Genomic DNA, 112,709 nt, shown 5'->3' with positions numbered 1-112,709 from the left:
CGCCGAGCCGCTCGCAGATCCGGGCGATCTGTTCGGGGCGGCGGCCGAGCGGCCCGTCGAACTGGTCGTCGAAGAGGAAGTAGAAGCCCAACAGGTCGGTGGCCAGCCCGAGATCGGCGGGGGAGCACTCGGGGTAGCTGAGGGCGGCGAGCTCGACGATCTCCCAGTGGGCGTACGCGGTCTCGCCGGTGGCGGCCGCCAGGTCGCGGTGGCGGTGCAGCCACTCCTGGTGGTGTGCGGCGGCTTGGGCTCGGTGGGGGCTGCGACGGTGGGGGAACGGAAGCTCAAGTGAGGTGTCGTCGGACATCGGACTCCCGGCGCTGCTGAAGGTGCGGTGTGTGCGTTTGGGCTGGTCTCCGTGGGGTGGTGTTCCGTGTACGGGGCAAAGATGATCTTTGGTCCTCGCCGGGGCGAAGAGTATCCGATCTGATCATCAGATGGCAGAGGTGTCAGGGCATTTGCCCGGGTTGCCGGGTCTGAACCCCCGTAGTGCTCCCCGGCCTGCGTGAATGCGCCCCAAGGGGGCGCGCGCAGCGCTAAGGTCGGCGGGGAATACCCCGAGAGCGGAACAGCCCTGGCGGAGGACGTGTCCGCGGGCACGCCGAGGGGCATGCCGCGAGGGCGGGCTCGAAGACGGAACGGCGAGGCGGAGGCGGGGCAGTGGCCGGACAGCAGGACGCGCTGCAGGGCGAGGGCGAGCACAGGCCGGGCGCACCCGCCGGCGGAGGGCAGCGGCTGCTCGAACGAGAGGCCGAACTCGCCTCCGTCGCACAGTCGCTGGCCAAGCTCTGCGACGAGTTCGAAGCGGGCGGCACCGAGATCGGTGAGCTGCTCACCTTCTCCGCGCCCGCCGGGCACGGCAAGACCTCGGTGCTCGACGAGGTCCGCCGGATGGCCGGGCTGCGGAAGAACTGCACCTTCCTCTCCGGCCGCGGCGGCGAGCGCCAGACCAAGGAACCCTTCCACGTCCTACGGCAGTTGCTGCTCCCGGTGCTCGGCAGCCTGACCGAGACCGAGCGTGCCGAGGTCTTCGGCGGCTGGTACAGCATCGTCGGCCCGGCGATCGGCCTCGTCCCGCCCTCCGGCGAGATGGAGCCGCTCGACCCGCAGGGCGTCCGGGACGGCCTCGACTACGTGCTCACCCAACTCGCCCCGCGCCGGGCACCGTTGGTGATGGTCGTCGACGACCTGCACTGGGCCGACCTGGAGTCCCTGGGCTGGATCGCCGACTTCGCCGGCCGCTCCCGCAACCTGCCCGTCCTGCTGGTCTTCGCCTACCGGGGCGACGAGATCCCCGAGGACGCCGTCGCCTTCCACCGGCAGATCGAGAGCCAGGCCACCCGCAAGCACACGCTGCGCATGCTCAACCCGGCCTCCGTCGCCGAACTCGTCAAGGACGCCCTCGGCGGCGAGGCGGAGGCGGCGTTCTGCCGACAGGTCTGGGCCGTCACCGCGGGCAACCCGTACGACACCGGCACGCTGCTGCGCGAGATCCGTGAGCAGTCACTCGCACCGGTCGAGGAGAACGCCCCGCAGCTGCACGACCTGGCCGCGTCCGCCAAGGGCATGGACCGGCAGTACTGGCTCGACAAGCTCGGCCCCAGCGTGCTGCGGTTCGCCTGGGCCGCCGCCCTGCTCGGCACCGACATCAAGCAGAGCATCGCCGCCAACATCTCCACCCACACCCCCGCCGAGGCGGACGAGGCCGTCCGCCAGCTCCGCCGCCACCGGGTGCTCACCACGAGCCCGAACGGACGGCTCGACTTCGTCCACTCGCTGATCGGCACCTCGATCTACCAGTCGATGCTCCCCGGCGTCCGCACCGGCATGCACGGCATGGCCGCCGCAGTGCTGGAGAACGCGGGCACCGGGCTGCTGGAGGCCTCCCGGCACCTGCTGGAGACCCACCCCGAGGGCAACGACGAGATCGTCCGCAAGCTGCGCAAGGCCGCCGTGGAACACCTGGCGATCGGCGCCCCCGAGGCCGCGTACCGGTGTCTGGAGCGCGCCCTCAACGAGCCGCCGGACGAGGACGACCGGGCGGAGGTGCTGTACGAGGCGGGCTGCGCCGCGCTGCTCACCGACCCGGCCGCGACCGTCAACCAGCTGCACCTCGCGCTCGAACTCGACGGCGGGCTCAGCCCCGAGCTGCGGATCGACGCGACCTTCCGGCTCTCCGAGGTGCTCGCCCACTCCGGCGATCTCTTCGCCGCGGCCGAGACCTGCCGCGAGGAGGCCGACCGCACGCCGCCCGGCCCCGGCAGGCTCAGGCTGCGGGCCTCGCAGCTGATGTGGCGCTTCTGGCAGCGGGACGAGGAGGACGGCCCCGGACGCTCGGTCAAGCTCCGAGAGATGTACGACAACCTGACCGGCGAAGAGGATGCGGCCCACGCCGTCCTCGCCCTCCTGGCCTGGGACCTCACCCTGCGCGGCAAGCCCGTGCACTCCGCGCTCGAACTCGTCGACCAGGCCCTGGTCAACGGCAAGCTGCCGCCCGAGCTGGGCTGGCGCGGCACCACCTGGGGCTTCGAACTGCCCGCCATCGTCGGCCTCACCTACGCCTACACCGACCAGCTCTCCCGCGCGGAGAAGCTGTTCTCCGACGCCATTCTCGAGTTCGAGGTCGCCGGGTGGAGCGGCGCGCACCTGGGCTTCGCCTACTTCCTGATGGGCCTGGTGCGCTTCCGGCGCGGCTTCCTCGCCGAGGCCGAGGACTTCCTCCGGCGCGGCCTGCGGCTCTCCGAGCGGATCGCCCCCGACCTCCCGCTCCAGTGGGACGTCGTCGGCGTGCTCGCCGACACCCTGCTGGCCAGGGGCCGGACGGAGGAGGCCTGGGAGCTGGCGGTCAAGTACCGCTTCGCGCCGCCCTTCCACCCCACCGCCATGGTGCTGCCCGACGCACCCACCCTCTACGGCAAGCTGCTGCTCGCCCGGGGCGACAACGCGGGCGCCATCGCCGCGCTCACCGAGGTCGGCGCGCAGCTGGACGCCCGGGGCAGGCGCAACACCGTCTGGGCGCCCTGGGCCTCCCACCTCGCCGTGGCGCTCGCCCCCACCCAGCCCGAGGAGGCCCGCCGGATCGCCGAGGACGCCGTCGCCCGCGCCCGCGAGTTCGGCACCGCCTCCGCGATCGGCACGGCCCTGCGCCTCCAGGCCGCCGTCTGGGAGGGCCCGCGCGTCGTCGAACTGCTGGAGGAGTCCGTCGGAGCCCTCACCCAGTCGCCCGCCGGGTACGAACTCGCCCACGCCCTGGTCGACCTGGGCGAGGCGCAGCGTCGCTCCGGCCGGCTGGAGGACGCCGCCGAGTACCTCTACCAGGGCATCGAGCTGGCCCAGCACTGCGGCGCCGACGGCCTGGTCTCGCGCGCCCGCCGCGAGCTGGCCACCTCGGGGGTGCACCCCAACCGCCTGCGGACCCTCAGCAAGGACGCACTGAGCCAGCCCGAGTGGGACGTCGCCAAGCTCGCCGTCGCGGGTGTGCCGCCGCAGCGGATCGCCGAGCAGCTCGGCGTCCAGCTGAGCCTGGTGCACCGACGGCTGGCCAACGTCCACCGCAAGGCCGGCACCGGCCCGGAGGGTCTGGCGGCGGCACTCGGCCTGCCCCAGCCCCGGGCGCTGCCCGAGTCCGACCAGCCGGAGTGACGGTCCGAAGGTCTGACGGGCCGAAAGACTGACGGTCCGGAGGTCTGATGGGCCGTGCAGGTCTGCCGGATCGTGAGGCGCAACGGGGGAGCGCGGAGGGTCGTACGCGCTCCCGAGGCGGGCGCCGGGGCTAGGCTCTGGTGCCAGACAGGATCACCCCGCGCGGGTACCCGGGCGGGCGGAGCGAGGAGCGAGCCATGACGGCGTCGGCAGCAGGGACCGAGGTCAGCCGGGAGCCCTTCGAGGCGACGGGCGCGGGCGCCGCCATCGAGCGGTGGACGCTCCGCAGCGGCCAGGTCGAGGCCACCCTCCTGACCCTCGGCGCGACCCTGCACACCCTCACCGCCCCCGACCGGTCCGGCACCCCGGGGCAGGTGCTGCTCAGCACCGACGACCTCGGTTCGATCCTCGGCGCCGCCCGCCACTACGGCACCACCGTCGGCCGGTACGCCAACCGCATCGCCGACAGCCGGATCACCCTGGACGGCGAGGAGCACCGGCTCGCCCCGACCGGCGGCGGCGTCACCCTGCACGGCGGCCCGGACGGCTTCGCCCACCGCATCTGGCAGGCCGAGCAGACCCCGGGCGGTGTCCGCTTCCACCTGCACAGCCCGGACGGCGACCAGGGCTTCCCCGGCGCGCTCGACGTCTGGGTCACCTACACCCTCACCGGCGCCGAGCTCGCCCTCGACTACCGGGCCGTCACCACCCGCCCCACCGTCGTCAACCTCACCAACCACGCCTACTTCAACCTCGCGGGCGAGGGCAGCGGCGACATCCTCGGCCACCTGCTCACCCTGGACGCCGACGAGTACACCCCCGTCGACGAGCGCCAGATCCCGTACGGCCCGTACGAGCCGGTCGCGGGCACCCCGTTCGACTTCACCACCGCCCGCCCGGTCGGCAAGGCCATCGACGACGACCACCCGCAACTGCACGGCGGCTACGACCACAACTGGGTGCTCCGCCCCCGCCCCGCCGACGGCACCCCGGCCCACGCGGCCTTCCTGGAGGACCCGGGCAGCGGCCGCACGCTGGAGGTCCGCACCACCGAGCCGGGCATCCAGGTCTACACGGCCAACGGCTTCCACGGCGCGGTGAGCGGGGCCCGAGGCGTCCCGTACGGCCCGTACGCGGGCATCGCCCTGGAGACCCAGCACCACCCCGACTCGCCCCACCACCCCGCCTACCCCGCCACCGAACTCCGCCCCGGCCAGGAGTTCCGCTCTACCACCGTCCTCCGGTTCGGCACCGGCCAGCAGTGATTCCGGGGCGTTCGGCTACTTGCTGAAGTAGCCGAAGAGGTCGGCGACGACCTGCGAGGAGCCCGAGAAGTTGAAGACGTCGAAGGCGCCGTTGTTGCCCAGCGGCGTCGTCACATGGTTCGGCACGGTCCTGCCCGCCGGGAAGTTCACGTTCGACGTGCCCGGCTTGGCCGCACCGTCCGCCCAGACCGTCAGGTAGCCGTTCGCCGTCGAGGCCGTGCTGGTGACGTTGAGGACGGCACCCGTCGCGCCCGCCGGGAGGCCGGTGTCGACCTTCAGGAAGGCACCCGTGCCGAGCGCCGCCTGCCCGCCGGTGCGGGTGTCGGCCAGCCGCTTCGGAGCGACCGGGGTGAACAGCGACGAACCCGAAGCACCGTAGTAGCCGAAGACGTCCGCCACCACGTGCGTGTAGCCGAACCGGTTGTAGACCGACACCTTGCCGTCCGCACCGATCGGCACCACGACCTGGTTGGCGACGGTCTGCCCCGCAGCGAAGTTGAGGTTCGACGTCCCGGGCAGCGCCGTCCCGCTCGGGTACGCGGTCAGGTAGCCACCGGCGTTCGACCCCGTACTCGTCAGGTTGAGCACCACTGCCTTCGCGTCCGCCGGCACCCCCGCGACGCCCCGCACCTGGATCGACGTACTCGCGTCGGGGCCGACCGCGGTCGACTTGCGGGTGTCCAGCAGCCGCGACGGCGCCAGCGCCGTGAACCGGTCACCCGCATCCGACTCGTAGACGCCCATCAGGTCCACCACCACGTCCGTGGTGCCCGAGAAGTTGTAGACCGTGACCTGGTTGAACGCGCCGGTGGGCACGGTCACCAGGTTCGGCACCGTCTGCCCGGCCGTGAAGTTCACGTTCGAGGTCGACGGACGGTCGGTGCCGCCCGGGTAGACGCTCAGGTACCCGCCCTGCGTGGGGTTGACCGCCGTCACGTTCAGCACCGCTGCATTCGCGTACCCGTGACCGGGCACCGTCGGCACGTTCACGGTGATCGACTGGCCTGGGCCCAGCCGCTGGGAGTGCCCGCCCGTGTCCGGCCTCCTGGTGTCGAGCACCCGGGTCGGCGTCATCGGTGTGAAGCCCAGCCGACCGTAGCTGACGTGGAGCACCTTCGAGACGCTCGCCGTCCTGCCGCCCTGGTCCTTCAGCGTCGCGGTGACGGTGTAGTCACCGGGGCGCTGGTAGCTGTGGTCCGTCCCAGCAGCCCCCAGCGGCGTGAGATTGACGGTGCCGTCCCCGTAGTCCAACTTGTAGTCGGTGATGAGCCAGGGGCTGGTGCTCTGACTCATGTCGAAGGTGTAGCCGAGGGGGCTGTAGGAGGCTCTGTGCTCCTGCAGCGCCGGCACCAGGTCACCGGGCTCGTCGACCAACACGGAGGTCTGGGCCTTGACGTGGGCGGTCCCGGCCGTGTCGCGTGCCGTCACCGCTACGTCGTAGGTGCCCTTCGCCTGGTAGACGTGCTGCACCGTGGCGTCCGTGGTGACCAGCGGGGCACTGCCGTCACCGAAGTCGTAGGTGTAGGTGGTGGTGTCCGACCAGTTCTGCTTGGCCGTCGCCGTGACCGTCACCGGCAGCGGGAAGGGGCCCTTCTTCGGGGTGGCGCTCACAGAGAAGGAAGCGAAGGCCTGGAGCTCCACCGCACCACGGTCGTAGTACCCGGCGCCCGTGCCGGAGTCGGCGGCCTGCGGATCATCCACCCGACGAGAGCCGAACAGGTCCGTGTCCAGCTCGCCGGGGGCCGAGGCGTCCGCCGAGTCGGTTGACCCGGAGGCGGCGGTCGGTGTCACCGTGTCGCCGTTGTACCCGTCCAGGCCGAACGCAGGGGCCTCGCGGAGGTCGTGCGCGCCCTGGCCGGTGGCGGCCAGCAGGTCGGCGGGCTGCTGGTAGTCGGTACCGGCCCAGGAGTAGGAGGCGTTGCCGCCCCACGGGTAGATCGAGTTGTAGGCCACCTTCGTCCCCGCCACGGACGCCGCTGCCACGGACAGCTCGGCAGGGTTCGGCCGTGGACCGTCGTTCCCGTGCTCGTGGGCCAGGACGTTGTTCTCCACCACCGCGTGGTCGGACGTGCCCTCCAGCAGGATCCCCGCCCCTCCGGTGGTGACCACGGTGTTGCTGGTGACCACCGTGCCCGGCGCGTCCGTCACCCGGATCCCGCGCCGCTGGTTGTACATCAACGCGTTGGTGGTGACGACCGTGCCGGACACCCCCTGCTCGACGGCGATGCCCTCGGCGACACCGAGCCTCAGGATGTTCCGGCTGACCGTCACTCCGGAGCTTGCCCCGGTCAGCCGAATGGCGGGGGCCCCGGACGGGACGGCCGGGGGCTCCCCGTTCTGGCTCCAGCCGCCACCGCGGCCGGCCCAGGAGATCTCGTTGGCCTCGATCGTGACCGCCGAGGAGCCCTTGACCAGGAACGCCTCCGCCGCAGGACTGCTCGTCTGGAAGTTCCGCACCGTCACGTCGTGGACGTGGTCGAGTACGAAAGGGCTCGCGTTCCCCGGCTTGGCAGCGCTCGCGTAGACGCCCACGTCCGGCCGCCGATCCGGCGCGCCCGTCACGACGATCGGCTTACCGGGCGCACCGGAGCTGTGCACGGTGACCTGCTCCTGGTACCGCCCCTTCCCGTACGCGACCTGCACGGTCTGGCCCGGCTGGGCCGCGTCGACGCCCGCCTGGATCGTGCAGAACGGTTGCGCCTGGCTGCCCGGACTGGAGTCGGAGCAGCCCGTGACGGAGTCGTCCACGTACAGCGTGGTGGCTTCGGCAGCCACGGCGGGGAAGGTCACACCCGCACTCACCAGACCGGTGGAGGCGACTACGACAGCGGCGGCCAACTGACGGCGACGGCGCATGGATGACACGAGAATCCCCCGAGATGGAACAGCAGAACGAACAAGAAGAGGGGACAGGTGTATCAGCGGGCCCGCCGGTAGCGGACAGCGGGGGGCGGGTGAGTTGGCGAGGCACCAGGACCGGCACGGGTCTTCTAGACTTGGTCGGATGGAGACCAGCGACCCCGGCGTGCACAAGGCGCTCGCCGTGCCTGCCCGGAGGGCGCTGCTCGCTGCGCTGACCGAGGCCGCCGAGCCGCTGGACGTCAAGCAACTGGCCGAGCTGCTCGGCCAGCACGTCACCACGCTGCGGCACCACCTCGCCGCCTTGGTCGAGGCCGGTCTGGTCGAGACTGCCCGGGACGAGAGCGCCACCGGGCGCGGGCGGCCCCGGCTGCGGTACGCGGCCGTGCCGGTGCGGGAGCAACTCGCCGCCTACCGCACCCTGGTGGACGTCCTCGCCCGGGGCTACGGCGCGGACCGCGGCGAACGAGCGGCCCGCGCGGAGCGCGCCGGGCGGGAGTGGGGCACCGCCGAGGAGGCCGACGAGGGCACCCTCGCCGACCAGGTCCTCGCCGAGGCCACCCGCTGGGGCTTCGAGCCCGAACTCCGCCCCGAGGGCCGCGAGATCGTGCTGCACGGCTGCCCCTTCCAGCAGAACGCCGCCACCCACCCCGAGGTCGTCTGCTCCGTCCACCAGGGCCTCCTCGACGCCATCGCCACCCGCAGCGGCGACCCGGGCGCCCTCAAGCTCCACCCCTTCACCGGCCCTCACACCTGCACCATCTCGTTGAAGCGTTGACGCCTCAGTTCGGGCGCCCCGCGAGCCAGAGGTCAGGGCCGAAGACCTCGTAGTGGATGTCCTGGCTGGGGACGCCCCGGCCGAGCAGCTGGGCGCGGGCGGCCCGCATGAAGGGCAGCGGCCCGCACAGGTAGGCCCGGACGCCCTCGGGTATCTCGATCCGGGTGAGGTCGACCAGGCCGGTGCCGTGGTCGGCTGCGCCGTCCTGCTCGTACCAGCGGTGCAGGGCTGCGCCGGGGAGGCGGTCGACCAGCAGGGCCAGCTCGTCCGCGTGGGCGTGGTCGGCGGGGGAGCGGTCGCCGTGGACGACGGTGACGGCGCGGGCGGAGCCGCTGTGCGCGAGGTGGTCGAGCATGCCGACCATCGGCGTGCAGCCGATCCCGGCGGAGGCGAGCAGCAGGGGCTCGGAACCCTCGGGGAGGGTGAGGTCGCCGCAGGGGCGGGAGAGGGTGAGCCGGTCGCCGGGGCGGACGGTGTCGTGCAGCAGGGTGGAGACTTCGCCGTCGCGCTTCACGGTGATCCGCCGGTCGGCCCGGCCGGGGGCGGCGGAGAGGCTGTACTGGCGGATCTGCCGGGCGCCGTCGGGGAGGCGGACGGCGACGCCGACGTACTGGCCGGGGGTGAAGGCGGGGGAGGGGCTGCCGTCGGCGGGCCGCAGGGTGAGGGAGACGGCCGAGCGGCTCTCCTCGCGGCGGGCGACGACGGTGTACTCCTGCCAGACCTGGCCCGGCTCGACCCCGGCCTCCTGGTAGAGCTCGGCCTCCAGGGCGATCAGCTCGTTCGCCATCAGCCAGTAGACCTCGTCCCAGGCGGCCGCGACCTCGGGGGTGACGGCCTCGCCGAGCACCTCGACGATCGCGGCGAAGAGGTATGTGTGGACGATCCCGTACTGCTCGGCGGTGATGCCCAGCGAGACGTGCTTGTGGGCGATCCGGGCGAGCATCGCGCCGGGCCGCACCTCGGGGTGGTCGACCAGCATGGTGGCGTACGCGGCGATCGCGCCCGCGAGGGCCTTGCGCTGCCCGCCGGCGGCCTGGTTGGCGCGGTTGAAGAGGTCCCGCTCCAGCTCGGGGTGAGCGGCGAACATGCCGGAGTAGAAGAGCGCGGTGATCTCGTCGAGTGCTCCGCCGACGGCGGGCAGGGTGGCGCGGACGACGGTGGTCGACTCGGGGGAGAGCACGGGTTCCTCCAGGGCTGGGAACGGAAGGCTGCGGCGGTGGCCGCGCTCTCAATATAGAGGACGGGGATCCTTTTAAATGCACGAGGGCGTGCTGCTGCCCGGCTGGGGTCTCCGGCCGTGGTTCCCAGCTGTAGTCGAAGTGGCAACGCCCAGGACACGCGGGCGTAACGATCGCAGGATCTTGCAGAAACTTGCTGCAAGGACTTTCCGCAGCGATTCCATCGCTGTTACGTTCCTCCCCAAGCCCGACGGCCGGTAACGGCGCAGTCGGAGCGGGACAGCCATTATGCGCCGTCCAACCCCCCTCTCGGGCACCCCCACCTTCCAAGGAGTTCTCATGCGGCGTGGCATCGCGGCCTCTGCCCTCGTTGCGGCCCTCGCGGTCTCTCTTGCGGCCTGTGGTAGCAGCGGCTCCGGCTCGGACAGCAGCAAGGCCGACAGCGGCCCGGTCACCATCACGTACTGGGACACGTCGAACGCCACCAACGAGGCGCCGAACTACCAGGAGCTGGTCAAGAAGTTCGAGGCCGCCAACCCGAACATCAAGGTCAACTTCGTCAACGTCCCGTTCGACCAGGCGCAGAACAAGCTGCAGACCGCGATGGGCGCCTCCGGTGCCCCCGACGTCTTCCGCTCCGAGGTCGGCTGGACCTCCGCATTCGCCAAGGGCGGCTACCTGGAGCCGCTCGACGGCACCCCGGCCGCCGCAGACACCTCCGCCTTCCAGGCCAGCCTGATCCAGCAGGCCAAGTACGACGGCAAGCTGTACGGCGTCCCGCTGGTCACCGACACCCTCGGCCTGATGTACAACAAGGCGCTCTTCGCCAAGGCCGGCATCACCGCGGCCCCCAAGACCTGGGACGAGCTGAAGGCCGACGCCGCCCAGCTCAAGGACAAGGCCGGGGTCGACGGCTTCTGGATGCGCGCCGCTGACGGCTACTACGCGATGCCCTTCCTCTACGGCGAGGGCACCAACATGGTCGACGCCGCCGCGAAGAAGATCACCATCAGCTCGCCGGAGGCCGCCAAGGCCGTCGAGACGTACAAGTCGATGTTCACCGCGCCCGGCACCGCCAAGGCCGACGTCACCACCGACTCGTACGCGCACATGATGGACGCCTTCAACACCGGCAAGGTCGCGGCGATCATCCAGGGCCCGTGGGAGATCACCAACGTCTACAAGGGCGCCGCGTTCGCCGACAAGGCCAACCTCGGCATCGCGCCCGTCCCGGCCGGCTCCACCGGCAAGGCCGGCGCCCCGACCGGCGGCCACAACGTCTCGGTCTACGCCGGAGCGGACGCCGCCCACAAGGCCGCCGGTGAGAAGCTCGCCGCGTTCCTCACCTCCGCCGAGAGCCAGACCTTCCTCGCTCTGAAGAACTCCACCCTGCCGACCCGCTCGGACGCCTACACCGCCGAGGTCAAGGCCAACCCGGGCATCGCCGGCTTCCAGGCGATCCTGCCCGCCGCCCAGCCGCGCCCCGAACTGCCCGAGTACAGCTCGCTGTTCGGCTCCATCGGCACCAACCTCGGCAAGATCGTCCAGGGCCAGTCCAGCACCCAGGCCGGTCTCGACGCCACCGCCGTCGACTACGCCAAGCTGCTCCCCGCCTTCGGCAAGTAAGCCCCACCCGGGCCGCCCGGTTCCCTTCAGGAGCCGGGCGGCCCACGGCCGTCAGGTACGTACAGCAGCCGGGCAGGCTGCGGACCGAAGAAGGTGTCAACAGATGGCAGTCGCCGTGCAGGGCGCTCCCGGAGAGCGCAGCCGCGAGCGGGAGCAACGGGCCGGGCTGGTCCAGCGCCTGAAGCTCTCCTACAGCAAGTACTGGTACGCCTACGCGATGATCGCGCCGGTCGTCATCGTGCTCGGTGTGCTGGTCGGCTACCCGCTGGTCAACGGCATCTACCTGACGCTGACCGACGCCAACAGCCTCAACTCGGCGCGGCAGATCGGCCTCAAGCACATCCCGGCCAGCTACCACTTCATCGGCCTGCACAACTACGCCGACGTGCTCTGGGGCCCAGGCTCGTACGACCGCTTCTGGTCGCACTTCGTCTGGACGGTCGTGTGGACGGTCACCTGCGTCACCGTCACCTTCGCGATCGGCCTCGGCCTCGCCATGCTGATGAACCAGAAGCTGCGCGGCCGCGGCCTCTACCGGATGCTGCTCATCCTGCCCTGGGCCGTGCCGACCTTCGTCACCGTCTTCTCCTGGCGGCTGATGCTGGCCGACGGCGGCGCCGTCAACTCCCTGCTCGGCGCGGTCGGCCTGCCCGAGCCCTCCTGGCTCTCCGACCCGTTCGCCCAGAAGACCGCCGCCATCCTGGTCAACACCTGGGTCGGCGTGCCGTTCATGATGGTCTCGCTGCTCGGCGGCCTCCAGTCCATCCCCGCCGAGCTCTACGAGGCGGCCGAGATGGACGGCGCCAGCCCCTGGCAGCGCTTCCAGCACGTCACCCTGCCGAGCCTGCGCAGCGTCAGCAGCACCGTGCTGCTGCTCGGCGTGATCTGGACCTTCAACCAGTTCACCGTGCTGTACGTGCTGTTCGGCAACAACGCCCCCGACACCCAGATCCTGGTCACCTGGGCCTACTACCTCGGCTTCGGCCAGCAGCCCCGGGACTACGCCCAGTCGGCGACCTACGGTGTGCTGCTGCTCTCCATCCTGATCGTCTTCACCACCTTCTACCGCCGCTGGCTGGCCCGGAACGAGGAGTCGTCCCGATGACCGCACGACCCGTCAAGACCCGCCGCCGCGGCGAGAGCAGCCCGCTGGCCACCGTGCTCTCGCACGGCGCGCTGATCACCGCCAGCCTGGTCGCCCTGCTGCCGGTCGCCTACATCGCGTACATCTCGCTCGGCCCGGACAAGATGGACTACCTGCACCCCGGGGCGATCCTCGACAAGGCGACCTTCTCGAACTACGCCAAGGTGCTGTTCCACACCGACTTCTTCACCTGGTTCGGCAACTCCGTGATCGTCGCGGGCGGCACCACCGTCTTCGGTGTGCTGGTCTCCGCCACCACCGGCTACGCCGTCTCGCGGATGCGCTTCGCCGGGCACAAGCAGCTGATGTGGACGCTGCTGGTGACCCAGATGTTCCCGATCGCCGTGCTGATCGTGCCGATGTACACGATCCTCTCCGAGCTCAAGCTGCTCGACGGGTACCTCGGCCTGATCATGGTCTACTCGGGCACCACCGTGCCGTACTGCGCCTGGCTGCTGAAGGGCTACTTCGACACCATCCCGGTGGAGATCGACGAGGCCGGCCGGGTCGACGGGCTCACCCCGTTCGGCACCTTCTGGCGCCTGATCGTCCCGCTCGCCCGGCCCGGCCTGGCGGTCGCCGCGTTCTACTCCTTCCTCACCGCCTGGGCCGAGCTCGCGTACGCCTCGACCTTCATGCTCAGCTCCGGCAAGTACACCCTCGCCGTCGGTCTCCAGACCTTCGTCAGCCAGTACGAGAGCCAGTGGAACCTGATGGCCGCCACCTCCGTACTGATCGCCGTCCCCGCCGCTCTGGTCTTCTACCTGGTGCAGCGTCACCTGGTCTCCGGCCTCACGGCCGGCGCCGCGAAGTCCTGACCGCGCCCGCCTCGCGCTCCGTCCCGCAACTCCGTTGCCGCTGATCCCCAAGGGATGACTGTCCATGACCCAGAACCTGGCCGACACCTCCCGGCCCGCCGCCGCGCCGCTCGCTCCGAACGGTGCCGCGTCCAGAGGTTGGTGGCGGGATGCGGTCATCTACCAGGTGTACCCGCGCAGTTTCGCCGACTCCAACGGTGACGGCATGGGTGACCTGCCCGGCATCCGCAGCCGTCTGCCGTACCTGCGCGACCTCGGCGTGGACGCCGTCTGGCTCTCCCCGTTCTACGCCTCCCCGCAGGCCGACGCCGGGTACGACGTCGCCGACTACCGCGCGGTCGACCCGATGTTCGGCACCCTGCTGGACGCCGACGCGCTGATCCGCGACGCGCACGGGCTGGGCCTGCGGATCATCGTCGACCTCGTCCCGAACCACTCCTCCGACCAGCACGAGTGGTTCCAGCGCGCCCTGCGCGAGGGCCCCGGCTCCGCCCTGCGGGAGCGCTACCACTTCCGTCCGGGCAAGGGCGAGACCGGCGAACTGCCGCCCAACGACTGGGAGTCCATCTTCGGCGGCCCGGCCTGGACGCGCTCGGAGGACCCCGACGGCACCCCGGGCGACTGGTACCTGCACCTCTTCGCCCCCGAGCAGCCCGACTTCAACTGGGACAGCCCGGCCGTCGCCGACGAGTTCCGCTCGATCCTGCGGTTCTGGCTGGACATGGGCGTCGACGGCTTCCGGATCGACGTCGCCCACGGCATGGTCAAGGCCCCCGGCCTGCCCGACCTCGGCGGCGCCGACCAGCTCAAGCTGCTCGGCAACGACGTCATGCCGTTCTTCGACCAGGACGGCGTGCACGAGATCTACCGCACCTGGCGCACCATCCTGGACGAGTACCCGGGCCAGCGGATCGGCGTCGCCGAGGCCTGGACCCCGACCGTCCAGCGCACCGCCAACTACGTCCGCCCGGACGAGCTGCACCAGGCCTTCAACTTCCAGTACCTGGGCACCCACTGGGACGCCGCCGCGCTGCGCGAGGTCATCGACGTCTCGCTGGACGCGATGCGCCCGGTCGACGCCCCGGCGACGTGGGTGCTCTCCAACCACGACGTCACCCGGCACGCCACCCGCTTCGCCAACCCGCCCGGCGGCACCCAGATCCGCACCGCCGGCGACCGCGAGCTCGGCCTGCGCCGCGCCCGCGCCGCCAGCCTGCTGATGCTCGCCCTGCCCGGCTCGGCCTACGTCTACCAGGGCGAGGAGCTCGGCCTGCCCGACGTCACGGACCTGCCCGACGAGGTCCGCCAGGACCCGTCCTTCTTCCGCCAGGCCGGCCAGGACGGCTTCCGCGACGGCTGCCGGGTGCCGATCCCGTGGTCCGGCACCGAGGCGCCGTACGGCTTCGGCCCGGTCGCGGGCGGCCCGAGCTGGCTGCCGCAGCCCGCCGAGTGGGCCGAGCTGAGCGTCGAGAGCCAGACCGGCGACCCGACCTCCACCCTGGAGCTCTACCGCAGCGCCCTGACGATCCGTCGGGAGCACCCCGCGCTCGGCGCCGGGACGGACGTGACCTGGCTGGACGCCCCCGAGGGCGTGCTCGCCTTCCGCCGCGAGGCCGCCGACGGCACGTCCTTCGTCTGTACCGCGAACACCGGCACCGAGCCCGTCCGGATGCCCGCCCCGGGCCGTATCCTGCTCTCCTCCGCCGAGGCTGTCGCGGTGGAGGGGGAGACGGTTCTCGCGGCCGACAGCACCATCTGGTGGGCGGTCTGACATGGGTGCAATAGGCTCTGGGATCGTGACTACGGCGCGACTCTCGGACATCGCGGCGCAGGCGGGGGTCAGCGAAGCGACCGTCAGCCGCGTCCTCAACGGAAAAGCAGGCGTTTCCGCCACCACACGGCAGACCGTGCTGGCGGCCCTGGACGTGCTCGGCTACGAGCGCCCCACCCGGTTGCGGCAGCGCAGCGCGGGTCTGATCGGCCTGATCACCCCCGAACTCAGCAACCCGATCTTCCCCGCGCTCGCGCAGGTGATCGAGCAGGTGCTGAGCCGGCACGGCTTCACGCCGGTGCTATGCACCCAGACCCCCGGCGGGTCCACCGAGGACGAACTCGTGGAGATGCTGGTCGAACGCGGCGTCGCGGGCATCGTCTTCGTCTCCGGCCTGCACGCGGACTCCACCGCCGACCACGACCGGTACGCCAAACTGACCGGCCGCCAGGTGCCATTCGTCCTGATCAACGGCTACAGCGAGAAGATCGCCGCGCCGTTCATCTCCCCGGACGACCGCTCGGCGATGTGGATGGCCGTCCAGCACCTGGTCGAGCTCGGCCACGAGCGGATCGGCCTGGCCGTCGGCCAGCGCCGGTACGTCCCCGTGCTGCGCAAGATCGAGGGCTTCACGGCGGCCGTCCAGGAGCTGCTGCACCGGACACCGGAGGAGGCCGAGAGCCTCGTCCACCACACCCTGTTCAGCGTCGAGGGCGGCCACGCCGCCGCCGGAGCCCTGCTCGACAAGGGCTGCACGGCGATCGTCTGCGGCTCCGACATGATGGCGCTGGGGGCGATCCGGGCCGTCCGCCAACGCGGGCTCTCCGTACCCCAGGACATCTCCGTCGTCGGCTTCGACGACTCGCCGCTCATAGCGTTCACCGAGCCCCCGCTCACCACCATCCGCCAGCCGGTCGAGGCGATGGCCACTGCCGCCGTCGACGCCCTCCTGGAGGAGGTCAGCGGCAACCCCGGCCAGCGCGCGGAGTTCATGTTCCAACCGGAACTCGTCATGCGGGGCTCCACGGGCGCCAACCCGCGGAGCTAGTCGACGGACTCTCGCCGTAACGGGCCGGCCCTGCTCACCTGAGCAACGGGCCGGCCTTCGGCGTCCGTACGGGCGTCAGCTGCGCCCTGTGCGGCTCAGCCCTCCTGGACGATGGGCTTCGGGTTCGTGACCCGCTGCCCGTCGGCGGCGTCACCGGTCCGGGCCTCGGTGCGGTGACCCCGGGCGAGGAAGTCACGGACGATCAGCTCGACCGCGTCCTGCGGGCTCTTCGTACCCGCCAGCAGCATCGCCTCGATCGCGATGTCGGCATCGAGCGTGACGGTCACCTGGGCCATGGCGGATCTCCCCCTGAAGCTGTTACGGGGGCCCAGCATGCCCCGCCGGACCGGACGTGGACAAGGGCCTGCCCCCGGAGACGACCAGTTCTCCGGGGGCAGGCCCTTCTGCCGTCGCGGCGGCGACGGATCAGATGCGATCAGACGCGACCGGCGAAGTCCGGGGCCCAGTTGCTGATGGACTCGGTCTTCACGCCCGCACGCGGGTTGGCGGCCTCGACGTACTGGCCGTCACCGACGTACAGGGCGACGTGGTAGACGCCCGAGTTGCTGCCGTTGTTCGACCAGAAGAGCAGGTCGCCCGGCTGCAGGTTGTCCAACGAGACGCGGGTGGAGGCGTCGGCCTGGTCCGCGGCGACCCGCGGCAGGGAGATGCCGGCCTGGCGGAACGCGGCCTGGGTCAGACCCGAGCAGTCCCAGCCACCGTCGCTGGTGCCACCGTAGACGTACGCCTGGCCGAGCTTGGACTCGGCGAACGCGATCGCGGCGGCCTTGCTGCCGGTCGCGGCCGGGGCCTGGGTCTGCGCCTGGGCGGCCGGGGCCGCGCTGCGCTTGGCCGAGGTGGTGCGGGTGTTCGACTTCGGGGCGGTCTGCTGCTGCGGAGCCTGCGCCGGGGCCTGCTTCGGGGTGGCGACGGCGACGTTGCCACCCAGGGCCAGCTGCTGGCCCGGGTAGATCACGTCGGGGCCCTCGGTCAGGACGGCCTTGTTGAGGTCGTACAGCTTCTGCCAGCCGCCCTCGACGTGGTTCTTCTGCGCGATGGTGGAGAGCCAGTCGCCCTCGGCCACGGTGTAGGACGCGGCGGCGGGGGTCGCGGCGGCGGCCTGCTCGTTGCCCCAGTTGCCCCGGCCGTTGCCGGAGTCCCCGTGGTTCCACTGCTTCGGGACGGACTGCTGAGGTGCGGCCTGCTTGGGGGCGGCCTGCTTGGCGGCGGGCTTCGCCGAGGAGGACGAGGTGTCGACCTGGGCGGCGGCGCCGCCCTTGGTCAGGCCGGCCTTGACGGAGCAGACGGGCCAGGCGCCGGGGCCCTGGTCCGCGAGCACCTTCTCGGCGGTGGCGATCTGCTGCGCCTTGGTGGCCTGGTTGGCCTGGGCGGCGTACTGGGTGCCGCCGTAGGCGGCCCAGGTGCTGGAGGTGAACTGCAGGCCGCCGTAGAAGCCGTTGCCGGTGTTGATGCTCCAGTCGCCGGTGCTCTCGCACTGGGCGACCTTGTCCCAGGTGGAAACGTCGGCGGCCGAAGCGGCACCGGCGGTCAGGCAGGGGATGGTGAGACCGATGCCGACGACGCCGGTTGCGGCGATCAGACGGCGAGCACGCTTGGTGGCATTGATGGGCAGCATGAAGGTGCGTTCCTCTCCCACGCCTGCGAGGTGAGCTGTCGGATTCGGGCTGGAGTTGCCCGGCCGTGCAAGTGCACGGCTTCACCCCAAGCCCGGTGGCGGTCCGAGGACCGCTCCGGGCGACTTACCTGGTTCCCCCGCCCCTGCCGTGGTGCGCTATTCGCTGCCAGCTCGTCCGGCGGCAGGACTCGGCGTCCCGGATGAGTTGGGTCCGTGTGACCACGAACGGGAGGACATTAGGCAGAGTTAAGTTGAATCTGCAAACAGTGTGACGGCCGTCACAGATCATTTCCGAACTCTTCACGAGCCGTCAGTTCGTGTCCGCCTGGACCGCCCTGGGCGCCGACCGTCAGGACCCGTACGAGGGGCGAAAGATGGCGCCCCCTCAGGCCCGGCGCCTGATGGCGGGTCCGATGCCGTCGCCCGCGCCGCATCGCGTCGTCCGTCGGCCGAAGGGCGTGAGCCGAATCGTTACCAGGGCCGAAGGTCCTGCCCTGCCGGAGACCCCCTGGGGCATGCGAAAGGGGCCCCTCGCGGGGCCCCTTCGGGTTGATCGGGTTGATCGGGCGGAGCGGCGGCGCTGCCGGTCAGCCGGCCGGGCGCTCCTCGGCCTGGGGGGCCTCCTCGCCCGGCGGCAGCTGAACGGCGGCCAGGTACGTGGAGGCGATCAGCTGACCGACGGCCTGGTAGGTGCCGATCGGCGCGGCGCTCGGGCAGCCGGTCTCCTCGGCGGCCGTGGCGAGCAGCTCGGGGTCGACCTCGGGGCCGATCACCAGCGGGGCCAGGGCCGGGCGCTGGGAGCCGGTGGCCCGCAGGTGGTCGACGGCGGCGGCGACGGAGCCGGGCACGTCCAGTGCGGCGGCCACCACGGGCACCGCGAGGCGGGCGGCCAGCAGCACGCCGGTGATCCCGGCCGCCGCGGCGGCCTCCTCGCCGCCGGCGGTGGTCAGCACGACGCCGTCGGCGGCCGTGGCGATGGCGAACAGCCGGGCCCGGTCGGCGCGGGCGAGCCCGGCCTCGGAGAGGCGCACGTGCACGGCCTCGGCGAGCAGCGGGTGCGGGCCGAGCACGTCGGTGACGACCGCGCCGGATTCGGCGGCCAGCTTGTGGAGGTCGGCCAGGAAGCCGTGCGGGCCGGCCAGCAGCGGCACCAGGACGGGCGCGGGCAGCCCGGCCTCGGCGGCCTGGGCGAGCAGCCCGGCGACCGTCGGGGTCTCGGGGGAGTCGCTGCCGTCGAAGGCCGGCAGATAGGCGGCGGCGGCCTCGATGCCCGGCTGTTCGCCGCGCACGACGGAGAGCAGCTCGTCGACGACGGGCCGCGTGTCGGGCCCGGCCGTGGCCGGAACGGCGAGCACCAGGGCGGGGGCCCCGGTCGGGACCTCCGGGCGCTCGGGACGGCGGTGGCGCCCCCGCGCACGGGAGCCTGGAGTGCGTACGGGCAGTGGCGCGCCCGGGATGGCTGCGGTGCTCATGGCGGAGATCGTAGGACATTAGGCGGACATGCCCCCAGTCGGCTCCCGTTCCCCGGGCGTGTACGTGCGGTCATTTCGGGCATTCACCCCCAAATCTCCGACTCGGCCTGTTGACGTGCCGTCTTCCGGACTCCCGACGGCCGTGCGGCGGCTGATCCCGTGTGACGTGCCTCACAGCACCGTTTCGAGGTGACGGACCGTGAATCGAGATGGCGGGGTCGAAGATCAACGCGCCGCCGCGCCCTCGGTACGGGGCGTCATCGAACGAGTTGCCATTCACCCGGCTTTGTCCGCTTACGGGGGGTCAACTGCCCTGAAGTGCAAGGAGAACAACGGCTCACGACAGTGGCATATGCACGCGCAATTGCCCGTGCTGATGCACGTGCATTGGAGCTATCATCACGTCAAGTGAGGCGAACGCCAGGCAGGTCGGGAGAGTAACGATGCAGAACACGTACAACGGCATGGCGGCTGCGGACCTTGAGGGTGTGGTCTGGCAGAAGAGCCGGCACAGCAACTCGCAGGGCAACTGTGTCGAGTTCGCCGCGCTGCCGGGGGGCGAGATCGCGATGCGCAACTCGCGCTTCCCGGAGGGGCCCGCGCTCATCTACACCCGCGCCGAGATCGAGGCGCTGCTGTTGGGGGCGAAGGACGGGGAGTTCGACCACCTGGCGGCCTGAATCGCCCGTCACACCGTCAGTGCCGCAAGGCCGTCGTAGGTCACCGACCTCGGCGGCCTCTGTGCTGTCCGGGGTGGTGTTCGGGGCGGTGTTCGGGGTGGTTCTCCGGTGAGGGGCTGTCGGCCGGAGGGGCCGGGAACAGCGCAGGGCCTGGAGTGTGGATCACTCAGGCCCTGGGTGCGTGCTGGGTGTTGCCGCTGGGTGTTGCTGTGGGGTGTTGCCGGGGTCGTGCGGGTCAGGCGGAGCGGCGGTGTCGCCCGGCGGAGCCGGTGCCGTCCAGCTGGCCGTAGTTCTCGGGCTCGGGCTCGGCCTCGAAGACGGCCCAGACGACCTTCCCCGCCCCGGCCAGTGGGTGCCAGCCCCAGGAGCGGCTGAAGGAGTCGACCAGGTGGAGGCCGCGCCCCGACTCGGCGACGAAGTCAGCCTCGCGGGCGACCGGCCCGCTGCTGCTCGGGTCGCTCACCGCGCAGACCACCTGCGGCGCACGGTGCACCAGGCTTATTCGGATCGGCAGCACACTGCCCGCGCCCGCCTCGCTCCCGGCCCGGGGGCCCGGCTGCACGGGGAACCGGCTCGGCTCGATCGCCGACCGGAGGTCGACGGTTGGTGCGAGGGCGTGCCGCAGGGCGTTGGTCACCAGCTCCGACGCGACCAGCGCGACATCGTCGAAGAGTCCGCCCAGGCCCCAGTCGAGGAGTGTCGATCTGGCGAACTCCCGTGCGGTTCGCACGGCTTCGAAGCGGGGTGCGAGGGTGCAGGTGACCACGTGGGGGTCGGCCACGACAGCCGTACCTGTGCTCATGAAGAGCTCCTCCCATAAGGGGGCCGACACGGCTGGACCCGCCGGGGTCATGCCGGTCACCTCCGACTCGCTCGGTCGCGCCGACACCGCCTCGACGCGCCACGCGTGCACACGTGAACCCAGCCGCGGGAAGCCACGACCGGGTGCTGTGTGCGGAATCGCGTGTGGGGTCGACGCGGTGCCCGCGGCATTGCCAGGGATGTGCAGGTGCACGTGCACCATGGTCCTCTGCGCCCACTGCAGATGCAAGAGTCGATTCACGTGCAGTCGTATTACTGGCATATGCAAGCGCCGGATGCACGTGCATCATGGGGGATCTGATGCAGAACTGGTAGATCGTTGCTTCAGTACCAGCACCGTGAGCGCTCAACTGATGGCAGACTGTGCGCTGTTTGTCCAAGGCGGAGGTTTCGACGGCATGACCACAGTTCAGCCCGGTGGTGGCTCGATGGTGCGCCGCATCCTCCTCGGCTCCCAGCTCCGCCGGCTCCGCGAGGGACGCAGCATCACGCGCGAGGACGCGGGCTACGCGATCCGCGCGTCCGAGTCCAAGATCAGCCGCATGGAGCTCGGCCGCGTCAGCTTCAAGGAGCGGGACGTCGCCGACCTGCTCAGCCTCTACGGCGTGGACGACGGCGGCGAGCGCGAGGCCATGCTCGGCCTGGTCCGCGAGGCCAACAAGTCCGGCTGGTGGCACAGCTTCAACGACGTCCTGCCCGGCTGGTTCCAGACCTATGTCGGGCTGGAGGAGGCGGCCACGATGATCCGCACCTACGAGGTGCAGTTCATCCCCGGCCTGCTCCAGTCCGAGGAGTACGCCCGCGCGATCTTCGCCCAGACCCGCCCGGTGATCAACGAGGACGAGCTCGAGCGCCGCCTCGGCCTGCGGATGCGCCGTCAGAAGCTGCTGGCCAGCGGCGAGAGCCCGATGCTCTGGGCCGTCATCGACGAGGCGGCCCTGCGCCGCCCGGTCGGCGGCCCCGAGGTGATGCGGGCCCAGGTGCAGTACCTGATCGACATGGCCCAGCAGTCGAACGTCGTCATCCAGGTGATGCCGTTCCGCTTCGGCATGCACGCGGGCGAGAGCGGCGCCTTCAGCATCCTGCGCTTCCCCGAGCAGGATCTCGCCGACGTCGTCTACCTGGAGCAGCTCACCAGCGCCCTCTACCTCGACAAGCGCGACGACGTCGACGCCTACGTCCAGGTCATGGAACGGCTCTGCGTCGACAGCATGACTCCGGACCGCACCATCGACCTCCTCTCCGCCATCCTCGTCGAGAGCTGACGGGCCGAGAGCTGAGGGCCCCTACGGCTGGTCGGCTCTCGGCGGTGGTGTGCCCAGCTCCCAGGCCAGGCCGTAGCGGGCGAAGAGATCGGCGCGGATCAGCGGCAGAGGGGTGGCGGCGCCCGGCAGCAGGACGCCGATGCAGCCGCCCATCAGGGCGCTGCGCAGCACCGCGTGCTCGGCGACGGCATCGGCCGCGCCCCAACCCCGCAGCAAGTCCTGGAGGATCGCGCCGAGCTGCTGCTGCTCCGGGTCCTGCACGAAGGCGCCGACGTCCGGGTCGAGGATGAGCGCGAGGTGCGAGCGCATCACCCGGGGGTGCTCCATGGCGAGCGTCAGGATCGCGTCGATCCCCCGAGCGAGCCGGGCCTGCGCCGAGGCGTCGGGCGGCAGCTCGGCGAGGGCGCCGGACAGCTGCAGGTGCATCAGGCGGTGGGTGGCCGTCTGCATCAGGAGTCGTTTGCTGTCGAAGTAGTACGACAGCAGCCCCCGGGCCAGGCCGGCCTGCTCGGCGATGTCGCTCAGCGTCGTGCGGGCGTATCCGTGCTGGTCGACCAGCGTGATGGTGGCCCGGAGGATGCGTCTGCGGGAGCGTTGGCGCATTTCCTCGTTGACCGAATCCCCGCGAGGTGCCATCGTGTCTGCTCCGTACGTTGGTTGGCTCCCGGCCAATATACTGGCCGGGCCCGGACGGGTGCTGCCCGAACCTCGATCCTCCGTTCGACGGAGTGCCCGTGGTGCGGCGCGTGCCGGCCCCGTACGGAGAGCCGACTCCACCAACACGGGGGTTTGGTGGAGTCGGCTCACACCCTGCTCAGCGCCCTGCGAGTACCGGACGACGCGTGTGCCGGAGGGTGCGCGCCGTGCGCCGGTCGAGCACCGCGCCGACGACCGCCACCAGCAGGCCGAGCAGTGCGACGCCCGTCACCAGCAGCAACGCGGGCCGGTAGCCGTCCAGTTGGGCCTGCGGGCTCTCTCCGCCGTGGCTGCCCGCAGTGATCACTGCGGTCGTCGCGGCGAGCACGAGGGCGGTGCCGACCTGTATCGAGGTGTTCACCAGCCCGGAGGCGAGCCCCTGCTCCTCGTCCGCGACGCCGTCGGTCGCCGCGATGTTGACGGACGGGAAGGCCAGCGCGAAGCCGACGCCCAGCAGCAGCATGCTCGGCAGCACCAGGCCGAGGAAGCTGCTGTGCTCGTCCAGGCGGAGGAACAGCACGTACCCGGCGGTCAGGGCCAGCACGCCGATGGGCAGCAGGCGGCCGGTGCCGAAGCGGTCGACCAAGGCGCCCATCCTGGTCGCGGAGAGGGCGATCAGGGCGCCGGTGGGGAGGAAGGCGAAGGCCATCTCCAGGGCCGACCAGCCGAGCAGCCGCTGCAGGTAGAGCGTGGCGACGAACTGGAAGCCCGCGTAGCTGCCGACCAGGGCGAGCGCCGCCAGATTGGCCCGGCTGACACTGCCGTTGCGGAAGATGCCGAGCCGCACGAGCGGGTGGGCGCTGCGCTGCTCGACGGCCAGGAAGGCGGCGGCGAGCAGGGCGACGACCAGGAGCGAGCCGACGGTGCGCAGGCTGGCCCACCCGGCGGACTGCGCCTCCGTCACGGTGAAGACGAGCAGCAGCAGCGCGCCGGTGCCGGTGACGGCGCCCGCGACGTCGTACCCGCCCCTCCCACGCTCTGCTGCGCCCTGCCGGGGGAGCAGCACGAAGGCGGCGGCCAGTGCGGCCAGGGCGATCGGCACCGGCATCAGGAACGTCCAGCGCCAGCCCACGCTGGTGAGCAGCCCGCTCAGCACCAGGCCGAGCGAGAAGCCGCTCGCGCCGCAGGTGGTGTAGATGCTCAGGGCGCGGTTGCGGGCCGGGCCCTGGGCGAAGGTCGTGGTGATGATGGAGAGCCCGGCCGGCGCGGTGAAGGCGGCGGCGACGCCCTTGAGGAAGCGGGCGGCGATCAGCAGCGCGCCGTCGTCGACCAGCCCGCCGAGCAGCGAGGCGGCGCCGAAGGCGGCGAGCGCTATGAGGAAGACCCGGCGGCGGCCCAGCAGGTCGGCGGCCCGGCCGCCGAGCAGCAGCAGCCCGCCGTACCCGAGGACGTACCCGCTGACCACCCACTGGAGGGTGGCGGTGGAGAGCTTGAGCTCGGTGCCGATCGAGGGGAGCGCGACGCCGACCATGGAGACGTCGAGCGCGTCGAGGAAGAGGGCGGCGCAGAGGACGACGAGGGTGCCCCACAGGCGTGGGCTCCAGCGCTCGGCGCCGGGTGAGGCGGAGTCAGGCGCCTTGGCCGGGGCGGCAGTCACGGTGGTCGGGCTCGCTGAGGTCATGGGAAGGACACTTGCATGCATGTGCATGAGATGCAACTGCATTTAATGTCCTTGCATTGAACGCATGGGCAGCTGCTAGCCTGGGCGTGTGCCGTACCCAGACTTCATCGCCCCCGACTCGCCGGAGCCGACTCTCGTCGCCGAGTGGCGCGAGCTGCTGGCCCGCCATGCGACGACGGCCTGCGCGCTCGACCGCGAGTTGGGGGAGCGGCACGATCTGGGCATGAGCGAGTTCGAGGTGCTGGAGCGGCTGGCCGAGCGGCACGTGGCCGGAGACCAGCAGCGCCTCCAGGAGCTCGCGCCGACGGTGCACCTGAGCCAGAGCGCGCTCTCCCGCCTGATCGGCCGCCTGGAGAAGGCCGGTCTGGTCCGGCGCGAGATGTGCACCAGCGACCGGCGGAGCATATTCGTCGTCCTCACCGAGGCCGGCTGCAAGCGCTACGAGGAGGCCAAGCCGCTCCACCGCGAGGTGCTTGCCCGCACCCTCGCTACGCCCACCGAAGACTGACATTCCGTCAAGTCGGCTGCAGCGTCGCCGAGTCCGCCCGGCCCGGCGGGCCGCCTCAGAACAGCGTGGCCAGCCCCGGTGCGGCGGCGAGCAGCAGCACGGCGGCCGGTGCGGCGAGGGCGGCGAGCGTCAGCCGCAGCCGCCGGTCCACCGGCAGGCGCGGCTCACCGGCGAGCAGGCGGTCCACCCGGCGCGGTGCCTGGGCCGCCGACTGCGGGGCGCGGGCGGTGAGTTGTGGTGCTCGGGTGGTGAATTGCGGCGTGCAGGCGCCGAAGACGCCCCGGCCGGAGTTCAGTTCGACGAGCGCCAGCGCGGTGGTCAGCCGGCCGTGCCGACGGGCCGCGCGGTCGTCCGCCGCCAGCTCGACCAGCTCACCGACCTGATCCCGGAACGCACTGAACATCGCCACCCCGGGGAAGCCGCCGGCGAGTGCCTGCGCCCACTGGGCCAGCCAGTGGTGCCGGGCCCGGACGTGCCCCCGCTCATGGCTCAGCACCGCGGCCAGCTCACGGTCGGTCAACTGCTGCAACGCGCCCGTCGTGACGACCAGCCGCGCCCCCGGTCCGGGCAGCGACCAGGCCTCCGGGCGGACGTTCTCCAGCACCACCAGCCGCTCCCGCCCGGCCCGCCCCCGGCGCCGACGCGGCGTCAACTCGCCGGGCAGCTCAGGCGCGCGGCGGCGCAGCTGCGCCTGGCGCCGGTCGCGCAGCGCGCGCGCCGAGCGGATCTCCCGGGTGAGCGAGTACGCCGTCCACAGCCCGCCGAGCGCCAGCAGCGCGGCACAGAGCCGGCCCCACCCCTCGCCGTCCGCCAGGCCGTACGCGGCCTCGACGCCGGTCGGCGCGCCGGTGAAGACCAGCGCGCGCAGCTCGGGCAGTGCGGCGGATCCGGCCAGCAGCAGGCTCAGCAGACAGCAGAGCAGCACGGCGACCACCAGGCACTGCCACACCAACAGCGCCAGTACGGGTTCTCGCTCGGCCCAGCCGGCCCGCGCCAACCGGCCCGGCACGACGGTGGCGAGCAACGACCCCAGCAGCAGCAGGCTCAGCAGGGCGGTCATGACAGGTGCTCCCCCTGGAGGAACGGGAGCGCGGCGTGCGCTCGCCCCAACCTACGCCCGCCACCACCCCCACGGAACGCCTTCCCCCGCCAGGTGACCAACACCACGCCGCAGTCCCCGCCAGGAACCACCCGGCCCCGGGTTCACCAGGTGCGTCACATCGTCAGGAGCATCGCGAACATCCCCACGCCCATGGCGAGGCGGCACGCGCGCGACACCGCGACACCTGCGGCCTGGGAGCCGCCGACCTGGACGACACCGGCCTGGACGACGCCTCCGGTGGTGGTGAGCAGGCGGCTGCCCGTCCAGAGGGTGTAGCCGCCGAAGTACAGCAGCAGTGCGCCCGTGAGCAGCGGCAGTCCGGCGGGGGCGCTGTGGTGGTGCATGCCGGAGGGGGCCATCGCGAGTGCCATGTAGGCCATCGCCGCGGCGCCGATGCCGTGGTGCAGCCGGTGCACCCGGCGGGCGGCGGCGCCGGGGCCGGCTGCGGTCAGCAGCAGGAGGGCGGCGAGCAGGCCGTACAGCCAGCCCCAGCCGGTGGACGGCCAGAGGGCCATCGCGGCCATCCCGAGGCCCATCACGGCCTCGGCGGCGTCGGACTCCCTGGCCGTCCACCGGCCCGCACCGCCCGGAGTGCCGCAGGCGTCACCGGCGCGGCGCAGCCGGCTGAGGCAGTAGAGGCCGGAGGAGGCGGTGAGCGCCGCCAGCAGCCAGCTGACGACGGCCGGTCCGTGCATCGCTTCCCCTCTCGGCGATGGTGTACGGGAGTCCGTCCACCGTTGCCGATCAGGGCGTGGGGCAGCAGGGCGCGCGCGGGGGCGCACGGAGGTGACCGGGCACCTCAGGCTTCGGGTGCGAGCCTCCCGGCGGCCACGATCCGGCTGAGGAACTGCTTGGTGCGGGCCTCCTGCGGGTCGCCGAAGACCTGCTCGGGCGGGCCATGTTCGAGCACCACGCCGGCGTCGAGGAAGCAGACCTGGTCGGCGACCTCCCGGGCGAAGCTCATCTCGTGTGTGGAGAGCACCATCGTCATGCCCTGGGCCTTCAGGTCGCGGACGACGGCCAGCACCTCGCCGACCAGTTCGGGGTCGAGCGCGGCGGTGATCTCGTCGAGCAGCAGCAGCCTGGGCGAGGTGGCGAGCGCCCGGACGATCGCGACCCGCTGCTGCTGCCCACCGGAGAGCCGGTCCGGGTACTCCTTCGCCTTGGCCGCCAGCCCGAGCCGCTCCAGCAGGTCGAGCGCGGTGGCCTCGGCCTCGGCGCGGCCGGTGCCGTGCACCCGGCGCGGCGCCAGGGTGATGTTGTCCAGCACGGTCATGTGCGGGAAGAGGTTGTACGCCTGGAACACCACCCCGATCCGCCGCCGCACCTCGTCCTGCTGCGCGCGCGGATCGGTGATGTCCGCGCCGTCCAGGAAGATCGCGCCGTCGTCGATGTCCTCCAGCAGGTTGGCGCAGCGCATCAGCGTCGACTTGCCCGACCCGGAGGCGCCGATCAGCGCCGTGACGGAGTGCGCGGGCACGTCGATGTTGATGTCGCGCAGCACCACCTGGGCGCCGAAGCTCTTGCGGACGGACTCCAGCCGCAGCACGGGCTGGGCGGTCGGCTCGGGTGCGGTGGCGAGCGCGGCCTCGGTCATACGGCCCCTCCCTGGTGCTGGCGGCGGTTGGACCGGGCCGTCACCCAGTCGGTGAAGCGGGTCATCGGCACCGTCAGCGCGATGAAGACCAGCGCGGCGACGACGTACGGGGTGTAGTTGAAGGTCTGCGAGGTGATGATCTTCGCGCCGTACACCGCGTCGATCACGCCGCCGATCGAGACCAGCCCGGTGTCCTTCTGCAGCGAGACCAGGTTGTTGAGCAGCGGTGGCACGACCCGCCGCACGGCCTGCGGCAGCACCACGTACCGCATCGCCTGGGCGTTGCTCAGCCCCAGTGACCGGGCCGCCGCGCGCTGGCTCGGGTGCACCGACTGGATGCCCGCGCGGAACACCTCGGCGACGTACGCCGAGTACGTCAGCACCAGCGCCGCGCCGCCGAGCAGCAGCGGGTCGGTGGTGACGCCGGTCAGCCGGAGGGCGGGCACGCCGGTGATCATGATCAGCAGGCAGATGATCATCGGCAGGCCTAGGAAGAAGTCGACGTACACCGTCGCCAGCAGCCGCACCGGCAGGAAGACCGGCCCGCGCAGCGTCCGCAGCACCGCCAGCAGCAGGCCGAACGCGAGGATCAGCACCCCGCAGCCGGCCATCAGCTCCAGATTGACCCGCAGCCCCTTGAGCACCTCCGGCAGCGCCTGCTTCGCGTAGTGCGCGCTGAAGAAGGTCTCCCTGGTCCGCTGCCACCCCGGCGAGTTGACCACGACGAGGTAGAGCACGAGTGCCGTCGCCCCCGTGCTCACCGCCGCGATCAGCGCCGAGCGCCGGGCCCGCCCGCGCCGGTACGCCTCGCGGGCGAGCCGCCGCTCGGACGGGCGGTACGGCTCGGTGCCGACCGGGCTCAGAGTGTCGGCCGGGCTCACTTCAGCACCGCTCACTTCAGCACCGGCGCGGAGACGGCGTCCGACAGCCACTGCTTCTCCAACTTGGCCAGCGTGCCGTCGGCCCGCAGCGAGTCCACGGCCTGCGAGACGCAGGTGGTCAGCGCGCTGCCCTTGTCCAGCACCAGGCCGAACTGCTCGGTGCCGTTGCCGCTGCCGGTCAGCTGGCCGACCACGGCGGCGTCGGTCACCTCGGCGCCGGTGATGTAGAAGGCGGTCGGCAGGTCGACCACCAGCGCGTCGATCTGGCCGTTCTTCAGGGCCGCCTTCGCCAGGTCGTTGTCGTCGAAGACCGAGGGCTGCGCCGAGGGCTTGATCTGCTCGGTGATCGTCGCCAGGCTCGTCGTGCCGACCTGTGCGCCGAGCTTCGCGCCCTTCAGGTCGGCCAGGCTCTTCGCCCCCGCGAGCTTGGACGTCTTCAGCGCCACCACGGCCTGACGCACGTCGTAGTAGCCGGAGGAGAAGTCCACGGCCTTCTTCCGCTCGTCGTTGACCGAGACCTGGTTGATGTCGAAGTCGAAGTCCTTGGCCCCGGGGGCGAACGCCTTGTTGAACGGGCTCACCACCCAGCTGACCTTGTCCGTGGCGTAGCCGAGCCGGTCCGCCACCGCGTAGGCGACCGCCGACTCGAAGCCCTTCCCGTTCTCCGGCTTGTCGTCGGAGAACCAGGGCGCGTACGCCGGCTTGTCCGTGCCGACCGTCAGCGTGCCCGCCTTGTGGGTGCCCAGCTGCCCCTTCACGCACCCGGCGGCCGCCGAGCCGCTCGGCGCCGAGGTCGTGGCGTCCTGCGGGGCGCAGGCACTCAGAGCGGTGGCCGCGACGACGAGCAGGGCGGCCAGCGGCGCGAGCCGGGCCGGGCGCAGGGCAGGGGCAGAGGTCATGGCAGGGCTCCAGACATGAGGAAGGGGAGAGACGGGACACCGTGGGGGAGAGTGCCCGGCGCAGTGGGCGGGAACACCGGGAATCTCCGGTGGCGGCGCTGCGGGGCCCGGGGCATGGTCGGCGTACGGCAGCGTCTCCGCGGTGCCTCCCGAGCGGGCGTCAGCGGCGGCAGCGACAGCCGTGCGCGCGACAACAGGAGCACACCCGGAGCAGGCCGATGTGGCGCTCGGCCACCTGGCCGACACGCCGGGTGAGGTCCGCCGGGAGCATGACGGGAGGTTCGCATCCCATCCGTGGATCTGTCCAGATGATCCAGAACGGTGTCCACATGCCGGACAGCAGGTCGGCGCGTCGTCTCCCGACCCGACCCCCCTTGAACAGGAGAACCTCTCGAACTTATGGTGTCTCTGTCGAAATAACTCCTGTCTAAGTGAGTCTCAGATGCAGAATCTTTCGCCAGGGCTCGCTGTGGCGGCCGACCTTCCCGTTCAGCCAGCCGCAGGCCCCGCCGCGCACCCCGCCTGGCACCGCCTCAAGGACGCCGTCGAGGCCCTGCGCCCGCTCCAGTCCAAGGACGGCTCCATCGACCTGGCCGCCGTCCAGCGCCACACCGTCGACCCCCTGGTCGAGACCGTGACCGGCGCCGTCGAAGAGCTCGCCCCGCTCTTCCCGCACGACGCCGACTACCTCACCGCCGTCCTCACCGACCTCAGAAAATGGGGCGAGACCGGCTACCGCGAGCCCGACTTCCTCGACTCGCTGCTCGCCTTCCAGCCCGCCGCGCAGCGCGAGGACGGCCTGCAGCACCTCGTCGTCTTCCCGATGTACACCCAGAACGGCAACCCGAACCGCAACCTCGAAGCCGTCCTCCTGAACGTCGTCTGGCCCGAGTGGCTGGCCGAGCTGGAGCGCACCCGCTTCGACAACCCGATGTTCGTGCCGATCACCTTCACCGACTTCACCGCCGGCTACGACACCAACTCCGCCGTGCTCTTCCCGGAGACCGTCGCCGTCCGCAAGGCCCCCGAGCGCTTCACCTGGGGCGGCATCTTCTGCGACCGCGAGGCCGCCCGCTTCCGCGCCGTCACCACCTCCGCCGTCGCCCAGCTCGGCCTGGAGATCCCCGCCGACGCCGCCGGCCTGCTCGACGACCAGGCGCGCGCCCAGCAGACCTTCGTCCTGTGGGACCTCGTCCACGACCGCACCCACAGCCACGGCGACCTGCCGTTCGACCCCTTCATGATCAAGCAGCGCAGCCCGTTCTGGATGTACGGCCTCGAAGAGCTCCGCTGTGACCTGACCGCCTTCAAGGAGGCCGTCCGCCTGGGGGCCGAGGGCTACGAGCAGGGCCGCGACGTCCAGTACGCGATCCTCTTCGACCGCCTCTTCCGCTTCCCCGTCAGCGGCGACCGCGTCCGCAACTACGACGGCATGGGCGGCCAGCTGCTCTTCGCCTACCTCCACAAGCACGACGCGCTGCGTTGGCGCGACAACCGCCTCAGCATCGACTGGGAGCGCGTCGCCGACGTCACCAACGCCCTCTGCGGCGAGATCGAGACCCTCTACCGCGACGGCATCGACCGGCCGAAGACCGCCCACTGGATCGCCGCGTACGAGCTCGTCTCGCAGTACCTCACCCCGCACCCCGCCTCGACCTGGGCCAAGGGCCCCGAGGCGCTCCCGCTCACCGGCGCCGACGAGAAGGCCCTCAAGAAGGCCCTCTGCGACGCCGTCCTGCCCGACGAGTTCCCCCTCAGCATGTTCTACGAGGCCCTCGCCAAGAAGCTCAGCGGCGTGATCGCCGCCACTACCGGCATCACCGGCAACGGCGCCAAGGGAGTCGCAGCGTGACCACCACCCCCGACATCGCCCGCCTCGACGGCAAGGTCATCGCCGTCGCCGGAGCCAGCGGCCCGGCCGGCCAGGCCGTCCTGCGCCGCCTCGCCGCCGCCGGTGCCACCGTCATCGGCGCCGACATCGACCAGCAGCGGCTCGACGCCGCCCTGGCCGCCGTCCGCACCGCCGTCCCCGGCGCAAAGGTCAGCGGACAGGTCATCGACCTCCTCGACCCGCAGGAGGTCCACGACTGGGCCGACCACCTGGAGGCCGAGCACGGCCACGTCGACGGCCTGCTCCACCTGGTCGGCGGCTGGCGCGGAAGCAAGACCTTCTTCGAGAGCCGCATAGACGACTGGGACTTCCTGCACGACACCGTCGTCCGGACTCTCCAGCACACCTCGCTGGCCTTCCAGCCCGCCCTGCTCCGCAGCGAGTCCGGCCGCTACGCCATGGTCTCTGCCTCAGCCGCCCACAAGCCGACCTCGGGCGGCGCCGCGTACGCCGCGGCCAAGGCCGCCACCGAGGCCTGGACCCTCGCCATGGCGGACTCCTTCACCAAGGAGACCACCGCCGAGGACGGCACCCCCACCGCCGCGGCTGCCATCCTGGTGATCAAGGCCCTGGTCTCCCCGGAGATGCGCGCCGAGAAGCCGAACGCCAAGTTCGCCGGCTTCACCGACACCGCCGACCTCGCCGACACCCTCGCGGGCCTCTGGGCCCGCCCGGCAGCAGAACTGAACGGACAGCACCTGTGGCTGACAGCCCGATGAGCCCCCACACCGACGCCGTGGTCCACCACGACACCTCGGTACGCGGCTTCGCCAGCGACAACTACGCGGGCATCCACCCCGAGATCCTCGCCGCCATCGCCCTCGCCAACGGCGGCCACCAGGTCGCCTACGGCGAGGACCAGTACACCGAGCACCTCCAGACGGTCTTCCGCAAGCACTTCGGCGACCGCGCCGAGGCGTTCCCCGTCTTCAACGGCACCGGCGCCAACGTCGTGGCCCTCCAGGCGCTGCTCCCGCGCTGGGGCGCCGTCATCGCCGCCGGCACCGCCCACATCAACGTCGACGAGTGCGGAGCCCCCGAGAAGATCGCGGGCATCAAGCTCCTCACCATCACCACCCCCGACGGCAAGCTCACCCCCGAGCTCATCGACCAGCAGGCCTGGGGCTGGGGGGACGAGCACCGCGCCCAGCCGCTCGCCGTCTCCATCACGCAGAACACCGAACTCGGCACCGTCTACACCGCCGAAGAGATCAAGGCGATCTGCGACCACGCCCACGAGCACGGCATGCTCGTCCACCTGGACGGCTCCCGCATCGCCAACGCAGCCGCCGCACTCGGCCTCCCGCTGCGCGCCTTCACCACCGACGCGGGCGTCGACGTGCTCTCCTTCGGTGGCACGAAGAACGGCCTGATGCTCGGCGAGTGCGTCGTCGTGCTCAACCCCGAGCGCGTCAGCAACCTCAAGTACCTGCGCAAGATGTCGATGCAGCTCGCCTCGAAGATGCGCTTCGTCTCCGTACAGTTCGAGGCGCTGCTCGCCGGCGACCTCTGGCTGCGCAACGCCTCGCACGCCAACGCCATGGCCCAGCGCCTGGCCGCCGCTGTACGCGACGTCGACGGCGTGACGCTCGTCCGCCCCGTCCAGGCCAACGCGGTCTTCGCGATCCTCCCGCGCGAGGTCAGCGAGCGCCTGCAGAAGCGTTACCGCTTCTACTTCTGGGACGAGCACACCGGCGAGGTCCGCTGGATGACCGCCTTCGACACCACCGAAGCCGACATCGACGCCTTCGCCGCCGCGCTCGTGGAGGAGATGGGCCGGGGCTGACCGCCTCTGCTGCTTCCTGCACCTTCCTTGCTGCTCTCTGCCCTCCCCTGGATCCGCTTGGATCTTCGGGGAGGGCAGTTTGCATGGGGCGGGGGATCGGCGTAGTGTTCTCCGGGTTGCCCCACGACCGGGGCGTTCTTCCTCCGAAGCAATTCGGAGCCGGAAATCCGGTCGAGAAACTCTGCTAGAGTTCGGGAGCGCCGAAAGGCGGAAAGCAAATCAGAAAGAGCCCGGTGATAATCCGCCGGAAAACATCTGATAAGCTTGAAACACGAAAGAACGAAGCGCCCGGAGAGCTTGCGAGAGCGGCTTGAAGGAAGCGTCCGTTCCTTGAGAACTCAACAGCGTGCCAAAAGTCAACGCCAGATATGTTGACATCCCCGGCCTGGATCGTTTCGGCGTTCCGGGTTGGAGATTCCTTTAGTAATAAAACACAGCGAGGACGCAGTGCACGGGGCCACCTATTCCGGTGGTTGTCGTGCCGCTCAACGCGAGTGTGAACCGGATATCCGGAAAACATTCACGGAGAGTTTGATCCTGGCTCAGGACGAACGCTGGCGGCGTGCTTAACACATGCAAGTCGAACGATGAAGCCTTCGGGTGGATTAGTGGCGAACGGGTGAGTAACACGTGGGAAATCTGCCCTGCACTCTGGGACAAGCCTTGGAAACGAGGTCTAATACCGGATATGACCTTCCTCCGCATGGGGGTTGGTGGAAAGCTCCGGCGGTGCAGGATGATCCCGCGGCCTATCAGCTTGTTGGTGGGGTAATGGCCTACCAAGGCGACGACGGGTAGCCGGCCTGAGAGGGCGACCGGCCACACTGGGACTGAGACACGGCCCAGACTCCTACGGGAGGCAGCAGTGGGGAATATTGCACAATGGGCGAAAGCCTGATGCAGCGACGCCGCGTGAGGGATGAAGGCCTTCGGGTCGTAAACCTCTTTCAGCAGGGAAGAAGCGCAAGTGACGGTACCTGCAGAAGAAGCACCGGCTAACTACGTGCCAGCAGCCGCGGTAATACGTAGGGTGCGAGCGTTGTCCGGAATTATTGGGCGTAAAGAGCTCGTAGGCGGCTTGTCACGTCGGATGTGAAAGCCCGAGGCTTAACCTCGGGTCTGCATTCGATACGGGCAGGCTAGAGTGTGGTAGGGGAGATCGGAATTCCTGGTGTAGCGGTGAAATGCGCAGATATCAGGAGGAACACCGGTGGCGAAGGCGGATCTCTGGGCCATTACTGACGCTGAGGAGCGAAAGCGTGGGGAGCGAACAGGATTAGATACCCTGGTAGTCCACGCCGTAAACGGTGGGAACTAGGTGTTGGCGACATTCCACGTCGTCGGTGCCGCAGCTAACGCATTAAGTTCCCCGCCTGGGGAGTACGGCCGCAAGGCTAAAACTCAAAGGAATTGACGGGGGCCCGCACAAGCAGCGGAGCATGTGGCTTAATTCGACGCAACGCGAAGAACCTTACCAAGGCTTGACATATACCGGAAACACCTAGAGATAGGTGCCCCCTTGTGGTCGGTATACAGGTGGTGCATGGTTGTCGTCAGCTCGTGTCGTGAGATGTTGGGTTAAGTCCCGCAACGAGCGCAACCCTTGTTCTGTGTTGCCAGCATGCCTTTCGGGGTGATGGGGACTCACAGGAGACTGCCGGGGTCAACTCGGAGGAAGGTGGGGACGACGTCAAATCATCATGCCCCTTATGTCTTGGGCTGCACACGTGCTACAATGGTCGGTACAAAGGGCTGCGATGCCGCGAGGCGGAGCGAATCCCAAAAAGCCGGCCTCAGTTCGGATTGGGGTCTGCAACTCGACCCCATGAAGTTGGAGTTGCTAGTAATCGCAGATCAGCATGCTGCGGTGAATACGTTCCCGGGCCTTGTACACACCGCCCGTCACGTCACGAAAGTCGGTAACACCCGAAGCCGGTGGCCTAACCCTTGGGAGGGAGCCGTCGAAGGTGGGACCAGCGATTGGGACGAAGTCGTAACAAGGTAGCCGTACCGGAAGGTGCGGCTGGATCACCTCCTTTCTAAGGAGCACATAGCCGGATGCGAGCGAATGTCTCGCACGGTTGCTCATGGGTGGAACGTTGACTATTCGGCACACACGGTTGGTTCCGTTAGTACTGTCCTTCGGGGCGTGGAAGGCGGGTTATCGGTCGGGTGTGTCGGGCACGTTGTTGGGTCCTGAGGGAACGGCCACTTCGGTGGTTGTTGCTTCAGAGATGCCGGTCCTACTCGAGGGTCCTCAGTTGAGGGTCTGAGGGTGGGTGACTGGTCGTTGTTTGAGAACTGCACAGTGGACGCGAGCATCTGTGGCCAAGTTTTTAAGGGCGCACGGTGGATGCCTTGGCACTAGGAACCGATGAAGGACGTGGGAGGCCGCGATAGTCCCCGGGGAGCCGTCAACCAGGCTTTGATCCGGGGGTTTCCGAATGGGGGAACCCGGCAGTCGTCATGGGCTGTCACCCGCACCTGAACACATAGGGTGTGTGGAGGGAACGAGGGGAAGTGAAACATCTCAGTACCCTCAGGAAGAGAAAACAACCGTGATTCCGGGAGTAGTGGCGAGCGAAACCGGATGAGGCTAAACCGTTCTGGTGTGATACCCGGCAGGGGTTGCCAGTGCGGGGTCGTGGGAAAGTTCTTGATCGGTCTGCCGGCCGGTCGGCGAGTCAGAAACCGTATGGGTAGTCGAAGGACATGCGAAAGGTCCGGCGTAGAGGGTAAGACCCCCGTAGACGAAATCTGTACGGCTTGCTTGAGCTTCTCCCAAGTAGCACGGGGCCCGAGAAATCCCGTGTGAATCTGGCGGGACCACCCGCTAAGCCTAAATATTCCCTAGTGACCGATAGCGGATAGTACCGTGAGGGAATGGTGAAAAGTACCGCGGGAGCGGAGTGAAATAGTACCTGAAACCGTGTGCCTACAAGCCGTGGGAGCGTCGGACAGTGGGCTTGCCCATCTGTCTCGTGACTGCGTGCCTTTTGAAGAATGAGCCTGCGAGTTTGCGGTGTGTAGCGAGGTTAACCCGTGTGGGGTAGCCGTAGCGAAAGCGAGTCCGAATAGGGCGATTGAGTTGCACGCCCAAGACCCGAAGCGGAGTGATCTAGCCATGGGCAGGTTGAAGCGCGGGTAAGACCGTGTGGAGGACCGAACCCACCAGGGTTGAAAACCTGGGGGATGACCTGTGGTTAGGGGTGAAAGGCCAATCAAACTCCGTGATAGCTGGTTCTCCCCGAAATGCATTTAGGTGCAGCGTCACGTGTTTCTTGCCGGAGGTAGAGCACTGGATAGGCGATGGGCCTCAACGGGTTACTGACCTTAGCCAAACTCCGAATGCCGGTAAGTGAGAGCGTGGCAGTGAGACTGTGGGGGATAAGCTCCATGGTCGAGAGGGAAACAGCCCAGAACACCGACTAAGGTCCCTAAGCGTGTGCTAAGTGGGAAAGGATGTGGAGTCGCAGAGACAACCAGGAGGTTGGCTTAGAAGCAGCCATCCTTGAAAGAGTGCGTAATAGCTCACTGGTCAAGTGATTCCGCGCCGACAATGTAGCGGGGCTCAAGCACACCACCGAAGTCGTGTCATTGCAGCATTAAGGGCCAACGCCTGCTGTGATGGGTAGGGGAGCGTCGTGTGCCGGGTGAAGCAGCGGAGGAATCCAGTTGTGGACGGTTCACGAGTGAGAATGCAGGCATGAGTAGCGATACAAGAGTGGGAAACTCTTGCGCCGATTGACCAAGGGTTCCTGGGTCAAGCTGATCTGCCCAGGGTAAGTCGGGACCTAAGGCGAGGCCGACAGGCGTAGTCGATGGACAACGGGTTGATATTCCCGTACCCGCTTTGAAGCGCCAACGTCGAACCTCTGAATGCTAAAGCCGTGAAGCCGGCCCGGAGTCTTCGGACAATGGGACGTGGTGGAGCCGCTGACCCAACAGGGTAGTAGGTGAGCGATGGGGTGACGCAGGAAGGTAGTCCAACCCGGGCGGTGGTTGTCCCGGGGTAAGGGTGTAGGCCGAGTGATAGGCAAATCCGTCACTCATTAAGGCTGAGACCTGATGCCGAGCCGATTGTGGTGAAGTGGATGATCCTATGCTGTCGAGAAAAGCCTCTAGCGAGTTTCATGGCGGCCCGTACCCCAAACCGACTCAGGTGGTCAGGTAGAGAATACCGAGGCGTTCGGGTGAACTATGGTTAAGGAACTCGGCAAAATGCCCCCGTAACTTCGGGAGAAGGGGGGCCGGAACTGGTGATCCGATTTACTCGGTGAGCTGGGGCCGGCCGCAGAGACCAGCGAGAAGCGACTGTTTACTAAAAACACAGGTCCGTGCGAAGCCGTAAGGCGATGTATACGGACTGACGCCTGCCCGGTGCTGGAACGTTAAGGGGACCGGTTAGTCACATTTCGGTGTGGCGAAGCTGAGAACTTAAGCGCCAGTAAACGGCGGTGGTAACTATAACCATCCTAAGGTAGCGAAATTCCTTGTCGGGTAAGTTCCGACCTGCACGAATGGCGTAACGACTTCTCGACTGTCTCAACCATAGGCCCGGTGAAATTGCATTACGAGTAAAGATGCTCGTTTCGCGCAGCAGGACGGAAAGACCCCGGGACCTTTACTATAGCTTGATATTGGTGTTCGGTTCGGCTTGTGTAGGATAGGTGGGAGACTTTGAAGCAGCAACGCCAGTTGTTGTGGAGTCGTCGTTGAAATACCACTCTGGTCGTGCTGGATGTCTAACCTGGGTCCGTGATCCGGATCAGGGACAGTGTCTGGTGGGTAGTTTAACTGGGGCGGTTGCCTCCTAAAGAGTAACGGAGGCGCCCAAAGGTTCCCTCAGCCTGGTTGGCAATCAGGTGTTGAGTGTAAGTGCACAAGGGAGCTTGACTGTGAGACCGACGGGTCGAGCAGGTGCGAAAGCAGGGACTAGTGATCCGGCGGTGGCTTGTGGAAGCGCCGTCGCTCAACGGATAAAAGGTACCCCGGGGATAACAGGCTGATCTTCCCCAAGAGTCCATATCGACGGGATGGTTTGGCACCTCGATGTCGGCTCGTCGCATCCTGGGGCTGGAGTAGGTCCCAAGGGTTGGGCTGTTCGCCCATTAAAGCGGTACGCGAGCTGGGTTTAGAACGTCGTGAGACAGTTCGGTCCCTATCCGCTGTGCGCGTAGGAATATTGAGAAGGGCTGTCCCTAGTACGAGAGGACCGGGACGGACGAACCTCTGGTGTGCCAGTTGTCCTGCCAAGGGCATGGCTGGTTGGCTACGTTCGGGAGGGATAACCGCTGAAAGCATCTAAGCGGGAAGCCTGCTTCGAGATGAATGTTCCCACCTCCTTGAGAGGGTAAGGCTCCCAGTAGACGACTGGGTTGATAGGCCGGATGTGGAAGCCCTGTAAGGGGTGGAGCTGACCGGTACTAATAGGCCGAGGGCTTGTCCTCAGTTGCTCGCGTCCACTGTGTTGTTCTGAAACAACGACCCCATCCCTGGCCAGGGGTGGTGCGGTCATCTGGTTTCATAGTGTTTCGGTGGTCATAGCGTGAGGGAAACGCCCGGTTACATTCCGAACCCGGAAGCTAAGCCTCAAAGCGCCGATGGTACTGCAGGGGGGACCCTGTGGGAGAGTAGGACGCCGCCGAACAATCATTCACGAAAGGCCCCCATCCGGGAACGGATGGGGGCCTTTCGCATATCCGGGCTCGGAGCTGCCGAACGGATGAAAACCCCTTGTGCGAGGTCGCGGTGCCGGGCGGGCGGCGGGACCATGTATCTGGTACGGACGGGGTCCGGACAGGGCTCCGCGCTCGGATACAGGAGGTACCGATGACTTCCGAGGGTTTCGTCACATGCCTGTGGTTCGACGGGCAGGCCGAGGAGGCGGCGAACCACTACACGTCGATCTTCAAGAACGCCAGGATCGGCAAGATCAGCCGGTACACCGACGCCGGGCCGGGGCCGGCCGGGTCGGTGATGGTGGTCGAGTTCGAGATGAACGGGCAGAAGTTCATCGGGCTGAACGGCGGGCCGGAGTACAAGTTCACCCCGGCGGTCTCGTTCCAGATCTTCTGCGCCGACCAGGCGGAGGTGGACTACTACTGGGACCGGCTGACCGAGGGCGGCAGTGAGGTGGCCTGCGGCTGGCTGGTGGACAAGTACGGGCTGTCCTGGCAGGTGGTGCCGACCGTGCTGATGGAGATGGTCGGTGACCCGGACCCGGTGAAAGCGAAAAAGGCCACCGAGGCGATGCTCTCGATGACCAAGTTCGACATTGCCGCCCTCCAGGCGGCCTACGCGGCGAGCTGACAGAGGCGAGCTAGCCCCGGGCGGCGCGGCGTTCGGCCTTGGCGGCCGCCTCGGCCTCGTCCTCGGCCTCGGCGGTCTCCAGGGTGGGGGCCGTGCCGCCGAGCTGGGCGGGGAGCCACCAGGAGTCCTCGGGGCCGGCGGGGGCGGCCGGGTACTCGCGCTGGGCGCGGTCGAGCATCTCGCTCATGGCGGCGCGCAGGCGGCGGGTGACCATGACGGGCTTGTCGCCGGGCGCGAGCACGATCGGCTCGCCGATCATGATGGTCACGGGGACGTGACGCTTGGTCAGCGTCTTCGGGCGGCCCTTGGTCCAGAGCTGCTGGGTGCCCCAGAGGATGACGGGCAGCAGCGGGGCGCCGGAGTCGGCTGCCATCCGGGCCGCGCCGGTCTTGAACTTCTTCAGCATGAACGAGCGGCTGATCGTCGCCTCGGGGAAGACCCCGACGACCTCGCCGGCCCGCAGTGCGGCGACGGCGGCGTCGTACGCGGGCTGGCCGTCGGTGCGGTCGACCGGGATGTGCTTCATGCCGCGCATCAGCGGGCCGGAGATGCCGTGCTTGAAGACGTCGTCCTTGGCCATGAAGCGGGTCTTCCGCTTTCCGCCACGGAAGGCTCCCAGCCCGGCGAAGAGGAAGTCCAGGTAGCTGATGTGATTGCTCACCAGCACCGCGCCTCCGGTGACGGGGATGTTCTCGGCGCCCTCGATCTTGATCCGCACGTCGAGCGTGCGGAAGACGGCGAGCGCCGTACGGATCACTGGCGGGTAGACGAACTCTGCCACGGGGTCAGCCCTAACTTCCCACGGGCGAGGTGCCCGGTTCGGCGGTACCCGGGAGGAGGGTGGGCCGACGGAGTCAGCGGCACGCCGCGGCTGCCACGGGTGGTACATGGGAATGATCCCCCGAAGGGGTGCGGTCTGTCACCTGAGGGTCTCTCCGACGTGATGCATCCCGCACCCGTCCGGTCCGGGCGGTGTGATGCCGCACACTTGAGCGGCGTCGGACCTGATGAATTGGTGGTGGATGGTGGGCGGGGAGCAGGCGGTACGGCTGTCGGCGGCGGAGCTGGGGTCGGCGCTCGGGGAGCGGGCGACGCTGGTGCAGTTCTCGTCGGCGTTCTGCCAGCCGTGCCGGGCGACCCGGCGGGTGTTGGTGGAGGTCGCGGGGATGGTGCCGGGCGTCGAGCACGTGGAGATCGACGCGGAGGAGCGGCTTGAGCTGGTGCGACGCCTGGAGATCCTGCGTACGCCGACCGTTCTGGTGCTGGACGGCGCGGGTCAGGTGGTGCGGCGGGCGGCGGGGCAGCCACGGCGGGCGGACGTGATCGCGGCGCTCGGCGCGATCGTCTGAACTGCGGGAAACGGGTGTCTTAAGGCTGCTGAAAGGGCGGTGCGGCAGCTTGTGGCGGACGAGCGTCCGGCCGAGTGGATCTGTCAAGACCGTTCAATCTCACAGCGGATCTGCCGCGCAGTCAGGGGGTAGGGGCTCCGCACTGGGGCAGGATGGGCGCAGACGGCAGTGCAGCTGTCTCGCACCTGTCCCGGCCAGGGAACTCAGGGGGTGCGAGGCGCTTGGCCGGGACCTTGCAGCGCTAAGCTACTGGCCAGTAGTGACGGCTAAGCTACTGGCGAGTATGCTGCCAGGAAGTTCCGGACGGGCACAGGAATACGCTGCCCGGAGTTGGGCCTGGAGTGTGTCTCCTGCCCCGCTTGCACAGCCGCAGCCGCCGGACGAGACCAGTACAGGAGACAGGCCGTGAGCTTGAGGATTGTTGTCTGTGTGAAGTACGTGCCCGACGCGACCGGTGACCGTCGCTTCGAGGACGACACCACCACCGACCGGGATGGCGTCGACGGCCTCCTTTCGGAGCTGGACGAGTACGGCGTGGAGCAGGCGCTCCGGATCGCCGAGGCCCACGGCGACGCCGAGGTGACCGTCCTGACCGTCGGCCCGGACGACGCCAAGGACGCGCTGCGCAAGGCGCTGTCGATGGGTGCCGACAAGGCCGTCCACGTGAACGACGACGACATCCACGGCACCGACGTGATCGGCACCTCGGCGATCATCGCCAAGGCGCTGGAGAAGACCGGCTACGACCTGGTCGTCTGCGGCATGGCGTCGACCGACGGCACCATGGGCGTGCTGCCGGCCCTGCTCGCCGAGCGCCTGGGCGTGCCGCAGGCCACCCTGCTGTCCGAGGTCACCCTCGACGGCACCACGGTGAAGGGCCGCCGCGACGGCGACGCCGCCACCGAGCAGGTCGAGGCCGAGCTGCCCGCCGTGATCTCCGTGACCGACCAGTCGGGCGAGGCGCGCTACCCCTCCTTCAAGGGCATCATGGCCGCGAAGAAGAAGCCGGTCCAGGAGTACGACCTGGACGACCTGGGCATCGACGCGGACGAGGTCGGCCTGGCCGGGTCCTGGACCAAGGTCGAGGACATCACCGCCCGCCCGGCCCGCACCGCCGGCACGATCGTCAAGGACGAGGGCGAGGGCGGCAAGCAGCTCGCTACCTTCCTCGCCGAGCAGAAGTTCATCTGACCCGTTGACGTGGTGGCTGCCCGGCTCGTGGAGCCGACGGGCAGTCAGGAGAAACAGGAGACATTGAGCAATGGGTGAGACTCTCGTCCTCGTAGACCACGCCGACGGTGTGGTCCGCAAGCCGGCCCTCGAACTGCTGACCCTGGCCCGCCGCATCGGCGAGCCCTCGGCGGTCGTGCTGGGTGCCGGCTCCGCCGCCGCCGACATCGCCGCCAAGGCGGCCGAGTTCGGCGCGGTCAAGGTGTACGTCGTCGACGGTGCCGAGTTCGCCGACCAGTTGGTCGTCCCGAAGGTCGACGCGCTGGCGCAGATCGCCAAGACCACCGGGGCGGCGGCCGTGCTGGTCACCTCCTCCGGTGAGGGCAAGGAGATCGCGGCCCGCGTCGCGCTGCGGCTGGGCTCCGGCATCATCACCGACGCCGTCGACCTGGAGGCCGTCGACGGCGCCCCGGTCGCGACCCAGTCGGTGTTCGCCGCCTCCTTCCAGGTGAAGTCCAAGGTGTCGAACGGCGCCCCGGTCATCACGGTCAAGCCGAACTCCACCAGCCCCGAGGCCGCCCCGGCCGCCGGGACCGTGGAGAACGTGACCGTCGAGTTCACCGGCAAGGCCGCCAAGGTCGTCGCCCGCACCGCGCGCGTCTCCTCGGGCCGCCCCGAGCTGACCGAGGCCGCGATCGTGGTCTCCGGTGGCCGTGGTGTCGGTGCCGCCGAGGGCTTCGGCGTGGTCGAGCAGCTGGCCGACTCGCTCGGTGCCGCCGTCGGTGCCTCGCGCGCCGCCGTGGACGCCGGCTGGTACCCGCACACCAACCAGGTCGGCCAGACCGGCAAGCAGGTCTCGCCGCAGCTGTACGTCGCGGCGGGCATCTCCGGCGCTATCCAGCACCGGGCCGGCATGCAGACCTCGAAGACGATCGTCGCGATCAACAAGGACCCCGAGGCGCCGATCTTCGAGCTCGTCGACTACGGCGTCGTCGGTGACCTGTTCGCCGTCCTGCCGCAGCTGACCGCCGAGGTGCAGGCTCGCAAGGGCTGAGCAGCAGCGTTGCACCGAAGGGCGCGGCCCCGGGTTTTCCGGGACCGCGCCCTTCGGCGTACCCGGGCCGCTAGAGTCCCGAGGCATGGGAGAAGGTGCGGCGCGGCCGCTGCTGACGGCACTGGCGGGTGGCGTCCGGGACGAGGCCGACGCGCTGCGGATCGACGGGTACGCGATGTCGCGGGAGCAGTTGCTCGGCGCGGCGACGGCGCTCGCCGGGCGGGTGGCGGGGGCGCCCGCGCTCGCGGTGCTGGCGCGACCCTCCGCCGAGACGGTGGTCGCCGTGGTGGGCGGGCTGCTGGCGGGCGTGCCGGTGGTGCCGCTGCCGCCGGACTCGGGGCCGAAGGAGCGCGACCACATCCTGCGGGACTCGGGGGCGGCGCTGCTGGCGGTCGGGGCGGGCGACAGCCAGGTGGACGGAGTTGAAACCTTCCAGGTGGAGCTGACGGCCCGTTCGGGGGGCGCGCTCACCGAGCCCGCGCCGGAGCGTACGGCCTTCGTGCTGTACACCTCGGGCACCACCGGAGCGCCCAAGGGCGCGGTGATCCACCGCTCGGCCGTCGCCGCCGGACTGGACGCGCTCGCCGACGCCTGGCAGTGGACCGCCGACGACACCCTGGTGCACGGCCTGCCGCTGTTCCACGTGCACGGCTTGGTGCTCGGCGTGCTCGGCGCACTGCGGACCGGCAGTCGGCTGGTGCACACCGGGCGGCCCACGCCGGGGGCGTACGCGGAGGCGCGCGGGAGCCTGTACTTCGGGGTGCCGACCGTCTGGTCACGGCTGGCGGCGGACGAAGGCGCGGCGAAGGAGCTGGCCTCGGCGCGGCTGCTGGTCTCCGGCAGTGCACCGCTGCCCGTCCCCGTCTTCGAGCGGCTGGCCGCGCTCACCGGGCAGGCCCCGATCGAGCGTTACGGCATGACGGAGTCGCTCATCACCGTGAGCACCCGGGCCGACGGCGAACGCCGCCCCGGCAGCGTCGGGCTGCCGGTGGAGGGCGTCCGGACCCGGCTGGTCGGCGAGGACGGCGCCCCCGTACCGAACGACGGCGAGACGGTCGGTGAGCTCCAGGTCTGCGGCCCCACGCTCTTCTCCGGCTACCTCGGGCGGCCGGACGCCGATGCGGAGGCCTGGACGGCCGACGGCTGGTTCCGGACCGGGGACGTCGCGGTGATCGGCCCGGACGGCTTCCACCGGATCGTCGGCCGGGCCTCCGTCGACCTGATCAAGAGCGGCGGCTACCGGATCGGCGCGGGCGAGGTCGAGGCCGCCCTGCGGGACCACCCGGCGGTGGCCGACGCGGCGGTCGTCGGCGCGCCGGATGCTGACCTCGGGCAGGTGGTGGTCGCGTACGTGATCGCCGACGGCGCGGTGACGGGGGAGCAGCTGAGCGCGTTCGTCGCCGAGCGGCTGTCGGCCCACAAGCGGCCCCGGCGGGTGGTGCTGGTCGAGGAGCTGCCGCGCAACGCGATGGGCAAGGTGCTCAAGAAGCAGCTGCTGGAGTAGGACCCGGTGGGGGAGTGGCCTTGGCGGAGGCATGGGCACCGGCCCGGGGCGGGTACCACCTGGGGTGGTGGGCCCCGGCACGAGGGTGCCGGGGGAAGCGAAGGCAGGGGATGCTGTGATCGTCTGGGTCAATGGCGCGTTCGGGGTGGGCAAGACGAGTGCCTGCCGTGAACTGGTCGAGTTGCTGCCCGGCAGCCTGCTGTTCGACCCGGAGACGGTCGGGCAGGAGCTGCGCAGGCTGTTGCCCGCGGACCGGATGACGCCGGTCTCCGACTACCAGGACCTGCCCTCCTGGCGCCGACTGGTGCCGGAGGTCGCGACAGCGCTGCTCGCGGAGGTGCCGGGGCCGCTGGTGGTGCCGATGACGCTGCTGCGGGAGGACTACCGGGACGAGCTCTTCGGCGCACTGGCGGCCCGGGGGCTGGCGGTGCACCACTTCGTCCTGGATGCTGCGGAAACGATCCTGCAAGAACGGATCGCGGCTCGGGAGGAGTGCCCCGGTGATCCGGCGGCCAGCGCCCGGATCCGCACCTGGTGCCTCGAACACCTCCCGCAGTACCGGCACGCGAAACGCTGGCTGACCCGCGACGCCGAGCTGGTCGACACCGGCGGGCTGGACGCCGTCCGGACGGCCGAACGGCTCGCCGAGCTGATCAAGGACGGGACGGCCCGCTGCCCCATCGTCCAGAGCACCGACTCGACCGGCGACACCGTCGCGGCCGCCGTACTGCTCTTCGACGAGCAGGACAGGGTGCTGCTGGTCGACCCCGTCTACAAGCCGTCCTGGGAGTTCCCGGGCGGGGTCGTCGAGCGCGGGGAGGCGCCCACCGACGCCGCCCAGCGGGAGGTTGCCGAGGAGCTCGGGCTGCGGCTGGAGACCTCCGCCCTGCGGCTGCTCGCCGTCGACTGGGAGCCCCGGACGGGCCCGCGCCGGGGCGGCCTGCGGCTGGTCTACGACGGTGGCCGGCTCTCCGGCAACGCGCTCGCCGCCCTGCGGCTGCCGCCCGAGGAGCTGCGCGGCTGGCGGCTGGTCACCCTGGAGGAGGCCGGCGCGCTGCTGCCGCCGGCCCGGCAGCGGCGGCTCGGCGCGGCGCTCGACGCCCGCGAGCGCGGCGAGCTGCGGTACCTGGAGGCCGGCGTGCCCACCGCGGACGGGGCCAGGCGGGCGCCCAGGGTGGACGGGGTGCCGAGGACGGAGTGAGGTGCCCGGCCTCGGGGTGCGGCTGGGGGTCGGGTCGTCGCGGGTTTGGTACGGCTTTCGTGGGCGGGGCAGGATGGGGCCATGCCTTTCACGTTCAGCCATCCCGCCGCCGTCCTTCCGATGCTGGACGGTGCCCGGGGGCGGGGGCCGCTGATCGCCTCGGCGCTGGTTGCGGGCTCGATGGCACCGGATGTGCCGTACTACGCCGAATCGTTCCTGCCCGGGGCCTTCGCCGTCGGGGATCTGATCCACCAGTGGTGGGCCGTGCCGACGGCGGACCTGGCGGTCGCGGGCGCCCTGGTGGCGCTCTGGCACGGCCTGCTGCGCGGGCCCGTGGTCGCGCTGCTCCCCGGGCGCTGGGCGGCGGTCGCCGAGGCTGCGACCGCACCCGCCGGTGGGTGGACGGGCCCGGGGGCGAAGGGGCGGCCGGGGTGGTTCGCGGCCTCCGCCGTGATCGGGGCGGCCACCCACGTCTTCTGGGACTCCTTCACCCACGACGGCGCGGCCGGCGTCCGGGCCTTCCCGGTGCTCGACCACCCCGTCGCTGGAGTGCCGCTGCATGCCGCACTGCAGTACGGGACTTCGCTGCTCGGCCTCGGGTACATCGGCCTGCACCTGCGACGGGTGGCCCGCAGCGGCGCCGAGGCGCAGCCGCTCACCGAGCCGGTGCGGCCGCGCGTGCGGCGCGCCGTGCTCGGCGGGCTGGCCGTCGCGACGGTGGCCGGGGTCGTGCAGCGGCTGGCCCGCGGGGAGCGGGACTTCGTCGGGGAGTTCTGCTTCGGCGGCGGCGCCGGGCTGGCCGCGGGCCTCGTGGTCTACGCGGGCGCGTCCCGCCTGCTCGCCCGGCGGCGGCGCGAGCCGAGCCGGAGCCACGCAGGGGTCTGACAGCCTAGGCGTGAAGCCAGATCCGCAGCGGACCGACCGGCTCGAAGCCGTGGCGGAGGGCGGCCGCCAGGTTGTCGCCGTGCTCGTAGCCGACCACCGGCAGGGTGGGGAACAGCCGGTGCACCGCGTCGAGTACGACCGGCCAGGCCGCGTCGGGGTTGCCGTCCAGCGCGAAGACGTTGGAGATTCCGACCGCCTGGTCGCTGCGGCTTGCCACCGCTCCGACGACCACGCGGCCGTCGGCCGGCTGTCCGGCGAGCACGAACGTGGCCGGGTCGTCGAGCAGTTCAGGCCGGAAGAGGTCCGCGTTGCCGTCCGCGCCGCCCCAGGCGAGGGCCCAGGCGCGCAGCGCGTCCGGGTCTCGGACCACAGCCCAGGCGAGGTCCGATGCGGTGGCGGGCGCACCCGCCGGGCGGTGGATCCACTGTGCCTCGAACAGCACCTCGAAGCCGGAGGCCGTCAGGTCGAGGTCGGCGAAGCTGTCCTTGACGGAGGCACCGGGCGCGGTGGTGTCGACCTGGGCTGCCAGCGCGGCCGGGTCGGCACCCGGCAGCAGCGTCACCGCGTCGGGGTAGTACAGCGGCGTCCGGGCCGGGGCGGCCCAGGCCTGTGCGCCGAACTCGCCGACCAGGCCGTGCGATCGGCTCATCGCGGCGCACCACTCGGCGTTGTTGCGCGCGGCGGCCCGGATCAGGAGGTGCGTCGGCATCGTCACGAGTGTGGATCATGGTCCACCCCGGCCGCGCCTGTCGAACGGCTTCCGGTGCCCGCAGGAACGGCGGTACGGGCGAGGAGGCGGCGGAGCCAGCGGGTGCGGGCGGCGCGGGCGTCCTGGCTGAGGGCCGCCTGGGGGGCGAAGGTGTCGAAGCCGTGGAAGGCGCCTGGCCAGACGTGCAGTTCGGCCTCGCCGCCGGCCTGCCAGATCGCGTTCGCGTAGGCCACGTCCTCGTCCCGGAAGGTCTCGGCCGAGCCGACGTCGATGTAGGCCGGGGGCAGGCCGGCCAGGTCGGTGGCGCGGGCGGGGGCCGCATAGGGCGGCAGGTCCGCAGCGCCGTACCGGTCGCCGAGCAGGGCCTGCCAGGCGGTCGCGTTGGAGGTGCTGTCCCAGGTGTCGAGGCCGGTCATCTGGCGGCTGGAGAATGTGGTGCCGCGGTCGTCGAGCATCGGGCACAGGAGCAGCTGCCCGATCGGCACGGGCCCGCCCCGGTCACGGGTGAGCAGGGCGAGTGCGGCGGCGAGCCCGCCGCCGGCGCTCTTGCCGCCGAGGAGGATGCGGTCCGGGTCGATGCCCAGGCGGGCCGCGTGCTCGGCCGCCCAGGTGAAGCCGGCGTAGCAGTCCTCGACCGGGCCGGGGTACTGCGCCTGCGGGGCCAGCCGGTACTCGACGGAGATGACGGCCAGCTCCAGTGGGAGGGCCCACTCGCGCAGCAGCTGCGGGAGCACCGACCAGGCGTTGCCCATGATCATCCCGCCGCCGTGCAGGTAGTACAGCAGCGGCAGCGGCCGTGCGACACCGGCGGGCCGGGCGCTCACGAGTGTGACGTCCGGCGCGCCCGGCGGGCCCGGGGCGTGCAGCTCCGTCACCTCGAAGCGGCCGTCGGCAGCGAGCTCCCGGGCGGTCGGCCGGGGGCGGGCCGCTGCGTCCCGGGCCTGCCGGGCGGCGAGGTTCTCCGGGGTGACCGGCCCGCCGGCCCGCTCTCCCAGGGCTGCCAGCGCGAGCCGCAGTTCGGGGTCGAGCGGGGGCGCCGCCGCCGGGCCCGGACGGCACGTCAGCCCGCCTGTGCGGGTGGGGAAGGCTCGCCCTGCATCCATGCGTCGAAGCCAATCACCTGTCGGGCGAGCGCCACAACGGGCCCGGCTGAAGATCACAGTTCTGGGTGGAGAGCGGCTGGGCCCGCGAAATGAAAAGCTCCCCGGCGACTCGTCTGGAATGCTCGCTCGGAACCCCGAGGAGGAGAAGACCGATGACAGTTCAGCTCGATGACACCCCGAAGGACCGCCGGGTGCGGGTGCAGGGCGAGCACGTCGACGCGTACCCGCTGCTCGCGCCGGAGGTCGAGCGGGGAGCGGTGCGCCGGATCACGGTCGTCGGGGAGGAGATCCTGCACCGCCGGTGCCGGGAGGTGACCGGGTTCGGGACGCCGGAGCTGGCCCGGCTGATCGACGACATGTTCGCCACCAACCAGGTGGCCGAGGGTGCGGGGCTCGCCGCGAACCAGGTCGACGTGGACCTCCAGCTGTTCGTGTGGGACATCACGGACGACTGGGGCGTCCGGCACGTCGGGCACATCGCCAACCCCGTCCTGGGCGAGCTGCCCGCCGAGCGGCGCAGGCTGGTCGAGGAGGACGAGGGGTGCCTGTCCGTCCCCGGCCCCTACCGGACGGTGGCCCGCCCGGACCATGCCGTCGTCCGGGGCTTCGACAAGGACGGCGGGCCGCTGGTGATCGAGGGCCACGGCTACTTCGCCCGGTGCCTCCAGCACGAGACGGACCACCTGCACGGTCAGCTGTACCTGGACCGGCTCTCCCAGCGGGACCGCAAGTCGGCCCTGCGCGAGATGGCCGCGTCGATGGACGAGACGTTCGCCCGGCGCGCGGCCCTGGCCGAGGAGCTCGGCAAGTGACCCCACCTCCCGCCACGGCCGCCTCGCCCGCCGACCACGCCGCCACGGCGCTCGACCAGGCGCTGCGGCTCACGGCCGAGGCCCGCAGCAAGCAGCTCCGGCGGGTCTGCCTCGCCGCGGTCGCGCCGGTGCTCGCGGGCGTCGCCGAGGCGACGGCGCTGGGCCTCGCCGCCACCCTGGAGGACGAGGACCGCAGGCAGTCGGTGCTGGCCGACATCGCGGTGGCCGTCGCCGCCACCGATCTCCGCCGTGCCGTGGACAGCGTGCGCGACTTCCACGAGGCGTACCGGGCCAAGGCACTGGCGGACATCGTGAAGGCCGAGGACCCCCGGCGTCCCGGCAACGGGACGTACGTCCTCGACACGTACATCCTGGGCGCGGCCCCGCCCGCCGGGTGGAGCCCGCAGTCGGCCGCCGAATTCGCTTCGGCCGTCGCCGAGTTCGCCCCGGACCGGGCCGAGGAGATCGCCGCCGGGATCGATGCCGGGTACTCCCGTACGGTGGCGCTGGCCGGTGTCGCCCGGTCGGTGGCGGCCACCGACCCGGGCCGGGCCCTGCGGCTGCTCCCCGACCGCTACGACCCGTGGGCGGCGCCCGCCGTCGCGGAGGCCGTGGCACTCGTCGACCCCGACCGGGCGCTGAGCCTGGTGGCATCGCTCGCCGACCGGAGGCAGCGCCCGCACGCCCTGGCCGGAGTCGCCCGGTCGGTCGCGGCCACCGACCCGGACCGGGCTGTCCGGATCGCCGACGGCATCACCGACCGGGCGCAGCGGGCGGAGGCGCTGGCCGCCGCCGCAGCGGCCGTCGCGGTCACCGGGCCCGGCCGGGCGCTGGAGGTCATCTCGATGATCGGCGACCGCGACTTCGAGGAGGCGGCACGCGCGGACCTCGCCCTGGTGGTCGCCGCCCACGCTCCGGACCGGGCCGTACGCCTCGCCGAGGGCCTCGCGGTGCGCGGCGGCGACGTGCTGTGGCGGGTGCTCGCGCTGGCGGGCGTCGCGTCCGTGCTGCTCGGCACGGGGCAGCGCCGGACTCCGGCCGTCCGGTTGGCGGCCGGCCGGAGTCGCTGAGGGTGAGCGCGTGAGCCGGCGTCAGTTGTGCAGCGAGGCGTACTTCTGCAGGAAGAGGGCCTCGGTGAGGGCCATCCGCTCCAGCTCCAGCGGGTCGACGCTCTCGTTGACGGCGTGGATCTGGGTGGTGGGCTCCTCGACGCCGATCAGCACGATCTCCGCCTGCGGGTAGAGGGTGCGCAGGGTGTTGCAGAGCGGGATGGACCCGCCCTCGCCGGAGGCGACCATCTCCTTGCCGAAGGCCTCGAGCATGGCCGCGCCCATGGCCTCGTACGCCGGGCCGGTGGTGTCCGCGCTGAAGGGCTCGCCACCGCTGAGCCGGGTGACGACGGCCTGCGCGCCGAACGGGACCGCTGCTTCGAGGTGGGCGACGAGGGCGTCCTGAGCGGGCTTCAGGGCGGTGCCCGGCGGGATGCGGAGGCTGACCAGGGCCTTGGCGGCGGACTGCACGGAGGAGGTCGCGCCGATCACCGGCGGTGCGTCGATGCCGAGGACGGTGACGGACGGGCGGGCCCAGAGGCGGTCCGCGACGCTGCCGGTGCCGGTCAGCTCGACGCCGTCCAGCACCCTGGCGTCGGCCCGGAACTGCTCCTCGGTGTACTCGACGCCGGACCAGGCCTGGTCCGTCCGCAGGCCCTGGACGGCGACGTCGCCGTGCTCGTCGTGCAGCGAGGCGAGGACGCGGACGAGGATCTGCAGCGCGTCCGGGGCGGCGCCGCCGAAGGCGCCCGAGTGCAGGTTGCCGCCGAGGGTGGTGATCGCCAGCTCCACGACCGTCATGCCGCGCAGCGAGGCGGTGACGGTCGGCAGGCCGGCGGCGAAGTTGCCGGTGTCGCCGATCACGATGGCGTCGGCGGCGAGCAGCCCGGGGTGGGCCTCGGCGTACCGCTCCAGGCCGCCGGTGCCCTGCTCCTCGGAGCCCTCGACGATCACCTTCAGGCCGACGGGGTAGCTGCCGTCCGTCGCGCGCAGGGCGCGCAGGGCGGTGAGGTGCATCAGCAGGTTGCCCTTGCAGTCGGCCGCGCCGCGCCCGTACCAGCGGCCGTCGCGCTCCGTCAGCTCGAAGGCCGGGCTGTGCCAGCCGGCGTCGTCCAGCGGCGGCTGCACGTCGTAGTGCGAGTAGAGCAGCACCGTCGGCGCGCCGGCCGGGCCGGGCAGCTCGGCGTACACCGACTGGGTGCCGTCCGGGGTGTCGATCAGCCGAACGCCCGTCAGGCCCTCGGCGGCGAGGGCGTCGGCGACCCAGCGGGCCGCCTTCTCACACTCCTCGACCGGGAACTGCCGGGGGTCGGCGACGGACGGGAAGGCCACCAGCTCGGCCAGGTCGGCCTTGGCGCGGGGCATCAGGGATCGGACGGCCGCCGCCAGGGACTGCTGGGTCATCAACTTCTCCGAGGGGTTGGTCGGGGAGCGGTACAAGGGGTCGTCCGATCATAGGACCCGGCGAGCCCCGGCCCGGGGCATGGCTGGTCCGTTGGTGGAGCCTCTAGGATTGGTGGTCGTGACTGATTCCGGTAGCTCCCTCGGCCGAGACCGCATCGACCCCACCGCCCTGCCCGACCCCGCCGGGGTGGGCGAGCCCGATCCGCTCGACGGCGTCTGGGACGTGGTCGTGGTCGGCGCCGGGCCGGCCGGGGCCTCGGCGGCGCACGCGGCCGCCACCCAGGGGCGGCGGGTGCTGCTCCTGGACAAGGCCGAGCACCCCCGCTACAAGACCTGCGGCGGCGGCATCATCGGCCCCTCCCGGGACAGCCTGCCGCCGGACTTCAAGCTGCCGCTGCAGGACCGCATCCACGCCGTCACCTTCGCGCTGAGCGGCCGCTTCACCCGCACCCGGCGCTCGAAGCGGATGCTCTTCGGGCTGGTCAACCGAGACGAGTTCGACCTGCGCCTGGTGCAGGCCGCCGAGCAGGCCGGGGCGGTGCTGGTCACCGGCGTCACCGTGACGGGCGTCGAGCAGCAGGGCGGTGACACCCGGACGGTGGCCGTCACCACGGCCGACGGGCGCCGGGTCGAGGCCCGTGCGGTGGTCGGCGCGGACGGCAGCGCGAGCCGGGTCGGGCGGCACGTCGGTGTGACGTTCGACCAGATCGACCTGGGGCTGGAGGCCGAGATCCCCGTGCCGGAGTCCGTCTCGCAGGCCTGGGCCGGGCGGATCCACCTCGACTGGGGCCCGCTGCCCGGCAGTTACGGCTGGGTCTTCCCGAAGACCGACTCCGGCACCCTCACCGTCGGCGTCATCTCGGCGCGCGGCGACGGCGAGCGGACGAAGCAGTACCTGGCCGACTACATCGGCCGCCTGGGCCTGGCCGGGTTCACGCCCAGCATCGAATCCGGCCACCTGACGCGCTGCCGCGCCGAGGACTCGCCGCTCTCCCGGGGCCGGGTGCTCGTCGCGGGCGACGCGGCCGGGCTGCTGGAGCCGTGGACCCGCGAGGGCATCTCGTACGCGCTGCGCTCCGGGCGGCTCGCGGGCGAGTGGGCCGTCAAGGTCGCCGAGGCGAACGGCTCGGCGGACGTGCGGCGGCAGGCGCTGAACTACGCCTTCGCGATCAAGGCCGGGCTGGGCGTCGAGATGCGAGCGGGCAAGGTGATGCTGGACGCCTTCGAGCGCCGGCCGTACCTCTTCCACGCCGCCGTCTGCCTGGTCGCCCCCGCGTGGCGGGCCTTCGCCCGGACCACGCAGGGGCACACCACCTTCGCCCAGGTGCTGCGCGACTACCGCGCCGCGCGGCGGCTGGCGGCGATCGCCGCCCGGTGACGGCAGGGCTCCCTCGGCGGCGTCACTTCAGGCCACTGTCGAGGGTGCTGATCAGGGTGCCCGTCGGGGTGTCGCCGGACATCTCCCAGATCATGGTGCCCAGCAGCCCCTCGGCCTTCACGTAGGCGGCCTTCTGGGTGATCGACCACGGGTCGTCGAAGGTCCACCACTGGCCGCCCGCGCCGGTGTAGGCGTAGCTGGCGACGGCCTGGGTGTCGTGGTAGACGGTGAGGCCGGGCACGCCGGTGATCAGGTTGTTGTACCCGCGTGTCCCGGCCTCCTCCTGGAACTGGCCGGGCGCTGCGCCGTTCGCGCTCTGCCAGAGCCCGTGCACGCCGCCGTCGGTGACGGTCTGCCAGCCCCGGCCGTAGAACGGGATGCCGATGGTCAGCTTGCGCGGGTTGACCCCGGCGGCCAGGTAGAGCTGGACGGCGGCGTCGGTGCTGAAGTGGAAGCCGTACGGGTCGGTGCTGGAGGCGTACAGGTTGGCCTGGTGGCCGGTGCGGTTCGGCTCCCAGGAGTTGTCGCTGCCCGCGCCGTGGAAGTCGTAACCCTGGATGTTGCCGACGTCCAGGGAGGTGAAGACCTGGGAGAGGTCCCAGCCCGCGTTGATCTTGTTCTGGTCGGCGGGGGTGAAGGCCGTCAGCAGCCTGTGTGGGCCGCCGAGGGCGTCCAGCTGGCGGCGGAACTCGGCCAGCAGCAGCGTCAGGTTGCCCTTGTCGGCGGCGCTGTAGTGGTTGCCCGGGTGCCCGTCGGGCGAGCCCGGCCACTCCCAGTCGATGTCGATGCCGTCGAACACCCCGGCTGCCGAGCCTGGGCCTCCTGCGCCGCTGTAGGACGGCAGGTTGCCCTTGATCCAGGTGTCGATGCAGGAGGAGACCAGCTTCTTCCGGGAGGCGTCGGTGGCCGCCGCGTCCGAGAAGTACTTGGAGTACGTCCAGCCGCCGAGCGAGACCACGACCTTGAGGTTCGGGTACTTGGCCTTGAGCTTCCTCAGCTGGTTGAAGTTGCCGCGCAGTGCGCCCCAGCCGTCGTCCGCCACGCCGTCCACGGACTGCGCCGCGCTCATCGGGCGGGCGTAGTCGGCGTCGGCGTCGCCCGCTCCTGTCCCCTGGTCCGGGTCCTCCGGGTCGGCGGTGGTGCCCTTGGTGACGCCCGCGAGGCAGGTGAGGTTGACGGGGTCGATGTTCTCGAAGGCGTAGTTGACCACGTCGAGCTTGGCGGCGCTGCCCGAGGTGTCGAGGTTCTTCACGAAGTACTGGCGGCCGTAGATGCCCCACTGGGCGAAGTACCCGACCTTGGCGTACCTGCCCTGCCCGGCGATGTCCCCGGTGCTGACGGCGAGCGGGTCGGAGGCGGGGGAGGTGTTGTCGGCGGCGTCCCGGGCCTTCACCGTGAAGCTGTACGCGGTGGCGGGGGAGAGGCCGGAGACCGTCGCGCTGGTGCCGGTGACCGTCTGGGCGAGCGTGCCGCCCTGGTACACGTCGTACGCGACCACGCCGACGTTGTCGCTCGCCGCGTCCCAGGCGAGCGAGACGCTCGCGGACGTCACGCCGGTGCTGCGCAGGTGGCCCGGTGCGGTCGGCGGCGTCGGGTCACCCGCCGGGTCGACGGTGCGGGCCGTCAGGGCGGGGCCGATCGGGCCGGTGTTGCCCCGGCTGTCCCTGGCCCGGACGGTGAGGGTGTACGCCGTCGCCGGGGTCAGGCCGGTCACCGTCGCGGTGGTGGCGGCGGCGGTGGTGCTCGCGAGCACCGTGCTGCCGCTCAGCACGTCGTACGAGGCGACCGGGAAGTCGCCGGGCGCGGCGGCGGGCCAGCTCAGCGCGAGGGTGTGCGCGGTCGCCGTGGTGAGCTTCGGTGCGCCGGGGGCGCCCGGCGGGACGTCCGCGCTGCCGTCGCACTTGTCGCCGTTGATCCGGCAGTTCAGCGGCGCGCCGATCGGGCCGGTCGCGACGAACCAGAAGCTGTACGGCTCGGTGGTGCCGTGCGCGTTGACGGTGCCGTTGTAGTAGGCGTTGACGGCCTTCAGGTGGCTGCCGGTGACCGTCGCGGTGCCGTTGTAGGTGTTGCTGACGGTGACTCCGGCCGGGAGGTCGAACTCCAGCGTCCAGCCGGTGACGGCGGCGGCGTTGTCGTTGTGGACGACGTACGTGCCCTTCCACCAGGAGCCGTTGTCGGCCGAGGCGAAGGCGGCGGTGAGGCGCCCGGCGGCGTGCGCGGGTGCGGCGACGAGCAGGGCGAGCGGGAGGACGAGGGCCGCGAGCAGCGCGGCGGCTCTCGCCCGGTGACGGTGACGATCACGCATGGTGGTGCTCCCTGTGTGGTGTGGGGGTGCCGTACAGGGGTGCAGGGAGTGCGGGGTGCCTGCGCGCACTGTAGGAGGACTGGACCACTCCGTCAACAGGACTAGACCATGCGGGAGTTGGGGTTGGGCAGTGCGTCAGCCGTACAGCTCGTCGGCGAGCGGGCTGCGCGTGTAGAGCACCATCCGGCCGTGCCGGGCCCGGGTCACCAGGCGGGTGGCGTGCAGCACGGCGAGCTGCTGGCTGACGGCGCCGGGGGTGACGCCGAGGCGGGCGGCCAGCTCGGTGGTGGTGAAGGGCTCGGCGAGCAGGGCCAGCAGCCGGGCCTTCGGCGTGCCGAGCAACTGCTCCAGGGCCTGCGGGGTCGGCGGGGGCTGCGGGGTGCCCGCCATCGCCGCCCGGCCGCGGGCCGGGTAGTTGATGACCGGCGGGCAGTCGTCGCCGATCGTGGTGATCGCGCCCCGGGCGAAGAAGGTCGGGAGGAAGACCAGCCCGCGCCCGTCGACCACGATCTCGGCGTTGCTCGGCCCCCAGTCCCGCAGGATCGTCAGCGTGCCGTCCTCCCACCGGACCCGCCCGTCCAGATCCGCGAAGAGCGCCGCCGCACCCCGCTCGCCCAGTATTCGGGAGCGGTAGACGATGTCCGAGTGCAGCACCGAGCGGGCGCGCGGCCACCAGCCGGGGGCCAGGCAGCGCTCCCAGTACTCCTCGAGCGCGTCCGCGATCCGCGTCAGCAGCCGTGCCGGGTCGGCCAGCCCCGCCGCCAGCACGGGCGGCAGCTCGTGGTCGTGCGGCAGGAAGGTCCGCTCCAGCTCCTCCGCCAGCAGCTCCGGCGGCAGCGCGCGGACCACCGCCAGCTCGCTGTGGAAGTCGGGGAAGGCCGTCGTCGGTCGGGGTGTCAGGAAGTCCGGTACGTAGCGGTTGCTGGTCGCCACCAGCGAGCAGAGGAACTCCGTGTCGAGCCGCTCGAACTCCGGCCGGAGCCGCTCGAACCAGGCCGTCTGCCAGGTGTAGACCCCCGGGTGCTTCCACATCCGCAGGCCCAGCACCGCCTCCTGGAGCGGCGAACAGGCGAACGACGCGTCCGCCAGATCGGCCAGCTCCAGCCTGAATCGGTACATTTGAACCCCCATCCGTTAGCCAGAGACTAAATCAATTCCGCCGCTTCGCCGCATCCGGTGTGATCACCGCATGACCGCCATCGACACGGCCGATCCGTCGGCAGCTCCCGCACGCCCTCCACGCCTCCTGCACCCCGATCCGATCGTCCGCCGCCTGGCCGTGATCACCATGGTCAACACCCTCGGCAACGGGCTGCTGATGACCCTCAGCGCGCTCTTCCTCACCCGCATCCTCGGCTTCGGCCCCGCCCAGGTCGGCATCGGCCTCACCGCCGCCGGGCTCTGCGGCGTCCTCGCCAGCATCCCCGCCGGACGCGCCGCCGACCGCTGGGGCAGCAAGCCCGTACTGATCACCCTGTGCACGCTGGAGGGCATCGGCACCGCCGGGTACGTGCTGGTGCACCAGTTCACCGCGTTCGTCCTGCTCGCCTGCTTCGTCACCGCCGCCGACCGGGGCTCCGCCGCCGTCCGCAACGCCCTCTACGCCGAGGTGCTGCCGGCCGACCGCCGGGTCGCCGGGCGCGCCTACCTGCGCGTCGTCACCAACCTCGGCCTCGGCGGCGGCACCCTGGCCGCCGCGCTCGCCCTCCAGGCCGACACCCGCGCCGCGTACGTCGCCGCCATCCTCGTCGACTCGGCCTCCTTCTTCCTCGTCGCCGTGCTCTTCACCACCGTGCCGGTCGCCGCTCGGGCCCGCGCCGTCGCCGAGGCCGCGGGGGCCCCGGCGACGGCGCGGACCCGCAACCCGGCGCTGCGCAACCTGCCGTTCCTCGCCGTGACGCTGCTCAACGCCGCGCTCGGCATCCAGTTCGCCACCATCGAGATCGGCGTCCCGCTCTGGATCGCCAAGCACACCGAGGCCCCCCGGGTGATGGTCGCGGGCTCACTGATCGTCAACATGGTGTTCGTGGTCGCCCTCCAGGTCCGTGCCACCAAGGGCACCGAGGACTCCGCGGCCGCCGCCCGGATATTCGCCCGGGGCGGCCTGCTGGTCGCCGCCGCCTGCCTGGTGGTCGGCCTCGCCCACGGCGTGTCCGCCTGGGTCGCCGCCACCCTGGTGGTCCTCGGCGTCGGCCTCCAGGCCCTCGGCGAGATCTACTCCCAGGCCGCCGGCTGGGCCCTCAGCTACGACCTGGCGGGCGAGGGCGCCCACGGCGCGTACCAGGGCGTCTTCAACGCCGGGATGTCCGCCTCGATGATGCTCGGCCCCGCCCTGGTCACCACCGTCGTGATCGGCAACGGCCTGCTCGGCTGGGCCCTGCTCGCCGCCCTCTTCGCCGTCTCCGGCCTGGCCATGGGCCCTGCCGTCCGCTGGGCCCGCGCCCGCGTCGCGGCACAGCCCGCCGGGGCGTCGGCGTAGCCCACCGGGGTGGCGCGCGTGGCGGGGGCTGACCGGATGCAGCCCCGGCCGCCCGGCCCACCGGGAGTAGGGTGTGCGGGATTCGGGCCAGTGGGACACGAAGGGCACGGCGATGGACGAGGACGAGAGCCTCCGCCGGTACGGGCTGCGCCCCACCGGCACGAGCCTCGGCGAGGTGCGCGAGCTCCTGACCGCACAGACCCGGCTCGAACGGCGGGCCCAGGGCGACGGCGACACCGCGCTGATGAAGCTCTGCTGCGTCCAGCTGTTCCACGCGGGCGGCCTCGACGACGTCCTGCTGGTGTGGAGCGCCAAGACCGCGAGCTTCGACTCCGACTGCTCGATCGACATCCAACTCCTCTGCGGCGCGGGCCTCCCCGAGACCAAGGCGTGGTTGGCCGCGCGCTCGACGCCTGAGGCCGGTGAAGCGCTCCGGCGGCTGCTCGACTGCGAGGCGGCCGACGACTTCGAGGGCTTCTCCGTCGGGACGCGATCGGCCTGGTACGCCGAGTACTACACCTCGTGAGGTGATGTGACGCGCCCGACGCGGCGCTGACCAGGGGTTTTCCGGCGGGGTCTGGATCAAGGTGGTGGCGGCGTGCCAGAGTCCTCCCGGCGCGCACGTACCGGTGCCGCGCACTCCCGACCCACACCCTCAGCCGGAAAGCAGGCCAGCCGCGATGACCCGCGAAGCACCGCTCGTCCGCATCACCAGTGCCGACGCCGTGACCACCCTGGAGCTGGACTCCCCGCACAACCGCAACGCCCTCTCCACCCGGCTGATGGCCGAGCTGACCAAGGGCCTCGCCGACGCGGCCGCCGACCCCGCCGTCCGGGCGGTGGTGCTCGGGCACACCGGCAAGGTGTTCTGCGCGGGCGCGGACCTCTCCGAGGCGACCGGCAGCGACCCGACGGTCGGGCCGCGCGGCCTGGTGGACATCCAGCGGGCCCTGGTCGACTGCCCCAAGCCCGTCGTCGCGCTGGTCGACGGCCACGTCCGGGCCGGGGGCCTCGGCCTGCTCGGCGCCGCCGACATCGTCATCGCCGGGCCGCTCTCCACCTTCGCGTTCACCGAGGTCCGCCTCGGCCTGGCCCCCGCCGTCATCTCGCTGCCGCTGCGCCCGAGGCTGACCTCGCGGGCGGTCTCGCGCTACTACCTGACCGGCGAGACCTTCGACGCCGCCGAGGCCGCCCGGATCGGCCTGATCACCGAGGCGGCGGACGACCCGGCGGCCGCCCTCACCGCCGTGCTGGACGCCCTCCGCCTCGGCTCCCCGCAGGGCCTCGCCGAGTCGAAGCGGCTGACCAACGCGGCGGTGGTGGCCTCCTTCGAGGAGCACGCCGAGGAGTTGGTGCAGCTGTCGGCCCGGCTGTTCGGCTCGCCCGAGGCCCAGGAGGGCATGCGGTCCTTCCTGGAGCGCCGCCCGGCGCCCTGGGCCGCCCAGGTCTGACGGCCCCGGGCGGTACGGGCGCTCAGCTCCAGCGGATCTGGGCGCTCTCGCGCCAGAGGTCGAGCACGCCCTGATCGCCCGTCACCTCGACGGCGCTGAGCGGGAGGCGGTTCCAGAGCAGCAGGTACAGCTCGCCGGCGGAGCCGCTGAGGGTGCAGTCGGCGGCGCTGTCGGCGTCGGCCGACACCTGGAGCGGGTCCGGGCCGATCCGTACCAGCAGGGGCGCGTCGGCGTCGGTGGGGCGGATCAGCAGGGTGCGCTCCTGCTCGCTGCGCAGCCGGCTCTTCGGGCGGGCCAGCAGCCCGGTGACCAGCTCCTCGATGCCGTCCCGGCCGAAGGCGGCCGGCACGGCCCTGGCCGGGCGGCCGGCGGCGGCCTCGGCGTCGACGCGGTGCACCGCCGTCTCGTGGGCCTGCCGCCGGGCCCAGAAGGCGAGCGGGGAGGGCGCGGCGAGGAAGGTCCAGCAGTCCAGCTCGGCGGGCGCCCCGGCGAGGGCCGCGACCAGCCCGTCGTGGCCCTCCCGGAACCAGTCGAGCAGATCCGCGTCCGCCGGGGGCCGGGAGTCCGGGGCGACGGGCTGCCGGTGGCCCTCGGCCACGTACGAGGTGGCCCAGCGGTGCACCTGGCCGGTGTGCTGGACGAGATCACGCAGCCGCCAGTCGGGGCAGGTGGGGACGGGTGCGTCCGGGTCGGTGGCGGCGATCGCGTCGGCGAGGAGGGCGCCCTCGCGGCGCAGTGCGTCGATGTGCTCGATGATCTCCATGCCCGGGAGTCTGCCAGGCGTGGCGCGGGCTGTGTGAGCTTTGTCGCCCCGCAGTCCCGTTCGCCCGAACGGCCGATAGCGTGGGGCTCATGCCGAACGCCCGTACCCTCCTGACCGCTGCTCGCCACCGAGGCCGCCGGGCCGCCGGGCGGCTGGTGCACCGGGGGTGGCGCTGGGTGCAGGGCGTGGGCGCCGTCTCCAACGACAACCCCGGCCCCTACCGCTTCCGGGAGTTGGGCGACGGCACCAAACTGGCCTTCCCGCTCGGCGCGGTCTTCAACGAGCAGTGGATCACCATCGGGCCGTTCTCGATCATCGGCGAGCGCGTCACCATCTCGGCGGGCTTCCTCCCCGGCCTCGACCTCGGCCCCGACCCCGTCGTCCGGCTCGGCGGCGGCTGCGTTGTCGGCCGGGGCAGCCACATCGTCGGCCACCAGTCGATCACCCTCGGGGACGACGTCTGGACGGGCCCGTACGTCTACATCACCGACACCGCCCACAGCTACCACGACACCGAGCTGCCGATCGGCAAGCAGTGGCCGCGCAACGAGCCCGTCGAGATCGGCTCGGGCAGCTGGATCGGCACCGGCGCGGTGATCCTCCCCGGCGCGAAGCTCGGCCGCAACGTCGTGGTCGCCGCCGGGTCCGTCGTCCGGGGCGAAGTCCCCGACAACAGCGTCGTCGCCGGCGCCCCGGCCAAGGTCGTCCGCAGCTGGACGGAGATCGAGGGCTGGCAGCCCCCCTTCCGCCACGACCCGCCGGTCCCCTTCCCCGAGGGGCTCTCCGCCGAGGACCTCCGCGCCCTGGTCGGCTGGGACCTCCGCCCGCCGACGCGGCGTTAGCGCTTGCTCCGTTCGGGGAGCCTTGTGGGGCTACCCGGCGCGCACCGCGCCCAGTTGGGCACTCCGCCGATATGACTAGGTGGTGAAACGATCCGGTCGTACCCTGTCGGCGCCTTCCGTCGTGAGCTCCTGCACGCTGGCCTGCGGTCTCACCGCACTGACGCTCTTCCAGGTGGCCGGCACCGCGAACGCCGCGCTCGCTCCGGGGGAGTTGGCGAAGGCGACGCTGGTGCAGCTCACCGACCAGTCCGTCCCCGCCATCGGCCTCAAGGCGTACACCGGCACCTACGGCAGAGCCGTGAGCAGCAGCGTGCCCGACACCGACAACGGTGACTTCTCGGACCCTGACGGAATGCTCACCCGGATGTCCATCGCGACCATGACGACCCGGACCGCGACCGACCCGGCGAAGTACTACGCGCAGGCGCAACTCACCGCGCTGGAGGTGAAGTTCAACTCCAAGAACCTGGTGGCCGTCGGGCCGACCAGCGCGGGAAGCGTGGCGTCGCTCGACTCCTACGCCGAGTGCGTGCCGCCTCCCGTCGGCCCGTACGCGCTGGCCTACAACCGCACCGACTCCGGACAGATCACCGTCCTGGGCCAACTGGTGACCGTCGGCACGACCACCCTGCAGATCACCGGCAGCGACCTCGGCCTGTCGACCATCGGCCCCAGCACCCTCACCGTCGTGGTGACCCCGCACCAGATCCCGGCGGCCCAGAGCCGGGACTACGCCGCGGAGGCCTGGCTCGACATCGACATCAGCGCCGTCTTCAACGACACCGCAGGCAAGCAGGTGTACCAGGGCGCCGTCGTCCACCTGCGCCTGGGCGAGGTCGAGGTCACCTGCAGCGCCAAGCCCACGCCTCCTCCGACGCCCCCTCCCACGCCTCCGCCGACGCCGCCGCCTCCCCCCACCCCGACCGACTCCAGCACGCCGACCCCCACGGACAGCCCGACCCCCGTTCCCACCGACTCGTCGCCCACCCGCCCCGCCCCGCGCCCGACGCACCCGGGCGAACTGGCCGACACCGGCCGCCCGGACAGCTGGCTGGAAGATCTCGGAATCACCGCGTCGGCGCTGGCGGTCATCGGTGCCGCACTCCACCGCGCGAGCAGGCGGCGCTCCCCCCATTAACCCGGGGCACGGATGCCCCTGCCTGGGCTACGATCACGCGGCTCGATCGGGCATTTCAGCGTTACGGGTACGGGTACGGGGGCGGGTAGATGGCTGACGAATTCGTCGAGCTCAGCAAGGGTGCCAGGAGTGCGGCCGTTCAGGTGGGAGCAGCGGTGGTGCTGGTCTCGGCTGTGATGGCCGCGTGGGGGCTGGGCCTTTTCGGCGACCCGTCGGGAGGAAAGCGCAAGGCGGCCGTGTGTGAGGCGCCGAAAGCCACGGATTCGCCCGGGTATCCGGCGTTGTGCGCCGCGCTGAACCGGCCCGATCTGCCGACGCTGCTCGGCATGCCGGAGGAGTACGTCTCGGTGGCGTACTCCGGGAGCGGGCCGACGACGTTCGCGGACGGGACGAAGGAGGACGACCCGTCCGCGCGCGTGCAGGTCGGTTCCGTCGACGTCGAGATCACCGACTACCCGCACCTCTCGGTCAAGGACTTCGCCATGTTCTCGGACTCGAAGGCCGGCTCGACGTCGGTGCTCGGCCGTCCCGCGATGACCTACTCGGACCACACGCTGGCGATCACCCTCGGCGGCACGAAGGCCGGCTCCGGCACCGGCGGCATCGCGCGCCACCTCGTCGTGGCGAAGGACCCCAAGGGCGGCGACGGGTCCTTCGAGATCGCCATCTGGCGTCAGGACAGCGCGACGCCGGACGAGGCGGCGCTCTTCCGGATAGCCGAGCAGGTACTGCCGACGATCCACGGCTAGGCCCGGGGCTAGCCCCGGGTCGGCTGCCGGAGGGTCGCCCAGGCGTCGGTGATGAGGTGGTCGAGCGTGGAGCGGTGGGGGTGCCAGCCGAGCTCGCGGGCGGCGCGGGTGGTGTCGGCGACCAGGCGGGGGGCCTCGGGCTGGGCGGGCCGGTGGACGAGCGGGACGGGGCGGCCGGTCACCCGTTCGACGGCGGTGACGATCTGACGCATGCTCGCCGGGGTGGCCCCGATGTTGTAGACGTCGTACGCCCCCGGCGGGCGGGGGGTGGTGAGCGCCAGCGCGTACGCCTGCGCGAGGTCGTCGACGTGCACGAAGTCGCGGACGGTGCTGCCGTCGCCGTTCAGCTCCAGGTGCGGGTGCTGCCCGGCGGCCACGGCCAGGGCCTTGGGGATGATCCGGGTCTGGTCGACGTCGCCCGTGCCGCCGACGTTGAAGCACCGCAGCACCACGGCCGTGACCTGCCCGGCCAGCGCGCGGCGGGCCACCTCCTGCTCGGCGGCCAGCTTGGAGGCGCCGTACGGGTTGCCGGGCGCGGCCGGGGTCTCCTCGGTGATCGGCTGGTGCTCGGGTGCGCCGTACACGGCCGCCGTCGAGCCGAACACGACCAGCGGCGGGGGCCCGGAGTCCGGCCTGGCCGCGAGTGCGTCGAGCAGGGCGGTGGTGCCGCCGAGGTTGACCTCCCAGTACCGCTCGGTGAGCGCGCCGGAGGTGCGACCGTTGGTCAGTGCGGCGAGGTGGCAGACCGCGTCGACTCCGGCGACGGCGGGGCGCAGGGCCTCGCGGTCGGTGATGTCGGCGTGCCGGACCAGCTGCACGGGCAGCGCGGGCAGCGGCCCGCCGGGCGGACGGTGCGTCAGCGCCCACACCTCGTGGCCGTCACCGGCGAGCCGCCGCACGACGGCCTGCCCGACGAAGCCGAACGCCCCGGTGACGAGTATCCGCACCTCAGCCCACCCGGCGGAGCGTCACCACGGCGGCCACGCCATCCACCCGCAGCAGGTCCTCGCCGCTGTTGAGCAGCACGGCGTCGAACTCGCCGAGCCGCAGGTCGGCCGCGCCCAGCTCGGCGGTGCCGGACAGGCACACCACCAGCACGACGGCCCCCTCGGGCACCTCGACGGAGCGCTGGAAGTCCGCGATCTCCACCACGGCCTCGGCCCGCCCCCGGCGGGTCATCACGTTGAAGTCGACGACCGGCCCGCCGAGCAGACGGCAGTCGGTCTCCACGTCACCGGGGAAGGCGAACGGCCGGTACGGCTGCGCGAGCCGGTGCTCCTCGCCCGCGACGGTGAGCGCCATGCCGGCGCCCCGGACCACCGTGATCACCCGGTCCACGCCCTCGAAGCGGGAGAACGGCCCGCCCTCGCCGACGTCCGCCAGGCTGACCCGCCACTCGAACTCGCCCAGCCCCGCACCCGCCGGTGCCCCGGCCACCTCCCGAGTCACCCCGCCGCCGTTCAACCACGGCGTGGCGGGGCGCTCCTCGGCGCGCAGTACCTGAACCGTCATGTGCTGTCCCGTCCTCCGTGCAGCGATCTCTCGCCCCGAGACTAGCCGCACGTCTCGGCTTGCCCTGGCCCCGATCGTTCTCATTCGCCCGCAGTGTCTTCGGCCTCCCAGCGAAGAAGGTCGCCCGGCTGGCATCTGAGCACCTCGCAGAGCGCGGCGAGGGTCGTGAAGCGCACCGCCTTGGCGCGGCCGTTCTTGAGGACCGCCAGGTTCGCGGGCGTGATCCCCACGCGGTCTGCGAGCTCGCCCACGGACATCTTCCGCCTGGCCAGCATCACGTCGATGTCGACTGTGATCGGCATCAGATCACGTCGTTCAACTCGACCTGCATCTGAGTCGCTTCGACGTCTCGGGCGAGGGCCTGGGTGAGCAGCATCCGCAGCACGAGCACGATGAGTGCGACTCCCAGGATGGCCAGGCCGATCCCGGCCATGATGCCGGTGACGCCCGGGTCGTCCCGCTGGCCGGGTGCATTCATGGCCGTGACCGTGAACCACAGGAGCGCGACCGCGACGATCGCGCCGATGATGCCGTCCACGTACCGGAAGGCGGCGTGGGAGAACACGGTCCCGCGTCGCACCATCGTCACCAGTCGCCAGACGCAGACCAGCGCGACCTGGACCGCCCCGAGGCCCAGGATCGTGATCACGCGCATCGGGGTCAGCAGGGGGGCCCCGTTCTCCGGGTCACTCCCGCTGGCCAACGTCCACACCATCAACGCCTGTACCAACACGGTGCCGGTGAGCACCACCGCGAGCACGGCGCGCAGCGCGCGTACTGTCAGCTTTCCCATGACCCACTCCTCCATCGAGCTACGATGGGAATCTATCGATTCTCGATAGGTGAAGCAAGCCCCGGGTGCCTCAGGTGCCTCAGACGACGAGCGCGCGGATCGCCTCCAGGGGGTACGGGGTCTGCCTGCTCTCAAAACGGAACTCGCGGTAGTAGTCCGTCATCACTGCGGCGATCGGGGCGTGGCGGGTGAGGATCGCCGCGAGCTTCGGCGGGATGCCCGTCGGAGGTTCCCCCTGGGCGCAGGCGTGCACGAACGCGCTGCGCTCGTCCCGCTCGTACCCGTACAGGGCGGCGGTGAGCCACTGCACCAGGTGGGTGAGGGTGTAGCAGTGGTCATAGGTCCGGTGTTCGGCGAAGAAGTCGGCCTCCTCCTCCGACAGGTCGAACCGGGAGGAGATCGCGAGGCCGTAGTCCGTGAAGAACAGGCGCTTGCCGTCGGTCAGGATGTTCTGGAAGTGGCCGTCGAAGTGCAGGAGCCCGCGGGCGTTCATGAAGGAGACCCCGGCCTCGAGTTCCTTCGCCACCATGGCGCATGCCCGCTCGGCCGTCTCGTCGTCGGCCTTGACCTGAATGTCCAGCCAGTCGTGCAGGTTCTGCGGGATGTACTCCAGGAACAGCGCGACGCTCGCCGAGGAATCCCGCAGCTCCTCGATCCGCCGGCGCACCTGCGGTCCGCCTCCCCAGTAGGCGACGGCCTTCTCCACGTCGGCCAGTTCCTCGGGCAGCGTCTGCCCGGGGTGCGGCAGCACCCGCCAGTGGTACATCAGCGGGAAGCCCTCGTGGTCCTGTGCGAGCACCCAGTTCGTCGTCATGGTGTGCACGGCCAACTCCCGCCAGGCCCCGAGGCCCGGCCCTGCTGGGACACCGAGACCGAAATGACAGAAGGCAGGCAGCCCGAAGAGGTTCGCCGTGGACCGGACGTTCTCCGGCTGCCTCTCCAGATCGGTCAGCGGCACCCGCTTGACGAAGACCGGGGTCCCGCCGACCTCCAGTAACGCCGACGTCCCGCCGATTCCGGAGCCCAGCGGTGCGGCCGTCTCCACCAGGTCGCGCAGTTCGCGGTCACTGCACAGTGCCAGGGATGTCGAGACGGCACTGTAAGCAGCCAGACGGGCACCACGCGACGCGTCAGAGCTCTCGACGGCGACCTCCACCACGACACCAACCTCTCTGACGTACCAACACACTTCGTGAGAGCGCGAGGCTAGCGCCGGGTGGCCGTTCGGGCGAGGACACCTGCCAGGGCGGCGGCTGCGGCGACGGTGGTGAGGGCCGTCGGCAGACTCGCCGCGTCGGCGAGGAAGCCGATCACCGGCGGGCCGATCAGCATGCCCGCGTAGCCGAGGGTGGAGGCGGTGGCCACGCCCTGGGGGCCGCCCGCCGCACCGGCCTGGGCGATCGCCAGCGGGAAGATGTTGGCCAGCCCGAGGCCGACCAGGGTGAGCCCGGCCAGGGCGACGGGGACGGACGGGGCCAGCGCGGCGGTGAGCATGCCGCCGCCTGCGGTGAGCCCGCCGAGGAGGATCAGCCGGGTCTGGCCGAGCCTGATGGAGAGCCAGGTGCCGCCGACCCGCCCGGCCGTCATGGCGAAGGCGAAGGCGGCGTACCCGCCCGCGGCGATCCCGGCGCTCGCGTGCACGTCGTCGGTCAGGTGCAGGGTCGTCCAGTCGGCGAGCGCCCCTTCGCCGTACGAGCTGCACATCGCGGTCAGCCCGAGCAGTACGACCAGCATCCGGGCGGTGCGCACTGCGGTGACCTGCTGCGGCCGTACAGGCCGTACAGGCGGTACAGCGCGCGCCACGGCGCCAGGCGTGGCGCCGCGCAGCAGCGCCGCGCCGGCGACGGCGGTGACCAGCAGGCCGAGCGCGCCGCCGAAGGCGAGCGCCCAGGCGGCGGTGAGCCGCCCGGCCAGCAGGCCGCCGACGGCCGCGCCGAGCAGGCCGCCGAGGCTGTACCCGGCGTGGAAGCTGGGCATGACCGGGCGGCGGAGTTCGGCGACGAGATCGACGGCGACGCTGTTCATCGCGACGTTGGCCGCGCCGTAGCCCGCGCCGAAGAGCAGCAGGGCCGCGCCGAGGCTGAACACCGAGTGGGCGTGGGCGGGGAGTGGAAGGGCGAGGCCGAGCACCGCCAGAGAGGCTACGGTGACCCGGCGGGAGCCGTACCGGACGCAGAGCCGCCCGACCACCGACATGGTGGCGACGGCTCCGGCGGAGATGCAGAGCAGGGCCAGGCCGAGGGCGCTGTGCGAGGCGCCGACCTGCGCCCGGATGTCCGGGATGCGGACAACCCAGGCGGCGAAGAGGAAGCCGTCGACGGCGAAGAAGGCGGTCAGGGCGATCCGGGCGGTGCTCCAGACCCGGGGCGCGGCAGGGCCGTCCGGGTGGAGCTGGGCGGCGGAACGGGCGTGGGTTTTGTTTAGGAGCGGCACAAAGTAAGAATAGGGGAGTGCCGCACTCACCGACAAGCCAGAACCCGTCCGACCGCGGGCCGACGGCGGAGCCGCGCCGTCCCGCGCCCGACCGGGGCCGTACGCTGCTCGGCCCCGCCCTCGCGCTGATCCACACCGGCCGGGCCCCCACCCGCTCGGCGCTGACCAGCGCCCTCGACGTCACCCGGGCCACGGCGGGCGCGATCAGCGCCGAGCTGGAGGCGCTCGGCCTGATCACCGTCGACTCCCGCCCGGCCGGGAGTGGCCGGGGCCGCCCCTCGCACCGGCTGGCCGTCGACCCCGCCGGGCCGGTGGTGATCACCGCCCAGCTGCACGCGGACGGCCTGAGCGTCGCGCTGGCCGGGCTCGGCGGGCACCTGGAGGAGCCCGTCCACCACCCGCTGCCCGCCGCGACCGACCCCGTCCGGCTGCTGCGCGCGGTGGCCGAGGCCGGGGCGGCGCTGGCTCGCGCCACCCCTCGGCGCTGCCTCGGCGCGGCTCTTGCCCTGCCGAACCCGGTGACCGAGCCCGACGGCGCCGCGCTGGTCGCGCTGCACTTCTCCTGGCCCAGCGGCACGCCCGTCGCCGACCTCTTCGCCGAGGAGATCCGCAAGGCCGACCTCGGCCCGCGCGCCCGCACCCCGCTGCCGACGGCCGTCGCCAACGACGCCAACCTCGCCGCGCTCGCCGAGCACCGGCACGGCGCCGGCCGCGACGCCCGACATCTGCTGCTCGTCACCTCCGGCCACCGGGGCGTCGGCGGCGCGCTGGTGATCGACGGGCGGCTGCACACCGGCAGCGCCGGGCTGGCCCTGGAGGTCGGGCACCTGACCGTCGATCCGCAGGGCCGCCGGTGCCCGTGCGGCACCTGCGGCTGCCTCAACGCCGAGACCGACCCGGAGGCGCTCTTCGCCGCCGCCGGCCGCACTCCGGACCCGGCCCGCCCGCTGCTCGGCCAGGCCCGCGAGCTGGCCCGCTCGGCGGCCCACGACCCGGTGGCCCGCGCCGCCGTCGACCACGTGGTCGACCGGCTCGGCCTCGGCCTGGCCGGGCTGGTGAACATCCTCAACCCCGACCGCATCGTGCTCAGCGGCCTGCACCGCGACCTGCTCGCGGCCGCGCCCGAGCGCCTCGCGGCGGTGGTCGCCGCGCGCTGCCTCTGGGGGCGCAGCGGGCGGGTGCCGATCGTCGCGGCCGAGGTCGTGCACGCCGGGCTCGCCGGTGCTGCCGAGCTGGCCTGGGAGCCGTACCTGTGCGACCCGCAGTCTGTGACGGCCCGTTAGATCCCCGTGCAGAGCCCCGTGGCGTGACTTGACGGCGACCTGACGGCATCGGCGCGCCAATGGAGACGATAAGCATTTCATGGAGATATCGTAAAAGTAACTTATCGTAGTTAACGGTTACACTCGGTATGGAAGTCGGGGCTGTCCCGGCATTTGTCGAGGAGATGCGTGATGGCTGCCGTGACCATGGATGTGGACCGCTCCGATGTCGCCTACCGGGCCTGGCTCAAGGAGGCCGTCCGCAAGGTCCAGGCGGACGCCAACCGCTCGGCCGACACCCACCTGCTGCGCTTCCCGCTCCCCGAGGAGTGGGGCATCGACCTCTACCTCAAGGACGAGTCGACGCACCCGACCGGCAGCCTCAAGCACCGGCTGGCCCGCTCGCTCTTCCTGTACGGGCTCTGCAACGGCTGGATCCGCCCCGGCAAGCCGGTGATCGAGGCGTCCAGCGGCTCGACGGCCGTCTCCGAGGCGTACTTCGCCAAGCTGATCGGGGTGCCGTTCATCGCGGTGATGTCCAAGAGCACCAGCCCCGCCAAGATCGACCTGATCGAGTTCCACGGCGGCAGCTGTCACCTGGTCGACAATCCCGGCGAGGTCTACGAGGTCTCCGCCCAACTCGCCGAGAAGACCGGCGGCCACTACATGGACCAGTTCACGTACGCGGAGCGGGCCACCGACTGGCGCGGCAACAACAACATCGCCGAGTCGATCTTCCTGCAGCTCAACCTGGAGCCCCACCCCGAGCCCGCCTGGATCGTCGCCACGGCAGGCACCGGCGGCACCTCCGCGACCATCGCCCGGTACGTCCACTACATGCAGTACGACACCCGGATCTGCGTGCCCGACCCGGAGAACTCCTGCTTCTTCGAGGGCTGGGTCGGCCAGGACCCGGAGGCGGTCTGCCCCAATGGTTCCCGGATCGAGGGCATCGGCCGCCCCCGGATGGAGCCCAGCTTCGTCCCCGGCGCCATCGACCGGATGATGAAGGTCCCCGACGCCGCGTCGATCGCCACCGTCCGGCTGGCCGAGCGGGTGCTCGGCCGCAAGGCGGGCGGCTCGACCGGGACGGGCCTGTGGAGCGCTCTGCGGATCGTCGCCGAGATGCGGGCGGCCGGTCGGCGCGGCAGCGTCGTCACGCTCTTCTGCGACCCCGGCGACCGCTACCTCGACAAGTACTACTCCGACGAGTGGCTGGCGGCGCAGGGCATCGACATCGCGCCGTACACCGCCATGCTGGAGAGCTTCCTCGACGGGACGGGCCAGCTCGACTGATCCGGGGAAACCGCTGGCCGGGCCGGTGGTGAGTGTGATACTCAACGCTGCATGGAAGACCTTCTGACTGCACGTTTGATCCTGCACCCCTTCACCGCCGAGGAGGCCCGGCAGGTCGCCGCGGCCGACCGCCGCCCCGACAGCAACTGGGCCCCCGACTACCCGACCGAGGGCGAGCAGACCGGCGCCCGGATGTTCGTGCTCGCCTGCGAGGCCGTCGGCGACCCGCAGCCCTTCGGCGGCTACGAGATACGCCTCGCCTCGGACGGCTCGGCCGTCGGCGGCATCGGCTTCCACGGCGGGCCCGACGAGCGCGGCTTCGTCGAGATCGGCTACGGCCTCGCGCCGTCCGTGCGGGGCAAGGGCTACGCGGCGGAGGCGGTCCGTCGCATGATCGAGCTCTGCCGCGAGACGGAGGGCGTCAAGATCTTCGGCGGCAACACGGACCTCGACAACGTGCCGTCCCAGCACGTGATGGCCGCCGCTGGGCTCCAGCTCGTCCGCGAGGACGAGGCGCTCAAGTTCTACGAGCTCCCGCTCTGACCCCGGCGGGCTGACCGCCCTACCCGGCGAGGATCAGCTCGCGGACGTGCTCGCGGGCCGCGTCGGCGGCCTCGGCGGGGAGGGCGGTGTCCGTCACCCAGGTGTCCACCTCGGCGAGCTCGGCGAAGGTGGACAGGCCGACGATGCCCCACTTGGTGTGGTCCGCGACGGCGACCACCCGGCGGGCCGAGGCCACGAAGTTCCGGTTGGTCTCCGCCTCCGCCAGGTTCGGGGTGGAGAGCCCGGCCTCGGGGGAGAGCCCGTGGGTGCCGAGGAAGAGCAGGTCGAAGTGGAGCGAGCGGATCGCCCGGTCCGCGACCGGGCCGACCAGGGAGTCGGAGGGCGTCCGCACACCGCCGGTCAGCACCACCGTCGCCCCCGGCGCGCCGCTCTGCCGCTGCGCCCGTTCGAAGACATCGGCGACCCGCACCGAGTTGGTCACCACCGTCAACTGCTCGATCTCGGTGAGGTGCTGGGCCAGCGCGAAGGTCGTGGTGCCGCCGGAGAGCGCGATCGCGCTGCCGGGGGTGACCAGCTGCGCGGCGGCCAGCGCGATCTCCTCCTTGGCGGAGAGTTCCAGCGCCGACTTCGCCTCGAAGCCGGGCTCGTGGGTGCGGGCCTCCTCGACCACCACCGCGCCGCCGTGCACCTTCTCGATCACGCCGGAGCGCGCCAGCGCGTCCAGGTCGCGTCGGATGGTCATGTCCGAGACGTTCAGCCGCCGGGTCAGCTCGTTGACCCGGACGCCGCCGCGCCGCCGGACTTCGTCGAGGATCAGCGCTCGGCGCTGCTCCGCGAGCAGGTTGCTGTTGTCGGCCACGTGGTCTGCCCTCCCGATCCGGTACTACCGGCCCATCCTTGCAGACTCCCGGCCTGGAAGGTCGTCGGGGAGCAGGAGTTGCAGCTCCTCGGTGGAGGGTTCGGCGAACGAGGCGAGGCGCATGGCGTGCCGCTCGACCATCGTCTCGAAGACCTGACGGGCCGTCCGCCCGTTGCCGAAGCCCGGCCCGCGCTCCATCGCCGCGAAGTGCACCAGCAGCGCCTCGGCGGCCGGCTCGCTCAGTACGTACTCGTGCTCGACACACTGCGTCCGGGCGATCTGGAGCAGCTCGGCGGCGGAGTAGTCCGGGAAGGTGATGGTGCGGGAGAAGCGGGAGGAGACCCCGGGGTTGGCGGAGAGGAAGCGCTCCATCTCGACGGTGTAGCCGGCCACGATCACCACGACCTCGTCGCGGTGATCCTCCATCAGCTTGACCAGGGTGTCGATCGCCTCCCGCCCGAAGTCCCGCGCGCCGTCCTCGGGCGCCAGCGCGTACGCCTCGTCGATGAAGAGCACGCCGCCCCGGGCCTTGTCGAAGGCGGCCTGGGTGCGGATCGCGGTGGAGCCGATGTGCTCGCCGACCAGGTCGACCCGGGCGACCTCGACGAGGTGGCCCTGCTGGAGCACGCCGAGCGAGGCGAGGATCTCGCCGTAGAGCCGGGCAACGGTGGTCTTGCCGGTGCCGGGGGAGCCGGTGAAGACCAGGTGGCGGCGGAGCGAGGGGGCCTTCAGCCCGGCCTGGCGGCGTCGGCGGCCGACCGAGATCAGGTCGATCAGGGTGCGCACCTCCTGCTTGACGGTCGCCAGGCCGATCAGCGCGTCGAGCTCGGCGAGCGCCTCGTCGGCCGGGCGGCAGTCGGGGATCGGTGCGATCTGCGCACCCGCCGGGGCGACCAGCGGGGCGGGGGCGGTGGTCAGTTGGGCGGTGCGCGGCGCGGGCAGCTCGGCGGCGGCCGGGGCGACGTCGTCCGAGGTGCAGCCCTCCGTGACGGGCCCCGGCTCGGCGAACTCGAAGCCGGCCCGGCCGTTCTGCTCGGCCCGGCAGCGGGTCAGCTCGGTGCGGCAGCCGTCGATGATGTGGAAGCCGAAGCCCTTACCGCCCGAGACCCGGCAGTCCTCGAAAGTGCCCTTCCCCTGCGCGGAGACGTAGACGGCGGCCTCGGTCGAGCCGCGCACGGTGCACTCGCGCAGCTCCGGGTCGGCGCCCTTGGTGACGATCACCCCGGTCGCCACCTCGGAGATCTCACAGCCCGTCAGCCGCCCGCCGCTGCCGTGGTCTCGGAACCACAGGCCCGTCCCGGCCTCCTGGATGCGGCAGTCGGCGAGCGCGACACTGGCGCCGCCGCTGACCGAGACGGCGGAGCTGCGGATGCGGCTGAATGAGCAGTCCTTGGCGGTGGCGGAGGACTCGCGGTCCAGCACGAAGAGCGCGTCGGGAAGGTCGTGCAGCGAGCAGTCGGTGAGGGTCAGGCGGGCGCCGTCGCTGACCCAGACGGCCGGGTAGTCGCCGGTGCTGGAGTGGATCTCGCTGGAGAGCGCCTCGGCCAGGGTGCCGTTGTCCCAGACCGAGAGCGCGCCCCGGCCGAACTCCCGGACGGTGCTGTGCTCCAGCGTCAGCCGGGAGCGCCCGCGCAGGTCGGCGGCGTTCTCCGGGAGGTCGTGCACCCGGCAGCCGATCAGCACGAGCTCGGCCTCGGTGTCCAGCGTCAGCCCGTTGCCGGTGACCCGGCTGATGTCGCAGTCGGAGAGCCGCCCGCGCGCCTGCGCCTCGGCCTGCACGCCGCTGCCCCGGATCTCGTAGATCTCGCAGCCCGTCAGCTCGGCGCTGCTGCCCGGGTCGACGAGCAGCACCCCGGCGCCGCTCGCGTGGTGCAGGCGGGTGCGCTCGACCCGGGCGGTGGCGCCACCGAGCACGGCCAGCCCGGCCTGGCCGGAGTCGAGCACCTCACAGTCCTCGATCACGGCGGCGGCCCGCGCGCGCAGCCGGATGCCGAGCCCGGCCGGGTTGCTGATCTCGCAGCCGCGCAGGGTCGCGGTGGCCTGCTCGGCGATCTCGACGCCGACCGCCGAGCGGGTCTCCACCCGGCAGCCGGACAGCTCGGCCGCCGCCCCCGGGCCGGTGACGAGCACCGCCGGGGCGGAGCTCTCCGAGCCCTCGATCACCAGCCCGCGCACCACGGCCGCCGCCGTGACGGTGAGCGGGACGCCGGACGGAGGGTCCAGCCGGACGCTGCCGGGGCCTTCGGCGGGCTGGAGGGTGACGGCCTTGTCCAGCAGCAGGTTCTCCCGGAAGACCCCGGGCCGGATCGTCACGGTGTCGCCGGGCTCGGCCGCCGCGAGGGCCTCGCGCAGCGTCTCGTACTCGCCGGCCCGCCGCCGCCACCGCGAGGCGCTGTCCTGCGTCACGCGGACCCTGTGCTCAACCATCCTTGTGCTCACCCATGACGATCCGTCGCCCCACCTTCGTCTTCGTCGCGTACGTCGAGACCCGGCCCGCCCGCCGAACACTGCCTGCCTGCCGGACCGCTGGCTGTCACACTGCCGCCTGTCACACGGCTGCCCGGCTCACCAGCTACAACGAGCGGGCGGGCGCTCGGTTCCTCAGTGGCCGAACCGGTTCACTGCTCGGTCAGCGGGTCCGGGACGAGCCGGGGGCCGTCCTCCAGCACGGTGAACTCGTCACCGAGCCGGACGGTGCCCAGCAGGTCGCCGGTGACACCGGCCGGCCGCTCCGGGACGAGCTGGACGCCGAACGCCAGGCTCTTGTCGAAGCGGTGGTGGCGGCCGAGCGCGCGCAGCGGCTCGGGGCCCCGGCGCACGCCGGTCTCCTGGTCGGTGGTGGTGACCACGCAGCGGCCGCAGGGCTTGGTGACCCGGAAGGTCAGCTCGCCGACCTGGATGCGGCGCCAGCCGTCCTCGGCCCACGGCTCGGTGCCGGAGACCACCAGATTGGGGCGGAACCGCTCCATCGGCAGGGCCGCGCCCTTGCGCTCGTCGTCGGGGTGGTCGGCGGCCAGCAGCTCGTTGAGGGCGGCCAGCGAGGAGGTCGTGGTGATCAGCAGCGGGAAGGCGTCCGCCAGGCTGACGGTCTCGCCGGGCTGGGCGTACTTGGGGTTGACGGCGCGGCTCAGCGGGTCGTCCAGGTGCACCAGCCGGACGGCGCCCACCCGCCGCTGGAAGCGCTCGCCGAACCGGTCGGCGAACCACGCGCCGACCTCCGCCGGGGCGGCGGCGACCTTGAAGACCGTGCCGAAGACGTCCGCCTCGACCAGCGGTGCACCGGTGGCGACCGACGGCGCGGGGATCTCGATGCGCGCCCCGTCGGGTGCGGTGACGGTCAGGGTGCCGTCCGGCGCCCGCACGATCCGGAGCTGACCGAGCGTCGGCTCCTCGCGCTGGGTCACGGCCCGGCCGTTCTCGTCGACCAGCATCCAGCGCCGGTCTCCGGTCAGCCCCCAGGGCTCGACCTGGGCGCTCTCCGGGCTGAGCCGGTAGGCCGACTTGAGCGGGTAGACATGAAGTCCGATCAGCTGTGGCATGTGCTCATCCTAGGAGGTTGGGCATGGGCAACCGTCCCGCCCCTGGGCCCGGCAATGTGCAGCACGAAGGCCGCCCGGATCGGTGATCCTGGCGGCCTTCGTGGTCGACCTCATGCCCTGACGGCGCCGGCCCCCCTCGTGTGCCGGTACCGCTGATGACGGGCGGTGGTGCGGGAGCGTCAGTAGGCGTTCCCCTGGTACCCGGCCTGCGGGTACTGCGCCTGCTCGCCGTACTGTGCGGGCCTCGGCTGCGGCACCGGCCGCACCGGCGCGACCGGACCGGCCGTCGGGCGGAACTGGTTGCCGCCGAGGCTCTGGTCGGCGAAGCCCTGCGGGGCGGCCTGCTGCGCACCGAAGGCCTGGCCGCCGAAGCTCTGCTGCCCGCCGAAGGACTGGCCCCCGAAGGACTGCCCGCCCACGGCCTGGCCACCGAACGGCTGCCCGCCGAAGCCCTGCGGCGCGGTGGCGAAGGAGTTCTGGCCACCGAAGCTCTGGCCGCCCTGGGGCTGCGGGAACTGCGGCGCGCCCTGCTGCTGGAACGCCGGGGCCGGAGCCTGCGGACGCGGCTGCTGCACGTACGACTGCGGGCCGCCGTACCCGGGGGCGGGCGACTGCTGGGCCGTCGCGTAGCTGCCGGCGGACGGCTGCGGCGGGAGGTAGGTGGTGGCGGGTCCGCTGCTCGGCCCGGGGCCGAGGGCGAGCCGGGCCGGGGGCAGGGCGGGCAGGTTGCTCGCCGGGCTGTCGAAGCCCTGGGAGGCGTAGCCCTGGCTGCCGTAGGCCGAGCCGTAGCCCGGCTGGTAGCCCGTCGAGAGTGCCGGCGGCAGTGCGGCCGGCACGTTGATGGGGGCGATCTGCGGGACACCGCGCTCTGCGACGAGGCTGTCGTAGATGGGCGTGCCGGAGGAGAAGGACGGAGAGGGGTAGCCGACTCCGTCGTAGGAGCGGGGCGAGGTCATGGGGCATACCGTAAGCCCACAATGCGCCTGCTGAGGAGAGTGGGAGGCGGAGGAGTTCGAGTGTTTACACAGTCTTCGCTAGAACAGAACTCTCGAAAGTATGAATATCCGACATATGGGCGTCGACTTCAGGCCAAGTCCCCGCCGGTCGGCGGGTCGACAAACAGTCGACCATCGGTCGAACAGTCGACGAACGGACCGGGAGTCACCCCGCCGACACCCCCGGTGGCGGGCCGAGGGCGCGTGTCGGACCTCGACGAGCCCCCCACGGACACGGCCGGGCCCGGCAGGCAGCACGCCCGCCGGGCCCGGCCGGATCACGTCGCAGGCGTCAGCGGGTCTGCAGCGCCTGAGCCGGGAAGCCGGGGCGGCCCGCCAGCTCGGAGGTGCAGAACGAGCAGCGCACGGCAGCCACCGGGACGGCGCTCAGGCACTCGGGGCACTCCGTCTTCGCGACGGGCTTCGGCTCGGTCGGCTCGAACCGGGCCTGGAGCTTGCCCACCGGCAGCACCACCGCGAAGTAGATCACCGCGGCCACGATCACGAAGCTGATCAGCGCGTTCAGGAAGGCGCCGTACGGGAAGGTCGTCCCCGCGACGCTGAACGCCTCCTTGCTGAAGTCACCGATGCTGCCCGTCGCGACACCGAGCAGCGGGGTCAGGAAGGCGGTGACGAACCCGGTGACGACGGCCGTGAACGCCGCGCCGATGACGATACCGACCGCCAGGTCCACCACGTTGCCGCGCAGCAGGAAGCTGCGGAATCCCTTGAACACCGGGTGACTCCAAATCGTGCCAGGGCCGGCCGGGCCGACCTGTCGAGGGTGGGGCCGGAAGGCCCGACGGGCCATCCTTCCGACTCAACAGGCGTGTGGTCCAACCCAGTTCACCCGATCTGCCTAACGCCCACCCGGGCCGCCGGGCGGTGCGCCGACCCTCCGCGTACGTGCGAGCGGCGGGCCCGCCCGGCCCCCGTCCGGACGATCTCCGGCGGCCCTCCGATGGCTGGAACCCGATTGCCCGGGGTGCCCCACAGCCGGGAAACAGCCACCGGAGATCGCCTGTCGGCCTGCTTCGCCGAACGGCCTGCGCGGCGGGACAGCCCTGTGCCAGGGTCAGGCACATGTCCGACGCCGTGTCAGCCCCACCCCGCGTACTGCACCTGATCACCGACCCCCGGCGGCACGGCGCCCAGAACTTCGCCCGCGAGCTGAACGCCGAGCTCCGCCGCCGGGGCCAGCCCTCCGAACTGCGGGCGCTCCGCCCCACCGTCGGCCCCGACGCCGCCGCAGAGCCCTTCGACCCCTTCGACGACGCCCTGGTGCTGGGCCCGCGCACCCTGCGGGCCGTCCGCGAGGCCGCCCGCGAGGCGGACGTCGTCCTCGCCCACGGCTCCGGCACGCTGCCGGCCGCCGCCCTCGGGCTGCTCGGCACCGGGGTGCCGTTCGTCTACGTCGCCGGGGACGGCCTGCGCTGCCGCACCCGCGAACCGCTGCTGCGCACCCTCCCGCACGCCGCCCTGCTGCACTGCGGCGCCGCCGTGGCCGCCCCCTCGGACGGCGCACGGCAGGCGATGATGCGGCGCTTCCGGCTGCCCGCCGCCCGAGTCCGCACCATCTCCGGCGGCCGGGCCACCGAGCCCCGCCCCCCGCGCAGCCCCGAGCAGCGGCTCAAGGCCCGCGCCGAGCTGGGCCTGCCGCAGCACGGCCCGCTCGTCGCCTGGGTCGGCGCCGCGACCGCCGAGAAGCGCCTCGACCTCGCCCTGGAGATGCTCAGACGGCTGCCCGATCTGCACCTTGCCGTCGTCGGCGAGGACCAGGCGCCCTACCCCTGCCCGGGAGGCGCCCCCCGGGCCCACTTCCTCGGCCGCCTCGCGGACGCCGCGCCGCTCTACCGGGCCGCCGACTGCCTGCTGCTCACCAGCGACAGCGAGGGCGTGCCCGCCCAGCTGATCGAGGCCGCACTCGCCGGGCTGCCCGCCGTCGCCACCGACGTCGGCTGGGTCCGCGACCTCGTCCAGGACGGCGTGACGGGCGCACTCGTCCCGCCCGGCGACGCACCGGCCCTCGCCGAGGCACTCGGCCGCACCCTCGCCGCCGCCACCGAACTCGGCGCCGCCGCCCAGGAGAACGCCCTGGCCCGCTTCGACCTCGCGGCCGTCACCGACGCCTGGCAACTGCTGCTGCAACAGGTCGCCGGACGCTGACCGAGCCTCAGCCGACCGCGCCTCAACCGACCGTGCTCACCGCCCCCCTGTCCGGAAGGCGCCGGGCGCGCGCATACTGGCGGGCGCGGCCCGCACCCGCGCGACAGGGCCGGCACGGCCCGGCCCGGGGCGCCGCGACGCGGAAGGTCGGGGACAGACGTGGCAATTCTTGCGGTCGTCGTGGGGCTGGGCGTGCTCTGGATGGTGACCGGCGTGCGCGTGGTGCAGCAGTACGAACGAGGGGTGGTCTTCCGGCTCGGCCGGGTCCGCAAGCAGGTCCGCGAACCCGGGCTCACCCTGCTCGTCCCGGTCGTCGACCGGATGCGCAAGGTCAACGTCCAGATCATCACCATGCCGGTGCCCGCCCAGGAGGGCATCACCCGCGACAACGTCTCCGTCCGGGTCGACGCGGTGGTCTACTTCCGGGTGATCGAGCCGATCCGCGCCACCGTGGACGTCCAGAACTACACCTTCGCGATGTCCCAGGTCGCCCAGACCTCGCTGCGCTCGATCATCGGCAAGAGCGAGCTCGACGACCTGCTCTCCGGCCGGGAGAACCTCCACCAGGGCCTGGAACTGATGCTGGAGACCCCCGCCACCGCCTGGGGCGTGCACATCGACCGGGTCGAGATCAAGGACGTCGCACTGCCCGACTCGATGAAGCGCTCGATGGCCCGCCAGGCCGAGGCCGACCGCGAGCGGCGGGCCCGCATCATCACCGCCGACGGCGAGTTCCAGGCCGCCGGCAAGCTGGCGGAGGCGGCGAGCATGATGGACGCCACCCCGGCGGCGATGCAGCTGCGGCTGCTCCAGACCGTGGTCGAGGTCGCGGCCGAGAAGAACTCGACCCTGGTGCTGCCGTTCCCCGTCGAGCTGCTGCGCTTCTTCGAGGCCGCCGCCGGGAAGACCACCGCCCAGGCCCCGGCCCCCGCCCAGGTCCCGGTCCAGGCCCAGGTCCCGGTCCAGGCCCAGCCGACCGCGAGCGACTGACCCCGGACGACTGACCCGACCTAGCGGCGGAGCTCCTCGGCGACCCGGGCGGCGGCGGGTGCCACCTGCCCGCCCGCCCGGCCCCGGGAGGAGCGCGACAGTGCGACGTACAGCGCGGCCGCGACCAGGCCCGACAGCAAGAAGCTGACGTCGATCCCGCCGGTCAGCGACAACAGCGGGCCGCGGTAGACCGGGGTGTCGACCGCGCCCAGGCCGACCAGGCTGCCGACTGCCCAGGCGGTCGTCGCAGGGATGCTCCAGCCTGCCCGGTACCAGTAGACGCCGCCCTTGGTGCGCTGGTTGTAGACCTGGAGGGACTGCCGGTCGTAGTCGCCCCGGCAGCGGCGGAAGCCGATCAGGGTGATCACGGCCCACGGCGTGCCGATCGCGGTCAGCACCAGGACGAACGAGGTCACCACGTCCTGGGCGCTCCACACGAAGTGCCCGAGGAAGACCAGCACCGTCGCCAGCGCCGCGACCACGTAGGTGGCCTGGCGGCGGCTGGCGCGCGGCAGGATGGCGTCCAGGTCCAGGCCCATGCTGTAGAGCATCAGACCGGTGTTGCCCGCGCTGCCCAGCAGCCCGTTGACCAGCAGCGGCAGCAGGAACCAGGCGGGCGCCCCGGCCAGCAGGCTCGCCACGTAGTTGTCACCGGCGCCCGTAGCGACGGCGGTGAAGGTGCCGAACAGCTGCGGGATCAGCAGGCCCACGAAGAGCCCGCCCGCCGTCGCCCACAGCACCTTGCGCGAGCTGTGCCGGGCGGGGGAGACGTACCGGGTGTAGTCGCCGAGCAGCGTGATGAACGCGATCGGCCCGCTCAGCCCGGCCGACACGACCGCCAGCAGCCAGGTCGGCCAGAAGCCGCCCAGCAGGTACGAGCCGTGCGCGGAGGCGTCGAAGTGCGGGGCGAAGGCGATCAGGCCCGCCAGCAGCAGGCCGGACATCGCCCACATCAGCACCTTCTCCAGCCGCAGCAGCAGCCGGTAGCCGAAGACCGCCGCCGTCGCGCTCAGCACCGCCAGCACCGAGTACGTCACCACGTACGCGGCGCCGTTCGTCGGCAGGCCGAGCAGCCGGTTCAGGGCGCCGACCACCACGTCGCCGCCGACCCAGAGCGAGAGCGCCGTGTAGCCGAGCGAGAGCAGCAGGCCCACCAGCGAGCCGATCAGCCGGCCCCGGACGCCGAAGTGCGCGCCGCTGCTGGTGGAGAGGTTGGTCGCGGTGCGCAGCGAGATCAGCGCGAGCGGCGCCGTCAGCAGGATGCCGAGCGCGGTGCCGAGCACCAGGGCGCTGGTGCTGGCCCAGAACGACAGGCCGAAGGAGACCGGCAGCCAGCCGAAGACCACCACGCCGAAGGCGAGGTTGGAGCCGATCAGGATGCTCAGCACGTCCCGTGGGGTGCTGGTCCGTTCGGCCTCGGGGATCGTCTCGACACCGTGCTGTTCGATCAGTCCGGCAGAGGGGGAGTGCGACATGGAGGTGGTCTTCCTGGTCTCCTCGACTCGGCGGCCCGAGGGGGGACGGGCAGCCGGTGGCTCCACGGACGTGACTCTCGCGGGCTTGTTCATGATTCGGGTCGGGGCCCTTCGGGCACAATGTCGGATCATCCACGAGCATGGGTGGCTTGCCCGGATTTGTCTGTGCGGTCGTACCGCCACAAGGTCGACCAAACTACGCCGACCGGGTGATTTCGGGGCCTGCGGCCGACCATGGTTGGCCGGTGGCTCTCCGTCACTGGCAGGCTACGGCCGTGACTTCCTCGCCGCTGACACGCTCCCTGCTGCGCACCGCCGTCCTGCTCGCCTTCACCGGCAGCAGCCTGCTCACCGTGCCGACCGCGCTGGCCGCAGTGCCCCACGCGGGTCTGCCGCACGCCGTCGGTCCGCAGGGCAGCGCCCCGCAGGGCAGCACCAAGTACGCCCGGCTCGTCCACCCGCAGCCCGTCCCTTCGGCGGCGACCCGGGACGCCGTCGAGTTCTTCTGGTACGACTGCACGCACTCCGAGCAGCTCGAGGCCCCGCTGGAGCGGTGGGCCGAGCGCCACCGGGCGGACGTCACGCTCCGGCGCGTCCCCGCGGTCTGGCCCGGCGGCCCCGACGAGCGGGCCCAGCGCGCACACGCCCGGCTCTACTACGCGCTGGAGCGCCTCGGCGTCGTCGACCGCCTCCAGGCCGACACCTTCCGGGCCGTCCACGACCAGCACACCGACCTGACCACCGAGGACCTCGCCACCGCCTGGGCCGGGCGGCAGGGCCTGGACCAGTCCCGCTTCCGCGCCGCCTACCGTTCCCCGGAGGTCGACCGCGCCACCAACGACGCCCCCGCGCTCTTCACCCGCTACGAGGTCGCCGAACTGCCCACCGTCGTAGTCCAGGGCCGCTACCGCACCGGCCCCGGCGCAGCCGGTGGCGTCGACCAGGTCCCACCCGTCCTCGACCGCCTGGTCGCTTCGCGGGAGTAGCTGTGCGCCCCTGGCCCGCGCCCCTGGCCCGCGCCCCTGGGGTTGACGCCCCGGCGCGCGCTAGCGCCTCCGCAGGACCAGCGTGACGAAGCCGTCCGTGCCCCGGTCGGCGAGCCAGGCCGTCCGCTGCTCGGCGGCGAGGGCGGCGACCTCCGCGTCGTCGTGGTCGAGGGCCCAGGCGGCGAGAGCGCCCGTCCGGGCCCAGGCGTACGCGTCCAGCTCCTCCTGGCTGCTGATGTGCCCCTGGACGGGCACCCAGCCGGCGGCGGTCACCTGCTCCACCAGCCCGTCGGGCCCGCGCCCCGTGAAGGGCGCGCCGACCACCGCGACACCGCCCGGGGCCAGCCAGTCACCGACGGCGGCGAGCAGCGACAGCACCCCGCCGAAGACGCCCGACGCCCCGACGCCTAGCACCACCTGGAACGGCTCCGGTGGCCGGAAGTCACGGGCGTCCTGGTGGTGCAGCCCGATCCGCCGGGCGACGCCGAGCAGCTCGGCGGCCTCCCGGGCCCGGTTCAGCCGCTCGGGGTCGGTGTCGACCCCGACGGCCCGCAGCCCGGGGTGGGCGGTGAGGGCCCGGAGCAGCCACGGCGCCTCGCCGCAGCACACCTCCAGCACCCGTCCGTCGTCCGCGCTCGCGCCGTCCGCCCATCCGCCGTCTGCCCGGCCGGTGCAGGCCAGGTCGAGCAGCCGCCGGACGGTGCCGTCCGAGAGTGGTGCGGTGACGGGGTGGTGGGAGTGGGCGATCCGCGCTGTCTGCTGACGCTCCATCGGCCCAGTGTGACGGAACGACTGTCGGAATGTCAGTCCGGCTGCGGATAGGTCCGGCCCTTCCAGGCCGCCCCCCGCCCCCGCCAGTGCTGCACCGCCGAGTCCACCGTCATCAGCAGGTACAGGAATGCCGTGAACGGCAGCAGTACCGCCGACCCCGCCGGCTGCCCGTAGTACCGCACCATCGGCAGGAACGTCCCCGCCATCAGCACCCAGGCCGCCCCACCCGCCACCAGCACCCCGGGCGCCCACCCCAGCAGCCCGACCAGCACCGCCACCGGCGGCACCAGATACACCAGCGCCAGCCCGAGCACCGTCCCGGCCAGCAGCAGCGGCGAGTACCGCAACTGCGCGTACGCGCTGCGCGAGACCATGCGCCACAGCTGCGCCAGCTCCGGGTACGGGCGGACGCTGTCCACCTGCTCGGCCAGCCCCAGCCAGGTCCGGCCCCCCGCGCCCTTCACCGCCCTGGCCAGTGACACGTCGTCGATCACCGCCCCCCGGACGGCCGCCACCCCGCCCGCCCGCTCCAGCGCCGAGCGCCGCACCAGCGAACAGCCCCCGGCCGCCGCCGCCGTCCGCGCGCCCGGCCGGTTGCTCCGCCGGAAGGGGTACAGCTGCGCGAAGAAGTACACGAACGCCGGGACGACGAGCCGCTCCCAGCCCGTCGACACCCGCAGCCGCGCCATCTGCGACACCAGGTCCAGCCCGTTGCTCTCGGCCGCCGCGACCAGCTCCGCCAGCGAGGTCGGCCCGTGCGCGATGTCCGCGTCCGTGAGCAGCAGGTACTCGCACTCCCCGGCCAGTGCCACGCCGTGCCGCAGCGCCCAGAGCTTGCCCGTCCAGCCCGCTGGCAGCGGGGGAGGGGTGGTGACGGTGAGCGGCAGCCCGCCCCCGGCGCCGTCCCCGCCGCCAGCGCCGAGCCGCTCGGCCAGCGCGCCCGTCCCGTCACCGCTGTGGTCGTCCACCACGATCACCCGGGCCCGGCCCGGGTACTGCTGGGCCAGCAGACTCGGCAGGCTGACCGGCAGCACCTCGGCCTCGTCCCGCGCCGGGACGACGATCGCCACCGACGGCCAGCGCGCGGGCGGACGGCGTGGCGGGAGCCGCTGGTCGGTGCGCCAGAAGAAGCCGTGGCAGCACGTCAACCAGAGCCAGCAGAGCAGGGACGAGGCCGAGATCCACAGCAGCACGGTCACCCCGGCAGTCTGCCGCACCGGGCAGCCGGAGGGCGGTCGGCCGGGCTGATGCCAGTAGAGTTTCGCCCTATGAAGATCGCAGTGATGGACTCCGGCATCGGTCTGCTCGCCGCCGCAGCGGCGCTGCGCGGACTGCGGCCCGACGCCGACCTGGTGCTCTCCTCCAACCCCGCCAGCATGCCCTGGGGCCCCCAGACCGCCGAAGAGATCACCGAGCTCGCGCTCGGCTGCGCCCGCGCCGCCGCCGCACACCGGCCGGACGCCCTGGTGGTCGCCTGCAACACCGCCTCCGTGCACGCCCTGGACGTGATGCGGGCCGAGCTGGAGCCCGGCATCCCGGTGATCGGCACCGTGCCCGCGATCAAGCCCGCCTCGGCCGTCTGCCGCCGCGTCGCCATCTGGGCGACCCCGGCCACCACCGGCAGCCCGTACCAGCGCGACCTGATCCGTGAGTTCGGCGGCGCCGCCGAGGTCACCGAGGTCGCCTGCCCCGGCCTGGCCGACGCGGTCGAGCACGGCGACACCGCCGCCATCACCGCTGCCGTCGCGGACGCCGCGGCCCGCACCCCGGCGGGCACCGACGGCATCGTCCTCGGCTGCACCCACTACGAGCTCGTCGAGGACGTCATCCGCGCCGCAGTGGCCGCGACAGCGGCGCCGACCCTCCGCTTCTTCGGCTCCGCCGACGCGGTTGCCGCCCAGGCGCTGCGCCGGATCGGCCCGGCGGCGGCCCGCCTCGGCACCGGCACCCTCACCGTCCTGCACGCCGGGCAAGAAGCCACTCTCCCGGCCGCCGCAGCCCGTTACTCGGCGCTGGGGCTGGCCGTTCGCTAGCACCGCTAGCACCGCTAGCACCGCTAGCACCGCTAGCACCGGCAGAGCCTTGCGTCGGCGCCTCAGCCGTGGGCGGCCAGGCTGCTGCGCCAGCGGTGGAGGGTCGGTTCGAGGCCCGAGAGGATGGTGTCGAAGCGGCGGATGCTGGTGGTGGAGTCGACCTGGAGACGGCTGATCCGCAGCGGGTGGGCCGGGAGACGGGGGCCGAGCCGCTGGTCGGAGAGGAAGCCGAGCCGGTAGCCGAGCTGGCGGAGCACCGCGTCGGCCCGGGGGTCGTGGCCGCCGTCCGGGTAGGCGAACGCGGTGGGTGCCTCGCCGAGCCACTGGGTCAGGGCCAGGTGCGCGCCGGTGATCTCCGCCCGCACGGTGGTGCCGTCGCAGCGGCTGAGGCTCGGGTGCCCGAGGGTGTGGTTGCCGATCGCGATGTCCGAGCCGCGCAGCACCCGCAGGTCCTCCGGCCGGAGCTGCTCCTGCGGGGGCGCCTGCCGGTCGGCGCTCACCCGCAGCTCGTGCAGGCTGCGGCGGCGGTCCGGATCGGGCAGTGCCTTGAGCCCGGCCAGCAGTCGGCCGGGCTCGGTGCGGGAGCCGAGCGAGCGGGCCCGGCCGCCGTGCCGGGCGAGGAACTCCGCCTCGTGCCACCAGAACGGCTGGTCGGTGCCGATCAGCTCGGCGATGACGAACGCGGCCGCCGGGATGCGCCGCGAGGCCAGCTCGGGCAGGGCATGGGTGAACACCGTACGGTCGGCGTCGTCGAAGGTGATCAGCACGCTGCGCGGCGGCAGCGGCCGCCCCTCGGCGACCGCCCGCTCGACCGCCTGGAGCGAGACCGGGGTGGCGAGTCGGCGCAGTCGGTCGAGCTGGGCGCCGAACGACCGGGGGTCGGTCACGCCGTGGTACGCGAGGACGGCGAGCCGCCCGGCGGCACGGGCTCGGAACAGCGGCTGGACGGGGGAGAAGCGCAGCCAGTGCGCCCGGCCCCGGCCGGTCGGCGGGCCGGTGACGGCGCCCGGCGGCAGGTTGGTCATGGTCGTGGACAAGGAATACGGCACGGTTCCCCCCTCGGTCGCCCTGACGGCGCGGCGGTACCGCCGGAGGACCGGACCCGGGCCTCCGACAATCGGGCGGCGGCGGCTCCGCCTCCCGACTCTGCGGCCTGCGACGGGGGACTCCCAACCCGTGTCGAGGCCGTTCCTGGATCGCTCAATGTAGTGGAGACCACTGACTCACGACGAAGGTTGTACGGCAGTCGGCAGCTTTTCGCGGCGAGGCGCGCGGTGGTTTTGCGAAGCCCGCACCGTCGGCTCCCCTGCACCGGGGCGGGTCGGCTGCCTTCGGACCTCCCGAGGTATACCGTGGGTTCCATGGCCGAAACCCAACGTGATCAGCCGGCGCCCCGGGCGCCGGGGCGCTGGAGCGGCGGCGCCCTCGACCGGCACCCGCTGCTGCTCGCCACCGTCGGCGCGGCCTGCATCGGGGTGGGCATCATGATCGCGGTGGTCGTGCCGGAGAGCGACGGCCCGGCGTGGGTGATGGCCGTCGCGGGCTGTCTGGCCGCCGGGGTGATGCTGCTGGGCCGGGTCGCCTTCGCCCGGCTCCGGCCGGGCAGTCGCGCCGCCCTCTAGGGCGGGCCCGACAACCCCTGCCCGACAACCCCTGCCCGGCAGGCCCCGGCAGACACCACCCGGCCGACGGGCCTCGGCTGGTAGGCCCCGGCCGATAGGGTCGGCCCATGCCTATTCCGCCGTTCCTGGCCGAGCTCCGTTCCTTCGTCGGCACCCGCCCGCTCTGGCTCTCCGCCGTCGGGGCCGTGGTGGTCGACGACACCGGCCGGGTGCTGCTCGGCCGACGGGCCGACAACGGCCGCTGGGCGGTGATCGGCGGCATCCTCGACCCGGGCGAGCAGCCCGCCGACTGCGTCGTGCGGGAGTGCTTCGAGGAGGCCGGGGTGGTGATCGCCCCGGAGCTGCTGAGTTCGGTGACGGTCTCGCCGATGCAGCACTACCCGAACGGTGACCAGGCCCAGTACCTGGACCTGACCTTCCGCTGCCGGCTGGTCTCGGGCGAGGCCCGGGTCAACGACGACGAGTCGCTGGAGGTCGGCTGGTTCGCCCCGGACGCGCTGCCCGAGCTGGACGACTACTCCCGGGAGCGGATCGCCGTGGCCCTCGCGGCCGGGCCCGCGACGGTGTTCTCAGCCCTCGGCTGAGCCCTGGATCTTGCGCTGGCGGTACATCTCCTCCGCCGCGTCCAGCACCGCCGTCAGGTCCCCGCCCGCCGTCGCGGTGGCGACGGCGGCGACCGCGCCCTCCACGAAGGGCGCGTCCGCGAGCCGTACGGGGAAGGGCAGGCCGTGCTCGTCCGCCTCGGCGAGCAGCGCCTGTACGGTCTCCACGGCGCCGCCCAGGTCGGCGAGGACGGCCACGCCGTGCCCCTGGTCGACCCGCCTTGCGGCCGCAGCGATCAGGACGGCGCTGGCGCCCGGCCCGTCCGCGAGGCGGCCGCCGGTGGTGGCGACGGGCGCCGGGTCGGCGTTGCCGCCGAGGGCCACCGCGAGGGTGCCGACGGCCGAGGCCAGCTCCTCGCTCTGCGAGACCAGCACCACGCCCACCCGGCCATGGCCGGAGGGGCGGGTGGGCGTCTCCCCGCCGTCGGCGGTGTCCGGGGTGTCCGGGGTGTCCTGGGCCGCCTCGGCGTCCTGCTGGCCCGGCGTGGTGGCGGAGGGCGCGGCCGAGATCGGGATCACCTCGGCGCGGTGGGCGTCCCTGCGGTCCATCGGCTGCTCCTGAGGGAACGGGGCATGAGGGCAACACTCTCGCAGCCCGCGCGCCCGCTAGCACACTCGCCGCCCCGAAGCGCCGCGATCCGGGCATCTCGGCCCGTGCGGAGGAGGCTTGGGCGGAACGGCCCCCCGCCGGTGGGGGCGTGGCTACGCTGGGAAGCCGGACGAGGACGACCGCGGGAGGAGCTGCAGCGTGGCGGCGAACATCGGTACCAATGTGGAGAGCAACCGGAAGCCCGAGCTGGATCTCACGGGGGCCGACTGGCTCTCCAGCAGCCACGGCGTGGGAGATGTCCAGATCGCGTTCGTGGAGGGCTTCATCGCGATGCGGGACGCCCGTCGGCCCGAGGGGCCCGTCCTGGTCTTCACCCCGGGGGAGTGGCGGGACTTCGTCCTCGGGGCCCGCGACGGCGAGTTCGACCTGACCTGAAACGCGGGCCTGCGCTCTGTGTCAATCCCAGATTTGTCGTTGACTGTTCGACAAGGAACAGCTCACAGTATGAGCAGCAGGCAGACGCCGTGCCCATCGCCCCCACGCGACCGAGCACGGCGCCTGCTGTGATGCCCGGCACGAGTGCCGGACTCCTCCCGAGGTGAATCCCGAACGCACCGGGGTGCGCCGGCCCGCCTCGGCCCCGAAGGGCCGAACAGTCGCCGGGAGGCGGTGGCTCCGGCGTCCGAGAGCGACTCGGGCGCTGGCGCCGGGTGCCCGAGATCCGCACGCCCCCACGCGGCGGTGTCCCGGGCAAGGTTCGCGGTGCGACGGGCCGGGGCCCCGCGAACCTGGCTTGTGAAGTCTGGTGTCAGCTTAGGTGTATCTGTCAGGTCTTGAGTGAAGTTCTGACGTCGTTCTGACGTGCTTCGAACGATCTTCCGAATGGTCTGACGGTCTGTGGACAACAGGAACTGCTCAGGCGGTTCAGGTGTGTCGCACGACGATGTACATGGTTGCGGAACGCGCACACAGGCGCGCTGCGACGTGCCGCCCCCCGGTGGATCGAGTCCACAGCGGCTGTCGTGCAGAACCGAACGTAGCCCGGACGGTTGCTCAGAGTCAACATTGGTCTCTGAGCGTGGATCTGGCCCGGACCGCCGACCCGGCCCGTGAGCAGGGCGTGACGGGCACGTACGATGGTGTCATGTCATTTCTCCGCCGTCGCTCCGGCTCGCCCGCAGGCCCGGACTTCGACGTGCTCGCGATGGACCCGGGCGACTGGCCGGGCCACTTCGGCGCCATGACGATGACCGGCACGGACGGCTCGTGCCAGGGGATCTTCCTGCGCTACGACCTCTTCGGCGGTCGCGGTCCGGCCATGTTCATCGGCAACCTCCCCGACGGCTCCCCCGCCCGGGACGCGGCTGACGGAGTCCCGTTCGAGATCCGTCAGCTCCTCGCGGCCCTGGAGAACCAGGAACCGGTCGAATTCGTCTCCGCCGAGGACTTCCCCGTCATGCTCGGCGACGACCTGCTGATCGTGAAGAAGATCAAGGTCAGCGAGGAGCGGGTGTTCTGCGCCCAGTTCGGGCGCAGTGACGGTGTCCAGGTCACCATCGCCTCCTGGGACAGACCGATCGCGGACGACCTCTACCAGTTGCTCAAGCCGCTGCCCGGAGACATGTTCCTCCAGGGCTGACGTCAGGCCTGACAACGGATTCCGGCCATGCTTGACGTGTTCGATCAACGCTTCGTACAGTCACGAGCATGTCTCCCCGCCGCCTGCTGCTGACCCGTCGCAGCTATCTGGACCTGCGGCGCACCGCCAGCGCGGCGTGTCCGTGGACATGAGCCAGAGCCACAACCGGCTCTGAGGCACGGCCCCGGCCCTTGCCGGGCGCCGTGCGTGCGCCTCTCCGGGCGTGCCTTTCCGCTGTCCGCCGAGACCACGCTGCCGCCCCGGGAGGCGCCGCCATGACCACCCCTACCGCCGACCAGAAGACCGCACCCCGACAGTTCGGCGCCGTTGACGGCCCCGCCGACCCGGCCGGCCACGACATGCTGGCCGGGCTGCCCCGGGTGGTCGACCTGCTGGCCGCCCGCGCGGAGGAGCACGACCGGGACGGGACCTTCCCGTACCAGGGCGTCGAGGCCGTGCACGAGGCCGGGCTGCTCACCCTGACCGTCGGCCGGCGGTACGGCGGCCCCGGCGGCGGGCTCGCGGACACCGTCACCGTGCTCTCCGGCCTCGGCCGGGGTGATGCCTCGGTGGCCGTGCTGACGGCCTGCACACTGCTGCGCCACGCCGAGCAGGCCCGCACCGGCAGTTGGCCGGCCGCCGCCTACCGGCGGCTGCTCACCGAATCCCGGCGCGGGCCCGCGCTGCTCAACACGCTGCGCGCGGAGCCCGGCAGCACGGCCGCCCTCCCCGGCACCGTCGCCCGACGGGACGGCGAGGGCTGGCGCCTGACCGGGCGTAAGACCTTCTGCGCCGGCGCGGAGGCGCTGGCCTGGATGGCCGTCTGGGCCCGCACCGACGAAGCCACCCCACGGACGGGGCTCTTCCTCGTCCGCGGCGACAGCCCGGGGATCGAGATCGACCCGGTCTGGGACCAGCTCGGGCTGCGGGCCAGCGCCGGGCACGACGTGCTGCTGACGGACGTCGAGGTGCCCTCCGGCGCCGTGCTCGGCCTCGCCGAGCCGGACGGCCCGCGCGGCGCCCGGCAGGCAGCCGGGCAGGCAGCCGGGCAGGCAGCCGGGCAGGCGGCCCGGCAGCTCGCCGAACGGCGGCTGGAACTCGCCTGGCACGACCTGGCGTTCGCCGCCGTCCAGCTGGGGGTGGCCCGCGCCGCCCAGGACTGGCTGATCCGGCACCTGCACCAGCGCACGCCCGGCGGTCTCACCGCCCCGCGCCACCGGAGCGCCGTCGGCGAGCTGGAGAGCTCCCTGATCGCGGCCGAGGACCTGCTCGCCGGGCTGGCCGCCCGGATCGACCACGGCGACCCGGGCGCCGCCACGCGCACCGGCGCCGCCCAACTGCACGCCGGGCGCACGGCCACCGCCGCCGTCCAGCAGGCCGTCACCCTCACCGGCAACCCCGGCCTGAGCCGCCGTCACCCGCTGGAGCGAAACCTCCGGGACGTCCTGACCGGGCGGGTGCACTTCCCCCCGGAGGAGGCGGTGCTGGACTCGCTCTGCGAGGCCGCCCTGGAGCGGAGCCTGCACCGCACCCCTCGGGGCTGACACCTCAGCGGGTGCCGACCGCGGCGCGGACGGCCCGGCGGGCCAGCGCGGCGTCGTCGTACAGGCGCCGGATCATGATCCGCTGCTCCTCGCCCGCGCCCGGGACGTCGTGCAGGCGGATCTCCCGCATCAGGACGAGGACGAGGTTGACCAGGAAGGCGTCCCGGGCCACCGTGCCGCCGGACTGCGCGAGTTGGCTGATCTGGCGGCGGGCCGCAGTGTCCCCGGAGAGGACGCTCCACAGCACCGCGAGGTCGTAGCCGGGCAGGTACCAGCCGGCCTCCTCCCAGTCGACCAGGACGGGCCCGGAGGGCGCGAGCAGCATGTTGCCGAGCAGGGCGTCGCCGTGGCAGAGCTGGAGCGGCGTGTGGGCCAGGCCGTGCAGCAGGCCGCGCAGGTCTCCCGCGTCACGGTCGGTCAGCTGGCCGACGGAGTGGAAGCGGGCGATCTCCAGCTGGTAGTCGAGCGGCTTGCCGAAGACGTCCGTCGGCGGGCGCCACAGGTTGAGCGTCCGGATGGAGCCGAGGACGGCCCGCACCTCGCCCGGAGTGGGCGCGTTGACCGGGTGCCGTTCGCGGGAGGCCGGGCGGCCGGGCACGCGCTCCAGCACCAGGACGCAGCGGTCGTGGTCGGCCGCGACCAGCCGGGGCAGCCGGATCGGCGGGCGGTGCCGGACGAACGCCCGGTAGACCGCGACCTCGTGGTGGAAGCGCTCGACCAGCTGCGCGTGCTGGTCGCTCCGCAGGGCCTGCGGAGCGAGGCACTTGGCGACCACCGGGGCCCGGCCGATGGTGCCGGCGATCAGGATGTGCCGACTGCCCTCCCGCAGCACCTGGCGGGGGAGGAAGGCGGGACATATCCGCGAGATGTTGGCGAGCGCTGCCCGCACGCCGGGGGTCTGGAGCGTCGCCGGGTCGACCCGGTCGACGCCGGTGTCGACCGGCCGGGCGCGCAGCAGGCGGTCGGCGCCGGGGCGGCCGGCCAACTGGTCGGCGGGGCGGGCCAGCGGAGGGCGGACGGCCAGCGCGCGGGGGTCGCGCAGGTCGCTGCTCCGGGGGGCGGGCCCCTGGCCGGCCCGGCCGCCGACCGTGGTCGGGGGGCGCAGGGCGGTGCGCGTCGGGGCGGAGGTGCCGGTGGTCGTGGAGGAGTACATGAGGGGTTGAGAATCCCTTCCTTGCCGACGGTGGCCTCAGCCTGTGAGAGCCGCTGCCGGGAACCGCCGCCGCCGGTGAGGGCGGTGCGGGTGGTGGCGGCTGACCCCCGCTCGTGCGGACGGAGAGCGGGGCGGAGGCGGGTGGGGGACGAGGTGGAGCGCGGGCGCCGGGCGCGGACGCGGCCTCCCGGTGATCACCCGCGCCCTGGGGAGAGCGGGTGCCGCCTGGCGGTCGCTGCCGTGCCCGGCGCCTCCGCGCCACCCGGCCGCGCCACCCCCTCGGATGAGGCCACGGGAGTGCCGTTGACACACCGTCAGAGCCCAGCTCCGACGGGGTTTCCGGCCCTCCCGACCCGAAGTTGGGGTGGCGCAGCTCTACATGACACCCGGAAGCCACTGGTACACCATGTGGCGGACCCTGGCGAAGCATGGCGAATGGTCGCGTGGCAATTGCCGGAGCACTAGGGTCGGAGGCAGCCGAGGAACCTGGGGGCTTCACGTGAGCAAGGGGCCGAACACCAGACTGGCCGACCTTTTCGCCCTGACCGGCTGGTCGAAGGGCGAGTTGGCGAGGCTGGTCAACCGGCGCGGTGCGGCGGTGGGTCAGCAGCAGCTGTCCACCGACACCTCGCGGGTGCGGCGCTGGATCGAGCAGGGGGAGATCCCCCGCGATCCGGTGCCGCGGGTGCTGGCCGCCGTGTTCACCGAGCGGCTCGGCCGTGTCGTCACCACTGAGGATCTCGGTCTGACACGACACCGGCCCACCAGGCCCGGCAGTACACGCTCCGCCGACGCCACGGCGGAGCCCTGGGAGCCGGATCGGACGGCTGCGGTCCTCACCGAGTTCACGGGAATGGACCTCATGCTCAACCGACGCGGATTGGTCGGAGCCGGAGCCGCGCTCACGGCCGGGGCCGTCATCGCCGACAACCTCTACGACTGGCTCAGCGGCCCGGACGTGGCGTACGCAGCCACCCGTCCCGGCCCTCGATCGGTGATCACCCAGGGCGGCAGCCGCCCGTTGAGAGACGTGTACGAGCCCGGCCCGGTCGGCCCCGAGGAGGTCCAGGCACTCGAACACGCGGTGGAGGTCTTCCGGGCCTGGGACGCCTCCCGGGGCGGCGGGCTCCAGCGCAAGGCGGTGGTCGGTCAGCTCAACGAGGTGGGCGGTCTGCTGACGCACGATCTGCAGCCGGCCGTGAAGACCCGGCTCTGGACGGTCGCGGCCAATCTCGCCGTGCTGGCCGGCTGGATGTCCCACGACGTGGGGCTGGAGCCCACCGCGCAGCGGTACTTCGTGATCGCCGCACAGGCGGCCAAGGAGGCCGGCGACCGCCCCCGGGCGGGGGAGGCGATCTCCCGGGCGGCCCGGCAGATGATCCACCTCGGGCGGGCCGACGACGCGCTGGAGCTGATCCAGCTCGCCCACGCCAGCAGTGGCGACCGCGCCCTGCCCCGGACGCAGGCCATGCTGCGCACCGTCGAGGCGTGGGCGCAGGCCTCGCTGGGCCGCTCGGAGGCGGTCAGTCGGGTGCTCGACGAGGCGGAGAAGCTGTTCGTCCAGGACACCGGCGAGGCGGCCCCGAGCTGGATGCAGCGCTTCAACGAGGCGGAGCTGCACGGCATGGAGGCGCTGGTCTACCGCACCCTCGCCGAGCACGACCCCGGGGCCGCCCGGCTCGCCGAGCTGCACGCCCGGCAGGCCATCGACCTGCGGGAGAAGACCGGCCTGGAGCGCTCGGCCCTGCTGGACCGGATCACGCTGGCCTCGGTCTACTGGATCTCCGGCGAGCCGGACGAGGCGCAGGTGCAGGCGAAGCTGGCGATGGCCGTGATCGGCCAGAACTCCTCGCTGCGCACCTGGGACCGGCTCCGGGAGATGTACCGGCTGTCCGGCCGCTACCAGGGCATGCCCGGGGTCGCCGAGCTGCGGGCGGAGATCGACATCGCGATGCCCTCGCCCCGCCGGGAGGTGTAGGTCACCCGGCCGAGGTGACGGGGGGAGCGCCTCGGCCGTACCAGAATTCTGCCATGTCCCCGTCATGTTCGGCGACGGTTGGCGCAAACTCGACGGAGATCCGGCGGCGGCGGATGCCTTTCGGCCGCTTGTCGGCCTTGTGTGCGTATGGGGCGCCCAGGCGGTAACCTTCGGTGATTCCGGCGCGCCGGCGCCTCCGCAGGACCCTCCCAGACCCCCGGCGACGGAAATCCCGTTGCCACCAAGACCGCCGCAACGGATGCTGACCTCATGTTCGAGCCAGTGATAGCGCCCAGTGCCAGCCTCCTCGGCCTCCTCCAGCGGGGCCGCGGTGACGGACAGTTGCATGCGCTGGCCGCCGACCGCACCGAGGCGATCGCCGCGCTGGAGCAGTGCGTCACCAGTGACCCCAGGGCCTGCTGGCAGCTGGAGAACCGCTCCCTCTACTACGCACGCCTCTACATGGAGCTGGAGGCCCCGCTGACGGGCCTCGAGATCCACCTGCACGCGGCCGAGGACGTCCTCGACCCGGACGACAGCCGCACCGGTCTCGCCCTCGCCGTGCTCGGCCACCTCGCCGCGTACGGCCGCCGGGACGCGCTCGACCTGCTGCGCGGCTACGCCGCCGTCGGCACCAACTGGGCCTGGGCCCTGGACGAGCTGGCCCTGCGCGACGACGACCGGTCGCTGATGCGGCTCGCCCCCTCCGTGCTCGCCCGCTTCCCGGAGGACCCGGAGGGCGAGGCCGGGCTGCGGGCCGCCGTCCGCGCCGCCTACGAGCCCCGCCCATGGCGGCTCTGGGCCACCCGCCACCCCCGGATCGCCGCCGCGAGCGAGCAGTCACCCTTCGACCTCTGGCAACGACAGCTCAACCGCAGCGGCGTCACCCCCGGCTGGAGCGCCCTCGACGTGCTCGCCTGGGCCGACCAGCCCGAGACCGCCCCCGCAGCCGGCCCGGTCGACCCGGCCGCGCTGGTCGATCCCGAGGCGGTCGCCCGCCGTGCCGCCGCCGCCGCCCGCTGCCTCGCCGCCGTCGTCCGCCCGCAGGACCGCGAGACCGTCCTGACGGCCGCCCGCAGCGGCGAGCCGGGCGCCCGGCTCGCCGCCCTGCGCTACCTCGTCGACCAACGGGACGAGGCCGTCGCCGCCCTGATCGAGGCTGCCGCCGCCGACGCCGACCACCGCGTCGTCGACACCGCCCTCGAACTGCTCGGTCGGATGCGCGGCCCCGAGGCCCTCGCCCACGCCCGCCGCTGGGCGGACCCCGCCACCGGCGGCGCCGACAGCGCCCTCGGCGAGGCCGCCGTCCGCCTGCTCGCCGACGCGGGGGAGCCCGCCGACGGCCCGCTCGTCGTCGCCGCGCTGCGCCGCTGGATCTCCGAACGCGGCGTCGCCGGCGCCGGGCTCGGCACCCTGGTCGACGGCGTCGGCCGGCTGGCCGCGTCCGGAGCCGTCCCCGCGCTGCGCCACATCTACGGCGAGGCGCCCTCCTCCGAGCTGCGCGGCCGGGCCGCCCAGGCACTCGCCCTGCTCGACACCTACTTCGCCCGGGGGATAGCCGTCGAGTGCCTCTGGGACTGCGAGGAGGCCACCCGCGAGCTGGCCGCCCGGCACGTCACCACCACCGGCGACGTACGGGTGCTGGAGCGGCTCCGCCGCCTGGCCGCCGACCCGGCCGAGGAGGCCGAGGTGCACGCCGCCGTCCGGGGCCGGCTGACCGCGCGGGACCGCACCTGACGGGGTGCGGCACCGGTCCGCCCACGGGGGGCTGCCGGGTGGGGCATGATGGGCCGGTCGTGCCCGTCCCGCCGTCGGAGGCCCCGCGCCCATGAACCGTCCTCGCACTCTCGCCCGTCTCGCCGTCCCGGCGGCCGCCCTGCTCGGCGCGATCACCCTGGCGGGCCCGGCCTCGGCGCACGTCGAGGTGGAGCCGGGCAGTGCACAGGCGCTGGCGACCGACGTGGTGGTCGGCTTCAACGCCGAGGGCGAGTCCGACACCGCCGGGATCAGCAAGCTCCAGGTCGTGCTGCCCACCGGCCTGACCCCCGCCGACGTCACCCTCGCCGAGGGCGCGGCGGGCTGGCAGCTCACCGCCACGGCCGACGGCTACACCGTCACGGGGCCCGCGCTGGCGCCGGGCAAGAGCGCGGACTACAAGATCAAGATCCGTCGGCTGCCGGACGCGAAGGAGCTGGCCTTCAAGACCCTCGTCAGCTACACCGACGGGCACGTCGACCGCTGGATCGAGCTGCCGCAGGGCGGCGCCGAACCCGAACACCCGGCGCCCGTCCTCAAGCTGACCCCCGCCGCAGCCCCCACCGCGTCCAGCACCCCGAGCGCCTCGACTTCACCTTCGGCTGCCCCGAGCACGCCGTCGGCCACCCCGAGCACCACCTCGGCGGCTCCGGTCCCGTCCTCCTCGGGCTCCTCCTCGTCCAGCAGCGCCGCGCCGGTGGTCATCGGCGTCGTCGTGGTGATCGCCGCCGCAGTCGGCGGGGTCTTCTGGTGGCGCCGGCGGTCCTCCGCGAGCTGACGCGCACGGCACGGGCGCCTCGGAGCCGGCACCACGACCTACGCCGACCCGGACAACCAGCTCGTCGGGATGCTGCTCACCCAGGCCGCGACCGGGCGGGTTGCCGGTTACCGGCCACGCCCGTCGGAGTCGGGAGGCTGGTGGCCCACACGGGTGGCGATGCCGTCGAGGAGGCAGGCGAGGCCGAACTCGAAGGAGTGGTCGAAGCCGTGGTCCTCGGCCTCGATGACCCGGCGGGCGAACTGCGGGTAGGCGCCACTCTCGACGATCCGGTGGATGTACGGGCTGACGCTGCTGCGCCATTGCTCCTCGGTCATGCCGGTGCGGCGCTGTGCCTCCTGCTCGGCGAGTTCGCGCGAGACGACGCCGATGACGTAGTCGAAGACCAGTGAGACGACGTCGGAGGCCAGGGTGATGTCCTCCGTCGCCGCGCCGACCGCGGCGAGCGCGTGGTCCATCTGCCGCAGTGAGTTGGGGCCGAGGGCGGGCCGACTCGCCAGTACGCTGCCCAGCCACGGGTGGCGCAGCAGTGCCGTCCGTTGCCCGCGTGCGACGTCCGCCAGGTCGGTGCGCCACGCCCCTGTGAGGGGCTCCGGTGCCGCTGCCGCTCGCGCAGTGTCGATCATGAGTTCCAGGAGCTCGTCCCGGCCGGTCACGTACCGGTAGAGCGAGGTGGTGCCCGACCGGAGGTCGGTGGCGACGCGGCGCATGCTGAGCGCGTCGAGTCCTTCGCTGTCGGCGATGCCGATCGACACCTCCACGATTCGCTCGACACTCAGCACCTGCCGTTTGGGGGTGTGCCGTTCCTTGCTCCAGACCAGCGCGGGGACTGACTTCTCTTCGGCCATGGCGCCCATCGTACACATGTGGGTACAGTGTTCCCATGAACGGGAACGTTGTTCCCATCAAGAGGGGGTAGTCATGTCCGAGTCCGAGGTTCTGATCGTCGGCGGCGGTACCGTCGGCCTGAGTGCGGCGGTGTTCCTGGCCCACCACGGGGTCCGGGTCCATCTGGTGGAGTCGGCGGCCGGTCCGCAGCTCCACCCGCGTGCCACCGGCGTGGGTATGCGGACGGTGGAGCTGCTGCGTGAGGTCGGCCTGGATCGCGCGGTGAACGAGGCCGCCGTCGACATGGCCGCGAGCACGCTGGGCAAGATCAGCACCGAAACGCTGGCGGCCGCCGCACTGCCCGCTCTTCCCGTCCAGCCCGCAGGTGTCGGCCCGGCCACGCAGCCGGCCTTCACGCCGGCCGCACTGCGTGGCACCTGCCCGCAGAACCGCCTGGACGCCGTCCTGTTGTCGGCCGCTCGTGAACGCGGCGCGCGGGTGGAGTACGGGACTGAACTTCTCTCGTTCGAGCAGGACGCGCAGGGTGTCACCGCCCGCCTCGGCGACGGCAGGACGATCCGCTCCCAGTACCTGGTGGCAGCCGACGGGGTACGCAGTCAGGTGCGCTCGGCGCTCGGCATCGCCTCCTCGGGGCCGGGCAACCTGGGCGAGGTGATGACGAACACGCTGTTCCGGGCGGACCTGCGCGAACTGACCGGCCCGCACGGCTTCGTCGCCTGCCAGATCACCCACCCGCAGGCCCCCGGCATGCTGGTGACCATCGACGGTGCGAAGGAGTGGGTGCTGCACACCGGCCCGGACCACCGGCCGACCCCCGACTTCATCCGGACCGCCCTGGGCGCCCCGGACCTGGACGTCGAGATCCTGAGCTCGCTGCCCTGGCGGGTGCGGGCCCTGGTCGCCGACCGCTTCGCCGACGGACGGGTCTTCCTGGTCGGCGACGCCGCCCACGCGATCCCGCCGCTGGGCGCCTTCGGCATGAACACCGGCATCGCCGATGCCCACAACCTGGCCTGGAAGCTGGCCTTCGTCCTGCGCGGGCAGGCCGGCCCAGCACTGCTCGACAGCTACGCCGCCGAACGCCGCCCGGTCGCCCAACTCGCCATGGAGCAGTCGGTGTTGCGGCTGGCCGATCCGAGCCTGCACTGGGAGCGCGGTCCGCAGGGTGCCGAGGCCCGCGCGAAGGTGGGTGCGGTCAATGCCCCGATCGTCCACCTCGGCTACCGCTACAGCTCGGCCGCTGTCATCGAGGCGAGCCCCGAACTGCCGTCCACCGAGGACGTCTCACTCGCCCTCGACGGCTCTGCGGGCTCCCGCATGCCGCACGCCTGGGTCGCCGACGGCGTCTCGACGCTCGACCTGATCGCCTCCCGGTTCACCCTCTTCACCGCTGAGGGCGGGGCAGGCGCCGACTGGATCGTCGCCGCCGAGCGGCTGGGGCTGGCCGCCCACGGGGTCGATCTGCCGCAACTCCCGCCGGGTGGCGCGCTACTGGTCCGTCCGGACGGCTTCGTCGGATGGCGAGCGGCGAGAGGCCAGGCACAGCAGCTCCCCGCCGCGCTCGCCGCCCTCCTGAGTGTCTCCACGCCGGGCTGAACCGGCATCAGGAAGCCCGCAAGCCCGCCGGCCGGCAGTGGGTCAGCAGCCGAGCGTGAAGCGCAGGGGTGTCCCCGGGCGGGCCTGGGCTGCGGCGGGGAGGTCGGGCTCGGGGACGACGCCGATGACGGGGTAGCCACCGGTGGTGGGGTGGTCGGCGAGGAAGATCACCGGGCGGCCGTCGGGCGGGACTTGGACGGCGCCGAGGACCATGCCCTCGCTCGGGAGTTCGCCGGTGCGGGCCCGCGTCAGGGCGGGGCCGTCCGTCCGTAGGGCGATCCGGTTGCTGGCGGCCGCGACGCGGTAGCGGGCGCGGGGGAGGCCGGCCAGTGCCTCGGGCGTGAACCAGTCGGCCCGGGGGCCCGGTTGCAGGCGGAGTACGAGCTCGGTGGGCGGGCCGGGCAGCGGGACGAGTTCGGCGGCCGGGCCGTCCGGCGCGGGGCCGACCGGCAGCAGGCCGCCGGCCCGGAGCGGTGCGGGGCCGAGCCCGGAGAGCAGGTCGGCCGACCGGCTCCCGAGGAGTTCGGGCACCGCGATGCCGCCCGCCACCGCGAGGTAACTCCGCACGCCGTACGTGGCGGGCCCGACCTCGACCAGCTCCCCGGCGCGCACCGGCACCGCCGTGCCCCACGCCGCCGCCCGCCCGCCGACCCGCACCGGCGCGGGTGCCCCGGTCACGGCGATCACCACCGTCGTCAGTGCCCGCACCGCGACGCCACCGACCGTGGTCTCCAGTGCGGCGGCCCCGGCCGGGTTGCCGAGCAGCCGGTTGGCGGCCAGCAGGGCCGGCAGGTCGAGCGCCCCGGCCCTGGGCACGCCGAGGTGGGCGACCCCGCGCCGCCCCAGATCCTGCACCGTCGTCAACGGCCCCGGCCGTACGACCTCCAGCACGCCCCCCGTACCCCCTAGCTGTCTCGAACGGCGGTGAACCGCACCCGAGTCCCGGGCGCGAGCAGCGCCGCCGGTGTCCGCCCGGTGTCCCAGAGGGTGAGGGCGGTGCGCCCGACCAGCTGCCACCCGCCGGGGGATGGCCGGGGGTAGACGCCGGTGTAGAGGCCCGCGAGCGCGACCGACCCTGCCGGGACGGCGCTGCGCGGGGTGGCCCGGCGGGGCACCCCGTAGTGGTCCGCCAGGCCGGTCAGGTAGCCGAAGCCCGGGGCGAAGCCGCAGAAGGCGACGCGGTACTCGGGCTCGGTGTGGATGCGCACGGCGGCTTCCGCCGAGACCCCCCAGAGCCCGGCGACCTCGTCGAGGTCGGGGCCGTCGTAGACCGTCGGCACCTCGATCAGCGGCCCGGCGGCGGGCGGCCGGTCCGGCACCTGCCAGGAGGCGAGCTGCCGGGCCAGTGCGGCCGGGTCGGCGACGCCGTCCAGCAGCACCGTCCGGGCGGCCGGGACGATCTCGCCGACCTCGGGCAGCTCCGCCCGCCGGGCCAGCAGCTCGGCGTACAACGCGGCGACGCGCCCGGTCGTGTCGGTCTCCAGCAGCAGGGCGTGCGCCCCGACCAGCCGTACCGTGATCGACCCTGCCGCCGCCATCAGACGAACGCCTCCACCCGGACTCCGGCCGAGGCGAGCGCCCCCCGCACCCGCCAGGCCAGCTGGGCGGCGCCGGGGGTGTCGCCGTGCACGCAGAGCGAGCGGGCCTCGACCGAGACCAGCTCGCCGCCGACGGCTGTGACCTGCTTGTCGCGGGCCAGGCCGACCGCGCGGGCGATCACCGCCTCGGGGTCGTGCACCACGGCGTCGGGGTCGCGGCGCGGCACCAGCGTGCCCGCCCAGGTGTACGCCCGGTCGGCGAAGGCCTCGGTGACGACCGGCAGCCCGACGCCCTCGGCGACCATCAGCAGTCGCGAGCCCGGCAGCCCCAGCACCGGCAGCGGCCCGTCGCAGACGGCGCCCGCCCGCAGCACGCCGGCGACGACCGCCTCGGCCTGCTCGGAGTCGCCGACCACCCGGTTGTAGAGGGCGCCGTGCGGCTTGACGTAGCTGACCCGCGAGCCAGCCGCACGGGCGAAGACCTGGAGGGCGCCGATCTGGTACGCGATCTCGTCGGCCAGCTCCTCGGAGGGGACGTCCATCGCGCGGCGGCCGAATCCGGCGAGGTCACGGTAGGAGACCTGGGCGCCGATCCGTACTCCGCGCTCGGCGGCCAGGGCGCAGACCCGGCGCATGGTCGAGGGGTCACCGGCGTGGAAGCCGCAGGCGACGTTGGCGCTGGTCACCACCGAGAGCAGGGCCTCGTCGTCGGTCAGCGTCCAGCGTCCGAACCCCTCGCCGAGGTCCGCATTGAGATCGATCACCGAATCGGCCACACCACGACCTGTCTTCCGCGCCAACTTCCCTGGGGTGATCGTAGGGCCTGCCCGCAGGCGCCCGTGCACCTGACCCGGGCCCGGAGCGCACACCTGGCGGCACACACTCCCCCGACCGGCGGAACGTTTCTCAAGCGGCCCTCGTGGCGACCGCCGCCGACCACTCCAGCCGCCGGATGCCGCGCAGCACGATCAGCAGCGGCACCACCCCGACCACGCCGAACGACATGTCGACAAACCGCCAGTACAGCGGGATCCCGCGCAGCGGACCGCAGATCAGCGCCAGCGGGATGATGCCCGCGCAGGTGACCATCGCCCACTTGATCACCCAGACGTTGCGCACCGGGTCGCGCAGCGGCCCCCAGAGCGCGACGGCGATGGCCAGATGGGCGAAGGCCGGCCAGTCGGTGCCGTAGGCGAGGAAGGGGTAGCGGGCGTTGGTGTCGGCCACGCCGTCCCGCACCCGCACCACCCAGTCGGCGAGGGCGGGGAAGTGCGCGGCGACGGGCGAGCCGTCGACGGCCTCGGCGAGCCAGCGGGTCTCGCTCTGGAGCGGGAAGGCCGTCAGGCCGCTGAGTGCCAGGCAGACCACGAAGACCCACAGCCAGCGCCGCACGGCCCGAGCGGTCGCCGCGGCGTCCCCCGCCGCCCTGCCGTCCCCCGCCCTGCCGTCCACCGTGGAGTCGCTCGAGTCGCTCATCAGGAAACCCCCATGCCGGGTCGGGCCGCCGGAGCCGTACTCCGGCGGCGTCACGGCGACTCTAGACCCCGGTTTGAACGCGTTCAAACCGGGGTTGCGGGCTCCCCGGAACCGGTACAAGAAGGCTCGTTTCGGACCTTGTCGGTGCGAACCTCTAATCTTGTCCACCGTGACCGCCATCGCAGACCAGCCAACCTGGCCGGCCGACCCCACGCCCAGGCCGCCCGCCGGGCCCGCCCGGCCCGCCCCCGGCCCCGCAGCCGACGAGGGGCTCGCCCGTCGGCTCAAGGCGCTGGCCTGCACCGCGCCGCTGCACGACCTGGAGAGCCGCAAGGTCAACCTGGCCGGCGAGTACGGCTCGTACGCGATGGCCGAGATCGGCCTCGCCGTCATCGACCTCGTCACGCTCAACATGGACTTCGACACCGGCGCCGACCGCGACATAGTCCTCGGCCGCCTGCTGCCCCGCGTCGCCGCCCAGAACCCGGCCCGTCCGGTCGTCGAGCATGAGCGCGTCGCCCGCTGGGTGCTGGAGTCGCTGATCAACGTCGGCAGCGTCGACCGGGGCTTCCGCGCCGTCTACGGCACCTTCGGCTCCGACGGCACGTACGTCAGGCGCGACTACGACTTCAAGCTGCTGGAGGAGGTGCCCGGCCCGGACGGCGGCGTCTACCTGCGCAGCACCGACGAGGCCGTCAACGTGCTGGTCGGCGCCCTCGACACCGACGTGACCTCGGCCCAGATCGCCGCCGAGGTCAAGCTGGAGGTGCTGATCCGGCGCGGCCGCCTGGCCGACGCCCAGCTCGCCGCCGAGCAGGCCCGCTACCGCACCGTCCAGTACGCCGAGACGCTGCGGCGCGCCCTGGAGGCGACCCGGCGCAACGTCCGCGCCGTCGACTGGATGCAGGCCGTCCCCGACCTGATCGACGAGGCGCTCGACCACATCGCCGACCGCTACCGGCACGAGAACGCGATCCTCACCAACATCCGCAAGGCCCGGGACGAGGCCGAGGACCAGGAGCACAAGCGCCGCGCCGCCGAGCTCGTCGACATCGTCAAGGACTGCATCCGCCGGCACACCCAGCTCCAGACCCGCCTCCTGGAGGCCGGGCCGCTGTTCCGCGCCGAGCAGGACCGCCAGGCCTTCGCCGCCCCCGCCGCCCGCAGCGGCATCGACCTCTACGGCCAGCTGCTCGCCCCCCTCCTCGGCCTGCCGATAGCGCAGGCGACGCGGCCCACCGACGCCTTCTTCGCCCAGGGCATCGGCCTGCGCACCCCCGTCTCCGTCCGGGTCGCCGACCTGGTCGAGCTGCTGCTCACCCCGCCGGTCGAGCGCGAGCACCTCGGCGCGGAGCTGCCCGACCCGGATCTGGTCGCCACCCCCGACGACAGCCGCTTCTCCGAGGCCCAGCTCGAAGCCGCCCTGGTCCTCCTCGACCTCCCCGCCGACGCCCCGCGCCGCCTCTCCGGCCTCCTCGCCGAAGCCCGCCGCCAGGACCCGGAACTCCCGTACCTCGTCGCCCTGCTCGCCGTCCACGCCGCCAGCCCGCCCGTCGGCACCGCCTACCGCCAAGGCGAGGAGCGCCTCCTCTTCGCCGTCGACGACGGCACCCCCCTCGACGACCCCGAATTCGGCGGCGCCGACCTCATCGTCGGCAGCGCCCTCCTCGACGCAGCCGGCATGGCCGCCGACCGCAAGGACGCGGCCTGATGCCGCGACGCAAGGTTGCACCTCCCCTGAACATCCACCGTCAGCTCATCAAGGAGCCACGTCCGTGACCACCACCCCTGACACGGACGAGGCCGTCCCCGCAGCGGCCCCCGCTGCCCTGACCCCCGCCGACGTCGCCGATGCCGCGCGGCTGGTCTCGTTCGGGCTCCAGGCGAAGCTGCTCCCGGCGCGTGACGCGGAGTACGCCGAGCTGGTCCGCCGGTACCGCGAGGACCCGGGGTTCGCCCGGCTCGCGGATGCTGTCGCGACCGGGATGGGGCTGGTGGTGCTGGAGGTGTCGCCCCGGGCCGGGATGGCCGTGGCGGCGGCCGAGGACTCGGTGTTCGCCGTCCGGATGGGCGACTACTCGCGGCGGGCCGCCAGCGAGTCCACCGACCGGTTCCTGCACGGCCTGGCGCACCTCGCGGTGGCCGCGATGGCCTTCCCCCGGCCCGAGGACCTTGCGGACGACGGGTACCTCGGGCGGATCACCACCAACGGCGTGGACGCGTTCGTCCGCCAGGCGTGCCGCAGGCTGGCGGAGCGGGCCGACGCCGACGGCGCCAACACCGACCCGGTGAGCGACGCCCCGGGGCTGGAGGCGGCCTGGCGGGTCTGGGCCCGCCGCAGCGCGACCGGCGCGACCAAGGACGCCCGCCGACTCTCCGGCTCGACCATCGGGATCGTCTCCAAGGCGGTGCTGTTCCTGGTCGACTCCGGCTTCCTGCAGAAGACCTCCGACGACGCCGGCGGCACCTACCGCACCACCGCCCGCTACCAGCTCCAGGTCCGCGACCTGGCGGGCGGCGCCGCGATGGCCGAGCTGCTCGACCTCGGCGTGGTCGCCGTCAGCGACGGCACCCCGACGCTGATGCCCGCCGACCACACCGACGACCTGGTCGCCGACGCCGGCCTGCCGTTCCACTCGCTCTAGATCCAGCCTGTCCAGGAAAGATCACACTTCATGTACGAGCTCAACCGGGTCCGCCTGTACTCGATCGGACCTGCCGGTGCCCGCTACGCCGACACGGTGCTCGACCTGCGCGGCGTCGGCGAGCCGGTGGCCGCACCGGCGCCGCAGCAGCCGGGGCTGTTCGGCGAGCAGCCGGACGGGCCGCCGCGCCGCCCGGCCCCGGCCGGGGTGCTCTTCCTGGAGAACGGCGGCGGCAAGTCCGTCCTGCTCAAGCTGATCTTCTCGGTGATGCTGCCGGGCCACCGCAACACCCTCGGCGGCGCCAGCTCGGGCGTGCTGCGGAAGTTCCTGCTCGCCGACGACTGCGGGCACGTCGCGCTGGAGTGGCAGCACACCGTCACCGGCGAGCTGATCGTGGTCGGCAAGGTCAGCGAGTGGCGCGGGCGCCAGGTCTCCTCCGACCCGCGCAAGTTCGCCGAGACGTGGTACTCCTTCCGGCCCGGCCCCGGCCTGACGCTCGACTCGCTGCCCGTCGCCGAGCGGGTCAGCCTCGCCGGTGACCAGAAGGCCCGGGGGCGGCGCCGCACCATGAAGGGCTTCCGCGACGCCCTCACCGAGGCCGGGAAGGCGCACCCGTACCTCGACCTCACCTTCGAGGACGGCCACGACCGCTGGACGGAGCACCTCGGCGACCTCGGGCTCGACCCCGAACTCTTCCGCTATCAGCGCGAGATGAACGCCGACGAGGGCGAGGCCGCCGGCCTCTTCGCCGTCAAGCACGACGCCGACTTCACCGACCTGCTGCTGCGCGCCGTCACCGACACCCGCGACACCGACGGGCTCGCCGACCTCGTCCACGGCTTCGCCGCCAAGCTCGGCCGCCGCGCCGAACTCACCGCCGAGCGCGACTTCACCGCAGGCTCGCTCGACCTGCTGCAGCGGATCGTCGACGCCACCGCCGCCCGCGAGTCCGTCCGCGAGACCCACCGCACCGCCGAGCGCCGCACCCGCCGGCTCGCCCACAGCCTGGCCGCCCGCGCGGGCGCCGAGCGCGAGCGCGCCCAGGACCTCGCCATCGAGGTCGCCGCCGCCGCGAGCGCCGTCACCGCCGCCGAGAGCGACCGCACCCGGCACTCCCTGATCACCGCCGAGCTCACCCACCGGCACGCCACCCTGGGCCTGGCCGCCGCCACCGCCGAGGCCGCCGGGCTGCGCCGCGAGCTGACCGAGGCCCGTACGCTGCACTCCGCCTGGCAGGCCGCCGAGGCCGTACTGCGCCACCGCGCCGCCGCCGACCGCGTCGCCCGGGTCGCCGTCGCGATCCGCGAGGCCGAGTTGGACGCCGCGCCCGCGCTCGCCGCCCGCGCCCGCGCCGCCGGGGCGCTCGCCCGCGCCCTGGAGACGGCCGCGCTCGCCGCCGAGACCCGGGCCGACCAGGAGGAGCTGCGCGCCGAGGAGCTCCAGCAGGACGGCTCCACCGCGCAGAGCGAGGCCACCGCCGCCGCGACGGCCGCCCAGAAGGCCCGCAGCGAGGCCGAGCACCTGCGCCAGCGCCTCGCCGAGGTCGAGCAGGAGACCCAGGCCGCCGTCGAGGCTGGCTGGATCGACGGCTCCACCGCCGAGCCGGACCCGGCCCGCGCCGCCCTGCACGCCGCCGACGCCGAGAAGGCCGCCACCGCCGCCCTGGAGCAGGCCCGCGCCGCCGCCGAGCAGTCCGCAGCCCGGCTGCGCGAGACCGCTGCCGCCGAGGGCCGCGCCGAGCTCGCCGCCGCCCGCGCCAGCGACGCCTACAAGGACGCCCACCGGGCGCTGGCAGCCGAGCAGCGCACGGCCGCCCAGCTCGCCGCCGAGCCCCGCCTTGCCGAGCTGCTCTCCCTCCAGCCCTACCAGGACGGTGCCGAGGGCGTCCTCACCCCCGCGATCCTCGACGCGGCGGCGCAGGATCTGCGCGAGCAGCTCGACCAGTCCGTCGCCACCGCCGAGCGCACCCTCTTCGACCTCCGCACGGCCGCCGCCGACGACTCCCGCATCCTCGCCGCGCTCGGCGACGGCGGCCTGCTGCCGCCCGGCCCGGACGTGCTCGCCACCGTCGAGTACCTCGGCGAGCACGGCGTCCCCGCCCTCCCCGGCTGGCGCTACCTCGCGCAGTCCGTCGACCCGGCCGACCACGACGCGATCCTGGCCGCCCGCCCCGAGCTGGTCGACGGCGTCGTCGTCACCGACCCGGCCTCGCTGGAGCGCGCCCGGGAGACTCTCCAGGCCGCCGCCCTGCTGCCCCGCTCCACCGTCGCCGTCGGCACCGCCGCCGCGCTGATCGCCCCGATCGCCGACCAGCCGCCATTCTTCCTGGTGCCGCCGAATCCGGCCATGCACGACGAGCGCGCCGCCGACGACGAGCGCCGCGAGCTGCGCACCCGGGCCACCGCCCGCGAGGAGCACATCCGCGAGCTGGCCGCCCGCCTCGGCGGCGACCGCGCGCTCGCCTCCCGGCTCGCCTCCTGGCAGCAGCAGTGCCCGCCCGGCACCCTCGCCGAGCTGACCGAGGCCGCCCGCGCTGCCGCCGCCCAGGCCGAGACGGCCGCCGCCGAGCTGACCACCCTGCGCGCCGAGCACACCGAGGCCGAGACCGACCACGCCGCCGCCGCGTACGCGCACGAGGAGCGCCGAGAGGCCGCCCAGCGCACCCGCCGCCGCGCCGACGCCCTGGCCGGGCTCGCGTTCCGCCTGCGCGAGCGCGCCAACTGGACGCGCCGCAGCCGCGAGCTGGCCGAGGACGCCGCCGAGTGCGACCGCCGCCAGACCGCCTGCGCCGAGCGCGCCCGCACCTGCGACGAGGACCGCCGCGCCGCCCAGCGCGCCGCCGACGACGCCCGCCGCACCGCCCGGACGCTGCGCGCCGAGCGCGCCGAGCTCTCCGCCACCGCCGAGCCCGTCGACGCAGGCGAGCCCCCGGCCTCGCTGCCCGCCCTGCGCGAGGCCTACCGGGCGGCCTCCCAGCTCTACGAGAAGGTCGGCGTCGGCGCCGACCTGCGCGCCGAGCAGGCCCGCGCCGAGGGCGACGCAGCCGCCTCCGTCACCGAGCTGGACCGCCTCACCAACAAGGTCCGTACCCGCGCCGAGGAGCTGCTCGCCAGCCCGGACGGCGCCGACGGCCCGGCCCGCCAGGCCGCCGCCGGGCGCGCCGAGGACCTCGTCGCGACCATCGAGGCCCGCTCGGCGACCGCCAGCGAGCAGCTCGGCCGCCTGCGCGGCGAGGCCGAGCGCTCGGCCCCCGTCAGCGGCGAGGCGCACACCGAACTGCCCGAGGACCTCGTCCCGACCGACCCCGAGCACGCCCAGCTGCTGCTGCGCACCGCCACCACCCGCCTCGCCGAGCGCCGCGAGTGGCTGGAGACGGCCCGCACCGAGCACGCCGACCTCCAGCGCACCCTGGACACTGCGCAGAGCGCCGCCGCCGACTTCGACGAGGCGGCGGCCCAGCTCCGCGACGGCCTGCGCGACCACACCCCGGAGGAGCCCGAGCAGCCCGCCGAGCCGTACCTCGGCCACCTGGCCGAGGCGCGCGGCACGGCGGCCGACACCCGCCGTACGCTGCGCACCGCCGCCGCCGAGCTGACGGCGGCCGAGCTGGCGGTCCGGGATGCCTCCGACGGGCTGATCCGGCACGCCAACGCGGCCCGGTACGAGGCCGTCCGCACCCCGGCCCGCCAGCAGATCCGCGAGCTGCCCGCCGCCGCGCTGCCCGACCACGCCGCCGCCTGGGCCGTGGCCTTCGCGCCCCGGCTGCGGGTGCTCACCGACGAGCTGGCGCAGCTGGAGCGCAACCGGGGCTCGATCGTCGACCGCCTGCGCGGTCTCGTGGAGAGCTCGCTCGCGACCCTGCGCGCCGCCCAGCGGCTCTCCCGGCTGCCCGAGGGGCTGGGGGAGTGGTCCGGCCAGGAGTTCCTGCGGATCCGCTTCGACGACCCGGACCACGCCCTGCTGGTCGAGCGCCTCGGCGAGGTGATCGACGAGGCGACGAGCGCCGCCGTCCGCAAGAACAGCGACCTGCGGCGGGACGGCATGTCGCTGCTGCTGCGCGGCGTCGCGGCGGCCATCGGGCCCAAGGGCGTCAGCGTCGAGATCCTCAAGCCGGACGCGGTGCTGCGAGCCGAGCGGGTCAGCGTCGGCCAGATGTCGGACGTCTTCTCCGGCGGCCAGCTGCTCACGGCCGCGATCGCCCTCTACTGCACGATGGCCGCCCTGCGGGCCAACGACCGGGGGCAGTCCCAGCTGCGGCACGCGGGGACGCTCTTCCTCGACAACCCGATCGGCCGGGCCAACGCGACGTACCTGCTGGAGCTCCAGCGTGCGGTGGCCGACGCCCTGGGCGTGCAGCTGATCTACACCACCGGTCTGTTCGACACCACCGCGCTGGCCGAGTTCCCGCTGGTCATCCGGCTGCGCAACGACGCCGACCTGCGGGCCGGGCTGAAGTACATCTCGGTCGAGGAGCACCTGCGGCCGGGCCTGCCGGCGCCGCAGGACCCGGACGGCCCGGCGATCCACGGGGAGATCACCGCGACCAGGATGTTCAAGCGCCCGGCGGAGCCTGCGGCGGGGTGACGGCAGCGGAGGACGGGAGTTGAAGAACTCTTCACATTCATAGATGCTGTAGCCCTTGGGAGCCCTCGGGACGGGAGGCTGCTGTGACTGACGTGTTCGAGCAGGAGTTGAGCGACCAGCTCGCCCAGGCCCGCCGCGAGCTGGCGGCGGCCCGCGCGGCGGGCGACCCGGAGGGCGTCGACGCCTACCGGGGCCGGATCACCGGGCTGCTGCACATCGCGGCCCGCCACGGGATCACCCTCCCGCACACCCCGGAGGAAGACGAGGAGGAGGACTGAGCATGCCGGTGCCGCTCTACCAGGCCAAGGCGGAGTTCTTCCGCACGCTCGGCCACCCGGCCCGCATCCGCGTCCTCGAACTCCTCCAGGACGGCCCGCGCCCCGTCCGCGAGCTCCTCGCCGAGATCGACATCGAGGCCTCCAGCCTCTCCCAGCAGCTCGCCGTCCTGCGCCGCACCCAGCTCGTCACCGCCACCCGCGAGGGCAACACCGTGGTCTACGCGCTGAGTACCCCGGACGTCGCCGAGCTGCTCCGGGCCGCCCGCAGCATCCTCACCGACCTGATCGCCGACCAGCGCGAACTCCTCGGCGAGCTGCGCGGCGACGCCCGGGTCTGAGCGCCCGGGTCTGAGCGCGCGCTGCCCGGTTCAGACCGACCGCAGCCGCTCCGCCTGTACGCCGTGGAGCACGCTGGCCAGCAGGCCGGGGAACAGTGCTTCGAGGTCGGCGTCCCGGAGGGTGCTCATCCTGGCGGTGCCGCGCCGGTGCTGCCGGATCACCCCGGCCTCGCGGAGCACCCGGAAGTGGTGCGTGCTGGTCGACTTGGTGACCGGCAGCCCGAATGCCTGGCAGGCCAACTCGTGCGGCCCGGTGGCGAGTTCGCTCACGATGCGGAGCCGTACCGGGTCGGCCAGGGCGTGCAGCACCGCCTCCAGGCGGATCTGCTCGGGCGGCGGCTCCGGGAGGCAGGTCTCGGTCATGCTTCATGGTACGAGAAGAATCGTAGTTCGATGAGCTTCGTAGTTTGACAGTTCTCGTACTACGTCGGTTATCGTACTAAGGAGTCGAGGCCCGCCCTGAAGGAGCTGCCATGAGTGCCCTGTTCGAGCCGATCACCCTCCGGTCGCTGACCGTGCCGAACCGGGTCTGGCTCGCGCCGATGTGCATGTACTCGGCTGCCTCCGAAGGCCCCGAGACGGGCGTCGCCACCGACTTCCACCTGGCCCACCTGGGCGCCCGCGCCGCCGGAGGCGCCGGGTTGCTGCTGGTCGAGTCCACCGCCGTCCGCCCCGAGGGCCGGATCTCCCCGTACGACCTCGGGCTCTGGAACGACCGCCAGCAGGAGCAGCTGGCCCGGATCGCCGCGCTGGTCACCCAGCACGGCGCCGTGCCCGCCATCCAGCTCGGCCACGCCGGGCGCAAGGCCTCGACCGACCGGCCCGGCCAGGGCGGCGGGTACCTGACCGCCGAGCAGGGCGGCTGGCAGCCCGTCGGCCCGTCGGCGGTGCCGTTCGACACCGACGGCTCCCCGGCCCCGCACGAGCTGACGACCGGTGAGATCCGCGAGATCGCCGTCTCGTTCGCCGACTCCGCCCGGCGGGCGCTCGCGGCCGGCTTCCGCGCCGTCGAGATCCACGGCGCGCACGGCTACCTGATCCACTCCTTCCTCTCCCCGGTCTCCAACCACCGCACCGACGAGTACGGCGGGTCCTTCGAGAACCGCATCCGCTTCGCCCTGGAGGTCGTCGCCGCCGTCCGCGCCGTCTGGCCGGACGACCTGCCGCTGCTCTACCGCACCTCCGCCACCGACTGGATCGACGGCGCACCGAGCTGGACGGGCGAGGACACCGTCCGGCTCGCCAAGGAGCTCCAGGCCGCCGGGGTCGACCTGCTCGACACCTCCACCGGCGGCATCGCCCCGGGCATCCACATCCCCGCCGAGCCCGGCTACCAGACCCCGTTCGCCACCCAGGTCCGCACCGCCACCGGCCTGCCCACCGGCACCGTCGGCCTGATCACCGACCCGGCCCACGCCGAGTCGCTCGTCGCCACCGGCCAGGCCGACGTCGTCCTGCTCGGCCGCGAGCTGCTCCGCGACCCGTACTGGCCGCACCGCGCCGCCCGCGAACTCGGTGCCCCCGCCCGCTGGCCCGCCCAGTACGGCCGGGCCGTCCAGTAGGGCCCGCCCCGGCCACCTGCGCGATCGGTCCGCTACGGGGGTGCGGACCGATCGCGCAGGTCTTTCGGCGCCCGGCTCCCCGCCAACGGCGAGGCCGAGTTCGGCCCGCGCCTGCGCTGCGCCGCGATCTGACGCGAGATCACGATGTCCAGCAGCCCCCACGCCGTCCCGAACACCCCCAGCGCGGTGCACAGCAGCGCGGGCGTCAGCAGCGGGCTCCGCGCCACCGAGGCGAGCGTCGCGACGATCAGCGCGACCACCGTGCAGGAGAAGAACAGCCACGCCCGCACGGCCGCGGCCCGCACCTCGTCGGCCAGCCGCCGACGCCGTACATCCTTCATCGGCGACCCCCCATGCCACCAGCCTGCCCAGCTCGGGCCTGCACTATCCGGGCGCGCGGGGCTTCAGAGAGTCGCGTCCAGCTCCTCCATCGCCCCCACCACGATCGTCCGCATCGCCCGCTCGGCCTGCTCCGGGTCGCCCGCGCAGATCGCCTCGGCGACCTCGCGGTGCAACTGCACGGCGTAGGGCCGGGGTTGGTGCGGCATCAGCTGGTGCTCGGTGCGGCCGGTCAGGACGGCGCCGACGGTGTCGCCGAGGTGGGCGAACATCTCGTTGCCCGAGGCCCGCAGGACGGTCGCATGGAAGGCGATGTCGTGCCGGAGGAAGGTCTCCAGATCGGCGGCCCGCGCGCTGACGGTCAACTCGACGGCCAGTGCGCTGAGTTCGCGCCGCTGGTCGTCGGTCGCCCGACGGGCCGCCAGTGCGGCGGCGGCCGGCTCGACGGCGGCCCGTAGCGAGCCCAGGGAGCGCAACTGCGCGGCCCGGTCGGCCCCGGCCAGGCGCCAGCGGATCACCAGCGGGTCGAAGACGTCCCAACTCTCCTTCGGCTGCACGGTGATGCCGACCCGCCGCCGGGATTCGACCAGCCGCATCGACTCCAGGATGCGCACGGCCTCCCGGACGACCGTCCGGGACACCCCGTACCGCTCCTCCAGCTCCTCGGCCCGCAGGACCGACCCGACGGGGATCTCGCCCGACGCGATGGCTGGTCCGAGATCGGCGAGGAGTCGGCCGGGCAGGCCCTGGATGTCCATTGCCCCAGATTAGAGGCCGATCACCGTGCGACCCCGGACCGAATCTTAAAAGTATGACGATTGGGTTTCGCCGTCTTGAATAAGTCATACCTTTAAGCCAAGGTTGCATCGACCAGGCAAGACCGGTCGGTCCGAGAACAGGAGCACCACCCCATGGCTCTCAGCGCCGAGAACCGCCCGCCCGCCGTCGTCGTGATGGGCGTCTCGGGAGTGGGGAAGACGACCGTCGCCCGGCAGCTCGCCGAGCGGCTCGGCCTCCCGTACGCGGAGGCCGACGACTTCCACCCACCCGCCAACATCGCCAAGATGGCGGCCGGCACCCCCCTGGACGACCACGACCGGGCCCCCTGGCTGGCCGCCCTCGCCGGGTGGCTCGGCGAGCGACGGGCGGCGGGGGAGGGCGGCGTCGTCGCCTGCTCGGCGCTCAAGCGGCAGTACCGCGACACCCTGCGGACGCACTGCCCGGACGCGTTCTTCCTGCACCTCAGCGGCGGCCACGCCCTGGTCGAGGGCCGCCTCGCCCACCGAGCCGGGCACTTCATGCCCGCCTCGCTGCTCGACTCCCAGTACGCCGCGCTCGAACCGCTCCAGCCGGACGAGCACGGCACCGTGCTGGACGTCGACCGCACCCCCGCACAGCTCGTCGAGATGGCCGAAGCAGCGCTCCGGCCCGTCAATGGAGACCTCGCGTGACGCTCCCCGCCCTCCTCGCGGCCGCCCCACCGGCCCTGCCCCACACCAGCAGTGACGGCCGACTGCTCTGCGCCGTGCTGCTCGCCATCGGCGTCATCGTGCTGCTGATCACCAAGCTGAAGCTGCACCCCTTCCTCGCTCTCACCCTCGGCTCCGGCGTGCTCGCGGCCGTCGCC

Annotated in this window: 100 protein-coding genes, 3 rRNA genes and 1 riboswitch (2 of these 104 only partly in view); of the genes, 57 read left to right on the top strand and 46 right to left on the bottom strand. The window is 72.4% G+C overall.

Annotation, left to right across the window (positions count from 1 at the left end; translation table 11 throughout):
- Window positions 1-307: the beginning of a terpene synthase family protein gene (locus ACR68M_RS02910; RefSeq protein WP_441248785.1), read on the bottom strand. The gene continues 644 nt to the left of window position 1, outside the view; the window shows 307 of its 951 coding nt (coding positions 1-307); it begins with the start codon at window positions 305-307; its stop codon lies beyond the left edge, outside the window.
- Window positions 308-660: 353 nt separating this feature from the next.
- On the opposite strand from ACR68M_RS02910, the gene ACR68M_RS02905 reads away from it, so the two are divergent.
- Both ACR68M_RS02905 and ACR68M_RS02900 read left to right on the top strand, forming a co-directional pair.
- Window positions 661-3,642 carry an ATP-binding protein gene (locus ACR68M_RS02905; protein ID WP_441248784.1) on the top strand — a complete coding sequence of 994 codons (2,982 nt, stop codon included), beginning with the start codon at window positions 661-663 and terminating at the stop codon, window positions 3,640-3,642.
- Between the two features lie 197 nt (window positions 3,643-3,839).
- Window positions 3,840-4,907, top strand: coding sequence for an aldose epimerase family protein (locus ACR68M_RS02900; RefSeq protein ID WP_441248783.1), 1,068 nt, complete (start codon window positions 3,840-3,842; stop codon window positions 4,905-4,907).
- 15 nt (window positions 4,908-4,922) lie between these two features.
- Here the strand turns inward: ACR68M_RS02900 and ACR68M_RS02895 are convergent, their stop codons facing one another.
- Window positions 4,923-7,763, bottom strand: a complete 2,841-nt coding sequence (locus ACR68M_RS02895; RefSeq protein WP_441248782.1) for a PKD domain-containing protein — start codon at window positions 7,761-7,763, stop codon at window positions 4,923-4,925.
- Between the two features lie 148 nt (window positions 7,764-7,911).
- Here ACR68M_RS02895 and ACR68M_RS02890 point away from each other — a divergent pair, with 148 nt between their 5' ends.
- Window positions 7,912-8,544 carry a helix-turn-helix transcriptional regulator gene (locus tag ACR68M_RS02890; RefSeq protein WP_441248781.1) on the top strand — a complete coding sequence of 211 codons (633 nt, stop codon included), beginning with the start codon at window positions 7,912-7,914 and terminating at the stop codon, window positions 8,542-8,544.
- 4 nt (window positions 8,545-8,548) lie between these two features.
- Here the strand turns inward: ACR68M_RS02890 and ACR68M_RS02885 are convergent, their stop codons facing one another.
- Entirely contained in the window at window positions 8,549-9,724 is a 1,176-nt protein-coding gene (locus tag ACR68M_RS02885; RefSeq protein WP_441248780.1) for a globin domain-containing protein, read from the bottom strand.
- A 337-nt stretch (window positions 9,725-10,061) separates the two neighbouring features.
- Here ACR68M_RS02885 and ACR68M_RS02880 point away from each other — a divergent pair, with 337 nt between their 5' ends.
- From ACR68M_RS02880 to ACR68M_RS02860, 5 genes are all read left to right on the top strand, one after another.
- Window positions 10,062-11,348, top strand: a complete 1,287-nt coding sequence (locus tag ACR68M_RS02880) for an extracellular solute-binding protein (RefSeq protein WP_441248779.1) — start codon at window positions 10,062-10,064, stop codon at window positions 11,346-11,348.
- 103 nt (window positions 11,349-11,451) lie between these two features.
- The gene (locus ACR68M_RS02875) at window positions 11,452-12,453 is read left to right on the top strand and encodes a carbohydrate ABC transporter permease (RefSeq protein ID WP_441248778.1); all 1,002 of its coding nucleotides are present in this window, start codon (window positions 11,452-11,454) and stop codon (window positions 12,451-12,453) included.
- Complete coding sequence (locus ACR68M_RS02870) at window positions 12,450-13,310, top strand: sugar ABC transporter permease (RefSeq protein WP_441248777.1); 861 nt, start codon at window positions 12,450-12,452, stop codon at window positions 13,308-13,310. Before ACR68M_RS02875 ends, ACR68M_RS02870 begins: the two co-directional genes overlap by 4 nt.
- A gap of 64 nt (window positions 13,311-13,374) precedes the next feature.
- The gene (locus ACR68M_RS02865; protein WP_441248776.1) at window positions 13,375-15,081 is read left to right on the top strand and encodes a glycoside hydrolase family 13 protein; all 1,707 of its coding nucleotides are present in this window, start codon (window positions 13,375-13,377) and stop codon (window positions 15,079-15,081) included.
- A 1-nt stretch (window position 15,082) separates the two neighbouring features.
- On the top strand, window positions 15,083-16,129 hold the full coding sequence (locus ACR68M_RS02860) for a LacI family DNA-binding transcriptional regulator (protein ID WP_441248775.1): 1,047 nt from the start codon (window positions 15,083-15,085) through the stop codon (window positions 16,127-16,129).
- Between the two features lie 95 nt (window positions 16,130-16,224).
- On the opposite strand, the gene ACR68M_RS02855 is transcribed toward ACR68M_RS02860, so the two are convergent.
- From ACR68M_RS02855 to ACR68M_RS02845, 3 genes are all read right to left on the bottom strand, one after another.
- Window positions 16,225-16,425, bottom strand: a complete 201-nt coding sequence (locus ACR68M_RS02855) for a hypothetical protein (protein WP_441248774.1) — start codon at window positions 16,423-16,425, stop codon at window positions 16,225-16,227.
- 140 nt (window positions 16,426-16,565) lie between these two features.
- Window positions 16,566-17,765: a transglycosylase family protein gene (locus ACR68M_RS02850; RefSeq protein WP_441248773.1), complete on the bottom strand. Its 1,200-nt coding sequence runs from the start codon at window positions 17,763-17,765 to the stop codon at window positions 16,566-16,568.
- Between the two features lie 5 nt (window positions 17,766-17,770).
- Window positions 17,771-17,931: riboswitch (cyclic di-AMP (ydaO/yuaA leader) on the bottom strand.
- Between the two features lie 421 nt (window positions 17,932-18,352).
- Window positions 18,353-19,237 carry a hypothetical protein gene (locus tag ACR68M_RS02845; RefSeq protein WP_441248772.1) on the bottom strand — a complete coding sequence of 295 codons (885 nt, stop codon included), beginning with the start codon at window positions 19,235-19,237 and terminating at the stop codon, window positions 18,353-18,355.
- Between the two features lie 443 nt (window positions 19,238-19,680).
- Between ACR68M_RS02845 and ACR68M_RS02840 the strand changes: the two genes are divergently transcribed.
- Complete coding sequence (locus ACR68M_RS02840) at window positions 19,681-19,917, top strand: DUF397 domain-containing protein (RefSeq protein WP_441248771.1); 237 nt, start codon at window positions 19,681-19,683, stop codon at window positions 19,915-19,917.
- A 235-nt stretch (window positions 19,918-20,152) separates the two neighbouring features.
- Here ACR68M_RS02840 and ACR68M_RS02835 read toward each other — a convergent pair whose 3' ends face one another.
- The gene (locus tag ACR68M_RS02835; protein WP_441248770.1) at window positions 20,153-20,719 is read right to left on the bottom strand and encodes an ATP-binding protein; all 567 of its coding nucleotides are present in this window, start codon (window positions 20,717-20,719) and stop codon (window positions 20,153-20,155) included.
- Between the two features lie 418 nt (window positions 20,720-21,137).
- Here ACR68M_RS02835 and ACR68M_RS02830 point away from each other — a divergent pair, with 418 nt between their 5' ends.
- Window positions 21,138-22,004 carry a helix-turn-helix domain-containing protein gene (locus ACR68M_RS02830; RefSeq protein ID WP_441248769.1) on the top strand — a complete coding sequence of 289 codons (867 nt, stop codon included), beginning with the start codon at window positions 21,138-21,140 and terminating at the stop codon, window positions 22,002-22,004.
- Window positions 22,005-22,025: 21 nt separating this feature from the next.
- Here ACR68M_RS02830 and ACR68M_RS02825 read toward each other — a convergent pair whose 3' ends face one another.
- Together ACR68M_RS02825 and ACR68M_RS02820 are read right to left on the bottom strand one after the other, a co-directional pair.
- Complete coding sequence (locus ACR68M_RS02825) at window positions 22,026-22,640, bottom strand: TetR/AcrR family transcriptional regulator (RefSeq protein WP_441248768.1); 615 nt, start codon at window positions 22,638-22,640, stop codon at window positions 22,026-22,028.
- A gap of 178 nt (window positions 22,641-22,818) precedes the next feature.
- Window positions 22,819-24,321 carry an MFS transporter gene (locus tag ACR68M_RS02820; RefSeq protein WP_441248767.1) on the bottom strand — a complete coding sequence of 501 codons (1,503 nt, stop codon included), beginning with the start codon at window positions 24,319-24,321 and terminating at the stop codon, window positions 22,819-22,821.
- Between the two features lie 88 nt (window positions 24,322-24,409).
- Between ACR68M_RS02820 and ACR68M_RS02815 the strand changes: the two genes are divergently transcribed.
- On the top strand, window positions 24,410-24,829 hold the full coding sequence (locus tag ACR68M_RS02815) for a MarR family winged helix-turn-helix transcriptional regulator (RefSeq protein WP_441248766.1): 420 nt from the start codon (window positions 24,410-24,412) through the stop codon (window positions 24,827-24,829).
- A gap of 55 nt (window positions 24,830-24,884) precedes the next feature.
- Here the strand turns inward: ACR68M_RS02815 and ACR68M_RS02810 are convergent, their stop codons facing one another.
- The 5 genes from ACR68M_RS02810 to ACR68M_RS02790 form a co-directional block, all read right to left on the bottom strand.
- A complete protein-coding gene (locus ACR68M_RS02810; protein ID WP_441248765.1) occupies window positions 24,885-25,889 on the bottom strand; it encodes a M56 family metallopeptidase in 1,005 nt (334 codons plus the stop codon).
- 155 nt (window positions 25,890-26,044) lie between these two features.
- Window positions 26,045-26,626, bottom strand: coding sequence for a DUF5134 domain-containing protein (locus ACR68M_RS02805; RefSeq protein ID WP_441248764.1), 582 nt, complete (start codon window positions 26,624-26,626; stop codon window positions 26,045-26,047).
- 104 nt (window positions 26,627-26,730) lie between these two features.
- A complete protein-coding gene (locus tag ACR68M_RS02800; protein ID WP_441248763.1) occupies window positions 26,731-27,528 on the bottom strand; it encodes an amino acid ABC transporter ATP-binding protein in 798 nt (265 codons plus the stop codon).
- Window positions 27,525-28,424, bottom strand: coding sequence for an amino acid ABC transporter permease (locus ACR68M_RS02795; protein ID WP_441248762.1), 900 nt, complete (start codon window positions 28,422-28,424; stop codon window positions 27,525-27,527). Before ACR68M_RS02795 ends, ACR68M_RS02800 begins: the two co-directional genes overlap by 4 nt.
- Complete coding sequence (locus ACR68M_RS02790; RefSeq protein ID WP_441248761.1) at window positions 28,421-29,308, bottom strand: ABC transporter substrate-binding protein; 888 nt, start codon at window positions 29,306-29,308, stop codon at window positions 28,421-28,423. The genes ACR68M_RS02795 and ACR68M_RS02790 overlap by 4 nt, the downstream gene beginning before the upstream one ends.
- A 442-nt stretch (window positions 29,309-29,750) precedes the next feature.
- Here ACR68M_RS02790 and ACR68M_RS02785 point away from each other — a divergent pair, with 442 nt between their 5' ends.
- The 7 genes from ACR68M_RS02785 (at window position 29,751) to ACR68M_RS02755 (ending at window position 39,297) form a co-directional block, all read left to right on the top strand.
- Complete coding sequence (locus tag ACR68M_RS02785; RefSeq protein WP_441248760.1) at window positions 29,751-31,160, top strand: DUF6421 family protein; 1,410 nt, start codon at window positions 29,751-29,753, stop codon at window positions 31,158-31,160.
- Window positions 31,157-31,918: an SDR family NAD(P)-dependent oxidoreductase gene (locus ACR68M_RS02780; protein WP_441248759.1), complete on the top strand. Its 762-nt coding sequence runs from the start codon at window positions 31,157-31,159 to the stop codon at window positions 31,916-31,918. The genes ACR68M_RS02785 and ACR68M_RS02780 overlap by 4 nt, the downstream gene beginning before the upstream one ends.
- Window positions 31,915-32,985: a threonine aldolase family protein gene (locus tag ACR68M_RS02775; protein ID WP_441251498.1), complete on the top strand. Its 1,071-nt coding sequence runs from the start codon at window positions 31,915-31,917 to the stop codon at window positions 32,983-32,985. Before ACR68M_RS02780 ends, ACR68M_RS02775 begins: the two co-directional genes overlap by 4 nt.
- 519 nt (window positions 32,986-33,504) lie before the next feature.
- Window positions 33,505-35,024, top strand: a 16S ribosomal RNA gene (locus tag ACR68M_RS02770).
- A 287-nt stretch (window positions 35,025-35,311) separates the two neighbouring features.
- Window positions 35,312-38,435 (top strand): 23S ribosomal RNA (locus tag ACR68M_RS02765).
- An 83-nt stretch (window positions 38,436-38,518) separates the two neighbouring features.
- Window positions 38,519-38,635, top strand: a 5S ribosomal RNA gene (gene rrf, locus ACR68M_RS02760).
- Together the 16S, 23S and 5S rRNA genes form the textbook arrangement of a ribosomal RNA operon.
- 182 nt (window positions 38,636-38,817) lie before the next feature.
- Window positions 38,818-39,297, top strand: a complete 480-nt coding sequence (locus ACR68M_RS02755; protein ID WP_441248758.1) for a VOC family protein — start codon at window positions 38,818-38,820, stop codon at window positions 39,295-39,297.
- Between the two features lie 10 nt (window positions 39,298-39,307).
- Here ACR68M_RS02755 and ACR68M_RS02750 read toward each other — a convergent pair whose 3' ends face one another.
- Window positions 39,308-40,078, bottom strand: coding sequence for a lysophospholipid acyltransferase family protein (locus tag ACR68M_RS02750; protein ID WP_441248757.1), 771 nt, complete (start codon window positions 40,076-40,078; stop codon window positions 39,308-39,310).
- 241 nt (window positions 40,079-40,319) lie between these two features.
- Here ACR68M_RS02750 and ACR68M_RS02745 point away from each other — a divergent pair, with 241 nt between their 5' ends.
- From ACR68M_RS02745 to ACR68M_RS02720, 6 genes are all read left to right on the top strand, one after another.
- A complete protein-coding gene (locus ACR68M_RS02745) occupies window positions 40,320-40,646 on the top strand; it encodes a thioredoxin family protein (protein WP_441248756.1) in 327 nt (108 codons plus the stop codon).
- Window positions 40,647-41,051: 405 nt separating this feature from the next.
- Window positions 41,052-41,837, top strand: a complete 786-nt coding sequence (locus tag ACR68M_RS02740) for an electron transfer flavoprotein subunit beta/FixA family protein (protein ID WP_441248755.1) — start codon at window positions 41,052-41,054, stop codon at window positions 41,835-41,837.
- 70 nt (window positions 41,838-41,907) lie between these two features.
- Window positions 41,908-42,870, top strand: a complete 963-nt coding sequence (locus tag ACR68M_RS02735) for an electron transfer flavoprotein subunit alpha/FixB family protein (RefSeq protein ID WP_441248754.1) — start codon at window positions 41,908-41,910, stop codon at window positions 42,868-42,870.
- Between the two features lie 85 nt (window positions 42,871-42,955).
- Window positions 42,956-44,374 (top strand): acyl-CoA synthetase, encoded by a 1,419-nt coding sequence (locus tag ACR68M_RS02730; RefSeq protein WP_441248753.1) that lies wholly within the window; start codon window positions 42,956-42,958, stop codon window positions 44,372-44,374.
- A gap of 115 nt (window positions 44,375-44,489) precedes the next feature.
- A complete protein-coding gene (locus ACR68M_RS02725; protein ID WP_441248752.1) occupies window positions 44,490-45,575 on the top strand; it encodes an NUDIX domain-containing protein in 1,086 nt (361 codons plus the stop codon).
- 81 nt (window positions 45,576-45,656) lie between these two features.
- Window positions 45,657-46,460 carry a DUF4184 family protein gene (locus ACR68M_RS02720; protein WP_441248751.1) on the top strand — a complete coding sequence of 268 codons (804 nt, stop codon included), beginning with the start codon at window positions 45,657-45,659 and terminating at the stop codon, window positions 46,458-46,460.
- Between the two features lie 4 nt (window positions 46,461-46,464).
- Here ACR68M_RS02720 and ACR68M_RS02715 read toward each other — a convergent pair whose 3' ends face one another.
- Together ACR68M_RS02715 and ACR68M_RS02710 are read right to left on the bottom strand one after the other, a co-directional pair.
- Window positions 46,465-47,169: a hypothetical protein gene (locus tag ACR68M_RS02715; RefSeq protein ID WP_441248750.1), complete on the bottom strand. Its 705-nt coding sequence runs from the start codon at window positions 47,167-47,169 to the stop codon at window positions 46,465-46,467.
- A gap of 2 nt (window positions 47,170-47,171) precedes the next feature.
- Window positions 47,172-48,272 (bottom strand): alpha/beta hydrolase, encoded by a 1,101-nt coding sequence (locus ACR68M_RS02710; RefSeq protein ID WP_441248749.1) that lies wholly within the window; start codon window positions 48,270-48,272, stop codon window positions 47,172-47,174.
- A 152-nt stretch (window positions 48,273-48,424) separates the two neighbouring features.
- Between ACR68M_RS02710 and def the strand changes: the two genes are divergently transcribed.
- Both def and ACR68M_RS02700 read left to right on the top strand, forming a co-directional pair.
- Window positions 48,425-49,084, top strand: a complete 660-nt coding sequence (def, locus tag ACR68M_RS02705) for a peptide deformylase (RefSeq protein ID WP_441248748.1) — start codon at window positions 48,425-48,427, stop codon at window positions 49,082-49,084.
- Window positions 49,081-50,154: a hypothetical protein gene (locus ACR68M_RS02700; RefSeq protein WP_441248747.1), complete on the top strand. Its 1,074-nt coding sequence runs from the start codon at window positions 49,081-49,083 to the stop codon at window positions 50,152-50,154. Before def ends, ACR68M_RS02700 begins: the two co-directional genes overlap by 4 nt.
- A gap of 21 nt (window positions 50,155-50,175) precedes the next feature.
- Here ACR68M_RS02700 and ACR68M_RS02695 read toward each other — a convergent pair whose 3' ends face one another.
- Window positions 50,176-51,537 carry a dipeptidase gene (locus ACR68M_RS02695; RefSeq protein WP_441248746.1) on the bottom strand — a complete coding sequence of 454 codons (1,362 nt, stop codon included), beginning with the start codon at window positions 51,535-51,537 and terminating at the stop codon, window positions 50,176-50,178.
- 118 nt (window positions 51,538-51,655) lie between these two features.
- Here ACR68M_RS02695 and ACR68M_RS02690 point away from each other — a divergent pair, with 118 nt between their 5' ends.
- Window positions 51,656-52,915 (top strand): geranylgeranyl reductase family protein, encoded by a 1,260-nt coding sequence (locus ACR68M_RS02690; protein ID WP_441248745.1) that lies wholly within the window; start codon window positions 51,656-51,658, stop codon window positions 52,913-52,915.
- Between the two features lie 22 nt (window positions 52,916-52,937).
- Here the strand turns inward: ACR68M_RS02690 and ACR68M_RS02685 are convergent, their stop codons facing one another.
- Complete coding sequence (locus tag ACR68M_RS02685) at window positions 52,938-55,220, bottom strand: glycosyl hydrolase family 18 protein (RefSeq protein ID WP_441248744.1); 2,283 nt, start codon at window positions 55,218-55,220, stop codon at window positions 52,938-52,940.
- 135 nt (window positions 55,221-55,355) lie between these two features.
- Window positions 55,356-56,339, bottom strand: a complete 984-nt coding sequence (locus ACR68M_RS02680; protein ID WP_441248743.1) for an ArsR/SmtB family transcription factor — start codon at window positions 56,337-56,339, stop codon at window positions 55,356-55,358.
- Window positions 56,340-56,409: 70 nt separating this feature from the next.
- On the opposite strand from ACR68M_RS02680, the gene ACR68M_RS02675 reads away from it, so the two are divergent.
- The 3 genes from ACR68M_RS02675 (at window position 56,410) to ACR68M_RS02665 (ending at window position 59,150) form a co-directional block, all read left to right on the top strand.
- On the top strand, window positions 56,410-57,699 hold the full coding sequence (locus tag ACR68M_RS02675) for an MFS transporter (protein ID WP_441248742.1): 1,290 nt from the start codon (window positions 56,410-56,412) through the stop codon (window positions 57,697-57,699).
- Window positions 57,700-57,772: 73 nt separating this feature from the next.
- Entirely contained in the window at window positions 57,773-58,225 is a 453-nt protein-coding gene (locus ACR68M_RS02670; protein WP_441248741.1) for a hypothetical protein, read from the top strand.
- Between the two features lie 154 nt (window positions 58,226-58,379).
- Complete coding sequence (locus ACR68M_RS02665) at window positions 58,380-59,150, top strand: enoyl-CoA hydratase family protein (protein WP_441248740.1); 771 nt, start codon at window positions 58,380-58,382, stop codon at window positions 59,148-59,150.
- Window positions 59,151-59,172: 22 nt separating this feature from the next.
- Here ACR68M_RS02665 and ACR68M_RS02660 read toward each other — a convergent pair whose 3' ends face one another.
- Window positions 59,173-59,913 carry a maleylpyruvate isomerase family mycothiol-dependent enzyme gene (locus tag ACR68M_RS02660; protein WP_441248739.1) on the bottom strand — a complete coding sequence of 247 codons (741 nt, stop codon included), beginning with the start codon at window positions 59,911-59,913 and terminating at the stop codon, window positions 59,173-59,175.
- An 89-nt stretch (window positions 59,914-60,002) separates the two neighbouring features.
- On the opposite strand from ACR68M_RS02660, the gene ACR68M_RS02655 reads away from it, so the two are divergent.
- The 3 genes from ACR68M_RS02655 to ACR68M_RS02645 all read left to right on the top strand — a co-directional run bounded on the left by ACR68M_RS02655 (window position 60,003) and on the right by ACR68M_RS02645 (window position 62,642).
- Window positions 60,003-60,755 (top strand): acyltransferase, encoded by a 753-nt coding sequence (locus tag ACR68M_RS02655; RefSeq protein ID WP_441248738.1) that lies wholly within the window; start codon window positions 60,003-60,005, stop codon window positions 60,753-60,755.
- Between the two features lie 121 nt (window positions 60,756-60,876).
- Window positions 60,877-61,893 carry a hypothetical protein gene (locus ACR68M_RS02650; protein WP_441248737.1) on the top strand — a complete coding sequence of 339 codons (1,017 nt, stop codon included), beginning with the start codon at window positions 60,877-60,879 and terminating at the stop codon, window positions 61,891-61,893.
- An 89-nt stretch (window positions 61,894-61,982) separates the two neighbouring features.
- A complete protein-coding gene (locus ACR68M_RS02645; protein WP_441248736.1) occupies window positions 61,983-62,642 on the top strand; it encodes a DUF6215 domain-containing protein in 660 nt (219 codons plus the stop codon).
- 8 nt (window positions 62,643-62,650) lie between these two features.
- Here the strand turns inward: ACR68M_RS02645 and ACR68M_RS02640 are convergent, their stop codons facing one another.
- The 6 genes from ACR68M_RS02640 to ACR68M_RS02615 form a co-directional block, all read right to left on the bottom strand.
- Window positions 62,651-63,589, bottom strand: a complete 939-nt coding sequence (locus ACR68M_RS02640; protein WP_441248735.1) for an NAD-dependent epimerase/dehydratase family protein — start codon at window positions 63,587-63,589, stop codon at window positions 62,651-62,653.
- A gap of 1 nt (window position 63,590) precedes the next feature.
- A complete protein-coding gene (locus ACR68M_RS02635; protein ID WP_441248734.1) occupies window positions 63,591-64,154 on the bottom strand; it encodes a HutD/Ves family protein in 564 nt (187 codons plus the stop codon).
- Between the two features lie 80 nt (window positions 64,155-64,234).
- Window positions 64,235-64,456, bottom strand: a complete 222-nt coding sequence (locus tag ACR68M_RS02630; RefSeq protein WP_441248733.1) for a helix-turn-helix domain-containing protein — start codon at window positions 64,454-64,456, stop codon at window positions 64,235-64,237.
- Complete coding sequence (locus ACR68M_RS02625; RefSeq protein WP_441248732.1) at window positions 64,456-64,947, bottom strand: DUF2975 domain-containing protein; 492 nt, start codon at window positions 64,945-64,947, stop codon at window positions 64,456-64,458. Before ACR68M_RS02625 ends, ACR68M_RS02630 begins: the two co-directional genes overlap by 1 nt.
- A 79-nt stretch (window positions 64,948-65,026) precedes the next feature.
- Window positions 65,027-66,103: a protein kinase family protein gene (locus ACR68M_RS02620; protein ID WP_441251497.1), complete on the bottom strand. Its 1,077-nt coding sequence runs from the start codon at window positions 66,101-66,103 to the stop codon at window positions 65,027-65,029.
- 50 nt (window positions 66,104-66,153) lie between these two features.
- On the bottom strand, window positions 66,154-67,380 hold the full coding sequence (locus ACR68M_RS02615) for an MFS transporter (protein WP_441248731.1): 1,227 nt from the start codon (window positions 67,378-67,380) through the stop codon (window positions 66,154-66,156).
- A gap of 104 nt (window positions 67,381-67,484) precedes the next feature.
- On the opposite strand from ACR68M_RS02615, the gene ACR68M_RS02610 reads away from it, so the two are divergent.
- From ACR68M_RS02610 to ACR68M_RS02600, 3 genes are all read left to right on the top strand, one after another.
- Window positions 67,485-68,663: an ROK family protein gene (locus tag ACR68M_RS02610; RefSeq protein WP_441251496.1), complete on the top strand. Its 1,179-nt coding sequence runs from the start codon at window positions 67,485-67,487 to the stop codon at window positions 68,661-68,663.
- Window positions 68,664-68,834: 171 nt separating this feature from the next.
- Entirely contained in the window at window positions 68,835-69,938 is a 1,104-nt protein-coding gene (locus tag ACR68M_RS02605; protein WP_441248730.1) for a PLP-dependent cysteine synthase family protein, read from the top strand.
- 51 nt (window positions 69,939-69,989) lie between these two features.
- A complete protein-coding gene (locus tag ACR68M_RS02600; protein ID WP_441248729.1) occupies window positions 69,990-70,481 on the top strand; it encodes a GNAT family N-acetyltransferase in 492 nt (163 codons plus the stop codon).
- Between the two features lie 19 nt (window positions 70,482-70,500).
- Here the strand turns inward: ACR68M_RS02600 and ACR68M_RS02595 are convergent, their stop codons facing one another.
- The 5 genes from ACR68M_RS02595 to mscL form a co-directional block, all read right to left on the bottom strand.
- A complete protein-coding gene (locus ACR68M_RS02595; RefSeq protein ID WP_441248728.1) occupies window positions 70,501-71,301 on the bottom strand; it encodes a DeoR/GlpR family DNA-binding transcription regulator in 801 nt (266 codons plus the stop codon).
- A gap of 24 nt (window positions 71,302-71,325) precedes the next feature.
- The gene (locus ACR68M_RS02590; protein WP_441248727.1) at window positions 71,326-73,728 is read right to left on the bottom strand and encodes a right-handed parallel beta-helix repeat-containing protein; all 2,403 of its coding nucleotides are present in this window, start codon (window positions 73,726-73,728) and stop codon (window positions 71,326-71,328) included.
- Window positions 73,729-73,919: 191 nt separating this feature from the next.
- A complete protein-coding gene (locus ACR68M_RS02585; RefSeq protein WP_441248726.1) occupies window positions 73,920-74,840 on the bottom strand; it encodes an MOSC domain-containing protein in 921 nt (306 codons plus the stop codon).
- 179 nt (window positions 74,841-75,019) lie between these two features.
- A complete protein-coding gene (locus ACR68M_RS02580; RefSeq protein ID WP_441248725.1) occupies window positions 75,020-75,796 on the bottom strand; it encodes a DUF6643 family protein in 777 nt (258 codons plus the stop codon).
- Window positions 75,797-76,127: 331 nt separating this feature from the next.
- Window positions 76,128-76,571: a large conductance mechanosensitive channel protein MscL gene (mscL, locus tag ACR68M_RS02575; RefSeq protein ID WP_441248724.1), complete on the bottom strand. Its 444-nt coding sequence runs from the start codon at window positions 76,569-76,571 to the stop codon at window positions 76,128-76,130.
- A gap of 347 nt (window positions 76,572-76,918) precedes the next feature.
- Here mscL and ACR68M_RS02570 point away from each other — a divergent pair, with 347 nt between their 5' ends.
- Window positions 76,919-78,001: a glycosyltransferase family 4 protein gene (locus tag ACR68M_RS02570; protein WP_441248723.1), complete on the top strand. Its 1,083-nt coding sequence runs from the start codon at window positions 76,919-76,921 to the stop codon at window positions 77,999-78,001.
- A 201-nt stretch (window positions 78,002-78,202) separates the two neighbouring features.
- Window positions 78,203-78,991, top strand: a complete 789-nt coding sequence (locus tag ACR68M_RS02565) for a slipin family protein (protein ID WP_441251495.1) — start codon at window positions 78,203-78,205, stop codon at window positions 78,989-78,991.
- Between the two features lie 20 nt (window positions 78,992-79,011).
- Here the strand turns inward: ACR68M_RS02565 and ACR68M_RS02560 are convergent, their stop codons facing one another.
- A complete protein-coding gene (locus tag ACR68M_RS02560) occupies window positions 79,012-80,466 on the bottom strand; it encodes a purine-cytosine permease family protein (protein ID WP_441248722.1) in 1,455 nt (484 codons plus the stop codon).
- Between the two features lie 275 nt (window positions 80,467-80,741).
- On the opposite strand from ACR68M_RS02560, the gene ACR68M_RS02555 reads away from it, so the two are divergent.
- Entirely contained in the window at window positions 80,742-81,452 is a 711-nt protein-coding gene (locus tag ACR68M_RS02555; RefSeq protein ID WP_441248721.1) for a thiol:disulfide interchange protein DsbA/DsbL, read from the top strand.
- A gap of 60 nt (window positions 81,453-81,512) precedes the next feature.
- Here ACR68M_RS02555 and ACR68M_RS02550 read toward each other — a convergent pair whose 3' ends face one another.
- Window positions 81,513-82,223: an SAM-dependent methyltransferase gene (locus ACR68M_RS02550; protein ID WP_441248720.1), complete on the bottom strand. Its 711-nt coding sequence runs from the start codon at window positions 82,221-82,223 to the stop codon at window positions 81,513-81,515.
- A gap of 32 nt (window positions 82,224-82,255) precedes the next feature.
- Entirely contained in the window at window positions 82,256-83,422 is a 1,167-nt protein-coding gene (locus ACR68M_RS02545) for a glycosyltransferase (protein WP_441248719.1), read from the bottom strand.
- 69 nt (window positions 83,423-83,491) lie between these two features.
- On the opposite strand from ACR68M_RS02545, the gene ACR68M_RS02540 reads away from it, so the two are divergent.
- Window positions 83,492-84,256: a glutamate racemase gene (locus ACR68M_RS02540; protein ID WP_441248718.1), complete on the top strand. Its 765-nt coding sequence runs from the start codon at window positions 83,492-83,494 to the stop codon at window positions 84,254-84,256.
- 62 nt (window positions 84,257-84,318) lie between these two features.
- On the opposite strand, the gene ACR68M_RS02535 is transcribed toward ACR68M_RS02540, so the two are convergent.
- Complete coding sequence (locus ACR68M_RS02535) at window positions 84,319-85,305, bottom strand: polysaccharide deacetylase family protein (protein ID WP_441248717.1); 987 nt, start codon at window positions 85,303-85,305, stop codon at window positions 84,319-84,321.
- A gap of 312 nt (window positions 85,306-85,617) precedes the next feature.
- Here ACR68M_RS02535 and ACR68M_RS02530 point away from each other — a divergent pair, with 312 nt between their 5' ends.
- Complete coding sequence (locus ACR68M_RS02530) at window positions 85,618-85,878, top strand: hypothetical protein (protein ID WP_441248716.1); 261 nt, start codon at window positions 85,618-85,620, stop codon at window positions 85,876-85,878.
- Window positions 85,879-85,985: 107 nt separating this feature from the next.
- On the top strand, window positions 85,986-86,462 hold the full coding sequence (locus tag ACR68M_RS02525; RefSeq protein ID WP_441248715.1) for an NUDIX hydrolase: 477 nt from the start codon (window positions 85,986-85,988) through the stop codon (window positions 86,460-86,462).
- Here the strand turns inward: ACR68M_RS02525 and ACR68M_RS02520 are convergent.
- Window positions 86,448-87,029: a PTS-dependent dihydroxyacetone kinase phosphotransferase subunit DhaM gene (locus ACR68M_RS02520; RefSeq protein WP_441248714.1), complete on the bottom strand. Its 582-nt coding sequence runs from the start codon at window positions 87,027-87,029 to the stop codon at window positions 86,448-86,450. The genes ACR68M_RS02525 and ACR68M_RS02520 overlap by 15 nt on opposite strands.
- 199 nt (window positions 87,030-87,228) lie before the next feature.
- Between ACR68M_RS02520 and ACR68M_RS02515 the strand changes: the two genes are divergently transcribed.
- The 3 genes from ACR68M_RS02515 (at window position 87,229) to ACR68M_RS02505 (ending at window position 90,213) form a co-directional block, all read left to right on the top strand.
- Entirely contained in the window at window positions 87,229-87,465 is a 237-nt protein-coding gene (locus tag ACR68M_RS02515) for a DUF397 domain-containing protein (RefSeq protein WP_441248713.1), read from the top strand.
- A 709-nt stretch (window positions 87,466-88,174) separates the two neighbouring features.
- Window positions 88,175-88,669: a hypothetical protein gene (locus ACR68M_RS02510; RefSeq protein ID WP_441248712.1), complete on the top strand. Its 495-nt coding sequence runs from the start codon at window positions 88,175-88,177 to the stop codon at window positions 88,667-88,669.
- Window positions 88,670-88,944: 275 nt separating this feature from the next.
- Window positions 88,945-90,213, top strand: a complete 1,269-nt coding sequence (locus ACR68M_RS02505; RefSeq protein ID WP_441248711.1) for an acyl-CoA dehydrogenase family protein — start codon at window positions 88,945-88,947, stop codon at window positions 90,211-90,213.
- A 4-nt stretch (window positions 90,214-90,217) separates the two neighbouring features.
- On the opposite strand, the gene ACR68M_RS02500 is transcribed toward ACR68M_RS02505, so the two are convergent.
- Window positions 90,218-91,366, bottom strand: coding sequence for an aminoglycoside phosphotransferase family protein (locus tag ACR68M_RS02500; RefSeq protein ID WP_441248710.1), 1,149 nt, complete (start codon window positions 91,364-91,366; stop codon window positions 90,218-90,220).
- Window positions 91,367-91,865: 499 nt separating this feature from the next.
- Here ACR68M_RS02500 and ACR68M_RS02495 point away from each other — a divergent pair, with 499 nt between their 5' ends.
- The 3 genes from ACR68M_RS02495 (at window position 91,866) to ACR68M_RS02485 (ending at window position 95,877) form a co-directional block, all read left to right on the top strand.
- Entirely contained in the window at window positions 91,866-93,344 is a 1,479-nt protein-coding gene (locus tag ACR68M_RS02495) for a DNA-binding protein NsdB (RefSeq protein WP_441248709.1), read from the top strand.
- Between the two features lie 270 nt (window positions 93,345-93,614).
- The gene (locus tag ACR68M_RS02490) at window positions 93,615-95,081 is read left to right on the top strand and encodes a HEAT repeat domain-containing protein (protein WP_441248708.1); all 1,467 of its coding nucleotides are present in this window, start codon (window positions 93,615-93,617) and stop codon (window positions 95,079-95,081) included.
- Window positions 95,082-95,172: 91 nt separating this feature from the next.
- Window positions 95,173-95,877, top strand: coding sequence for a DUF1775 domain-containing protein (locus tag ACR68M_RS02485; protein ID WP_441248707.1), 705 nt, complete (start codon window positions 95,173-95,175; stop codon window positions 95,875-95,877).
- 107 nt (window positions 95,878-95,984) lie between these two features.
- Here ACR68M_RS02485 and ACR68M_RS02480 read toward each other — a convergent pair whose 3' ends face one another.
- The gene (locus ACR68M_RS02480; RefSeq protein ID WP_441248706.1) at window positions 95,985-96,725 is read right to left on the bottom strand and encodes a TetR/AcrR family transcriptional regulator C-terminal domain-containing protein; all 741 of its coding nucleotides are present in this window, start codon (window positions 96,723-96,725) and stop codon (window positions 95,985-95,987) included.
- 73 nt (window positions 96,726-96,798) lie between these two features.
- Here ACR68M_RS02480 and ACR68M_RS02475 point away from each other — a divergent pair, with 73 nt between their 5' ends.
- Window positions 96,799-98,322, top strand: a complete 1,524-nt coding sequence (locus ACR68M_RS02475; protein WP_441248705.1) for an FAD-dependent monooxygenase — start codon at window positions 96,799-96,801, stop codon at window positions 98,320-98,322.
- 42 nt (window positions 98,323-98,364) lie between these two features.
- On the opposite strand, the gene ACR68M_RS02470 is transcribed toward ACR68M_RS02475, so the two are convergent.
- The 4 genes from ACR68M_RS02470 to ACR68M_RS02455 all read right to left on the bottom strand — a co-directional run bounded on the left by ACR68M_RS02470 (window position 98,365) and on the right by ACR68M_RS02455 (window position 101,336).
- Window positions 98,365-99,213 carry a biotin-dependent carboxyltransferase family protein gene (locus ACR68M_RS02470; RefSeq protein ID WP_441248704.1) on the bottom strand — a complete coding sequence of 283 codons (849 nt, stop codon included), beginning with the start codon at window positions 99,211-99,213 and terminating at the stop codon, window positions 98,365-98,367.
- A 14-nt stretch (window positions 99,214-99,227) separates the two neighbouring features.
- Window positions 99,228-99,860 (bottom strand): 5-oxoprolinase subunit B family protein, encoded by a 633-nt coding sequence (locus tag ACR68M_RS02465; protein WP_441248703.1) that lies wholly within the window; start codon window positions 99,858-99,860, stop codon window positions 99,228-99,230.
- The gene (locus ACR68M_RS02460; RefSeq protein ID WP_441248702.1) at window positions 99,860-100,624 is read right to left on the bottom strand and encodes a LamB/YcsF family protein; all 765 of its coding nucleotides are present in this window, start codon (window positions 100,622-100,624) and stop codon (window positions 99,860-99,862) included. Before ACR68M_RS02460 ends, ACR68M_RS02465 begins: the two co-directional genes overlap by 1 nt.
- Window positions 100,625-100,766: 142 nt before the next feature.
- Window positions 100,767-101,336, bottom strand: a complete 570-nt coding sequence (locus ACR68M_RS02455) for a hypothetical protein (protein WP_441248701.1) — start codon at window positions 101,334-101,336, stop codon at window positions 100,767-100,769.
- Window positions 101,337-101,505: 169 nt separating this feature from the next.
- Here ACR68M_RS02455 and ACR68M_RS02450 point away from each other — a divergent pair, with 169 nt between their 5' ends.
- The 5 genes from ACR68M_RS02450 (at window position 101,506) to ACR68M_RS02430 (ending at window position 109,181) form a co-directional block, all read left to right on the top strand.
- Window positions 101,506-103,047, top strand: coding sequence for a hypothetical protein (locus tag ACR68M_RS02450; protein WP_441248700.1), 1,542 nt, complete (start codon window positions 101,506-101,508; stop codon window positions 103,045-103,047).
- Window positions 103,048-103,111: 64 nt separating this feature from the next.
- Window positions 103,112-103,981, top strand: coding sequence for a hypothetical protein (locus ACR68M_RS02445; RefSeq protein WP_441248699.1), 870 nt, complete (start codon window positions 103,112-103,114; stop codon window positions 103,979-103,981).
- Window positions 103,982-104,011: 30 nt separating this feature from the next.
- Window positions 104,012-108,565 carry a hypothetical protein gene (locus ACR68M_RS02440; RefSeq protein WP_441248698.1) on the top strand — a complete coding sequence of 1,518 codons (4,554 nt, stop codon included), beginning with the start codon at window positions 104,012-104,014 and terminating at the stop codon, window positions 108,563-108,565.
- Window positions 108,566-108,648: 83 nt separating this feature from the next.
- Window positions 108,649-108,843, top strand: coding sequence for a hypothetical protein (locus ACR68M_RS02435; RefSeq protein ID WP_441248697.1), 195 nt, complete (start codon window positions 108,649-108,651; stop codon window positions 108,841-108,843).
- 2 nt (window positions 108,844-108,845) lie between these two features.
- Window positions 108,846-109,181: an ArsR/SmtB family transcription factor gene (locus ACR68M_RS02430; RefSeq protein ID WP_441248696.1), complete on the top strand. Its 336-nt coding sequence runs from the start codon at window positions 108,846-108,848 to the stop codon at window positions 109,179-109,181.
- 30 nt (window positions 109,182-109,211) lie between these two features.
- Here the strand turns inward: ACR68M_RS02430 and ACR68M_RS02425 are convergent, their stop codons facing one another.
- Window positions 109,212-109,544 (bottom strand): ArsR/SmtB family transcription factor, encoded by a 333-nt coding sequence (locus ACR68M_RS02425; protein WP_441248695.1) that lies wholly within the window; start codon window positions 109,542-109,544, stop codon window positions 109,212-109,214.
- 110 nt (window positions 109,545-109,654) lie between these two features.
- Between ACR68M_RS02425 and ACR68M_RS02420 the strand changes: the two genes are divergently transcribed.
- Window positions 109,655-110,743 carry an NADH:flavin oxidoreductase/NADH oxidase gene (locus ACR68M_RS02420; protein WP_441248694.1) on the top strand — a complete coding sequence of 363 codons (1,089 nt, stop codon included), beginning with the start codon at window positions 109,655-109,657 and terminating at the stop codon, window positions 110,741-110,743.
- 32 nt (window positions 110,744-110,775) lie between these two features.
- On the opposite strand, the gene ACR68M_RS02415 is transcribed toward ACR68M_RS02420, so the two are convergent.
- Window positions 110,776-111,084, bottom strand: coding sequence for a hypothetical protein (locus ACR68M_RS02415; RefSeq protein WP_441248693.1), 309 nt, complete (start codon window positions 111,082-111,084; stop codon window positions 110,776-110,778).
- Window positions 111,085-111,147: 63 nt separating this feature from the next.
- Complete coding sequence (locus ACR68M_RS02410) at window positions 111,148-111,840, bottom strand: FadR/GntR family transcriptional regulator (protein ID WP_441248692.1); 693 nt, start codon at window positions 111,838-111,840, stop codon at window positions 111,148-111,150.
- A 153-nt stretch (window positions 111,841-111,993) separates the two neighbouring features.
- Between ACR68M_RS02410 and ACR68M_RS02405 the strand changes: the two genes are divergently transcribed.
- Together ACR68M_RS02405 and ACR68M_RS02400 are read left to right on the top strand one after the other, a co-directional pair.
- Window positions 111,994-112,533 (top strand): gluconokinase, encoded by a 540-nt coding sequence (locus ACR68M_RS02405; RefSeq protein WP_441248691.1) that lies wholly within the window; start codon window positions 111,994-111,996, stop codon window positions 112,531-112,533.
- Window positions 112,530-112,709, top strand: the start of a protein-coding gene (locus ACR68M_RS02400; protein ID WP_441248690.1) for a GntT/GntP/DsdX family permease. 1,212 nt of this gene lie beyond the right edge of the window; 180 of the gene's 1,392 nt are visible here — the first part of the coding sequence; its start codon is at window positions 112,530-112,532; the stop codon falls past the right edge of the window. Before ACR68M_RS02405 ends, ACR68M_RS02400 begins: the two co-directional genes overlap by 4 nt.

This window comes from Kitasatospora sp. McL0602, assembly GCF_052076145.1.
Lineage (GTDB): Bacteria > Actinomycetota > Actinomycetes > Streptomycetales > Streptomycetaceae > Kitasatospora.
The sequence above is the reverse complement of the archived record's forward strand: the minus strand, read 5'-3'. Positions and strand labels throughout refer to the sequence as shown.

Excerpts from the sequence above, each read along its gene's own strand:
- ACR68M_RS02900 (WP_441248783.1), top strand. The coding sequence starts at position 3,840 with ATGACGGCGTCGGCAGCAGGGACCGAGGTCAGCCGGGAGCCCTTCGAG.
- ACR68M_RS02895 (WP_441248782.1), bottom strand. The coding sequence starts at position 7,763 with ATGCGCCGTCGCCGTCAGTTGGCCGCCGCTGTCGTAGTCGCCTCCACC.
- ACR68M_RS02890 (WP_441248781.1), top strand. The coding sequence starts at position 7,912 with ATGGAGACCAGCGACCCCGGCGTGCACAAGGCGCTCGCCGTGCCTGCC.
- ACR68M_RS02880 (WP_441248779.1), top strand. The coding sequence starts at position 10,062 with ATGCGGCGTGGCATCGCGGCCTCTGCCCTCGTTGCGGCCCTCGCGGTC.
- ACR68M_RS02875 (WP_441248778.1), top strand. The coding sequence starts at position 11,452 with ATGGCAGTCGCCGTGCAGGGCGCTCCCGGAGAGCGCAGCCGCGAGCGG.
- ACR68M_RS02870 (WP_441248777.1), top strand. The coding sequence starts at position 12,450 with ATGACCGCACGACCCGTCAAGACCCGCCGCCGCGGCGAGAGCAGCCCG.
- ACR68M_RS02865 (WP_441248776.1), top strand. The coding sequence starts at position 13,375 with ATGACCCAGAACCTGGCCGACACCTCCCGGCCCGCCGCCGCGCCGCTC.
- ACR68M_RS02860 (WP_441248775.1), top strand. The coding sequence starts at position 15,083 with ATGGGTGCAATAGGCTCTGGGATCGTGACTACGGCGCGACTCTCGGAC.
- ACR68M_RS02855 (WP_441248774.1), bottom strand. The coding sequence starts at position 16,425 with ATGGCCCAGGTGACCGTCACGCTCGATGCCGACATCGCGATCGAGGCG.
- ACR68M_RS02850 (WP_441248773.1), bottom strand. The coding sequence starts at position 17,765 with ATGCTGCCCATCAATGCCACCAAGCGTGCTCGCCGTCTGATCGCCGCA.
- ACR68M_RS02845 (WP_441248772.1), bottom strand. The coding sequence starts at position 19,237 with ATGAGCACCGCAGCCATCCCGGGCGCGCCACTGCCCGTACGCACTCCA.
- ACR68M_RS02840 (WP_441248771.1), top strand. The coding sequence starts at position 19,681 with ATGCAGAACACGTACAACGGCATGGCGGCTGCGGACCTTGAGGGTGTG.
- ACR68M_RS02835 (WP_441248770.1), bottom strand. The coding sequence starts at position 20,719 with ATGAGCACAGGTACGGCTGTCGTGGCCGACCCCCACGTGGTCACCTGC.
- ACR68M_RS02830 (WP_441248769.1), top strand. The coding sequence starts at position 21,138 with ATGACCACAGTTCAGCCCGGTGGTGGCTCGATGGTGCGCCGCATCCTC.
- ACR68M_RS02825 (WP_441248768.1), bottom strand. The coding sequence starts at position 22,640 with ATGGCACCTCGCGGGGATTCGGTCAACGAGGAAATGCGCCAACGCTCC.
- ACR68M_RS02820 (WP_441248767.1), bottom strand. The coding sequence starts at position 24,321 with ATGACCTCAGCGAGCCCGACCACCGTGACTGCCGCCCCGGCCAAGGCG.
- ACR68M_RS02810 (WP_441248765.1), bottom strand. The coding sequence starts at position 25,889 with ATGACCGCCCTGCTGAGCCTGCTGCTGCTGGGGTCGTTGCTCGCCACC.
- ACR68M_RS02805 (WP_441248764.1), bottom strand. The coding sequence starts at position 26,626 with ATGCACGGACCGGCCGTCGTCAGCTGGCTGCTGGCGGCGCTCACCGCC.
- ACR68M_RS02800 (WP_441248763.1), bottom strand. The coding sequence starts at position 27,528 with ATGACCGAGGCCGCGCTCGCCACCGCACCCGAGCCGACCGCCCAGCCC.
- ACR68M_RS02790 (WP_441248761.1), bottom strand. The coding sequence starts at position 29,308 with ATGACCTCTGCCCCTGCCCTGCGCCCGGCCCGGCTCGCGCCGCTGGCC.
- ACR68M_RS02785 (WP_441248760.1), top strand. The coding sequence starts at position 29,751 with ATGCAGAATCTTTCGCCAGGGCTCGCTGTGGCGGCCGACCTTCCCGTT.
- ACR68M_RS02775 (WP_441251498.1), top strand. The coding sequence starts at position 31,915 with ATGAGCCCCCACACCGACGCCGTGGTCCACCACGACACCTCGGTACGC.
- ACR68M_RS02755 (WP_441248758.1), top strand. The coding sequence starts at position 38,818 with ATGACTTCCGAGGGTTTCGTCACATGCCTGTGGTTCGACGGGCAGGCC.
- ACR68M_RS02745 (WP_441248756.1), top strand. The coding sequence starts at position 40,320 with ATGGTGGGCGGGGAGCAGGCGGTACGGCTGTCGGCGGCGGAGCTGGGG.
- ACR68M_RS02735 (WP_441248754.1), top strand. The coding sequence starts at position 41,908 with ATGGGTGAGACTCTCGTCCTCGTAGACCACGCCGACGGTGTGGTCCGC.
- ACR68M_RS02730 (WP_441248753.1), top strand. The coding sequence starts at position 42,956 with ATGGGAGAAGGTGCGGCGCGGCCGCTGCTGACGGCACTGGCGGGTGGC.
- ACR68M_RS02720 (WP_441248751.1), top strand. The coding sequence starts at position 45,657 with ATGCCTTTCACGTTCAGCCATCCCGCCGCCGTCCTTCCGATGCTGGAC.
- ACR68M_RS02715 (WP_441248750.1), bottom strand. The coding sequence starts at position 47,169 with ATGCCGACGCACCTCCTGATCCGGGCCGCCGCGCGCAACAACGCCGAG.
- ACR68M_RS02710 (WP_441248749.1), bottom strand. The coding sequence starts at position 48,272 with ATGGATGCAGGGCGAGCCTTCCCCACCCGCACAGGCGGGCTGACGTGC.
- def (WP_441248748.1), top strand. The coding sequence starts at position 48,425 with ATGACAGTTCAGCTCGATGACACCCCGAAGGACCGCCGGGTGCGGGTG.
- ACR68M_RS02695 (WP_441248746.1), bottom strand. The coding sequence starts at position 51,537 with ATGACCCAGCAGTCCCTGGCGGCGGCCGTCCGATCCCTGATGCCCCGC.
- ACR68M_RS02685 (WP_441248744.1), bottom strand. The coding sequence starts at position 55,220 with ATGCGTGATCGTCACCGTCACCGGGCGAGAGCCGCCGCGCTGCTCGCG.
- ACR68M_RS02680 (WP_441248743.1), bottom strand. The coding sequence starts at position 56,339 with ATGTACCGATTCAGGCTGGAGCTGGCCGATCTGGCGGACGCGTCGTTC.
- ACR68M_RS02675 (WP_441248742.1), top strand. The coding sequence starts at position 56,410 with ATGACCGCCATCGACACGGCCGATCCGTCGGCAGCTCCCGCACGCCCT.
- ACR68M_RS02665 (WP_441248740.1), top strand. The coding sequence starts at position 58,380 with ATGACCCGCGAAGCACCGCTCGTCCGCATCACCAGTGCCGACGCCGTG.
- ACR68M_RS02660 (WP_441248739.1), bottom strand. The coding sequence starts at position 59,913 with ATGGAGATCATCGAGCACATCGACGCACTGCGCCGCGAGGGCGCCCTC.
- ACR68M_RS02655 (WP_441248738.1), top strand. The coding sequence starts at position 60,003 with ATGCCGAACGCCCGTACCCTCCTGACCGCTGCTCGCCACCGAGGCCGC.
- ACR68M_RS02645 (WP_441248736.1), top strand. The coding sequence starts at position 61,983 with ATGGCTGACGAATTCGTCGAGCTCAGCAAGGGTGCCAGGAGTGCGGCC.
- ACR68M_RS02635 (WP_441248734.1), bottom strand. The coding sequence starts at position 64,154 with ATGACGGTTCAGGTACTGCGCGCCGAGGAGCGCCCCGCCACGCCGTGG.
- ACR68M_RS02630 (WP_441248733.1), bottom strand. The coding sequence starts at position 64,456 with ATGCCGATCACAGTCGACATCGACGTGATGCTGGCCAGGCGGAAGATG.
- ACR68M_RS02625 (WP_441248732.1), bottom strand. The coding sequence starts at position 64,947 with ATGGGAAAGCTGACAGTACGCGCGCTGCGCGCCGTGCTCGCGGTGGTG.
- ACR68M_RS02605 (WP_441248730.1), top strand. The coding sequence starts at position 68,835 with ATGGCTGCCGTGACCATGGATGTGGACCGCTCCGATGTCGCCTACCGG.
- ACR68M_RS02600 (WP_441248729.1), top strand. The coding sequence starts at position 69,990 with ATGGAAGACCTTCTGACTGCACGTTTGATCCTGCACCCCTTCACCGCC.
- ACR68M_RS02590 (WP_441248727.1), bottom strand. The coding sequence starts at position 73,728 with ATGGTTGAGCACAGGGTCCGCGTGACGCAGGACAGCGCCTCGCGGTGG.
- ACR68M_RS02585 (WP_441248726.1), bottom strand. The coding sequence starts at position 74,840 with ATGCCACAGCTGATCGGACTTCATGTCTACCCGCTCAAGTCGGCCTAC.
- ACR68M_RS02580 (WP_441248725.1), bottom strand. The coding sequence starts at position 75,796 with ATGACCTCGCCCCGCTCCTACGACGGAGTCGGCTACCCCTCTCCGTCC.
- ACR68M_RS02570 (WP_441248723.1), top strand. The coding sequence starts at position 76,919 with ATGTCCGACGCCGTGTCAGCCCCACCCCGCGTACTGCACCTGATCACC.
- ACR68M_RS02565 (WP_441251495.1), top strand. The coding sequence starts at position 78,203 with ATGGTGACCGGCGTGCGCGTGGTGCAGCAGTACGAACGAGGGGTGGTC.
- ACR68M_RS02560 (WP_441248722.1), bottom strand. The coding sequence starts at position 80,466 with ATGTCGCACTCCCCCTCTGCCGGACTGATCGAACAGCACGGTGTCGAG.
- ACR68M_RS02550 (WP_441248720.1), bottom strand. The coding sequence starts at position 82,223 with ATGGAGCGTCAGCAGACAGCGCGGATCGCCCACTCCCACCACCCCGTC.
- ACR68M_RS02540 (WP_441248718.1), top strand. The coding sequence starts at position 83,492 with ATGAAGATCGCAGTGATGGACTCCGGCATCGGTCTGCTCGCCGCCGCA.
- ACR68M_RS02530 (WP_441248716.1), top strand. The coding sequence starts at position 85,618 with ATGGCCGAAACCCAACGTGATCAGCCGGCGCCCCGGGCGCCGGGGCGC.
- ACR68M_RS02525 (WP_441248715.1), top strand. The coding sequence starts at position 85,986 with ATGCCTATTCCGCCGTTCCTGGCCGAGCTCCGTTCCTTCGTCGGCACC.
- ACR68M_RS02520 (WP_441248714.1), bottom strand. The coding sequence starts at position 87,029 with ATGGACCGCAGGGACGCCCACCGCGCCGAGGTGATCCCGATCTCGGCC.
- ACR68M_RS02510 (WP_441248712.1), top strand. The coding sequence starts at position 88,175 with ATGTCATTTCTCCGCCGTCGCTCCGGCTCGCCCGCAGGCCCGGACTTC.
- ACR68M_RS02505 (WP_441248711.1), top strand. The coding sequence starts at position 88,945 with ATGACCACCCCTACCGCCGACCAGAAGACCGCACCCCGACAGTTCGGC.
- ACR68M_RS02500 (WP_441248710.1), bottom strand. The coding sequence starts at position 91,366 with ATGTACTCCTCCACGACCACCGGCACCTCCGCCCCGACGCGCACCGCC.
- ACR68M_RS02490 (WP_441248708.1), top strand. The coding sequence starts at position 93,615 with ATGTTCGAGCCAGTGATAGCGCCCAGTGCCAGCCTCCTCGGCCTCCTC.
- ACR68M_RS02485 (WP_441248707.1), top strand. The coding sequence starts at position 95,173 with ATGAACCGTCCTCGCACTCTCGCCCGTCTCGCCGTCCCGGCGGCCGCC.
- ACR68M_RS02480 (WP_441248706.1), bottom strand. The coding sequence starts at position 96,725 with ATGGCCGAAGAGAAGTCAGTCCCCGCGCTGGTCTGGAGCAAGGAACGG.
- ACR68M_RS02475 (WP_441248705.1), top strand. The coding sequence starts at position 96,799 with ATGTCCGAGTCCGAGGTTCTGATCGTCGGCGGCGGTACCGTCGGCCTG.
- ACR68M_RS02465 (WP_441248703.1), bottom strand. The coding sequence starts at position 99,860 with ATGGCGGCGGCAGGGTCGATCACGGTACGGCTGGTCGGGGCGCACGCC.
- ACR68M_RS02455 (WP_441248701.1), bottom strand. The coding sequence starts at position 101,336 with ATGAGCGACTCGAGCGACTCCACGGTGGACGGCAGGGCGGGGGACGGC.
- ACR68M_RS02440 (WP_441248698.1), top strand. The coding sequence starts at position 104,012 with ATGTACGAGCTCAACCGGGTCCGCCTGTACTCGATCGGACCTGCCGGT.
- ACR68M_RS02430 (WP_441248696.1), top strand. The coding sequence starts at position 108,846 with ATGCCGGTGCCGCTCTACCAGGCCAAGGCGGAGTTCTTCCGCACGCTC.
- ACR68M_RS02425 (WP_441248695.1), bottom strand. The coding sequence starts at position 109,544 with ATGACCGAGACCTGCCTCCCGGAGCCGCCGCCCGAGCAGATCCGCCTG.
- ACR68M_RS02420 (WP_441248694.1), top strand. The coding sequence starts at position 109,655 with ATGAGTGCCCTGTTCGAGCCGATCACCCTCCGGTCGCTGACCGTGCCG.
- ACR68M_RS02415 (WP_441248693.1), bottom strand. The coding sequence starts at position 111,084 with ATGAAGGATGTACGGCGTCGGCGGCTGGCCGACGAGGTGCGGGCCGCG.
- ACR68M_RS02410 (WP_441248692.1), bottom strand. The coding sequence starts at position 111,840 with ATGGACATCCAGGGCCTGCCCGGCCGACTCCTCGCCGATCTCGGACCA.
- ACR68M_RS02405 (WP_441248691.1), top strand. The coding sequence starts at position 111,994 with ATGGCTCTCAGCGCCGAGAACCGCCCGCCCGCCGTCGTCGTGATGGGC.